At 43.7% G+C, this 115,343-nt stretch carries 71 protein-coding genes (2 of these 71 cut by a window edge); 30 read left to right on the top strand and 41 right to left on the bottom strand.

Annotated elements, in window-relative coordinates; all coding sequences use genetic code 11:
* The 4 genes from AC59JO_RS16845 to AC59JO_RS16830 form a co-directional block, all read left to right on the top strand.
* On the top strand, nucleotides 1-1,086 hold the 3' portion of the coding sequence (locus AC59JO_RS16845) for a glycoside hydrolase family 32 protein (RefSeq protein ID WP_497306633.1). 444 nt of this gene lie to the left of the window's left edge; only the last 1,086 of its 1,530 coding nucleotides appear in the window; its start codon lies off the left edge, out of view; it ends in the stop codon at nucleotides 1,084-1,086.
* Nucleotides 1,087-1,506: 420 nt separating this feature from the next.
* Entirely contained in the window at nucleotides 1,507-2,070 is a 564-nt protein-coding gene (locus AC59JO_RS16840; RefSeq protein WP_497306631.1) for a dihydrofolate reductase family protein, read from the top strand.
* A 257-nt stretch (nucleotides 2,071-2,327) separates the two neighbouring features.
* Nucleotides 2,328-3,152, top strand: coding sequence for a family 16 glycosylhydrolase (locus AC59JO_RS16835; protein WP_497306629.1), 825 nt, complete (start codon nucleotides 2,328-2,330; stop codon nucleotides 3,150-3,152).
* Nucleotides 3,153-3,381: 229 nt separating this feature from the next.
* Nucleotides 3,382-3,777 (top strand): response regulator, encoded by a 396-nt coding sequence (locus tag AC59JO_RS16830; RefSeq protein WP_497306627.1) that lies wholly within the window; start codon nucleotides 3,382-3,384, stop codon nucleotides 3,775-3,777.
* A gap of 606 nt (nucleotides 3,778-4,383) precedes the next feature.
* Here AC59JO_RS16830 and AC59JO_RS16825 read toward each other — a convergent pair.
* Together AC59JO_RS16825 and AC59JO_RS16820 are read right to left on the bottom strand one after the other, a co-directional pair.
* Nucleotides 4,384-6,513 carry a family 43 glycosylhydrolase gene (locus tag AC59JO_RS16825; protein WP_497306625.1) on the bottom strand — a complete coding sequence of 710 codons (2,130 nt, stop codon included), beginning with the start codon at nucleotides 6,511-6,513 and terminating at the stop codon, nucleotides 4,384-4,386.
* Between the two features lie 76 nt (nucleotides 6,514-6,589).
* Entirely contained in the window at nucleotides 6,590-8,074 is a 1,485-nt protein-coding gene (locus AC59JO_RS16820; RefSeq protein ID WP_497306623.1) for a glycosyl hydrolase family 28 protein, read from the bottom strand.
* 590 nt (nucleotides 8,075-8,664) lie between these two features.
* Between AC59JO_RS16820 and AC59JO_RS16815 the strand changes: the two genes are divergently transcribed.
* The 4 genes from AC59JO_RS16815 (at nucleotide 8,665) to AC59JO_RS16800 (ending at nucleotide 17,038) form a co-directional block, all read left to right on the top strand.
* Nucleotides 8,665-10,545, top strand: a complete 1,881-nt coding sequence (locus AC59JO_RS16815; RefSeq protein WP_497306621.1) for a glycoside hydrolase family 97 protein — start codon at nucleotides 8,665-8,667, stop codon at nucleotides 10,543-10,545.
* A gap of 2 nt (nucleotides 10,546-10,547) precedes the next feature.
* Complete coding sequence (locus AC59JO_RS16810; protein ID WP_497306619.1) at nucleotides 10,548-11,570, top strand: substrate-binding domain-containing protein; 1,023 nt, start codon at nucleotides 10,548-10,550, stop codon at nucleotides 11,568-11,570.
* A 429-nt stretch (nucleotides 11,571-11,999) separates the two neighbouring features.
* Nucleotides 12,000-16,202, top strand: a complete 4,203-nt coding sequence (locus tag AC59JO_RS16805; protein WP_497306617.1) for a hybrid sensor histidine kinase/response regulator — start codon at nucleotides 12,000-12,002, stop codon at nucleotides 16,200-16,202.
* Nucleotides 16,203-16,453: 251 nt separating this feature from the next.
* A complete protein-coding gene (locus tag AC59JO_RS16800; protein ID WP_413669594.1) occupies nucleotides 16,454-17,038 on the top strand; it encodes an RNA polymerase sigma factor in 585 nt (194 codons plus the stop codon).
* Nucleotides 17,039-17,138: 100 nt separating this feature from the next.
* Here AC59JO_RS16800 and AC59JO_RS16795 read toward each other — a convergent pair whose 3' ends face one another.
* From AC59JO_RS16795 to AC59JO_RS16785, 3 genes are all read right to left on the bottom strand, one after another.
* Nucleotides 17,139-19,610: a M1 family aminopeptidase gene (locus AC59JO_RS16795; RefSeq protein ID WP_497306615.1), complete on the bottom strand. Its 2,472-nt coding sequence runs from the start codon at nucleotides 19,608-19,610 to the stop codon at nucleotides 17,139-17,141.
* Nucleotides 19,611-20,176: 566 nt separating this feature from the next.
* Entirely contained in the window at nucleotides 20,177-21,985 is a 1,809-nt protein-coding gene (locus AC59JO_RS16790; RefSeq protein ID WP_497306613.1) for a RagB/SusD family nutrient uptake outer membrane protein, read from the bottom strand.
* 11 nt (nucleotides 21,986-21,996) lie between these two features.
* Entirely contained in the window at nucleotides 21,997-25,317 is a 3,321-nt protein-coding gene (locus AC59JO_RS16785; protein ID WP_497306611.1) for a SusC/RagA family TonB-linked outer membrane protein, read from the bottom strand.
* A gap of 1,365 nt (nucleotides 25,318-26,682) precedes the next feature.
* On the opposite strand from AC59JO_RS16785, the gene AC59JO_RS16780 reads away from it, so the two are divergent.
* The gene (locus AC59JO_RS16780; RefSeq protein WP_497306609.1) at nucleotides 26,683-28,647 is read left to right on the top strand and encodes an alpha-L-arabinofuranosidase family protein; all 1,965 of its coding nucleotides are present in this window, start codon (nucleotides 26,683-26,685) and stop codon (nucleotides 28,645-28,647) included.
* 232 nt (nucleotides 28,648-28,879) lie between these two features.
* A complete protein-coding gene (locus AC59JO_RS16775) occupies nucleotides 28,880-36,049 on the top strand; it encodes a cellulose binding domain-containing protein (RefSeq protein ID WP_497306607.1) in 7,170 nt (2,389 codons plus the stop codon).
* Nucleotides 36,050-36,175: 126 nt separating this feature from the next.
* On the opposite strand, the gene AC59JO_RS16770 is transcribed toward AC59JO_RS16775, so the two are convergent.
* Both AC59JO_RS16770 and AC59JO_RS16765 read right to left on the bottom strand, forming a co-directional pair.
* On the bottom strand, nucleotides 36,176-37,558 hold the full coding sequence (locus AC59JO_RS16770; protein ID WP_497306605.1) for a right-handed parallel beta-helix repeat-containing protein: 1,383 nt from the start codon (nucleotides 37,556-37,558) through the stop codon (nucleotides 36,176-36,178).
* 458 nt (nucleotides 37,559-38,016) lie between these two features.
* Nucleotides 38,017-39,396, bottom strand: coding sequence for a glucosidase family protein (locus tag AC59JO_RS16765; RefSeq protein ID WP_497306603.1), 1,380 nt, complete (start codon nucleotides 39,394-39,396; stop codon nucleotides 38,017-38,019).
* A gap of 235 nt (nucleotides 39,397-39,631) precedes the next feature.
* On the opposite strand from AC59JO_RS16765, the gene AC59JO_RS16760 reads away from it, so the two are divergent.
* Nucleotides 39,632-40,363, top strand: coding sequence for a GntR family transcriptional regulator (locus tag AC59JO_RS16760; RefSeq protein WP_413669602.1), 732 nt, complete (start codon nucleotides 39,632-39,634; stop codon nucleotides 40,361-40,363).
* 707 nt (nucleotides 40,364-41,070) lie between these two features.
* On the opposite strand, the gene AC59JO_RS16755 is transcribed toward AC59JO_RS16760, so the two are convergent.
* Nucleotides 41,071-42,345 carry a formylglycine-generating enzyme family protein gene (locus AC59JO_RS16755; RefSeq protein WP_497306601.1) on the bottom strand — a complete coding sequence of 425 codons (1,275 nt, stop codon included), beginning with the start codon at nucleotides 42,343-42,345 and terminating at the stop codon, nucleotides 41,071-41,073.
* Between the two features lie 103 nt (nucleotides 42,346-42,448).
* Complete coding sequence (locus tag AC59JO_RS16750) at nucleotides 42,449-42,877, bottom strand: hypothetical protein (protein WP_413669604.1); 429 nt, start codon at nucleotides 42,875-42,877, stop codon at nucleotides 42,449-42,451.
* A gap of 233 nt (nucleotides 42,878-43,110) precedes the next feature.
* Between AC59JO_RS16750 and AC59JO_RS16745 the strand changes: the two genes are divergently transcribed.
* Nucleotides 43,111-44,139: a S66 peptidase family protein gene (locus AC59JO_RS16745; protein ID WP_497306599.1), complete on the top strand. Its 1,029-nt coding sequence runs from the start codon at nucleotides 43,111-43,113 to the stop codon at nucleotides 44,137-44,139.
* 6 nt (nucleotides 44,140-44,145) lie between these two features.
* Here AC59JO_RS16745 and AC59JO_RS16740 read toward each other — a convergent pair whose 3' ends face one another.
* Nucleotides 44,146-45,144 carry a quinone oxidoreductase family protein gene (locus tag AC59JO_RS16740; protein ID WP_413669606.1) on the bottom strand — a complete coding sequence of 333 codons (999 nt, stop codon included), beginning with the start codon at nucleotides 45,142-45,144 and terminating at the stop codon, nucleotides 44,146-44,148.
* 108 nt (nucleotides 45,145-45,252) lie between these two features.
* Here AC59JO_RS16740 and AC59JO_RS16735 point away from each other — a divergent pair, with 108 nt between their 5' ends.
* The gene (locus tag AC59JO_RS16735; RefSeq protein WP_497306597.1) at nucleotides 45,253-45,588 is read left to right on the top strand and encodes a winged helix-turn-helix transcriptional regulator; all 336 of its coding nucleotides are present in this window, start codon (nucleotides 45,253-45,255) and stop codon (nucleotides 45,586-45,588) included.
* 7 nt (nucleotides 45,589-45,595) lie between these two features.
* Here AC59JO_RS16735 and AC59JO_RS16730 read toward each other — a convergent pair whose 3' ends face one another.
* On the bottom strand, nucleotides 45,596-46,747 hold the full coding sequence (locus AC59JO_RS16730; RefSeq protein ID WP_413669608.1) for a C97 family peptidase: 1,152 nt from the start codon (nucleotides 46,745-46,747) through the stop codon (nucleotides 45,596-45,598).
* Between the two features lie 227 nt (nucleotides 46,748-46,974).
* On the opposite strand from AC59JO_RS16730, the gene AC59JO_RS16725 reads away from it, so the two are divergent.
* Both AC59JO_RS16725 and AC59JO_RS16720 read left to right on the top strand, forming a co-directional pair.
* The gene (locus AC59JO_RS16725; protein ID WP_413669609.1) at nucleotides 46,975-47,751 is read left to right on the top strand and encodes an SDR family NAD(P)-dependent oxidoreductase; all 777 of its coding nucleotides are present in this window, start codon (nucleotides 46,975-46,977) and stop codon (nucleotides 47,749-47,751) included.
* A gap of 266 nt (nucleotides 47,752-48,017) precedes the next feature.
* On the top strand, nucleotides 48,018-48,824 hold the full coding sequence (locus tag AC59JO_RS16720; RefSeq protein ID WP_413669610.1) for a phytanoyl-CoA dioxygenase family protein: 807 nt from the start codon (nucleotides 48,018-48,020) through the stop codon (nucleotides 48,822-48,824).
* 511 nt (nucleotides 48,825-49,335) lie between these two features.
* On the opposite strand, the gene AC59JO_RS16715 is transcribed toward AC59JO_RS16720, so the two are convergent.
* The 10 genes from AC59JO_RS16715 to AC59JO_RS16670 all read right to left on the bottom strand — a co-directional run bounded on the left by AC59JO_RS16715 (nucleotide 49,336) and on the right by AC59JO_RS16670 (nucleotide 65,904).
* Entirely contained in the window at nucleotides 49,336-51,426 is a 2,091-nt protein-coding gene (locus tag AC59JO_RS16715) for a CehA/McbA family metallohydrolase domain-containing protein (RefSeq protein WP_497306594.1), read from the bottom strand.
* 8 nt (nucleotides 51,427-51,434) lie between these two features.
* Nucleotides 51,435-52,445 (bottom strand): glycoside hydrolase family 43 protein, encoded by a 1,011-nt coding sequence (locus AC59JO_RS16710; protein WP_497306592.1) that lies wholly within the window; start codon nucleotides 52,443-52,445, stop codon nucleotides 51,435-51,437.
* Nucleotides 52,446-52,659: 214 nt separating this feature from the next.
* Nucleotides 52,660-53,730 carry a cellulase family glycosylhydrolase gene (locus AC59JO_RS16705; protein ID WP_497306590.1) on the bottom strand — a complete coding sequence of 357 codons (1,071 nt, stop codon included), beginning with the start codon at nucleotides 53,728-53,730 and terminating at the stop codon, nucleotides 52,660-52,662.
* A 190-nt stretch (nucleotides 53,731-53,920) separates the two neighbouring features.
* Nucleotides 53,921-55,060, bottom strand: a complete 1,140-nt coding sequence (locus tag AC59JO_RS16700) for a sialidase family protein (protein ID WP_497306588.1) — start codon at nucleotides 55,058-55,060, stop codon at nucleotides 53,921-53,923.
* A gap of 34 nt (nucleotides 55,061-55,094) precedes the next feature.
* A complete protein-coding gene (locus AC59JO_RS16695) occupies nucleotides 55,095-56,120 on the bottom strand; it encodes a family 43 glycosylhydrolase (protein WP_497306586.1) in 1,026 nt (341 codons plus the stop codon).
* 11 nt (nucleotides 56,121-56,131) lie between these two features.
* Nucleotides 56,132-58,204: a beta-L-arabinofuranosidase domain-containing protein gene (locus AC59JO_RS16690; RefSeq protein ID WP_497306584.1), complete on the bottom strand. Its 2,073-nt coding sequence runs from the start codon at nucleotides 58,202-58,204 to the stop codon at nucleotides 56,132-56,134.
* An 11-nt stretch (nucleotides 58,205-58,215) separates the two neighbouring features.
* Complete coding sequence (locus tag AC59JO_RS16685; protein ID WP_497306582.1) at nucleotides 58,216-60,057, bottom strand: glycoside hydrolase family 2 protein; 1,842 nt, start codon at nucleotides 60,055-60,057, stop codon at nucleotides 58,216-58,218.
* An 87-nt stretch (nucleotides 60,058-60,144) separates the two neighbouring features.
* Entirely contained in the window at nucleotides 60,145-60,855 is a 711-nt protein-coding gene (locus AC59JO_RS16680; RefSeq protein ID WP_497306580.1) for a DUF3823 domain-containing protein, read from the bottom strand.
* A gap of 19 nt (nucleotides 60,856-60,874) precedes the next feature.
* The gene (locus AC59JO_RS16675) at nucleotides 60,875-62,770 is read right to left on the bottom strand and encodes a RagB/SusD family nutrient uptake outer membrane protein (RefSeq protein WP_497306578.1); all 1,896 of its coding nucleotides are present in this window, start codon (nucleotides 62,768-62,770) and stop codon (nucleotides 60,875-60,877) included.
* 23 nt (nucleotides 62,771-62,793) lie between these two features.
* Nucleotides 62,794-65,904, bottom strand: coding sequence for a SusC/RagA family TonB-linked outer membrane protein (locus AC59JO_RS16670; protein WP_497306576.1), 3,111 nt, complete (start codon nucleotides 65,902-65,904; stop codon nucleotides 62,794-62,796).
* Between the two features lie 293 nt (nucleotides 65,905-66,197).
* Here AC59JO_RS16670 and AC59JO_RS16665 point away from each other — a divergent pair, with 293 nt between their 5' ends.
* Nucleotides 66,198-70,190 (top strand): hybrid sensor histidine kinase/response regulator transcription factor, encoded by a 3,993-nt coding sequence (locus AC59JO_RS16665; RefSeq protein WP_497306574.1) that lies wholly within the window; start codon nucleotides 66,198-66,200, stop codon nucleotides 70,188-70,190.
* Nucleotides 70,191-70,437: 247 nt separating this feature from the next.
* Here the strand turns inward: AC59JO_RS16665 and AC59JO_RS16660 are convergent, their stop codons facing one another.
* Nucleotides 70,438-71,754, bottom strand: coding sequence for a vanadium-dependent haloperoxidase (locus AC59JO_RS16660; protein WP_497306572.1), 1,317 nt, complete (start codon nucleotides 71,752-71,754; stop codon nucleotides 70,438-70,440).
* Nucleotides 71,755-71,996: 242 nt separating this feature from the next.
* Here AC59JO_RS16660 and AC59JO_RS16655 point away from each other — a divergent pair, with 242 nt between their 5' ends.
* Nucleotides 71,997-75,548: a VCBS repeat-containing protein gene (locus AC59JO_RS16655; protein ID WP_497306570.1), complete on the top strand. Its 3,552-nt coding sequence runs from the start codon at nucleotides 71,997-71,999 to the stop codon at nucleotides 75,546-75,548.
* Nucleotides 75,549-75,804: 256 nt separating this feature from the next.
* On the opposite strand, the gene AC59JO_RS16650 is transcribed toward AC59JO_RS16655, so the two are convergent.
* The 11 genes from AC59JO_RS16650 to AC59JO_RS16600 form a co-directional block, all read right to left on the bottom strand.
* A complete protein-coding gene (locus AC59JO_RS16650) occupies nucleotides 75,805-78,033 on the bottom strand; it encodes a glycoside hydrolase family 2 protein (protein ID WP_497306568.1) in 2,229 nt (742 codons plus the stop codon).
* A 337-nt stretch (nucleotides 78,034-78,370) separates the two neighbouring features.
* Entirely contained in the window at nucleotides 78,371-79,348 is a 978-nt protein-coding gene (locus tag AC59JO_RS16645; RefSeq protein WP_413669625.1) for a glycoside hydrolase family 43 protein, read from the bottom strand.
* Between the two features lie 222 nt (nucleotides 79,349-79,570).
* Entirely contained in the window at nucleotides 79,571-80,575 is a 1,005-nt protein-coding gene (locus AC59JO_RS16640; protein WP_413669626.1) for a family 43 glycosylhydrolase, read from the bottom strand.
* A gap of 3 nt (nucleotides 80,576-80,578) precedes the next feature.
* Entirely contained in the window at nucleotides 80,579-82,549 is a 1,971-nt protein-coding gene (locus tag AC59JO_RS16635; RefSeq protein ID WP_413669627.1) for an alpha-L-arabinofuranosidase family protein, read from the bottom strand.
* Nucleotides 82,550-82,556: 7 nt separating this feature from the next.
* Nucleotides 82,557-83,729 (bottom strand): aldose epimerase family protein, encoded by a 1,173-nt coding sequence (locus AC59JO_RS16630; RefSeq protein ID WP_413669628.1) that lies wholly within the window; start codon nucleotides 83,727-83,729, stop codon nucleotides 82,557-82,559.
* 210 nt (nucleotides 83,730-83,939) lie between these two features.
* Entirely contained in the window at nucleotides 83,940-84,599 is a 660-nt protein-coding gene (gene fsa, locus AC59JO_RS16625; RefSeq protein WP_090528887.1) for a fructose-6-phosphate aldolase, read from the bottom strand.
* A 17-nt stretch (nucleotides 84,600-84,616) separates the two neighbouring features.
* Nucleotides 84,617-86,317: a sodium:solute symporter family transporter gene (locus AC59JO_RS16620; RefSeq protein ID WP_413669629.1), complete on the bottom strand. Its 1,701-nt coding sequence runs from the start codon at nucleotides 86,315-86,317 to the stop codon at nucleotides 84,617-84,619.
* 516 nt (nucleotides 86,318-86,833) lie between these two features.
* Nucleotides 86,834-88,324, bottom strand: coding sequence for an L-arabinose isomerase (gene araA, locus AC59JO_RS16615; protein ID WP_413669630.1), 1,491 nt, complete (start codon nucleotides 88,322-88,324; stop codon nucleotides 86,834-86,836).
* Between the two features lie 47 nt (nucleotides 88,325-88,371).
* Complete coding sequence (locus AC59JO_RS16610) at nucleotides 88,372-89,733, bottom strand: glycoside hydrolase family 27 protein (RefSeq protein ID WP_413669631.1); 1,362 nt, start codon at nucleotides 89,731-89,733, stop codon at nucleotides 88,372-88,374.
* A gap of 5 nt (nucleotides 89,734-89,738) precedes the next feature.
* The gene (locus AC59JO_RS16605; protein WP_091218472.1) at nucleotides 89,739-90,437 is read right to left on the bottom strand and encodes an L-ribulose-5-phosphate 4-epimerase; all 699 of its coding nucleotides are present in this window, start codon (nucleotides 90,435-90,437) and stop codon (nucleotides 89,739-89,741) included.
* Between the two features lie 7 nt (nucleotides 90,438-90,444).
* Nucleotides 90,445-92,151, bottom strand: a complete 1,707-nt coding sequence (locus AC59JO_RS16600; RefSeq protein ID WP_413669632.1) for a ribulokinase — start codon at nucleotides 92,149-92,151, stop codon at nucleotides 90,445-90,447.
* A 522-nt stretch (nucleotides 92,152-92,673) separates the two neighbouring features.
* Between AC59JO_RS16600 and AC59JO_RS16595 the strand changes: the two genes are divergently transcribed.
* Nucleotides 92,674-94,170 (top strand): family 43 glycosylhydrolase, encoded by a 1,497-nt coding sequence (locus tag AC59JO_RS16595; RefSeq protein ID WP_497306562.1) that lies wholly within the window; start codon nucleotides 92,674-92,676, stop codon nucleotides 94,168-94,170.
* A gap of 319 nt (nucleotides 94,171-94,489) precedes the next feature.
* On the opposite strand, the gene AC59JO_RS16590 is transcribed toward AC59JO_RS16595, so the two are convergent.
* The 4 genes from AC59JO_RS16590 to AC59JO_RS16575 all read right to left on the bottom strand — a co-directional run bounded on the left by AC59JO_RS16590 (nucleotide 94,490) and on the right by AC59JO_RS16575 (nucleotide 97,723).
* Nucleotides 94,490-95,032: a YbhB/YbcL family Raf kinase inhibitor-like protein gene (locus AC59JO_RS16590; protein WP_497306560.1), complete on the bottom strand. Its 543-nt coding sequence runs from the start codon at nucleotides 95,030-95,032 to the stop codon at nucleotides 94,490-94,492.
* Between the two features lie 87 nt (nucleotides 95,033-95,119).
* Entirely contained in the window at nucleotides 95,120-95,986 is an 867-nt protein-coding gene (locus tag AC59JO_RS16585; protein ID WP_413669635.1) for a helix-turn-helix domain-containing protein, read from the bottom strand.
* Nucleotides 95,987-96,082: 96 nt separating this feature from the next.
* On the bottom strand, nucleotides 96,083-96,892 hold the full coding sequence (locus AC59JO_RS16580; RefSeq protein WP_497306558.1) for an alpha/beta hydrolase: 810 nt from the start codon (nucleotides 96,890-96,892) through the stop codon (nucleotides 96,083-96,085).
* 156 nt (nucleotides 96,893-97,048) lie between these two features.
* Nucleotides 97,049-97,723: an NAD-dependent epimerase/dehydratase family protein gene (locus tag AC59JO_RS16575; protein WP_497306556.1), complete on the bottom strand. Its 675-nt coding sequence runs from the start codon at nucleotides 97,721-97,723 to the stop codon at nucleotides 97,049-97,051.
* A gap of 142 nt (nucleotides 97,724-97,865) precedes the next feature.
* On the opposite strand from AC59JO_RS16575, the gene AC59JO_RS16570 reads away from it, so the two are divergent.
* Complete coding sequence (locus AC59JO_RS16570) at nucleotides 97,866-100,385, top strand: AsmA family protein (protein WP_497306554.1); 2,520 nt, start codon at nucleotides 97,866-97,868, stop codon at nucleotides 100,383-100,385.
* A gap of 335 nt (nucleotides 100,386-100,720) precedes the next feature.
* Nucleotides 100,721-101,581, top strand: a complete 861-nt coding sequence (locus AC59JO_RS16565; protein WP_090528912.1) for a sigma-70 family RNA polymerase sigma factor — start codon at nucleotides 100,721-100,723, stop codon at nucleotides 101,579-101,581.
* 206 nt (nucleotides 101,582-101,787) lie between these two features.
* Here AC59JO_RS16565 and AC59JO_RS16560 read toward each other — a convergent pair whose 3' ends face one another.
* Together AC59JO_RS16560 and AC59JO_RS16555 are read right to left on the bottom strand one after the other, a co-directional pair.
* The gene (locus AC59JO_RS16560) at nucleotides 101,788-103,419 is read right to left on the bottom strand and encodes a hypothetical protein (RefSeq protein ID WP_497306551.1); all 1,632 of its coding nucleotides are present in this window, start codon (nucleotides 103,417-103,419) and stop codon (nucleotides 101,788-101,790) included.
* The gene (locus AC59JO_RS16555) at nucleotides 103,416-103,997 is read right to left on the bottom strand and encodes an RNA polymerase sigma factor (RefSeq protein ID WP_497306549.1); all 582 of its coding nucleotides are present in this window, start codon (nucleotides 103,995-103,997) and stop codon (nucleotides 103,416-103,418) included. The genes AC59JO_RS16560 and AC59JO_RS16555 overlap by 4 nt, the downstream gene beginning before the upstream one ends.
* Nucleotides 103,998-104,169: 172 nt before the next feature.
* On the opposite strand from AC59JO_RS16555, the gene AC59JO_RS16550 reads away from it, so the two are divergent.
* Complete coding sequence (locus AC59JO_RS16550; protein WP_413669641.1) at nucleotides 104,170-105,081, top strand: class I SAM-dependent methyltransferase; 912 nt, start codon at nucleotides 104,170-104,172, stop codon at nucleotides 105,079-105,081.
* A gap of 242 nt (nucleotides 105,082-105,323) precedes the next feature.
* Here the strand turns inward: AC59JO_RS16550 and carA are convergent, their stop codons facing one another.
* Nucleotides 105,324-106,424 carry a glutamine-hydrolyzing carbamoyl-phosphate synthase small subunit gene (gene carA, locus AC59JO_RS16545; RefSeq protein WP_497306547.1) on the bottom strand — a complete coding sequence of 367 codons (1,101 nt, stop codon included), beginning with the start codon at nucleotides 106,422-106,424 and terminating at the stop codon, nucleotides 105,324-105,326.
* Nucleotides 106,425-106,887: 463 nt separating this feature from the next.
* On the opposite strand from carA, the gene panB reads away from it, so the two are divergent.
* Both panB and AC59JO_RS16535 read left to right on the top strand, forming a co-directional pair.
* Entirely contained in the window at nucleotides 106,888-107,703 is an 816-nt protein-coding gene (gene panB / locus AC59JO_RS16540; protein ID WP_090528921.1) for a 3-methyl-2-oxobutanoate hydroxymethyltransferase, read from the top strand.
* Between the two features lie 82 nt (nucleotides 107,704-107,785).
* Nucleotides 107,786-108,511 (top strand): RluA family pseudouridine synthase, encoded by a 726-nt coding sequence (locus AC59JO_RS16535; protein ID WP_413669643.1) that lies wholly within the window; start codon nucleotides 107,786-107,788, stop codon nucleotides 108,509-108,511.
* Between the two features lie 259 nt (nucleotides 108,512-108,770).
* Here AC59JO_RS16535 and yiaK read toward each other — a convergent pair whose 3' ends face one another.
* Entirely contained in the window at nucleotides 108,771-109,763 is a 993-nt protein-coding gene (yiaK, locus tag AC59JO_RS16530) for a 3-dehydro-L-gulonate 2-dehydrogenase (protein ID WP_497306544.1), read from the bottom strand.
* Nucleotides 109,764-109,853: 90 nt separating this feature from the next.
* On the opposite strand from yiaK, the gene AC59JO_RS16525 reads away from it, so the two are divergent.
* The 7 genes from AC59JO_RS16525 to mreC form a co-directional block, all read left to right on the top strand.
* Entirely contained in the window at nucleotides 109,854-110,360 is a 507-nt protein-coding gene (locus tag AC59JO_RS16525) for a lipocalin family protein (RefSeq protein WP_413669645.1), read from the top strand.
* A 114-nt stretch (nucleotides 110,361-110,474) separates the two neighbouring features.
* Entirely contained in the window at nucleotides 110,475-111,053 is a 579-nt protein-coding gene (purN, locus tag AC59JO_RS16520) for a phosphoribosylglycinamide formyltransferase (protein ID WP_091218552.1), read from the top strand.
* A 95-nt stretch (nucleotides 111,054-111,148) separates the two neighbouring features.
* Complete coding sequence (locus AC59JO_RS16515; RefSeq protein WP_497306542.1) at nucleotides 111,149-111,388, top strand: four helix bundle protein; 240 nt, start codon at nucleotides 111,149-111,151, stop codon at nucleotides 111,386-111,388.
* Nucleotides 111,361-111,513 carry a four helix bundle protein gene (locus AC59JO_RS16510; RefSeq protein ID WP_497306738.1) on the top strand — a complete coding sequence of 51 codons (153 nt, stop codon included), beginning with the start codon at nucleotides 111,361-111,363 and terminating at the stop codon, nucleotides 111,511-111,513. The genes AC59JO_RS16515 and AC59JO_RS16510 overlap by 28 nt, the downstream gene beginning before the upstream one ends.
* A gap of 149 nt (nucleotides 111,514-111,662) precedes the next feature.
* Nucleotides 111,663-113,189, top strand: a complete 1,527-nt coding sequence (gene purH / locus AC59JO_RS16505; protein ID WP_497306540.1) for a bifunctional phosphoribosylaminoimidazolecarboxamide formyltransferase/IMP cyclohydrolase — start codon at nucleotides 111,663-111,665, stop codon at nucleotides 113,187-113,189.
* 273 nt (nucleotides 113,190-113,462) lie between these two features.
* Nucleotides 113,463-114,485 carry a rod shape-determining protein gene (locus AC59JO_RS16500; protein WP_090528947.1) on the top strand — a complete coding sequence of 341 codons (1,023 nt, stop codon included), beginning with the start codon at nucleotides 113,463-113,465 and terminating at the stop codon, nucleotides 114,483-114,485.
* 98 nt (nucleotides 114,486-114,583) lie between these two features.
* Nucleotides 114,584-115,343 carry the 5' portion of a rod shape-determining protein MreC gene (mreC, locus tag AC59JO_RS16495; RefSeq protein WP_413669648.1) on the top strand. It continues 74 nt past the right edge of the window, so 760 of the gene's 834 nt are visible here — the first part of the coding sequence; its start codon is at nucleotides 114,584-114,586; its stop codon lies beyond the right edge, outside the window.

Below are 115,343 nucleotides of genomic sequence, written 5' to 3'. Positions count from 1 at the left end.
CAAAGCCTTGCCTACAGCCTGGACGGCGGCAGCTCATGGACTAAATACAGCGGCAACCCGGTGCTCAAAAACCCGGGTATCAAAGACTTTCGCGACCCTAAGGTGATGTGGTATGCTCCGGAAAAAAAATGGATAATGACCCTTGCAACGCAGGACCATATCTCTTTCTATTCGGCTCCCGATCTTAAAAGCTGGAAAAAGGAAAGTGAATTCGGGCTTAAAGAAGGTGCACATGGAGGTGTATGGGAATGCCCTGACTTATTTACACTAAAAATGAACGGAAAAACCTACTGGATCCTGATCGTAAACCTTAACCCCGGCGGTCCCAATGGGGGCTCGGCTACTCAATATTTTGTAGGAGATTTTGACGGGACCAAGTTTAGTCCACTTGATTCAGACACCAGGTGGCTTGATTATGGACCGGACGAATATGCGGGTATCACCTGGAGCAATACCGGCAATCGTAAAATATTTTTAGGATGGATGAGCAACTGGCAATATGCCAACCAGGTACCAACAAAAACATGGCGCAACGCGGCAACTATTGCACGTAAACTCAGCCTGCAACAAAGCAAGGGCCAAATTTTACTGGCTTCCAGGCCGGTAGCCGAGCTAAAAAACATCGAGACAAGACCTATTGCATTAAGCCAGCTTGCTGTTAACGGTTCTCTTGATCTTTCTTCAAAAATCAATAAGCTCAAAAGCCGCTATGTTTTAAAACTAAACCTCAATACTTTGAAGGATTATAGCATCAGGCTATCAAACGCCAAAGACGAAGCATTGCTTATAGGTTATGACCAGACGAAGGAGCAATATTATATTGACCGTACCAAAGCCGGGAAAATGGATTTTCAAAAAGACTTTTCGGGCCGCTTTACTGCACCACGGTTAAGCATAGCTAAAAATTCGGACCTCACTTTGGTAATCGATAAATCATCTGTAGAGTTGTTTGCAGACGGTGGCTTAACCACCATGACCACAATTTATTTCCCAACCGAAGATTTCAGCAAACTTGCCATTAAAACAACCGGAAAATTGATGATTGATAACCTTAGTATTTCGGGCTTGAAATCTATCTGGAAATAACAGTTAACACAGAGCCAAAGAAGAAAAAAGTTTGAAACAGAATTGCACTCTCCAAGTGGAGGTGCAATTCCTACAGATTCATTCTCTGTGATATGGTTTAGGTAAAAGATTATTTATTCTGAACTTAATCAGTGTATTACTCCGTTTTGTTCAATACAAAAATACTAATATTTTTAGCGAAACAAAATCAAATCTTAAATTTTCTTCGCCAATCTGAAGTCTCTTCCGATAAAGAAAGTTCAAAAACAGCAGGCCTTCTTCCCCCAAAAGCTTGCTGCTTTTATATACACTGTATAACATTAGCTATTGGCAACACATAATCCCTTTATCTACATTTGTTTAGCTGATAGCACTTCTTGAATAACAATCTTGCTAAAGAATTACAGCCCACAACACTTTTTCTAAATAAATAATGCACCCATGGCAACAGATTCATTTAAAATAACCATACATATGGTTTCAAGTGTTGACGGCTATATTGCCAAAAAAGACAATAGTGTTTCCTGGTTTGAAACATCCGACAATTATGAGCAGGGAGTTAGTGTTACAGAAGAGGATGTAAAAGAGTTTTTAAAAACGATAGATTGCTATATAATGGGTGCCCGTACCTATGAACACGCCTTAGAACTTTCAAAATCATATGGCTGGGCTTACGGAGATGTACCAACTATTGTATTAACCCACAGAAAACTGCCCGTTGACCGTCCGAACATTAAAATTTACTCTGGCAATCTGCACAAATTTGTAGATGAACAACTGAAACCAAACTACAAAAATGTTTGGCTGGTAGGCGGCGCCAAACTTGCCAAAGATTTCATCCGGTTAAACCTGGCCGATGAAATAAGACAATCAATCCTGCCGGTTATTTTAGGTGAAGGCATTCCGTTTTTTGATCAGATAGGGCGGGAACAGGCATTGCATCTAAAAAGTGTAACAGCCCATAAAAGCGGCATGGTTGAACTATGCTATGAAGTGAGAAAATAGATACACTGCGAAGTAGCAACTTTAACTCAGATGTTAAGTATTCCGAAAAGAAAACAACCTGTTTTTATTATCAGGCATATTTTCGGACAATATCCCCTATTATTTTATCCGGGTCATATATAATAATAACCCCTATAAATTCCAGTTTTGTCCCCCATCCGTAGGGTTTTAAGTATGTTAATTTGTGTCACCAATTAACCAAAACTCTCATTAACTATCGGGAGAAGAACACCTATTAACCTAAAAAAATCTTTATTATGAAAAATTTAACTTTTGTTTTAATTGCATTTATTGCGATTACATCGTTTTTTGCGTGTAGAAAAGATAATACGGGCACCGCTAACTCTGCCACAAATACTTCGGCCAGCCGGCTTACAACAAATACTGTATCGTGGGTAAATGTTATTCCTGCAACCTCCTTTAGCTCATACAGCACCTACTGGAATGATCTGTATCCATGGGGATCAGACCATAACGGATCTGCCCGTATGCGTTCTCAAGATATTTCAGTTTCCGGGGGCGTGCTTACCTTAACCAGCGAACCCAGCGGAAGCGTTGGTAACAGCAGTAAAGACCCGTATCTACCCATCCACTATTACTCAGGAACGGTTTATGCCAAAACAATACCAGTAGTAACCGACTCATGGCCTAAATGGCATTTTAAAGGCGAATTTCAGTGCGAATCACAAACCGGGACATGGCCCGCGTTTTGGGTTACGGGTGCCGATTCATGGCCACCCGAAAGCGACTTTATGGAATTTAAGGGAAGCGCCACCTGCTGGACAAATACCTACAAAAATGCAAGTGGTGGCTGGTCAAGCGTGGGCACGGCAATTTCCAGTCCCGGCAACTGGCATACCTATTCGGTTTACATGACTAAAACCAATACAACCGATGTATCAATCGAATACTGGATAGATGGTGTTTTAAAAAGCACGCAAACAGGCGCTAACTTTGTTGGGAAAAACCTGAATATCATAATTGATTATCAAATGGAAGGATCGTCCGGATCACCGGGCCCTACCGGCACCACTTATATGCGCGCAAGGAATGTGATAGTTGAAAAAAGTGCTACATTATAATTTCAACCAAACTATAGGTTTGCTTCTCCGGTAGTGGTAATGTTCATGGTTCATTAAACTAAAAGGGGTATGTATTAAGCGAAAGTAAAATACATACCCTTTTGGTGTATTTGCTATAATATCCAACAACTCCCCCTGGTTGTAAGTTTAAGTATATTAATATCATCCGTTTTTTTTAGAAAGCGGATAATATATCTTAACTTATGCGGCTACATCATAACAGCCTATCATGTTCAGATTACTCTTTATTGACGACAGTAAACTTGACCATATTATCCTGGATAAACTTATTGCCGGGATCAAAGAATTCAACCCTGTATCACATAGCTACGACGGCGAAGAAACTTTAAAATCTTTTTTAAATAATCCTGCAGATCAGCCCGACGTTATTTTTCTGGATATCAGGATGCCCAGGTTTGATGGCTGGGATTTTTTGGAAGGTTTTATTGATTTGCAATCCGCCCTGCGGGTTAAGCCGCTGCTCTATGTGTTTTCGTCGTCAATTGACCCTACCGACAAGGAGCGGGCGCTCAGCTACGATTTTGTTACCGGCTTCTTTAGTAAACCGGTTTCACGGCCGGTGCTTGAACAGGTATTGGCGGCTTGTATTGAGCGCAGGAAATAATGAAGATAATTATTCATTTCACAAGTGTTCAATTTTAAAAAGTGTAAACACCTCGCATTTCCAACCAAACACAAATAATTAATAATCAACCATTTACATTTTGTTTAAATTACACCAAATCGCGATTTGAACAAATAAATACTGATAATCAACCAATTACAAAATTACATTTTCAAAAGTTGAACAGCCGCTTTTTGAAAATTGAACACTGACAAGATATTGTCACTAATATCCAATTTCCCAGCAAATTTTGCGCAGACACCGCAGGCGTGCCCTGCAAAGGTAAAAGGAGTTGTGTACCTCTGTCACACCAAAAATCTACCTGCTATTTCTACAAACCTTTTGCACCGCTGGTGCTACTTACCAAGTTCTTAGCCGACAAATCAGTCTATTAAATATGCTGAATAACCACTATAATCCCGGCAACAATACAAGTGATACCCACTATAAACAGTTGGATATCTGCCCCGAGAAGGCTCTTCCGTCCGTTTAAGATATTTCGCCCTCTGATATACGCTAACCAGGCTCCGTAAATTGCTACTGCAATACCTCCAACTATATATAAAATATTCACCTACTTTGCCTCCATCTTCCTAATAAAATTACTTATTCCAAAATTATCCACGAAAAACAAGAACCGTCTTTCCTGTCGGGCCGGGCACCGGGCGCATCGGCCGAGGTTAGGCTGCGGCCAAAAGGATCGGCAAAAAGATAACGATGGGTGGCCAGCGACATAAGCATGAGGTCGCCCCGTAGCATATCCTGCCATTGAAACTGCGATGCTTCGCCTTTTTCTTCGTTTTCAAGCCGTACTTCGGCCATTCCGCCCAATCCCTTTACGGTAACCCATCTCCCATCGGTAACGGATTGCAGCGCAATGCGGCCATGCCCGCGGTCAAACACCCGGAAACCGGTAGCATTGTTTCCGGCAAACGGGCTATTTTGTGCCACCGGTCTTAAAAACCCCTTCCAGTTAACCAACACAGTTGAATCGGCAAGGCTTTTAAACGTAATCACCTTACCATAAGGAATAGGCTTAGTTAAACCGTTTGCCCTTGGTTCATCAACCACAAACGAGTTAAAATCAGCATAACCTCCATTTTTACCTAAAAGGTTAAAGTTAAAAAGGCAATACCGCTCTCCCTGAAATGTACGGCCATTATAAATCATGATATATTCATCGCCCAAAGTGGTAAAGTTTTTACCGTCCTCACTATAACTGAAAACTGCTTTTTCGGTATCAAAGTTGCAGCTTGCACGAAACCAGATGCGTGGGCTTTTTACAACTGCAGTCACCGTTTTATTCCTTTGCTGATCAAACTGGCGGATTGCAATAGTGTCATGATTTTTTACAGCCGCTATCCAGGCATAGGGCATATTTAATAAGGCAAGCCCGGCAAGGTCGCCCTGTTTAAGGTTTTTCAGATCTGCCTCTACGGTAACAATCGATTCCGGTCCGATTGCCCGTTGGGTGAGCGTATTTCTGGCATTCCAAAAATCAACCGCGGGGAGAGATTTTAGCCGGAGATATCCCTTTCTTTCAGACAGTGACCAGCGGTCATCTACAGGAACGTGGTTCCATTGCCATATTGGTTGAAGAGTTTTTGAAGAAAAATCGTCGCTTCGGCGGAAAGTAGCATGAGGCGCGGCATCAAAACCTATATTGGGCTTTACCCAGGTTTGCGGGCTCCGGGTAAGGTTACCGGGCAAACCGAAGTATGGCCATTCCTTTTCCCAGGTAACCGGCGACAGGCATAATAGCCTGCCAACAGAGTTATGATCCATCATTGACCATCCCCACCATTCACCCGACTGGATCTGAACAATCCCTCCCTGGTGCATCGGGATAGCACCAACCAGGTTCTCTACCGGGGGCTTTACCTTAAAAGGTGCTGTTCCCCGTTCGTTAGCAAGCCTGTACCCTGTTCCAATACCGAGGTTTTCCTTTGCACTCATGACATTAACTTCGTAAGGACCGCGGGGATTTTCGGCCCGTAAACATACCTGGTAACAAACAGGATCGTAATTGGTATTTGTTATATAATACTTACCATTGATCTTATAAAAATGTGAACCTTCACCTGCTCCGCTCCCTTTAGGAACTATCACCTGCTCTGAACCCGGCTTAATATCCGTCATTTCATCGTTTAATTCGGCAAGGTGCACTTCATCATAGCCCCAGATAATGTAGTTTTTACCATCGTCATCAAACAAAACAGAAAGATCATGGAAACTCTTTTTCATGGATGTTTGTGTCCACGGCCCCGCAGGATTTGAGGCAGTAAATAACTGGGTGCTAAAATGGTTCACATTGCTGAAAATATAATACTTACCGTTATGATACCGGAAACATGGTGCCCAGATCCCCTGCCCGTAAACATTTTCTCCCTGTTCAAGCCTGAAAGCAGGCCCAAGATCAAGTTTATTTACGGCATAGCTTACAAATTCCCAGTTCACCAAATCTTTTGAGTGTAAAACAGGCAAGCCTGGCATGGTATGCATGGTGGTTCCGGTGAGGTAGTAGTCATTCCCTACCCTGATCATATCGGGGTCTGAAAACTCATCATAAAACAGGGGATTGGTAAAAGTACCGTTTCCATTATCAGAAATCCATGTTGTTCCCTTTTGCGGTTCACCTGCTTTTACCACGCTTTGCTGCGCCTTACCAGTTTTAATAAACAAACAAAGGCTTAGTATTAGTGTAGCCGGTATTTTAAAACAGTAAAAATATCTCATAAACTTAGTATAGGTAAATAGGTAATGAATGCTATAAGAGATAAACATTCTGATTATCTCTTAAACAGGTTCCCGCTCAATCTTTCCGTAAAAATTGGATCCCATCCACATGCTCGCCAATAAATATATTAGCCATATCGCCTGTTTTATAAAAGGCCGGTTTACCCGGCATTTGATCATAGATCAGGGTGCCATTTATCTTTAGGTTTTCAAATATAATATTCCTGATCTTGTGTTGATCGTCATATCCGGCTATAACAGACATGTTAGCGTGGGTCCCGTTATAATTAACATTTCTGAACAGTATATTCTCAATCCCCATCCCCGGAGAAGTGTTATACTTATGGTTATACATCACCCTTAAATTAAATAATTGACCCTTACGGATATCCTCAATCTCCACATTTTCAAAGCTCGCGTTCCTGATCAGGTTGCTGTCGCCGGCATTAAGTGATAGGCAGCCCTGGTAATCTACCTGGTTCTCGTGATGGTCAAGTATAGTCATGTTTTGAACCTTGATGTTTTGTAAAGTATCGGGATGATCGGTATCTCCATGTGTGCCTATCAGCATCGGGTGGGCTACATCTGCCCATAAAACGGCGTTGTTGATGGTAATATCCGAGGTATTACCGTAATAGTTCCACCGGTGGCCGTAAATGGCGATGCAATCGTCAGAGTTCCGCATGTATATATGATCGAGTTTTATATCCTCGCTGCAAAAAATATCAATGCCATCGGCATTACCGCTGGAGCTGAAGGCCTTGAAGTTACTTATACTAACATGCTTCGACTCGCCCATCAAAATAGAATAACCCGTCGGGAGCTCAATAATCCCGTCGACACTGATATTATTGCTGTACTGGATGATTAGATGGTCGTTCCTGAAATTGGTAGGCGTTGCTGTAGTTTTCTTTAAAGCACTGCTGTCGTTTTGTACAGGATGCTGGGTAAGAATACCGCGACCACAGATCCTTATATTCTCCGCATGGTCAATAACTAATGATCCTTCAACAATGGCGCCACCGGCTACATAAATTGTTTTACCTGAAGGAACCACCATTCGGCCAATTTTATGAATACCCGGACCAAAATAAAGTGTTTGCGCATCGTTTTTTACGGGATGGTTGCTTTCAATGGGATTCGCAAAAATCTGCAGGTTTTCAAAAATGTTTCCGTTCACTTCTAAAGAAACGTACTGTGAACGGTTTAGTTCAAATTCAATCATATTGCCCTTAACCTCGGGTTTGATACCGTATGCTGCAGGCCTGATCCTAACATTTTTGACAGTGCCCCGGTTCAGCTTAACCCGCAGCCTTACCGGGCCCGAACAATCAAAATAGGTAAAGGCTGTTTTTTTAATAATTGGCTTTGCATCAAAACGGGCTGCAACATTGGCATTGTATACGTCTACCGGCTGCCAGTTGCCTTGGTCTTGCCGCACATCTACCTTAATTGTATGGTTAACTAAACTACTTTCGGGTGCTTTATAGGTTATGATCTCTGCTTTAACTGTTTTTAATAAAAATAAGGTTGCACATGTCAGTACCAGGAGTTTGTTCATATAAGTTTTTATAATGTATAGTGAAAGACAGTGAAAACGACTATCTATACTCATTGAAAAACTACATGTAAAAAATAAGCGGGTTTGCCGGAAGCTGGTTAAAAACGATCCGATAAAAGCATAATAAAGAATCGTCATTGCGAGGTACGAAGCAATCCTAAACTTTACAGGGTGAATCGGCATAGCTACTCTGCGTATTAGGGATTGTTTCGTTCCTTATAATGACGTCATTGTAAGTTATTGATTGTTAGATATATTTTCTTTGATCGATTTATAAATATGGGCGTTGCCTGCGGCCGTGCTATCCGCTCATACTGCACAGGCATTATCCGTTGGCTAACGGACGGTATCCGCTACTATCACTAACGCGGCCCGCGCGCGCCATCTCTAAATATATTTATACGTCATCACGATTTTTTCAGGTTCCCTGATGGTTTCTCGCAATGACATTTTTTTAGTTTTAAACAGCTTCTTAGAGGCAATGGGATATATATGTGGGTTTTAAACGATCTACACAAATCATTGCCCCTTTGAGTATATTTAAGAGTATTACTTGTCCTTATTACTGTTGTCATCCCGGATTCTGAACAATGAAGAAAAAAAAACTATTTGTTGTCCTTTTTTTAACTTTTACTTCCTTTTATGGTGGTTCTGCATTTGCAAAGCAAAAGATTGTCGCCCTACTATATTCACCGGATAACCATACGCGGGCGCAATTTTCACTGGATGGGCAAGGACAACTGTATTACCGTTTAATTTTCGATACCCGGATCATCATTAACTGGTCGCGTTTGGGTATTGAAACCACAGGTCCTTCGTTGTTCGATGGTATCACAGTAAAAGGGACGGCCAAAAATGAAATTAACGAAAAGTTTTTGTGGCCATTGGGAGAAGATGCGAGCCTGGTAAACCACTGTAACGAGCTTACACTCCACTGTACTACTAATAGGGGGAATTTTGATGTAATTGCAAGGCTCTACAATGGAAGTCTGGCATTTAGGTATGTTTGTAGCCAGCTCGGCGACCGTACAGTGCAACTCAAGTCAGAGCTTACAGAATTTAATCTTACCGAAAGTTATCGCATTTACCAGTATCATGAAGAATCAGTTTTCCGGCCGGTAAAAGTTGATTCGTTGCCAGGGACCAGTGATCTGCCTTCAACCCTCACCGCACCAAAATCATACATAAGCATTGGCGAAGCAGATAACCGCAACTATACCAAATGTGTGTTGGTTAAAGGGAATCGGCCCAACAGCCTCACATTACAATTTTATACCGATACCATTTACCGGGACCATCGCGTACAGGCTGTTCGCAAGGATACATCGATCCAATTTTCGGATAGCCTTGTTACTCCCTGGCGCACCATCAGCTGCAGCAGTACCGCTGTAGGTCTGCATGAGTTTAGCCAGCTTAACCTTAAACTGGTTAAACCACTCAATAACAAGGTGCCGGATTATGTAAAACCCGGAAAGGTTTACCGTGTACCCATCAATACACAGGGCGCTTTGAACGGAATTGATTTTGCTCAAAAAATGAATTTTCAATACATTTTGATTGATGCAGGCTGGTATGGCGCCGAATTCAGGACGGTCTCTGATCCTACCAAATATTTGCCCGATTTCCATTTGCCGGATATTATCGCCCATGCAAAGAAAAAAGGGATTGGCGTTATTTTATATGTCAATTACGTGGGGCTTAAAGCTAAAATTGATACCATATTGCCGCTTTATAAAAAGTGGGGCGTTAGCGGGTTGAAGTTTGGATTTGTAGATGGCGGTACCCAAAAAGGCCTTAGCTGGCTTGATTCGGCTATGAAAAAGGTAAATGATTATGGCATGGTGCTTAATGTTCATGATCATTACAAACCCACTGGCTTGAATCGCCGGTATCCTTATGTGCTTAGCCAGGAAGGGATCAGGGGCGACGAGAACAGCCCTGATGCTTTCCATAACACAGTATTACCATTTACACGTTACCTGGCTGGCGCTGCCGATTTCACTTTTTGTTACCCTAACAAAGTAAATGATTACAGCAAAAACATCCGGGTAAGCAAGGCCCAGCAAATGGCCCTTACCATTGTATACTTTGATCCGCTGCAGGCTATTTTCTGGTACGGGCAATCGCAGGATTACAAGGATGAGGCAGATATTGAATTTTTTAAATATGTGCCAACGGTATGGGACGAAAGCAAGTATGTGCTGGGAGAAATAGGCGAAGGCATTACAGTAGCCCGCCGTAAAGGCCGTACCTGGTACCTGGGCAGTGCTGCCGGCCTTCAAAAATGGGGAGGAAACTTTAAACTTGATTTCCTGGAAAAAAATCAAATATATGTTGCCTCCATTTATGAAGATGACGGGCATGGCGGCATACATGCGAAAAAAGTCGAGCTCAGACACAATGATCCTTTTGTAGTGAACCTGGATGCAAAAGGAGGACAAGCTGTTATTTTAAGACCGAAGGAAAGGTAACGATGGCAAAAAAATTAGCTTTAAAAGATATTGCGGGCGCATTGAAGGTGTCAGAAGCATCCGTTTCCTATGTTCTTAACGGCAAGGCGAGGCAATACGGCATCAGCATAGCGCTGGAGAATAAAATATTGAAATTTGTTGAAAAGGTAGGATATCAGCCTAACCGACTGGCAGCCAGTTTGCGCACGGGAAAAAGTAAAACAGTGGGCATGATTGTGGAAGATATCAGCGATCCGTTTTTTTCGGCCATTGCCCGCGTTGTGGAACAACATATTTACAAAGAAGGTTACCGCGTTATTTACGGCAGTTCTGAAAACTCCACTATTATTGCCCGCGACCTGCTGCAAACTTTTAAGAATTACCAGGTTGACGGTTACATTCTGGCCCCAACGGCCGGTTTGGAAGAGGATATTAACCAGCTTGTCCATGAAGGTTCGCCGGTGGTTGTGTTTGACCGCGCCTCGCCCGATTTGCAGTGTTCTAAAGTACTTGTAGACAACTTTCGCGGCAGCGAGGCGGCTGTTTTGCATTTGATAGATAATGGCTTTCGCAAGATTGCCATGGTTACCCTTACAAACGGGCAGGATCAAATGAATGAACGTGTTAACGGTTATCACACAGCACTTCAAAAACACGGCTTGCAGCCAATAATAAAAGAAATCATCTATAACGAGGATCCGCAGAAAACGATACAGAACCTTAAAAACCTGCTCAAAAGCAAAAAGGAAATTGATGCCGTTTTTTTTGCAACTAACTATCTTGCCCTAAGTGGCTTGCAGGCCCTTAAAGAATCAGGCCTGATTATTACCAGGGATATTGGCGTTGCCGTATTTGATGATATTAACAATTTTGCCCTTTTTAACCCGGCCATCACCGCCGTAGCCCAACCTATCACAGAGATCGGGCTCAGGGTTACAAAGATTTTACTGGAGGAGCTACAGGATAACCACATGATCGATTCGCAAAATATTTTATTGAAAACCAAACTGATCATCAGGGATTCATCTGCAAGATTGCCGGCATAGCTTATCCCCCAAAAAAGTTGAGAAGAAATGAGTATCAAATCTATAGGCGCTTGTCTTTGTAGTAACTCTTCCCCTAATAAACCGTCCGGTTTACATTAAGTTGGTTATAATAAGGCTTCTGAAAGGAAGCCCTTTTTATTAGGGGGAATAGCAGGGATATTGGGGGAATACGATAAGCAAAAGCACAGATACATTACCTGCTCATTATTTGTTAGATAATTATATTTTTGTTTTGAATAAAATGCTACAGGGCGCAGAAAAGATAGTATATCGATTTATGAAAAAAAAGCGGAACGAAGCAGAACCCTCAGCGCTATTTCAGATAAAGAAACCGGAAGTAGACGAACAAACCATCAAAAAAAGCTGGAATTCAATTGTTCAGAAAATAAATCAGGAACCTAAAAAGAAACGCCAGGAATAAATAAAGACATGCCCGACAGGCCAGTTTGCGGCATTAACCCCATGCTTTACTGCATATGTACATTCAAATTGAGCAATATTCAACAACCGGTACCTTCTTTTATGCAGCCATTTAAAGCGGCCGCGTTGTGGTATTATGCAGTTATTGTTGTGGTGCTAATGTTAACCGGTAATGTTGCTGTGTGTGCATTACCAAATGTTCAGCGCCTTGGCCTTAAAGACGGGCTTTCCAACAGCGAGGTACGATGTATTTTCCAGGATCATTCAGGCTATATGTGGTTTGGCACCTATGATGGGCTGAACCGTTTTGACGGATATGATTTCCTGATCTACCGCAATCAGCCCGAAAACCAGCATTCAATCGTTCATAATTTTATTAACTGCATTGCAGAAGACGCTGCTAACAATTTGTGGGTAGGTACGCGCCAGGGTATAAGTATCTTAAACCCCGTAACTGAACAGTTTTCTCCAGCCTATGTTATCTCGGCCGGCGATAAGGCCGCACCGGTAACAGCCTTTATAAAAGATATAAAAACAGATCACTCGGGTCACATCTTTGTTGCCACCCTATCCAACGGCCTCATCGTTATGAACAAGGGTAAACGAACGGGCCGCGTTATACCATACTATAGTAATGGAAAAGCTGTACGGAGTTACAATGTCAGCGCATTGTATGTGGGGCCGGGCAGCCAGGTTTATGTATTAATCAGCGCCGCAGGGCTATTTACATACGATACTGTGCATGGTGCTTTGAAGTTACTGAACTCATCAGTTACCGGGGCTACCTGCATTTATTCTGAAGGTACCAGCTTATGGGTAGGTACAACCCAGGGACTGCACCATTTTAATGTTAAGACCTGGCAGTATGACCGCCTTTTTGATGAGTTTAACGGCCGATTCAAATCGGGCAGGATCACAAGCCTGCAAACCATGCCTGATAGTACCCTATGGGTAAGCACCGATGGCGGAGGAATCCAGATATTGGATAAAAAGCGCGACAAGATCAGCTACCTGCAGGCGGGGAGTGATGAGCATTCCCTTTCGAGCGATGCTGTTTACTCATTGTTTTTAGACCGGGATGGCAGAAAGTGGATTAGCACGCTGCGGGGAGGGATAAATGTTATTGATGAAGTAAAGGAGCGCTTTGTAAATATCAGGCATAATGATCTGAACAGTAACAGCCTTATCAGCAACTTTGTTAAATCCTTATATGAAGCGCCTGATGGCCGGTTATGGATAGGTACCGATGGAGGAGGATTAAGTATTTGGGACCGGCAGGCACATCGATTTACCAATTTCAGGCACGATGGTTCACAGTCCGGCACGCTGAGTTCAAACTTTGTTACCAGCATTACCGGCGACAAGGATGGCCGGACCTGGATTGCAACCTACGGCGGCGGTATTGACCTGTACCAGCCGGGCTCCAACACATTCACTACCTTCCATGGAATTGACAAAAAAGGAATTGCCAACCGCATTGTGTTCTGGTACCTGTACCCGGATCATACTGGAACCCTATGGGCCAGCGGTCTACAGGATGGTTTGTTCCTGTATGATAAGCCCAGTAATCAATTCAGGTTGTATGATGCAACATTAACCAATATCCTCTCAATAGGTGAAGATCGCCTGGGGAACCTCTGGGCAGGAAATTTTGAAGGAGTCTATAAGATTAACCTGCAGGATAATACACGTAAGTTTTACCCTGTAGGTAAAGCGGTACGATCAATGCACTATGCCGACAACGGTGATATGTGGCTGGGCACGGAGGCCGGTTTGATGTATTTTTCGGCGTCTGATGAAAAAGTAGTTCGCCGGTATACTACCGGTAACGGCCTTAGTAATAATATGGTGCTGGCTATTCTTCAAGATCAGCAAAAGCGTTTGTGGCTCAGTACCTACAACGGGCTTTGTCGCTTTGACCCTAAAGCTATTAGTTTTACCAGTTTTTTTGAAGGTGATGGCCTGGCAAGTAACGAGTTTAACTTTAATGCAGCCCTAAAGTTAAACAATGGCGAGCTTACGTTTGGCGGCATTAATGGCCTTACTATATTTCATCCACAGAAAATTCTCCCGTTGCATGACGCGCCTAATATTGTCATAACTGATATCAAAATTAACAATAAACCGATAAGCACCTATCCGGGCTATGTTAAGACAGGTGCCGGTAATGCCTTACAATCGTTAGAAATACCTTACGATAACGCATCTGTTGCCTTCAGCTTTGCCGCCATTGAGTTTACTGCTCAGGACAGAATTGCTTACCGTTATATGCTTCAGGGCTGGGACAGGGGATGGATTAATGCAGGTAAACAGCGTAACGCACTTTATACCCGCCTGGCACCCGGTACCTATACCCTAAAAATTAACTGTACCAACCCCGAAGGACGATGGATAAGTCGCGAAATCCTTCTTCGTATCATTATTTTACCTCCATGGTACCGTACCATCTGGGCTTATTTGATTTATGCGTTGTTGCTGACTGGAATTGTTTACTGGTACCTGCGTTATAAGTTCCGCGAAACACGGCTTAAATACGAGGTGCAACTAGCCAATGCCGCAGCTGCGCACCAGCGCGACCTGCAAGAAAAGGAACGCGAGTTGAATGACCGGCGTGTGGAGTTTTTTACAGGCGTATCACATGAATTTCGTACACCTCTCTCGCTTATCATTAACCCGCTCAGGGATCTGCTCGCAAAAATAGCACCTGAAAACCGGGCCGAGCTTAATATTGTTTATCGCAATTCAAGACGCCTGCTAAGCCTTGTTGATCAGTTACTGCTGTTTCGTAAGGCCGATGCCGGTTCCGGCATCCTGCAAATTGCGCCGATGGACATTACCCTTGTTTGCCGGGAGGTATTTTTGTGTTTTGTACAGCAGGCCCGGCTTTCGGAGCTTAGTTTTGAATTAAACGTACCAGAAGAGCCGGTGCTGATTTACGGCGACAGGGAAAAGATCGAAATCATCCTGTTTAACCTCATATCCAACGCAATTAAATACACCCCGGCTGGGAAGGCTGTTTGTGTAAGCCTGAAATCGGGGGAACACGAGGTGGTGATCAACGTGATTGATAGCGGCCCCGGCATACCCAAGGAAATTGGTAAGCATATCTTCGAAAAGTTTTACAGGTCAAATACCCACGGCCAGGTGGCAAAGGGCGGATTTGGTATCGGCTTATTTTTGGCCCGCCAGTTTACCAGGGATCATGGCGGCTCATTATTGTTTGAAAGTGAACCTGGCAAAGGTTCTGATTTTTGTTTAACCCTGTTAAAAGGTACAAGTCATTATCCGCCGGATGTGGCCGCTGCTGCCGACGCTGCTGATCTATCGCCCTTACTCCGCGAAATGGTGGAAGAACAACCGGTGCTATCAGAACCAAGTTCAAACAATAACATTGATTTTGAGGCGGAGAAGATTTTTAGCGACAAGCAAAGGATCCTGGTTATTGATGATGATAATGAGCTTCGCGCTTACATTTGTTCAATTCTTGAAAGCCGTTATAAGGTTTACGACGCAGACAACGGTCTTACCGGCTTACACAAAGCAAAGGAGAAACAACCCGATCTTATTATTTGTGACGTAATGATGCCCGGTTTAAACGGTATTGAGCTTTGCTCAACCATTAAGCAGGATCAGCAGCTGAGCCATATTCCAATGATTTTGTTAACAGCCAGCTCATCGGCCGAAAACAAGATCAAAGGGCTGGAAAGCGGCGCCGACGACTATATTTCCAAACCTTTTGATAAGGATGTACTCATTGCCCGTATTGCCAACCTGCTGCAAAACAGGAGTAACCTGCAAAGCTATTTTTATAATACCATTACCCTGAAATCTGTTAATGTCACTATTTCTGACGAGTACAAGCACTTCCTTGAAAAATGTATCGAGATTGTTGAGCAGCACATTACCAACGAAAACTTCAATATCAAAATGCTGGCCTCGGAGATTGGCATGAGCCATTCAAATCTCTATCGCAAAATTAAGTCGCTGTCTGGTCATACGGTTAACAGTTTTATCCGCTACATCCGTTTGAGAAAAGCCGCGGAACTACTGATCCAATCGGATATGAACGTGAATGAAGTGGCCATTGAAACAGGCTTTAACAGCATCAAATACTTCCGCGATCAGTTTTTTAAACTGTTTGGTGCCAACCCATCAGATTTTCTTAAGCAGAAAAGACCTGTGTTTAAGAAGAGGAATAATACAATCAATTGAAAATTAGATACTTAAATTCAACTTTTACTTACTTAATCAATTGAGTAAATTAATTAAATGCCGAATTTATACCACATAAATGACCAATTTGAGCCCCATCTGCTGAATAAAATCTATTCATATTAGCTTATACAAACCAATTATAAGAACCCCGGGCAAACTTCCTTAATCGATTATGTAAATCGGTTTAGAACCCAGGTTCCCTATACCGGTAACAACCTGATTAAAGAGAAACCAGTTTTAACGCCAATATGAACAATTGCAACCAGCTAACTAAATGGTGGGACGAAGCCCTTGATGGAAATGTCAAATCCTTTGGCAGGATCCATGACGAACTGTATTCCGGTTTATATTTCTATCTCTATAAAATTATCAAGGATGAAGCTGCCTCCCAGGATGTTTTGCAGGAGCTTTTTATCAAGCTGTGGGAGCGCAGGATAACCCTCGGACCTATCAGGAACGTTAAATACTATTTCTTTAAATCTGCCCGGTCGCTCGCTATTAATTTTTTAAAAGCGTCCCGGCCCGAGTTTGTAGGCCTGTCTGCAAATCACGATATCGATATTGTTTTTTCAAGGGAGGATGTGCTTGTTTCGGAAGAAACCGGCAGAGAAGTGGAGAAAATGCTTGCGCTCGCGCTCAATACCTTGCCAAGGCGTCAAAAAGAGATGATATTTTTAAAGTATTTTGATAACTGGAATTATGACCAGATAGCTGAAGTAACAGGCTTACAATACCAGTCGGTAGTTAATCACGTACACCGGGGGATTAACCAGTTGCGTGTTAAGCTATCGGAGGGCAATAAAATGGTTACAAGCGAGTTGGTGCTGTCATAAGCGTTAGTGGTTTATTCATACAGTTGGTTAATTGATTAAGGGGCTTGACGCCCCTTTTTTAGTGGTTTTGCTTTCCGGTACTATCAGGATCTTTGGCCTGTTATTTTGCTTCATTAATCTGTTCAATTGCTGTTGTGATATTCTTAACAGCAGCTGCATCATTTAATTTACCGCGTGCTTCTTTAACGGCATTTAAGTACTTGATAATGTACGGTGCAGCACCGTCTTTTTTATATTTTATGCCCATATATTGCAGTTCGGCAATGCCTTGCTGAACATATTCCGGTTTTTTTAAATTACCGATCATGGCTGAAAATTTGTCGGTCAGATGAATTTGCTCCTGCAATGTTCCATTTACGTAACGATGATATACGTATGGCCATTTTTCGTCGCCGCCATTGGTTGCATAAACTCTGGCGACGACTTGTGTCAGATCGCCCGCGTTGTCGGCTTCAAATCCTGCTGCATATTTTACTGCCGCAGCCGGATCAATTTCATTAAGCCCATAAAGAGCTGACGCCTCAACCTGGTATGACTGGCTTGTAAAGGCTTTAATAAATACGCTGGTATATTTAGGGTCTTTCACTGCCGCCAATGTTCTGAGCGCATATGCCCTTACCTGGTTATTTTCATCGTTGCCGGCCAGTTTAGCTATAGCAGGCAAGGCAGCATTTCTCAAATCCGGGCTGATATTCCGGATATCTTCCTTATTCATATTCAAAACCTGCAATGCTTTCAACCGCAAACCCGAAAACCGGTCAGTTAATGCGTCGACTATGATCTTTTGTGCGCTTTTGTCGTCCTGATTCTTTGAAGCAAAATCAATTGCCTCATACCTGTCAAGATATAACGGGGCATGGGCATATTGGAAAACGTATTCATCTAAAGATTTGTGATCTGTTTTGCTAACTACCAATACTTTATCTGCGTCTACATTAACCAATTCAGGTTTCGCAGGGGTTTTGAAAGATAGAGTATCGTTCCGGGAGTTGATCCAAACTTTATGTCTTTCAACCGTTCCGCTATGATAAAGGTCTATAGCTATCGGTAACTTAAATAATTGTCCGTCTTGCGTTTGGGAAATGTAAACGTTTTCTGTTTTTGAATGCTCATCCCAGCGGTAGCTAATATCTAAAACAGGGTGCCCCGCCTGATAATACCACTGTTCAAAAAACCAATTCAGGTCCAGCCCGCTTGCTTCTTCCATTGCCAGCCTTAGTTGCTGCGCCTCGGCGCTTTTAAAAGCATTAGCTGTCAGATAAATGTTGAGCCCTTTATAAAAAGCCTCATTTCCCAGGTAATTGCGTAACATATTAAGGATACGCCCCCCTTTTTGATAGGTTACGCCGTTAAACACATTATGAATGGCTTCGTAGTGAAAGTTAACCAACGGGATTTTAAAGTTTTCCGGATTTCCCAGGTAGCCCCGAAGCCCGCTATAAAAATGTTCATCAGCGGCGTCTTTGCCATATTTGTGCTCCAGCCAGAGGATTTCACCAAGATCAGCAAAAGATTCGTTTAAAGTTAAATTACTCCAGCTTTCACAAGTTACATAGTCTCCAAACCATTGGTGGAATAATTCGTGTTCAATGCCGGTGCTATAATATTGATCCAACAATTCGCGGCGTGTGCTTTGGCTTCCAAACACATTAGCCGTTGTATTTTCCATAGCACCGCTTACATAATCGCGCACTACTATGGCCGCATATTTATTCCATGGATAATCAACCCCGGTTATCTCCGAAAAAAAACTCATCGCTTCAGGGACATCACCAAATAAATCTTTTGCATATGGGGCATATTTGGGTTCAAGATAGTAGTTTACCTCCTTGCCCCGCCATTGGTCTTTGTAGATCTTGAAATCGCCCACACCCATCATAAACAAGTACGGGGCATTTGGCAATTCCATTTTCCAGGTATCTGTACGGGTGCCATCGGGATGTTTATTCTGCCCGGCCAGACGCCCGTTTGATAAGGTAACGTACTTAGCGGGAACGGTCATGCTGATCTCAGAAGTGGTTTTCTGATTGGGCTTATCAATGGTTGGGAACCACCCTGATGAGCTTTCGGGTTCTCCCTCAGTCCATATTTGGGTAGGTTTATTTTTTTCCGTGCCATCCGGGTTAATAAAATACAAACCTTTTTCATTATTGCGCAGGCCCTTCCGTTCATTGGGTTTAGCAGTATAGTCAATATAAATGGTATACTTTTCTGAACCGGAATAAGGTTTGTCGAGCCTAATGTTTAAGCTAAGGCTATCATAGGTGAATTTTAAAGGATGGAGCTTGCCGTTTGACTGGATTGCAATTATATGTATGTCCATCCCCTTTGCGTCAAGGCGCAATGAATCCGTGGTGTAAAAATGCGGCTTTAAAGTAATCCATTCCTTTCCGTACAGATATCGCTTTTTAAAATCGAATTGTACATTCAATTTGGTATGGATCAAATCGTTGACCCTTTGTGGACTCTCGCGATAGCGGTTTAACAAAGCATTATTTTGCTGGGCTAATGAGCTATCTGCAATAGCTAAAAAAGCGAGCCCGAAAATCAGGATGGTTAAATATGTTTTCATATCCGGTAAGTTTTATATACAAACCTATGATTTTTATAGTACTATTTATAACATAGTACTATAAAAATTAAAAAAATCTTATTTTCAGTGTTTTAGCCTTTAGTTATGAAGAATTTTTGGCAGCTTTTTAGGATGGAGGGATCATTGGTGGAACTTTGATTTGATTCTTTAGATCTGTTACCCAATTTTGCTATTTGTCGATGACTGTGGTCTCCGTTTGTTGTTTTTAGTACCCTATTTTGAAGTCAACCTTCGGGTTAAAAAAGAGGCTTTATCATAATCAAATTGACCACCCTTGGTGTTTTGTTACCTATGAACTAAAATTTAGCCGATAATTTTATACAAAATGGGGGTTAACATGTTTTTTGACAGAAAATAGCTCAATTACCTGACTGTAAGACATATATGTAAATGTTAACCCTAAATTGTGTTAACCCTGTTAACCCCCCTTTTTAGCAGCGGCAACCCAATCCAAAATCATATTTCGCTTGCTGAATAGGAAAAAAAAGAGGCTGATCATGATTTATGATACAGCCTCTTCACTAAGTAAATAAACACAACCTATCTTACCACCCCGGGTTCTGCGTCAAAGCAGGATTAAGGGTAATTTGTTGTGCAGGGATCGGATATAAATAATTTTTCTCCGAAAAGTTACGTGCAGTATTGTCAAGTATCAGCTGACCGTTGGCATCTAATGCATTGGTTGGTGCCGGTTTTAATGGGTTAGGACCAATATCGGCCTGGGTGCCTTTAAATTTAATACCTACCGGCCATGGGCTAACAAAAGCACTGATGTTTCCATAAGCAGTACCGCCGGTGTTGGTAACCAGGTCGGTTGTTGCGCTATGCCAGCGCTTGATATCATCAAACCTGAAATTTTCGTAATAAAGCTCAATAAAACGCTCTCTTCTTATCTCGGTGCGTAAATCTAATCCGTTTGCACCTGCAAAGCCGTTTGTTAATGCCGGCATATTTTTATTTACACGCAAACGCACCAGGTTAAGTGATTTATTAAGATCGGCATCTGTTATAGCTCCATCGCGTTCATAAACAGCTTCGGCATAGTTCAGCAATACCTCGGCATAGCGGATCACCGGGTAATCTTCAGATTCTTTTGTATCCGGGCAGTTGCGTTCCGTTACCCATTTTTGATTTGTATAACCGGCAATCTTAACAACTTTTCCCATAGATAGAGCAATATCGGCGGCGTCATTTAGCCAGGTTACCCGATAATTAGCGTTACCGTACCAGTAGTACATATTATTAACCTGGATAGTATACTTTAAGCGGTTATCGCGGTTTATAAATTCCGAACCATAGGTTTCAAAACCCTGAAACAACGGCGACTTTTCGATAGGCAGGCCATCCTGGCATAAAAACGCGTTAACATATTTATGTTGCGGCCCAATTTGCGTTCCCTGCCTGCTGATGTTGGTTCCGATTGTTTTGCTCACATCATCATAACGGTACGATAAAATGTACTCATGGTTAGCCGTTTTGGTAACTGAGGCCGGGTTTGATTTTGGGTTTTCGAGGATAAAAAGATATTTCTGTGCAGAATCACCCAATATGGTACTGTTGCCGCCCAGAGCATTTGACGCTGCTGTACCGAAAAGTGCAAATTGATTGCTGGTTATTACCGCGTTGGAGGCTGCTGCCGATTTATCAAGCAGCATATTATAACGGGTTGCATCTCCATTTCTGAATTTTAACCATGTGCCTTCATAAAGTGCAACACGCCCCAAAAATGCCTGCGCAGCGGGCTTGCTCACCCGGCCGAAATCTGCCGAGTTGGCTAAGATGGATGCAGGAAGATTAGGTATTGCCGCTTCCAGATCGGAAACGATCAAATCAACTACCTGATCGCGTGATGCCCTGCTGCCATAAAGTTCGGGCGAATCAAGGTTCAGCGTTTTGGTGATCAGCGGAACGCCGCCATAAAGCTGCAGTAATTCAAAATAGCAGTAGGCCCTGAAAAATTTGGCTTCGGCAACAAACTGGCTGATGCTGGCCTGATCGGTAAAAGTGGCTGCCTTTTCAAGTAAATAGTTGCAGTTCCTGATATTGACATAATTATTATTCCAATAATTATCACTTGCCGGAACAGTATTGATGCCTGCCCCGAAAGTGCCTCCACCACCAAACACATCTGCACGTCCGTCATAATGCGGATTATCTGCAAACGAATTATTGAAATTACGGAGATAGCCATAATATTGATTGGCAAACGTTTTAAAATCACCGGCAGATTTGAAGTAAGCTGCCTCTGAAAGCTGATCCTGCGGATTAAGGTTAAGCGACTTGTTGCAAGCGGACAAGCCTGTAATAATAATGATTGACAGGATACTAAAGATCCTTCGGTATATATTTTTCATAATCATTTCAATTAAAAAGTAATGTTTGCGCCTATGGTTACATACCTGTAGAAAGGATAACGCTCGTTGCCCGAGGTGGTACGGGTTATTTCAGGGTCCCAGCCGTCATGGACTTTGCTGTATTCCCACAGGTCGCTTCCCGAAATGTAGAACCTTAAACGGCTGATGGCTTTGGTGCGCTCCAATAATGACTTAGGTAAAGTATAACCGATAACAAGGTTTTTCAGGCGTACATAGGCCCCATTCTCAACCGACCAGCTTGAGATCTGATAGTTATAACCATTGATGCCATTGCTATGCAGATTAGGATAATATGCATTGGTGTTTTCAGGGGTCCAGGTTTTACCAACCCATTGTGTAGTTTGCGCCTGGCCAAGTGCAGTAAAAGGTACGCGCCAGTTGTTTGCACTACCATTGGCCCTGAAAATTGTCCGTTTCCCTACACCCTGAAAAATGCTTGTGAAATCAAAGCCTTTCCATTGCAGGCCCAATGTTAAACCGAAAGTATAACGCGGAACGTCACTACCTAAATAAATAAGGTCGCCCATGTCTTTTGCCGATGTACCGGTGGTAAGTTTGCCATCGCCGTTAACATCAACATAGTAATTATCACCCGGACGTAAGCCTGAATTTTGACCCGGTAAATTGGTGAGCGGTGAAGCGATAGGGATGCCAATAGTATTGATCACTCCTCCCGGAGCATAGTACGTGTTGTTATAGGTATCAACCTGAGCCTGTGTCTGGAAGCGGCCACCGTATTTCAAACCGAAATATGAACCAAGTGGATACCCCTCAACAGTGGCATTATAACCAGGGCCCAACGCCGGAACGCCATTAAAATATACCAGCTTGTTCTGGCTATCAGTTATATTGCCCGAAATGCTGTAAGTTACCTGACCAACGCGGTCTCTCCAGGTTAACTGTCCTTCCCATCCCCAGGTTTTCAGATCGCCGTTATTTGACTGGGGCGCGCCGATACCCAAAACAGCCGGATAAGTAACACTCACAAGCATGTTTTTATTTTGATTACGGAACACCTCAAAAGTTCCGTTTAAGCGGCCATTCAGTAAGCCAAAATCAATACCAATATTTCGTTTAATTACTGTTTCCCAGGTTCTGTTAAGCGAAACCAGGTTTCCGGTTGTTGTGGTTACAGTTGCAAGCGCTGTACCTAAAAGGGTATTGCTGCTGCTCACGTTCAGCGACTGCAGGTAGTCATAAAGGCCAATACCGCCCTGGCTGCCCGATGTAGCATATGAAGCACGCAACTTTAACTCGCTGAAAATATTTGTTTTTTTGATAAAACTTTCTTCGCCTAAGCGCCAGCCGCCCATGAGGCTGTAAAATGGTTTCCAGCGTTTATCTGAAATAAATTTTGACGAACCATCATACCTGCCGGTTGCTTCAAAAAGATATTTGCCTTTAAAAGCATAGGTAGCTCTTGCAAAATATGAACCCAGGGCATAATGGTTGCGTTGTTCAAAATTGGTAACAAAACCGGCCTGTGAACTGCTCAGCCCTAAATTTAATGAAGGTACATCGTCGCTGCCCAGGTTATAGGTACGGGTGTTGAACATATCATACTCATCCCTTTCGTATGAACTGCCAACCATTAATGATACATCGTGTACTTTGTTAAATGTATTGGCATAAGTTACGCGGCCAATGAGGTTATAATATTTATCATTGATATTAGCACGGAAATAATTTTCGCTGCCTCCTGAGGTGCCGCCTGATGGTGCAGTGGTACCGGTGAGGTATTTATCATCGTATGAATAAAGGCGCACAGTTTTGGTTTGCACACGGTCATCCTGCCACCAAACGTTATATCCCGCTGTTCCGGTGAAGGTAAGATGCTTCATGAAATTATAGGTAAGTGTTGAGTTTAACAGGGCCCGGCTGTTATTTTCCAGGTTGTCGCCGCCGTCCCTCAGCAAACCTGCCGGACTTGCCACGCCGCCCCACTGATAGGGTTTGCCAGATTGCGTGTACATAGGCAGGCCCACCTGAAACCCGTTACCAAGTGCACTGTAGCTACCAGTAGTATACATGGTTGGTTGCTGAATATTGTTTTGCTCAAGCGCAATGTTGGTTTCCCACTGCACCTTGTCGCTGAATTTGTAGTTGTTGTTCAGCCTCAGGTTGTAGCGCTGATTGCCATTATTACCTATCTGAAGCTGGCTGCCATCGTTTAAATATCCCAACGAAACACGATAGGTGTTTTTTTCGTTTCCGCCCGATACAGCAAGGTTATGTTGTGTTGATGTTGCCCTTCCCCATAAGTATTGCTGTAATGATACATCTATGAAATCCAGTTCCTTCACATCAAGAAACGCGGGTACTGGTAAGCCATTGTAGAATGAATTTGCGGTGATGCCTCCCGTAGTGTTTCCGGGAATCTGCGATGCCAGTATCACATTGCCTTTGTTGGCCAACGCAAAATTGGCCATCTGGTACCAAAGATCTGTTGTGGGAGCTACACCATAGTTATCATTGGTTTTAGCCTGGAGCAGGCCGTTTGCCCACTGATCGATGTTTGTCATTTTAGGCTGAAGACCTAAAAATTTCTCAGATACAGAAGGATCGTACTGGATCTGCATTTTACCTGCTTTGCCTTTTTTGGTGGTGATAAGCACAACACCATAAGCAGCACGCGCACCATAAATTGAAGCCGAACCATCTTTCAGCACCGAAATATTGTCGATATCATTAGGGTTGATAGAGTTAAGCTCGTTGTTATTGTTAAGGGCCACCCCATCCAAAATTACCAAAGGGTCCTGCCCGTTTACGGAGGTTGCGCCGCGGATCTGAAAATTCCAGTTTTCGCGCCCCGGCTGGGCCGAAGTCCTTGTTACAACCATACCCGGAACTTCACCCTGTAAATTGGCAATAGGATTATTGGTTGGCCCTCGGTCTTCAAATACCTTTGCGCTCACGGTGGCAATAGCGCCCACTACCGAGGGCTTTTTCTGTGTACCGTAAGCAACCACTACAACCTCTTCAAGGTCGCTTCTTTTGTTTGATAACCGGATGTTGATAACCGGATCATCGCCAACAGTTACCCTGCGTGTGTTATAGCCCACAAAAGCAAAGGATAATTTGGCCCCCGGGGTAATGGTTAACTTGTACTTGCCATTTACATCAGTTTGGATGCCATTGGTAGTTCCAATAACCTGCACAGTTACTCCAGGCAGGGGTTCCCTGGAGGTTGAATCTGTGACAGTACCGCTGATTTGACGGCTTTGCGCCGCGGCATGATACCCCATGCCTATCAGCAGCAAAAAAACTAAAAGGCACCTTGCCGAATACTTTTTTTGGTAAAAAAAACTCATAGTTCTTAAATTTTTAGGTTTATGACTTAGTGTGATGACCGGCTTATTCGCTCAATCACCATAAAGACATCTGCAGGTTTTTCTTATACTCATTAATGAATGAGATTCTTTTTTGAGGGACTGATTTGCCGGAATAATTGGGGGGGGATAGATGTCATGAGTATTTAAATCCGTTGGACTCTGAAGGGCCAATGACATTTCCACCATGTCATTGCGAGTGACCACCGGGGAATCCCCGGAAAAAATCGTAATGACGTGCAAGATATTTTTTAGAGATGGTTCGCTGGGCTGCGTTAGGGATGGGAGCGGATACCGGCCTGTGACTAAGGCTTGCGCAGTATGAGCGTACAGCCCGGGCCGCAGGCAACGCCCATATTGTAAAATTCACTCAAAAAAACATGCTTATTAATCAACAACTTACGACCACGTCATTATAAGGCACGAAACAATCCCCGACAGACAGGTAACGAGCGTTGTTCTATAGACTTACATCGTCGCGCTCTTGGCCGCGCTGGGCCAGATACTTTTGTCTTGACACAAAAGTATCCAAAAAGTCAAGTCAGCAGATAGGCTTCTTTGCGCACAAAGCCTTTGCCCTGCAAAACGAACAGAACCACGGGCTGCAATTATTTTGCCCCGCTTCGCTCGCGCATTCCCAATGCTTCTGCAAAAACTTGCTATGCCCCTTCCTGCGCTCAAGACCACCATTGTTCTGCCCGCTTTCACCCGAAGCTTACCTGCTGACGGGAACATTCTTTATTTATCATGTCATGGGTAGAGAGTAAAAGCCACGGCCTCTGAAGGAATTATGACATTTTGCCCTTTGTCATGGGTAGGCACGAAGCATCTTCTTCGCCCTGTAAAGCGGCCATGCTTGTTGTAGAAGATCCTTCGCTATCGCTCAGGATGACAAATTTTTTAATTATGTCATAGGTAGGTACGAAGCATCTTCTTTATCTTGTATAGCGGCTCTGTATCTTGTAGAAGATTCTTCGCTACCACTCAGAATGACAAGCTCTCTTTAAACATCTCATGGCGTAGTAACGAAGGATCTTCTTCACCTTGCTTAACGGCTTTGCATATTGAAGAGTATTCTTTGCTATCATTAAAAAGGGCATAATAAAATTCGTCACGAAACTTGTTTCAACACCACGCCCGCTAAGCAGCCACACTGATTAAATCGGCTACTTGCAGGTGCGGAAACAAGTTCGGCATGATATTACGCGGAAGTCATTCCTCCGGTAAAAATATTAAGATGGAAACTTCACAACCAAAAAATACTGTACTTTCAGAGTATCAGACAATCATAAAATTGTCTTGCTATAGTTAATATAATCTGCAATTAAGAATACAACCTCCCGCTATATGAAGCTTACTATAAAAATATTATTTGCCACCCTTTTAATACCTGCTTTTGTTTTCGCGCAGCAATCTGCCGGAAAAGGGCAAAGCATCGAAAAAAAGCAACTCAAGCCAATCAGTAATGATTTGTTCGGCGTTTTTTTTGAGGATCTGAGTTACTCGGCAGATGGCGGTTTGTACGCCGAATTAATTCAAAACCGCTCATTTGAATATAGCCCGGGCGATAATAAAAAATGGCAGCCGCTGAGCTTTTGGGAATATACCACAGCCGGCTTTGGATATGGCACAATTTCGGTAGAAAGTGCACAGCCTATTACCTCCACCAATCCACACTATCTCGTGCTGAATATCGACGATCCGGGCAAGGAAGGCATTGGAATCACTAATGCAGGTTTTGACGGTATTTGCCTGCATGCAGGCGAAAATTATAATTTTTCGGTATATATAAAGCAAATTTCTTCCGCACCGATACCTGTAAAAGTTGAGCTGCGCGGAGCGAAAGGCGTTTCGTACGGGCAATTTTCATTTAAAACACAGGGCAGCGGGTGGAAGAAATATGACGGCACCATTAAAGCTACTCAGGATGCCGATTCTGCAAAACTCACCCTGCTGGCACTGGTAAAATGTAAAATTGCAATTGATGAGGTTTCTTTGTTTCCCGAACACACGTTTAAAAATGAAAAGAATGGGATGCGGGCCGATCTTGCACAGGCCGTTGCCGACCTGAAGCCTAAATTTATGCGTTTTCCGGGCGGTTGCCTTGTTCATGGTGACGGGCTGGACAATATCTACCGCTGGAAAAACACCATTGGCCCTGTCGAATTCAGGCAGCAGCAACGGAATATCTGGAATTATCATCAAAGTTTTGGCCTTGGTTTTTTTGAATACTTCAGGTTTTGCGAAGATATCGGTGCAAAACCGGTGCCGGTAGTTGCGGCTGCGGTAAGCTGCCAAAATTCGGGAGGAACAAGAGGTACCGGACAAAAAGGCCTGCCCATGACCGAAATGAAATCATATATCCAGGATATATTAGACCTGATAGAATACGCCAATGGCCCGATAACTTCAAAATGGGGTGCCAAACGGGCTGCAGCCGGGCATCCAAAACCATTTCACCTGCAATATATCGGCATCGGAAATGAGGATAAACAAACCGATGATTTCAGAAACAGGTTTAAAATGATCTGCAATGAGGTGCGCGCCAAACACCCCGAAATTACTATCATCGGCACTGTTGGACCATTCCCTTCGGGCGAGGATTTTGACCTTGGCTGGGCTTTTGCCGATAAGCTTTCGGTGCCTGTTGTTGATGAGCATTTTTATCAGAAACCGGCCTGGTTTCTGGATAACAATGCACGTTATGATGGTTATCGGCGTACAAAATCAAAAGTATATATCGGCGAATATGCATCCTGGGGCAATAGTCTGTTCAACGCCCTTGCTGAAGCAGCTTTCATGACCGGGCTTGAAAGAAACGGCGATATTGTTGCAATGGCATCATATGCCCCTATGCTTGCTAATTTATCCCATACTTCCTGGAACCCTAACCTCATCTATTTCAATAACAAAATAGTTGTGCCTACTGCAAATTATTATGTTCAGCAGTTGTTTTCGGTTAACCAGGGCGATCTGTATGTTCCCGGGGTGATAAGATTTAAACAGGACGATGCTGTTAAAGATTCAACACTGGCGGCTTCATGCGTAAAAGACAGCAAGACGGGGAATATTATTTTGAAAATTGTAAATGCCGGGGCAAAAGAGGCAAATGCGGCAATTGACCTGACCGGTATCAATATCCCCGAACAACAGGCTACACTGAATTTGCTGAAAGGAAAGCCCTCTGATAAAAATACTATCAATGATCCAAAAGCAGTTCAAACAATAAGTCAGGAAATTACCACAACCAATCTTTCATCATATCTTGCACCGCCTTATTCCCTGAGTGTGATCAGGCTTAAAACAAACTGATATAAACATATTTAAATGCAAAAATTGCTAATCGTCGTTAACTAAAACTCCGGGCGTTTATGACCTGAGTCTCTGCGCAAAAACTTCAAAAAACAACTCATTCCTTTGAGTATCATTTGTGGTGTTCATTGTCTTTGGGGTGTCCGATTATAAAACTGTTCGTTCCTCGTCCTGGTAAAATTTCTAAACCTACCGGAACGGCAGTATACATGTACACCTAAACAATTAAACCATGAAAGAACTTTTTACGCTTTGTAATTACTTGACAGGGCAGCACCGAAGGATAAGGTTGCTGCTGTTCTCGCTGTCGGTGTTTGCGACGATGAACGTAAGCGCCCAAACATTTGTCCATCCCGGTTTAGCCTTTAACCAGGCCGACTTGAATCAATTGAAAGCAAACATTAGCCGCGAACCATGGCTGTCCGGTTATAATGCATTTAAAAATGACTCGCATTCACAATTGAGCTACGGGCAAAAGGGGCCCTTTGCAACAGTTACGAGGGCGCCCAACCTAAACAACAGCGCCTGGATTGACGATATGCAAGCTGTTCACAACCTGGCCTGGATGTGGTGGTTTACAGGCGATTCTACTTATGCCCGTAAAGCCACTAACCTGCTTGATGCCTGGGCTGTAACCAACACCACCTGGGGCGGCGGGGAATCTATGCTGGATATTGGCGATTATGCACAATATTGGGGTGTAGGTGCCGAAATACTTCGTTCTACCTTTCCCGGTTGGACCGCGGCTAACACACAGCATGTAAAAAATTATTTTGCCAATGTTTTATTCCCGACCTCCTGGGTACCCAGCCCCTTGCGCGATGCGAACAAAGGAGCCCTTCAGTTAAAAATAGCCCTTGCCGCATCGGTTTTTTGTGATGATCTCACCCGGTTTAACCAGGCGGTGGATGTGTACCGGATGGACGCGGGAGGAGGCATGCGTAATTCACTGCCTAACGGGGAGGTAGGCGATTCTGGCCGCGACGATCATTGGCGCGTGCAGGCAGCAGCACTGGCCTGGGGCGCTGAAGTTGCCTACAAGCAGGGCGTGGATATGTTTGCCGAATTGGATAACCGCGTATTGGCTATCGGGGAGCTGTATCATAAATACGCCTTTGACGGAGCCTCAATGATCTTTATCCCGTTAGGAGGGTATGCAAGTTATTGGACCAGCTGGGGGATTCAACCCGGAGCAAGGGCCGGCGATATGACTAATCTTATTTATAGTGCTTATAATGTGCGTAAGGGAATACCTACCCCTAATACCGACAGGATGAGGGCCGCATTGATGCAGGCTGGCTCCGCCAATTACTCTGCGGCAGGCGGCAATTTCTTATACCTGAAATCATCGGATTCATCTGCCGCGGTTAAGTTGCCCCAGGTATATTATCCTGCCGATCATGTGCAGCCGGTGAGCAACCTCACCAATATAGATATCGGTAACACCGGACTGGCCGGCAGCGCCTCCTACAATAACGGGATCTGGACACTTAACGGAGCCGGAACTTCCACCAGTAATGCATTCAGCTTCAATTTTAAGAAAATCAGCGGTGATGCCGGCCTGGTGGTAAAAGTTGAGAGTATGTCGTTAAATACCGGTGGTTGCGGTGTCATGTTACGCCAATCGCTGGCACCTGGTTCGGCTTTTTATGATATCTTCCTCAAAGCCACAGGCGGTGCCGGAAACCACTGGCAACCCAAGGCTCCCTGGTGGTTAAAAATTGAGCGCGTAGGCACTCGTATATTTACATACCATTCGCAGGATGGTATTAACTGGACCGGTCTCGGTTGCTGGTATTCTGCAACAGGTTTCCCAACTGATTTATTTGCCGGATTTTATACCCTTTCCAGCAATAACTCGGCACTAAATACCGCCACGTTCAGTAATGTGGCTTACAGTCAATCCGCACCTGCCGGATCGCCGGAGATTAGCAGTGCCACTACGGCCACAGCTACTATTGGTGCGCCGTTTAGTTATAGTATCATTGCCAGCGCCAATCCATCTTCCTATAGCGCCAGCGGTTTGCCTTCGGGGCTTAGCCTTAATGCAACTACCGGCGTTATCTCGGGCACACCTGCCACGTTAGGACAAAGCGAAGTTACCATAGCCGCCACCAATGCCAGCGGTACCGGTACGGCTACCCTGATGCTGAACGTAGTCAATAACCAGGTACCAACCGCGCCTGCTTCGGCTGTGGCATCGGTTGTCAATACCACACAAATTAATCTTACCTGGGCAGCTTCGGCCAATGCTACCAGTTATTCTGTAAAACGGTCGTTGTCGTCTACCGGGCCGTTTACCACTATACAGTCGGGTATAACCGGTACATCGTACATTGATGCCAGCCCTGTATCCGAAGTAAACAATTACTATGTTATTACCGCACTTGCGGGAACATTGGAAAGCGGAAATTCGGCTGTGGTTTCCGGGTCAGTACCTCCGGCTACTCCTGTCGCGTTAACTGCAGTAAGCAAAAGTCATGAAATTGACCTGAGCTGGAATGCAGCTTCAGGGGCAGCCACCTATAATATAAAACGGGGTACGTTAAGCGGCGGCCCTTATACAACGGTTGCCAACGTGGCAAGTACCAGCTTCGCCGACCTGAACGTAAGTAACGGAAGCCCCTATTACTATGTAGTTTCATCTGTGGGCCAAACCAAAGAAAGCGCCAATTCGGCCGAATCATTTGGTGTGCCGGGCTCAAGCACTTCAACCTGGAGCCCTCAACCTGAATCCGACTCGCTTACACTTGCCCGGAACTGGCTGGAAAACGCAGCACCGGTTAATCCGGCAATTATAACGTTTCAGTCCAGTGCGGATACCGTACTGACCAACGATATTCAAAACCTCGTAGCATCCAGGATCCAGTTTAACGCAGGCGCCAATAATTATTCGATAGACGGTGCTGCAATACATTTGCGAAATGACCTGGTTAATAACAGTACGGCATATCAAACCCTGAAAATGCCTGTAACGCTTGATACACTGCTTAATATAAATACCCCCGGAGTGAACGGGACGGTAGCTTTAACAGGTCAAATCACTGGTACCGGCAGCCTGCTTAAAAATGGTATTGGGTTTGCTTACGCGGGGGGTAACAATACTTATTCGGGTGGTACTACGCTCAACGGAAACGGGCAAAGCTGGCCGCCGGTTTATGGTATGGAAATATCAGGAACAAGTACCGGAGCGCCTTCTGCCCCTACCTCAGGCCCTCTCGGTACCGGGAAAATAACAATGAACGGAGGTGCACTTTTTTCGGTGAATGCTGATGCTACCTTATACAACGATATTGAAATCGCGGCCGGAAAAACCAGTTATTTTTACCAAACCAGCTACGCTTTAAACCTTTATGGCCGACTTACCGGCAGCGGAACAATTATTCAGGATGGTAACGTATATGCCGGGTTGCACCTGTTTGCTGATAACAGCAGCTTTACAGGATACTTTGTTTCCAAACTGCGCAGTGGTAACTCTCGTACCCGCTTCGAGGTACCACAATCAGGTAGTGCAAATGCATCCTGGAACCTTGACGCCAATGGTAACGACTGCCAGGGAATTATGTTCCCTACCGGCACCATCAGTTTTGGCTCGTTAAGCGGCAGGGGCGCTATCCGTACAGATGGCGGCGGCAATCCAACTATCAGTATTGGTGCTTTGAATATATCAACCAACTACGGCGGAACAATGACAGGTACTATGAATGTTGAAAAAGTTGGTACAGCTGTTTTGATATTTTCCGGTAACCAGGCTTATTCGGGTACAACAACCATCAAAAACGGAACTTATTTACTTAATAACGATCCTAACAGTGGCACATTCACCAGTCCGGTAATTGCTTCGGCAGGCACATTCGGTGGCACCGGACAAAGTACTTCAACAGCAACCATAGGTACCGGTTCGGGTACAGGCGCGGCACTGGCTCCCGGTAACCTGGCCATCGGCTCCTTAAAAGTAGGCAGCCTTATTATGAATGCCGATGCTACTTATAAAGTGGAATTAAATACAAGTGCGGCTACAAGCGACAAAGTAAGCGCCGGTACTGTTAATTTATTAAACCAACCTAAGCTACAGATCACGGCAATTGATTCGACCAGCCTGGCCCAGGGAGCATCATTTACCATTATCGACAATACAGGAAGCGCTGCGATAGCCGGTACTTTTAAAGGTTTGCCCGAACTTGCCCCGGTAACCGTTGGTAATTTCACACTTCGCATCAGCTATAAAGGCGGCACCGGTAATGACGTTGTACTTCTGGACGACCGACCATTGCCTGTAATTATCACCAGTGCGCCAACAGATACTACGCTGATAGGAAAACCAATGACTTATACCGTAACCGGGATTAAATCGCCCAACCATTTTTCGGCCATCGGGTTACCGACCGGACTGCAAATTGATTCTTTGTCGGGCAAAATTTCAGGAACACCAACCCAGTCAGGTACTTTTAATGTTAGCCTGACAGCAGGCAACGGCAGCACAACAGGAACTTCCACACTTGCACTTACAGTGCTTGGCAGTGCTGTAAACTCACTGATAGTAGCTGCCGGAGATGCTAAAAACATTCTTGAATGGAAATCACTTCCCGGGTATAGTTATAACGTTAAACGTTCAACAACCTCAGGAGGGCCATATACCACTCTTGGATCAGTTAACAATCTTACCTTCACCGACAGTAACGTAAGCAATGGTACAACATATTTTTATGTAGTAGCCCCTGCAGACAGCACCGGCGAAGGTGCAAAAAGCACAGAAGTAGTTGCCAAACCCAATACAGGGCAACGTGATTTTTATCAATTTGATGAAGCAAGCGGAACCAGGGGCATTGATGCATGGGGCGCTAACCATGGTGTACTTGCAGCAACAGCAAACCGGGCTACGGGCAAATACGGCAAATCACTGCTGCTTGACGGCTCGGCAAATGCTTATGCAACGCTGCCTACCGGCATTTTCAGCACCCTTAATGATTTTACCATATCCGCCTGGGTAAGGATGGATGCCATAAGTACCTGGATGCGTGTTTTTGACTTTGGTTCAAGCACTACCCAATACATGTTCCTGACCGTGCAGGCGGGTGTAGTAAGCGGCCAGTCAACCATTCGTTATGCAACTAAAAACGGCTCAGCTGCCGAACAGAATATCAACTACAATTATACCTTCCCGCTCAATACATGGACTTACCTGGCGGTAACACGGGCTGGCAATACTACTACGCTTTATATAAACGGTACATCGGTTGTTTCTTCAACAAACATCACCATCAAGCCATCGGCAATGGGAAACACCACACAAAATTACCTTGGTAAATCGCAGTTTAACGATCCGATGTTCAAAGGATCCATCGATAATTTCAAGATCTACGGCAGGGCGTTGAGCAGCACCGAAATAGCTGCCGATGTACTGGGCGACCAAACGATTACTTTCGCCTCTATCGACGGAAAAACTTTTGGCGATGCAGATTTTGTACCTCCGGCAACAGCTTCATCAGGTTTGGCAGTTTCTTATAACAGTTCGGATACTACTGTTGCCAGTGTGATAAGCGGTGCCGTCCACATTAAGGCAGCGGGAACAGCAACCATCACTGCGTCCCAGCCGGGCAATAGCAGCTTTAAAGCAGCTACCCCGATCAATCAAAGCCTTACCGTTAGCAAAAAAGCACAAACCATCACATTTAATGCCATCCCCGCAAAAACAGTTGCCGACAGTGACTTTGTAGCCGGGGCAACGGCCAGTTCAGGTCTCGCAATAAGCTATAGCAGCTCCGACAGTACGGTAGTCCAGATAGCGGGCGGAAAGTTGCACATTACCGGTTCGGGTACCGCCTTGATCACCGCTTCGCAGAGTGGAAATGCTAATTATCTTGCAGCCCCGCCGGTTATACAAAACGTAACCGTTAACAAACTGAGCCAGAGTATCAGCTTTGCAGCCTTGCCGTTAAGCAGGCCTGGCGATGCTGATGTGAGCCTAAGCGCCTCATCCAGCTCTGGGCTTCCGGTTGTTTACACCAGCTCAAACTTAAATGTAGCTACGGTCATTAACAATAAACTGCATATTGTAGGCGCAGGCAATAGCGCTATTACAGCACAACAGAGTGGTAGTGCCCGTTTTGATACAACCGCTGCGAGCAAAACCTTCACTGTGTTGCCGTACAATATCCAGGTACAATCATCCGATGGAGACAACAACCAGCCTGCAAACAATGTGATCAAACCATATCTGAAAATTGTTAACCAGGATTCTGTAGCCGTTAATTTCAATGAACTTACCATGAGGTACTGGTTTACTGCAGAGAACTACTCAGGCATCAATTCATGGATTGATTATGCCCAGATGGGAAACAGCAACGTTACCATGAAATATGTTCAGCTACCCGACCCGCACACGGGGGCTTTTGGCTATATTGAATATGGTTTCCCGACAAACAGCCAACTCAGCGCAGGCAGTAATTCGGGAGTTATTCAGTCAAGGTTTGCTAACCAGGATTGGTCGAACTTTTCGGAGACTGATGATTATTCGTACCTGCCGTACACCGGAAACTATACTGCAAACAGTCACATCACCCTTTACCGCAACGGACAATTGATTTATGGGACCGAACCAACTGCAGTAGCAGCTGCCCCGGCATTTACCGTATCTTATCAAAATCAAAACCAGGGCACTACCGGAAACGCAATCAGTACCTACCTCGTGCTTAATAATACAGGCAACGTACCTGTCAATTACAACGATCTGTCCGTACGTTACTGGTTTAGCCGCGAAGGCACTGCCGGGCTAAACTTTTCTGTAGGTTACGCCAAACTGGGCAACAGCAAAATCAACAACCGGTTTGTTACTTTAAGCCCAGCCTTAACCGGTGCGGATACCTACCTTGAATTAACCGTCGATCCATCAGCCGGGTCACTTTATCCGTTAAGCAATACAGGTAACATTCAGTACCAGGTCAATAAAACAGATTGGTCGGCATTTAACGAGGCAAATGATTATTCGTATGCAGCCAAAGCCGCCATGGCGCTCAACAATCACATTACCGTTTACTATAAAGATCAGCTGATTTATGGAACGGAGCCTTCCCTGCTTAGCAACAACTCGCTGGCTTCAAACATTGGCTCAAAAACCGGTATTGTACAGGATAATAATGCACCTATCGGTACGGTGCAGAATAATGTTATCTACCCAAATCCGGTGGCTTCGCGCAGTTTCAACATTAAATTAACGCCTGATCTTGATCAAAAAGACATCAATCTTGTTATCCGGGATAATTTTGGCAAGGTTATGCAAAGCGGCAAGTACCGCGGTTTTGGCGGCAATGTGGGTGTTCAGTTAACCCGGTCATACATGACCGGAGTTTACTTTGTTCAGATCAACAATTTAACACCATTGCGCCTGATAGTAAGCCCATAATTTTAAGCTAAAAGCCAAATGCACAAAGCATAAAGCTGACACTTTGAGACGTAAAAAGGGACGACAAAATTGTCGTCCCTTTTATTATTAACAGATATCCTGTTTCTTACCCAAAAGTAAAACAAATTAATACTCCGTAGCGCCGATATCAAAAGCCGCACCGGAAGGACGTGTGGTGCCATAATAATCAAATTTTATACCGTAGGATAAAACGTTTGCACCCTGATCGATAAGCGGCGATGACGATTGTAAATGGAAATCATTACCGTTATAATTTACAAAACCGCAAACACTTACATCTGTGTTCACATAATTGTTTGATTGGGTAAGTTTAACGCTGCTGCTTTTTAAGATTATCGGCTGTACAGATGCCCGCTGTATAATAACATTATTAATAACGGTGTTCATCGGGATGGTTTCAGAGTTTAACTTTATTCCACCTAAAACGGAGCCTACAATGGTATTATTGATAAACTGAAAATTGGGGCCGGGAGTATACCGCGAATCTGCAAAAATACCGTAGGCCTTTGAGTCTATAATATAATTATTGAATACCTGATTATCCCCAAGGCCAAGAACAATGATACCGTTGCCGGGTGCATTCTTAACCACGTTATTATAACATTGCCCGCCGGTGCCTTCCCCTATTTGTATACCATTATTTTGATAGGAAGCAAACGGACTTATCCCCGGGTTGTTAACTGTGTTGTTATAGATCATGCATCCCGACGTAGCACTGCCGACCTGGATCCCTTCGGCACCGGTTGAATCGACAAGATTTTTGTAGATCCTGGCATTCACGACATCGTGAGGTAAAACTGTACCGCAGGAAGTTGAAACACCATCCTGATAGAAAGAATTTCCGATATAAAGACCTTCCCCACCAGTTTTGTGAACGTAATTATCGTGGATTATCACATTCGCCATAGTAAAATGACCGCGCCAGGTTGCAGGATCACATGATGGATCTGTTTTTGCCATGATACCTGCAAAGCCGCTGTTACGCACCTCAACATTCGCGATCTCAAAATCCGAGCTTAGGTCGTCCATCGTCATACCAATGTTGCCCCCGTTTACATCAAACCCGTATTTAATTGAAGAAACTCCATTTCCCATTACTTTAAAGTACTGGCAGTTTTGTGTCTTAAACGCGTATGAGGCGGTAGTTTCTGTAGTGAAAGACACTTTGCCCCCCTGATTCACGATTAAGATTGGCGCAGCTGCTGTTCCTTTAAAATTTTTGAGTAGCAAGGCTCCCCGTGTACCTGCAGGTATATAAATTGTAGCCCCTGCGGGGATATTTGTCCCGTCAACCATCCACTCAGTAGTTTTAACTGTATAAGTATAGCTACTTACTGGTTTGGTTTTCAAACTTTGCAATTTCGCATTCTGCTCCGGAATTGAGGCAGCTGGTTTCTCAATTTTGTTTATGCCTTTTGTACACCTTGCGAAGCATGATATTGCCAATGCACCGGCAATCATGTGTATTAAGTAATTGTTTTTTTTCATTTAAAAACCTGAAAAAGTCTTGATCGTATTGAATTAATAGTTTGGTAAACCAATCTGTACTTACCGCGCAGAACCGCTTGTTTTACGTTGCTTCTTCAGATATTGTTGCCAGCGAGATAATACACACTGACAAACAGTAACTTATAAATTTAAACAGGAATAAAAATTGTAAAAAAGGAGATTATCCTGCCCTCTGGTTCAACTCCACCAGGTAGGCAATTGGCAAAAAACACCCGGAACTGCTTGCTTGTTGGAGACTGTTTAAAAACAAATGGAAAGTTTTTTGCAGAGACGCATCACATGCGTCTCCCGGCAGACAGGCTGATTTAAAAGGCTTCTAATCCCATCGGAAATTGCACGAGGGAGACGCATGCGATGCGTCTCCCTACATTAAAAAAAACTTCTTAGAAAATAGCTTTCTGCTTTATAAAGAATATGTACTTAGCACCCCTATTAACTTACTGTCGTTGCGCCCAATTGCGCAGGCTGGTTATAGCTTCGTAAAGCACACCGGCCTCTCCCCTAAAATCTCCCGAGCCTTTTGGTTCTCCTGTTTTAACATCGTACCATTCAAAGAAACCCTTGTTTTTCAGCACGCGGTCAATCATCGGGCTTAGTTCTTTATAAGCTTCGCCTGCCATATTATTCTCAATTAAAGGGGCAATCATCCGCCCGCCAAACCACGTCCAGTCGCCGCCATTCTGATAGGTGAAGGGTGGCATATTCGGAAATTCTTTAAGAGGGTAAGGAGGATAAACCGTAAGGCCGATAGTAGCATGCTTTTCACATGATGCTGCTTTCAAAAACTGGTTGTTTATAGCAACGATTTCCTTTTGGGTATTTAAGCCCGCTTTTATGGCACATATGGTACCGCCAAGATAAAGGATTTGCTTTTCATTAAATGAAGGCGAAAAAGGTGAACCATCAAGGTAGATATGGGGTATATATTTGCCGGCTTTTGCATCCCATAAATGATTGCGGACCTTGATTTTCATTCCGATAGCTATATCTCCCCAATACCGGGATGCTTTGTAACCGGTGGGCCTCATCCCCAAAAAATCATGTATCGCCATTAAAAACATGGCATTATCATAAATATCAATTGCCCATTTTGTTTTATCGTTGATAACCACACCCCAGCCATGCTGGGTTTGCACATCGCCCCAATCAACCGTGGTGGCGCCGGTAATCAAACCATACTTAACCGACCAGCGATTTTTCAGAACGTAGTTCATCGCATCTTCCATACGCTGCATTACGGTTCGGCCGCCGATGGTATCCGTCAAAATACTTTTATCGCCGGTGATATCGATATATTTTTTTACCGCCTGGATCAATGACGATTCCTGGTCTGTTTCAACCGTATTTTTATGAATAGCCCAACCGGGCGCCAGCTCAGAATATAAGTACTGATAACCAACGTGAGCCTGATCGGTATGAATAGCGCCATCGGGAATGTTGCCATCTTTACCCTGGATTTTAAAAAACAGCAACAGCTTATCTTTTACTTCTTCCTTGCTGCGAGCACGCAATGAACCGGCTATAAACGTATTAAAATCACGGATCCAGATTTCGCCGTATGACGTGCCTGCGGTAAAGCCGGTTAGCAAACGCAGCGCACGTGCTTCAACCGTATCCAAACGGCTATCGGTCATGATCTGTTTTGCCAATTCCTTTTGAGATCCAGGACTTTGCGCCAACAGGATACCGGGAGTAGTAAGTGCTATTGAAAAGAGTAACGTTTTTAACAAGTTCATAAAAGGCAGTAAACGGGCAAATTTATAAGTAATTAACTGATTATTATCAACCAGCTGCGGCTTAGGCCAAAGGATAATCATGAGCACTTATCAAATTAAAACAATTAAACGGTATTTGTACTAACATTTATGTTCAACGCCCTGAGTTTAAGTAATCGATAAATTAAGATAAGCAATTGTGCACTTATTATACCATACAAGCTGTTATATTGTGCGTAGCAAAACATAAACACCTGCTTAAACTATGTAAATACATAATTAAGCTTTTTGTTATCTTTACCGGCACTTATCTCTCATTAAGGTTAGTAAAGTAACTATGAAATTAGCTATCGACCACAAAAGCCCCATCCCCCTGCATATACAGGCCGAACAACTGCTGCGCGAGCTGATCAAAGATCCTGCTTACCAGGCAGGTAAATTATTGCCCAATGAGGTTGAGCTGGCCAAAAAACTGGCTATATCCCGCACAACGCTGCGCCAGGCTATCAATAAACTGGTTTATGAAGAACTGCTGATCCGCAAAAAAGGCTTTGGTACCAAAGTTGCCCACTCAAGGATCAGCTCAAAATCAATGAACTGGCTTAGCTTTTCGCAGGAAATGAAAGCGAGGGGCATTAACGTAAAAAACTACGAATTGCATGTAAGCTGGGTATTCCCGGATGAAAGTACCGCCAGCTTTTTTGATATCGGCACAGATAAAAAAATTGTAAAAATGGAAAGGCTCAGGGGCAGCAGCGATAGTCCCTTTGTTTATTTCATATCCTATTTTCACCCGCGGATAGGACTTACCGGCGAGGAAGATTTTAAACGCCCGCTTTACGAAATGTTAGAGGACGAATATTCGACCATAGCCAACCTGTCTAAAGAGGAGATCAGTGCACTTGAAGCCAATAAATTCATAGCCGGAAAGCTTGAAATTGAAACCGGCAGCCCGGTATTATTCAGAAAAAGATTTGTTTATGACCAGGGAGAACGCCCTATGGAATACAACCTTGGTTATTACAAAGCCGAAAGCTTCGTATACACCGTTGAAAGCCGCAGGACTTAAACCTGAATGTCGGCATAGCTAATCTGTACCCACAAATTTTGATTTAATAAAAATGTCCTTTCGACGAACGCGTGCGTAAGGGAGCGATCGGGGTGAGGAGAAATCTTCTCCACCATGCCCCACTTTAGCGCTGCTTGTAGAAGATTTCTCCTCACCACCGACCCTCAGTCCCACCTAAGGTTCGGTCGAAATGACAAGCACTTTTGTTTAAGCAAAATGTTTAATAAGATGTAGTATACGGTAGCATCCGGAGGATTTCCCTAACTTAACGACATTGTCCTCCAAAGGATTTTTAAAATTTAACAGCATTGCTATACTAAGCCAACAGGAGATACGTTAGAGCTGTATTGTATTTTACAAAACCCCGGTGGTTTTAAAAGTATCGCAATTCGTTGCTAATTATCTATTAACTTATTGCCATTTATAAAAAAATACCAATAAAAGTAAAATTTCCATATTAAGATGACAATAAATGTAGAAATTACACGTATATTTGTTGCATCATGTAAATAGCTGACAGGCAGCGCCACCGGTTCGACCCCGGGTTTACAGCTCTTCTCATAATTTAGGTTTATAATTGGTTAGAACGCATTCCTGCCCATCAGGAGTGCTTCTTTTTTTATAGCCTTTTTTGGAAGCTGAAAGGGGAATGCTTAAAGCTAAAAGCAGTCAATCAATCTGCATAATCAAAATAAAATTGAAAAGTATTAAAGTGAATTTGCGGTGGCCTGCGTAGTATTATGGTCGTGTTTAATATCCCGCACACATCTAAAGCCAACGTGGTTTGTTGCCGAGCGATATTCGCCCTTACCTCTTGAGCCTACCATGTAGCGTGTACAGTATTGATCAGTACACAAGAACGAGCCGCCTCTTTGAACCTTCTTTTTTTGCCCAGGCTCCTGCGGATCAAAAGAACTGGACGGGCCACCGGGATCGCGAGCGACACTATTAAGATTAAAACTATTATAATAATCATTACGGTACCAGTCTGCACACCATTCCCAGGCATTGCCGGCCATATCATATAAGCCATAGGCATTAGCTGGATATTTTTTTACCGGGCCAAGACCGGTTTCCCCATCTTCGGCATTATCACGATCGGGAAAAGAACCCTGGAATGTATTGGCCATCCAGTGCCCGTCCTGTTTCAATTGGTTGCCCCAGGGATACAACTCACCGGCTTTACCTCCCCTTGCGGCAAATTCCCATTCGGCCTCAGTTGGCAGGCGTTTACCGGCCCATTTGGCATAAGCGGCAGCATCCTCCCAGGCTACCTGTACAACCGGGTAATTTTCTTTGCCTCTTAAATCAGATCCCGGCCCAAGAGGGTGTTTCCAGTCGGCCCCTTTCTGGTACGACCACCATTGCGAAATATCATTTAACTGCACTTTATGATTTGGCGGGGTAAAAACAACCGATCCGGCAACGAGGTCTTCGGCCGGCACACCCGGAAATTCTTCTGCCGTAGGTTTCTGCTCGGCCACGGTTACATAGCCGGTGGCCTTTACAAATTTGGCAAACTGGGCGTTGGTTACCTCGGTTTTATCCATATAAAAACCATCAACAAATACCCGGTGAACAGGCCTCGCGTCGTCCATAGCTTCCATGCCGCCATCAGTTATGCCGGTTGGATTAACGCCTCCCATACTAAAAGTACCACCAGGAATCCAGGCCATATCTGCGTTGGTTTTATCTGCTGCTGCGTTAAGCACGTTGATTACAGTAGGCTTGAATGCTTCCCCACCCTGATGCATATATAAAATACTATCTTCCCTGATCATCCCGTTTTTGGTACAGGAGATGGCAGCTTTAATTTTAAAACCTGCTGTTGAAGCAGCGACAGGCCTTGAACTTGTACTATCAGAGCTGCTATTATCCTTATTACCCGAACTGCTACAGCTTTGAAAAACAAATGATGCTAAAAATATAGCAGGTATTGTCAGTAACGAGATTCCGGTAATATGTGTAAGCTTAATCTTCATCAAGTTCAAACTTAGTGATCTTTATGCAAAGCTATACAGGGGCATATGTAATATATCGTTTGCATTAAGAAATATCTACATAATTTACCTTCACAGCACTTTTTCATTCGCGGTTATTGCGATATTTTAAATATGTATTTCCTATCAGCATAACCAAACTACTTCCCAACCACAGCCAATAGCCAATTCTGTATTTTATAATAGTCGATGTTCCGCCGGCTTCATTTATCATTATCGATTTAAAAAACAAAAATGATAAAGCAAATAAAACGGCTATAGCACTCGCTAAAAAAGATTGGCGAGGTTTTTTAGTAAAATAGCCCCATGACACCCACAAAGCCGGATTAGCTAACCAGGACCAACCAACAGCCGAAGAAAAAAAGCCAAAAAAACCGGATAACAATATGGCTGCACCTTCGCCTTCTTCACCTTCTTCCGCCATCGTATCGAAACAGGGGAATATCAGCGCAGTTAAAAACAATAAGATGCTCAGATATTTAAAGACTTTTGTAACGTGTATGGTTCTTAACATTTTGTGACCGGTTAGGTGTTTAGCAAAAATTAGTTGTGAATAAACAGAAATGATTGCAGTTTATTATCCTGCATCTTTATTTCCTGATCGTCATTTGCAATAATAGGTTTAATAATAATGCAGGATTGTATCTAATCACTAAATATAATTAATATCGATGGGCAAGGTGGTACTTATATCACGTTTTTTATACTTTTATAAACCCTGTTACATCAAAATGCAACAGGCACAACATGAACCGAAAACGCTTCATATCCTCCTTAGTCACTGCCGGCGTGGCACTATCAACCCCGGGGGTATGGGCATCCGCATCTAAAAGTTCTTATAGTAAAACATATCACAAAATCCCTCCCTATTTAAAAACAGGCGATACCATAGGCATTATCAGTCCATCGGGATATATGAGTTTAACCGAGATAATGCCATCTGTACAACTTATACAAAACTGGGGCTTTAAAGTAGAGATTGGCGACAACACTGGCAAAAAGGATTTCATATACGGCGGAACAGATGAAGAGCGTGTGGCAGACTTACAGCAAATGCTGGATAACCCCAACATCAAAGCCGTTATGTGTGCAAGAGGTGGCTACGGATTAGTAAGGATCGTTGATCGGCTCGATTTTAGAAAGTTTAAGAAAAACCCCAAATGGATCGTCGGCTTCAGCGATATTACTGCCTTGCATTGCCATATTAACCGCAATTTTGGTATTGCTACCCTGCATTCAAAAATGTGCAACAGTTTCCCTAATGACTGGGCGAAGGCCGATGATATTCAGATAGCCACCATTCAATCCATCAGGCAGGCACTTATGGGTGAAAATATTGATTATTCGTCGCCGGCGGTTGCGCAAAACCGGCAGGGAACAGCCGAAGCTATTTTAACAGGCGGTAACCTGAGTTTGATCACAACGCTTTCGGGCACTCCTTCCGATCTGGATACAGATGGAAAAATCTTATTTGTTGAAGACACCCACGAATATCTCTACAATATCGACCGCATGTTCTGGAACCTGAAGCAAACCGGTAAGCTTTCGCACCTGGCCGGGTTAATTATAGGCGGCTTTCAACTAACGCCGGATATTGAAGGCGAAGAATTTGGCCGTACCATTTATGATATCGTTACCGAAAAAGTAAAAGACTATGACTACCCGGTTTGCTTTGATTTTCCGGTGGGACATCAAAAAAATAATTTCGCCCTTAAATGCGGGGTACAGCATGTACTTGAGGTTAGTACAGACGGGAGCACATTAAAAGCGGTTTAAAACTTTTTAAACCCTCATAACCAACTTTTTACCGTAAATACGATTACCTTCCATCAGCCGGTGGGCCTCTTGCACAGTTTCAACACTAAGGTTGCCGATAACATTTACAGCAGGTGCATCAATTTTATGGGTTTCAATTAGTTGAGCTAAATGATTGAGCGTATCTCCATACCATGTAAGATTATTTTCTATCGCAAATGCGTAGGCCGCAATATTGAGGATATTGGCCCCTTTGTCAAATAAAATTTCGCGGGTGACAGCGGTTCCTAAAAAAGTAACATCAACATAGTTTCCGTTCATTCTTAATACATCAGCCGTGGTTTCGGCTATTGTGCCTCCTACAAGGTCAACAGCATAATCAAACCGCTTACCATAGTTGGCTGTAATAAGCAGATGTTTTAAACCCGGTTGATTATAATTGACGATTTGCCCGGAGCCAAGGCCAAGACTTTGCAATGCGGCTATACTTTCCCCGCTACCTGCTGTAGCTACGATGTTTGAAACGCCATTTGCTTTTAACAATTTTATCAAAAACCTGCCCACGCCACCGGCAGCGCCGTTAATAAAAATGCTGTCGTGCGCTTCGGCCTGCATCCTGGTAAAACTATGCCAGGCCGTTAAACCCGACGATGGGATAGCGGCGGCTTCCTCAAAATTGATATGGCGAGGTTTGCGGCCAATCATCCGGTAATTTAACGCCATTAATTCGGCATAGCTTCCGTTTGATCCGCGACTACCGGCCAGGGCCATCACCTCATCGCCGGGCTTAAAACCGATAACATCCGGCCCCAACTGCAGCACTATTCCCGAGAGCTCACGCCCTAATATTGGCGAACGCATCAGCCTGCTTTCGCGCAGGCCCTGGCGCATCTGGTAATCAATAGGGTTAAAGGCAGCCGCTTTGATCTGTATCAGCACCTCGTCATTTTTAATTACAGGAGGATCCAGATGGCTTAAACTGAAGTTAGATACATCGCCAAAACCATTCAATTGTATTGCTTTCATAAATGCAGAGTTTTAAATTTGCTTGTGCTCCAAAACTAAATACCCTGCACGTAAATAACCCTTACTCCTTTAATTGGGAGCAACTCACAAAAAAGGGAGTACTTAATTATGATCAAGGAAAACTCGTCAAACGCCGTAAACAAAGCATTCCTGTACCGGTCGTGCCGGATAAACGGCGCAATTGATGCCATTTCGGGCCGGTGGAAAGCCCTTATTGTGATTCATATTTCGGAAGGGAACGATCGCTTCAGTTTACTCAAAGCAGCTATGCAGGGTATAACCGATCAAACATTGGGTAAACAACTGAAAGAGCTGGAAGCCTCCGGGCTGATCAGCAAAACTATCATCCCCGCTGTACCTGCACGGGTTGATTATACCTTAACCCCAAAAGGACAAGCGTTGCTGCCAATTTTGGCCAACCTATCCGAATGGAGTGATATGTAAGGTTGCCTTATTTCAGGTTTTCATCAAAATCAACAAACAGGTCGGCCTTGTCATTATCATAAATGCCGCCTGCTATGATGCTTTGCCCGGTTGTTCCGGGATTATTGCCATGCCCCAATGGCCATGAGCCTTTTGAATTGGTAACACCAAAACCGGCATATGAAGCTGCCTGTAATGCAAAATCGGTACAGTTATTTTTTGATAGATGGTACTCCAGACCATCATACTGCTGAGTAAGCTTCAGTATCCTTTTAAAACGGCGTTCGGTTATAAACTTGCCCATCACTTCATCCCATTTGTGCGCCTCGTCATTTTTGAACGTGCCCGAAGTTTCCGGTTCCCATGGCGTAGCCGAAAATATATTGTCTTTTTTGGGATAGAATCCGAATGAAACAGAAACCGTAGTTGAATCGGTATTATACTTGATGAGCGTTATAAAAGTATGCCCGGTATTAGCCCGTACAAATACGGTAGGCTTACCTGGTTTAGGTTGTTTTACGTGAAACAGCAAGGCGTAAGCAGCCGCTTTTTTGCCATCATTAAAAGTATTGAGGATCCGGTTGTAAGTAATTGATTTGCTTTTCTTCTCCTTTTTATCCTTCAGCCGCACCGGGCTGTTTACAAATACCGAATCATCATTTGCGTTGATGGTCAACAAGCCGCTGTTTAAATGTAATTGCCGGCCGGCAGTATCTGTATTTAGCGAATCCGCAGCAGCAGGGGCACCTTCTTTTTTGGATACCATCGCCCTGAAAAAACATTTCATAGCAAGGGGGTACAAATGCAGCTTTGCAAACACATTGGCAAGCTTATAGTATGATTTAACCCTGGCCTGGTTATAATTACCTTCGCCGGTATTACCTGCCGATAACTCTTTCAAATAGCCCAATACCTTTTTGCGGCCGGCGTGGGTATCCAGTTCGCTTTCCAGGTCCGTCTCAAAAACCGCATCGGCTTTAATAATAGGTTTGTTTGATACCCCGGTAAGCAATTTGGCCGAATAACTATCATCAATGATGCTATGTGCAGCCGTATCGGGCAGCAGGTTAAGCTTATACCGTACCGATGCCGATAGCTGAGCGGATGCCGGGATTACACACAACACAGTACCAATGGTTACAAAGGCGCTGAATAAATATTTTATACGATAAGCGGTCATGACCAATTTTTAAACTTGTGATAATTGTGCTACAGATATAATAACAAAGGGGGACGCGGTTACTAATTACCGGCAACAACAATAGCCTGGGTGGCTATAGTTTAAAAAACGAAAACGGGGCGGATTAGTTTTCATATCAGTACAAACGTAATAACATTTTAAATAGTCTACAAGTTTAGTAGATTATTTTTATTTAAACTTGCACCTTCGATATTTCACAAAAAACAATGGATCAATACGCATTAGTTACGGGGGCCGGTAAAGGCATTGGACGGGCAATGGCCATATTGCTGGCGCAAAAAAGTTATAACCTCCTGCTGGTTTCGCGGTCGGAAAATGATCTCATTGCCCTGTCTGCCCAAATAAAAACCGACTATCATGTGAAGGCTGATTATCTCGCGACTGATCTTTCGGGCGCGGGTGCCGCCCTTCGGATCTTCGACTGGGCTAAAAGCTTAAATGTACCCATATCGATATTAATAAATAATGCGGGGCACGGTGTGTGGGGAAATTTCGATGAATTGGATCTGGCCCCGCAAACCGGCATGATGCAGGTTAACATGAATGCGCTTACCGAACTTTCCTATCATTTTATCCCGCTTTTAAAATTACAACAACAGGCGTTTATCCTCAACGTATCCAGTACCGCGGCTTACCAGGCTGTACCTACCCTGGCGATTTATGCGGCAACTAAAGCGTTTGTTTTATCATTTAGCCGGGCTTTGAGATATGAACTTAAGGATACCAATATTTCGGTAAGCTGTATTTGCCCCGGCCCTACTGATACCGGTTTTGCACACAGTGCCGGTATGGATGCCCTGGCCGAACTCGCCGCAAAATTCAATATGCAGCCCGGGGAGGTTGCAGTAATTGGTATAAAAGGCATGTTCAATAAAAAAGCCGAAATAGTCCCCGGATTTTTAAACAAGCTCTCGGCTGTAGCAGCAACGCATGGCCCTAAACGCCTGATTGAAAAGGTAACCGCCGGACTTTACAAGCGTTAAAAAATATTTTCATAAATATTTGGAGTGATTAACAATTTGTTTACATTTGCATTAATCTACTAAAAAGATAGATTTAATATACATTGAACAATACGCACAACATATTATTTGCATGCCCAATGCGAATGCCCTTGATAACAAGGGTCATGTGCAGCTGTTGTTGTTAATTTCCCTTAAAAAGGACCATCTCCTTTCCTAAAACCGCTCCGGCGGCATCAAGCGTTTACAATTTCACTTTCCAGGTACTTTAATATCATTTCCACCACATGGCAACGTCATATCAAAAATTCACATTAGGCTCAGCAATTACGCCCGAACAACAAGCTTTTTTCAATCAGCACGGCTTTATCCATTTTAAAAATTTCATTAAGCCCGAAACTGTTACCGACATTATCAATGCATCAAAACAGGTTGAAAACACCTGGATCAGCAATAAAACCGAAAAGGTGAATGGCGTGCCGATCAAATATGGTAAAGACCTTGATGGCTCGCCTATTGTACAGCGCTTTGCTTTTATTAATCAGCATAATAGTTTGTTAGATGAATTTACCAAAGATCCGCGTTTCCAGGTGCTGCTTAACCTGATTGGTGAAGGCTCACGGCTGGGAACAGATGAAAAGGACGGAATGGTTTTTAACCACTACGTAAACGGCCCCGAAAGCAGCTTCACTAAAATGGGCTGGCATACGGATGGCCTGCGCGATATTTTTCATGGCCAAAAGTTAAACCCGATGCTTAATGTTGGCATCCATTTAAGTACCCTGAAACCGGAGAACGGCGGTTTACGCATCCTGCCCGGTACACATAAACAAAACCTTTACCAGATGCTTTTCCGTAAAAAGTATTTCCTTGATCATGATACCGACGAAAATGAAGTAGCTATTATCCCAACAGCCGGCGACCTGACCATACATGATGGCCGCCTTTGGCACCGGGTAGCCCAGTCAACCGTTATTGGTGAGGAAAGCCGCCGCAGGGTAATATATATCCCCATTATTGCCGGTAAATACGAGCCCAAACACGCCGACAGCCCTACCGCCTTTTATCAACGTTTTGCAAGTATTGTTAAGTAAAAATTTATGTTAATTGCCTTATTCATCAGCTATCTCATCCGCACCGGGAAAATTGCAGCCCTGAAAAGTTTCTTTACGGAGCGGGCACTGGTTAAAGTCCCTGTAAAATAAAACTATGTCATTGCGAGGAGGTACAGCCTGTCCCGAATTTATTTCGGGAACGAAGCAATCTTGTAGCTATGCACATCGGACATGCATTTGCTACCAGATTGCTTCGCTTATAATGGCATAATTGTAAGTTATTGATTATTAAATATATCTTTCTGATCTATTTTATAACATAGGCGTTGCCTGCGGCCCGGGCTTTCCGTTACAAGTCCTCGCCTTTCCTACCCGCAACTCTTACACACGCTGTGGGCTTTTCACTGCAATCCCTAACGCGGCCCCCACACAACATCCCTAAAATATATTTTTTCTACGTCATTACGATTTTTTCCAGGCTTCCCTGGTGGATACTCGCAATGACTTACTGTATTACCCGCCGCCGGGCGGCGGCGTAGGTTTTAGGTTTTTACTTCAACCAAACCGTTTGTGTATAAGCACCATCAACGGCGGCATCCCAAACTTCAAGTCGAGCCCATTTGCGGCCTTTCATGTTCAACACTTTGCTGAATGTTTTTGTGCCAAAAGCCTGGGTTGAGGTAAGATCAATGCGCTCACGATAAACCTGTTTGCCATCGCCCGAAATGATCTCAGCAAAATTTAACGGGAATGTCCAGCTGGTTTTAAAGCTGATGGTACATTTTCCGTCGGCCGGGATGGCTATGGTCTCGCCGGATGAATGGCCATTTATTGTAAAATCCTCAATTAAAACTTCACCTGTGGTTGAAAAGAATTTGCCTTGTTCCAGCACATTAAGCGCAGGCTGCCAGCCATTTTTATATTCAGGCTGTTGGGTAAGTTTCAGGTAGTTTACATTGAGGTGCGCGTACATTTCATTTTCGGGCTCGATGCTGAACAGGTCGGCTTCAGAGAGTACTTTCTTTTTCAGTCCCCAGTTGTTCATATCATCCATCAGATCGAAAACACGTTTGCCCAAACGAGGTTCAGACAAATCAGCAGGCAAAGCTTTCCAGGCGGCTCCCAAAAACCTGTCCGACAGGTAAAAACCTTCTTTCTTATAAGCATCCGGGAAACCGGTAGAACCTTTAGTACGGGCATGCGCTGTCCAGGCCAGGCCTTTTTCGGCTTTAAGCAGGTTTAACATATCGGCTTTATCGCCTATATGATAAACTTTACCATGTTCAGCATCGGTACTTTCAAAAGGCGTACCCGCCTTACGCGACATGATCCAGTAAACCTGCTTCGGAAAAAATGCCAGCCAATGACCGCCGAAAAACTCATTAGGTTCCTCGCCGGGCAGCAGCAAAAAGTTTTTATCAGATAAACGGTTACATTGATCAAACAGTGCTTGAAGTTCTTTAAGTCGTTGTTCATCCGGTCCTTTAGGATGGGCGGTATAATGAAACTCGGCCAGGTGAACAATATTAATCCCCCGGCGCTTTAAAACTTTCACAAACGATGGACTATCAGGAACCGGCTTGCCCGCAAGCACCACACTCATGATAAACTCGTTATGAAAATGGCTTGCCATGGTTTTGTAACCGGGAAGTGGCTTATAGCTATCATTATGGGTAAATTGCTTTACATTATTCAGCAAAGCGTCTGCTCCGTCGGTTCCCAGCAGGCAAAAAAAGTTGAGTCGTTGTTTGGTTCCCGGGGGCGCGTTAAACCAGGGTACGAAACGCTTATCCCCTTGTAATTCCTGCCGAACGCCAAGGCCAAAGCCCGGAAGCAGGTTACGGTAATTGTTACCGTACCATACAAATTTGAGATTAAAAGCTTCATCCAAAGGATAAAAATACTGGTGCGGTGCCGGAAACACGGCTATGCTGCCTTTATCATTTGTACCGATGATGGCACGATATTTTACAGCAAGATTTTTAGCAGTATCCGGTTTACTGATATCATCGATTTGCAGGTGTTCATAAACATCACTATAGCTCACTGCTTTAACCGGTTGGGCTTTAGCGACCAAACCCGCATCATACAAAATAGCCGTCGAATCAATTTGGGTTGATACAACTGCTGCTACGTTAAATAAAGGCTGCCCGTTGTAAAGTGTAATTTCCAGATCGCCTTTAAAATTAGGGGCTTCCACTCCCGGCAAGGTAATTATTGTACGTGAGCCTTTGCTGCTTACGCTGATGGATTTTTTATGAAAATCTACCCTATAAGAGTGGTGTGGTTTCAGCGGTACCTTATCAAAAAAGATATTCCAGCCGTTTTGGGAGATAAGATCACGCTTACCTTCTGTAAGGATAAATTGTGGATCAACATTTTCAATCACCGGCTTGTAAACCCCGGCTTTACTTAACTGAACGCTGCTAAATAGCGGCTCGTCATTTTTTAAGTTTAAAACAAGCCTACCGTTACTATTTGCTCCCGCAGGCCATGTTACCGTAACGTTTGAAGTATTTGCCTTTACGCTTACACCGGCAGCCGGTTTAAAATCTTTATCACCCGCCACCTGTGCCTCTGACTTAAAAAAAACCAGTGACAGCAATCCGCAAAGAACAAGATGTTTTATTTGATAAACCATATCGTTTATTATTTAGTTACTACCGGCCAACCGTTTTGATACTTAACAGGGTTGATGCACATCACCCTGCCCTTTTCTTTATGGGCTATTTCGATAGCATGATAGGCTATAAATTTATTTCCCTTTTCATCAGTAAAAATAGAATTGTGGCCAGGAGCTGTATAAACCGCATCTTTTATTAAAATAGCACTATTGAGGGTTTTATCGCTTTCACCTAATCGTACAAACGGACCGAGCGGATTATCGGCCTTAGCTATCATTACAGCATAATTGGCTCCCACTCCGCAACAGTTATCACCCGAGTAATACAGGTAATAGGTACCGTTATCATAATCAAGCCATGAGCCTTCAACCAAATTGCTGTAGCTTTTATCCTTGCCCGGCTCAACTACCACTGTTGGCTGAGAGCCCTCTTTAAAGTCCGACCAGTCATCTTTCATTTCCTGTACCCGTAATGGCTGAAAATCCGATCCCCAATAAAGGAAATGTTTGCCGGTTTTTGGATCAACAAAGGCCTTAGGATCTATGCAGCGAAAGCCCGGGCCTTTCATAAATGGTGCTCCTCTATCAGTGAATGGACCAAGCGGGCTATCCGCATAAGCTATGCCCATCCATTTGCCGGTCAACTCGTTTGGATCGGCAGAAAAGAACATGACAAATTTGTTGAGTTTAGCATCGAAGAAAACATCCGGCGCCCAAAAGTTTTGCGTATTGGAAGCCCATGACGGTTTTTGAGGCAAAGCGTCACCGGCGTAGGTCCAGTGCTCATGATCAGTTGACCAGGCCACCTGGATATTGATCATTTTCCCGTCACCTCCCGGCGATTGGGTTGCGTACGCGTAATACTTACCGTTATAACTGATCACCGTAGGATCGGGAAAATCCCTGTCAAGCACAACATGAATAAGACCGCTATAAGGCGCTGCCTGCTTGGTTAGCCCAACTTGCTGTGCATGGCTGCGACAGACGGTCATTGTAACTAACAGAACCAGCACCAGGCAATTAAAAAACTTTTTCATAGGTGTAATTGGTTTAAGGGTAGTATTAGCGAGGAACAAGCCTTACGAAGTTTTAAAAACATCGTAAGGCTGTAATAAACATGCTTATCATATTTGACAAGCAGATTTATGTGATAGGTTGAACGCGGGAGACGCATGTGATGCGTCTCTACTTAAAACATCGGTTTCAGGATCCGAAAATCATCTGCACATTTGAAATCTGCACATCAAAAATTTATCTTCCGGTCAATTTCTTGATCAGGTTTGTTTCCTCAGGGATGTAGGCAGTACCATCCTTACGGAAAATATCATGGAACCACAGCTTAGGCTCTTTGCCATCGGGCATTGGGGTATCCCAGGCGTAAATGGTGTTGGTTTTGCCGCTTACAAAACCCCAGTTTATAGCGCCTACATTTTCTTTTTTAAGCATTGGTAATACGGTACCGAACAGACTGTTGCGCGGGCGGGCCATATATTCGGTACAAATCAACGGGCGACCATTCATTTTCAAAAACTGCACAGTTTTCAGGTGTTCAGCTTCAGGGGTATAGTCATGATAAGTAATAACGTCTGAGTTAGCTATCTGGAATTTGTTCAACTCTTCCAAATCCCAGCGCCATACGCCTGCACTAATTGGCTGGCTTGGGTTTACCTGCCTTGCCCATTTGAAAACGCTTTTTAACAACGGCAAAGTTTTGTTGCCTTTATCTGAGTTACCCGGTTCATTATACAAATCCCAAAGCAAAATGCGTTTATCATTGGCAAAACGCTTCAATACATCTTTCACATATTTTTCAAGCACAGGCGAATTTGCCGCGTTATCAGATGCCGGCTGGCCAGGATCCTGCATCCAGCCAGAGTTATGGATACCTGGTTTTGGCTCAGGTTGTTTACCTGCTTTAGGCACTTTGTTCCAGCAGTCATCAAAAAACACAAACATGGTTTTAACGCCGTGTTTACTTGAAATGGCCAGGTATTCGTCCATGCGTTTCTTGAAACCTTCAGGATCCTGCTCCCAGGCTAAATGGTGCAAAAATACACGCATTACATTCATGCCAATACCTTGAGCATAGCCTAATTCTCTATCTATTGTTTTCGGATCGAAAGTATCAGCCTGCCACATCTCCAACTGATTAATGGCCGTGCTCGGAATAAAATCTGCCCCAACCAGCCATTGCTGCTGCGCGTACCATGTTTTTGCCTTCGCCTCTGACCATACCTGAGCCGGCGCTTTCTGCTGCGCCATTACCCTCATCCCCAATGGCATTGCCAAAGCAAGGGCCAATACTTTTAATTTTGTTTGCATTTATCTGTATTTAATAGTTTAATTCCTGTTTTACCCGTGTGTCATTTCGACGAACGGGAGGGGTTATGAGCGAGGCGTGAGGAGAAATCTTATACACTGTGCTATAGCTCTGCGTACCGTATAAGATTTCTCTTTCGCCCCAACCCGCAGCCCCCACCGCTCTATCGAAATGACATTTTTATTTTTTCTTTTAGTCCTTCTTTACCACCCTCCCCTTTATCATCCAAATCTCAGTACCATTCCCAAACGCATTTGTTGATGTTAACGCAATTATGGTATCATCATTAAGCACACACAACGCATTCCATAACCCGTGTTTATTAAGCGGAATATTGAATGGCGTTGGTACACACGCAAAATCCTTAGCATCATTGTTACCCAAAGCTACCTGCATACAGGCCTGTTCCCAGTTATGGTTGCGGTTTTGGGTACTTTGGTATGACAGCACCGTTTCGCCGCTGTGCAGTTGCCTTAAATAAGGCGCACCTGCATAAACCGTATCCTGCAATTTAGGTATGAGCGCGTATGTACGTTCGGCATCATCGGAGCCTACTGTTTTTTGCCAGTTTTGACCGATACTGTTACGAATAACAGATGGCTTAAAAGTTGCTCCGGCGTTATCCTCTATCGAAAACGCGATCTCATTTTTCCCTTTCAGGAGGATGGGCACCGGCATGCCATCCCTATGGCCAGCCCTGAAAGACACTATTTCAGGCTGTTTTGTCCAGCTTAAGCCGTTATCCTTCGACCTAAATATGGAAATATTCTGCTCGTTTGATTTTGTGTAAACACCCTCGTTCGAAAAAAACAACTGGATCTCGCCCGATGGCAATTGAATCTGCGATGGTTCCCAGCAGCCATCATCAAAATTGTAGCGGGCTTCATAAACCAAACGTTCATCCGTCCAGGTTTTGCCTTTATCGTAACTTTTTTTGGTACAGATGGCAAATCGTTTAGTGGTATCCCAACCGCCGTTTACCTTATGCGGGCGTGGGTTGTATGACGCCAGTAACGAGTGGTCTTTCAGTTCCAATATCTCGGGCACTGCCATGTTCACTCCGGGCACCGGCTTTGCAATTACAACAGGTTGCTGCCAGCTTTTACCCAAATCGTTGCTTGTAATACATTCAATGCCCCCGGCGCTTTCATAAACACAAAACAGGCTGCCATTACTTAGCTGGACCATACGGGCGTAATTGCCGTTCTTGTTGCCCACCTGTTTTAAGGTGGTTTGATCCCAGGCAATGGTTTTGTTGTTAACGGCATTGTGTTGCCCCAGAACCATCACCGGGGCAAACACACCCATTAACCAAATGAATATCTGCCGCATAACCAATTATATTCTTTTTATTTCTGTCGATATTTTATTTGACGTCGGCCAGCCAGAAACTAAATGGCTTGTCCCTGTCGCACGCCAGCGTTTCGCCATTAAATTCTAATTCTGCTGCATGGATGGAGGTGCGCTTGGTTGTATAACTGTAAGCGCCATCGGCATCAAGCCCGCCATCTTCAAAATGCTTTTTACGGCCGGGATGGGTAAAGTAAATGATATAGGCATGGCCTTCACTCACTACCACATCGGCATGGGCCCCTGTTGGCGTATCCTCCGGCCGGTGACCTGGCTTATCCAGCACCAAACCCTGGTGCTCCCAGGTTTTAGCATCCTTTGAGCGGTAAACGCGCTGCCCCTGCCACTCGTCGGTGATCATCCAGTAATAATCTTTAAACCGGAAGATCTTTGGGCCTTCATGTGCGCGGCCTTCAATGGCGGGTTTATCGTCTGCTTTCCAGTTCACCAAATCATTACTTTCGGCGGTCATGGTGATGCTACCAAGCTTTTGATCCTTGTACCACATATGCCATTTACCATCGGGCAGTTTCATGAGTGTTGGGTCGATGATGTTATGATCGGGCAAATTTAGCTGCCCTTCATATTTCCAGTCCCACAGGTTTTTACTGGTATAATGTACCAGGTGCGAGTCGCCACCCCATTGACTGTACACTCCCGGGATATATACCACAAACATGTGATAAACGCCTTTGTCAAAAACCACATCGGGAGCCCAAAAAGTGTTTTGCCCGCGTTCATGCTCCAGGTTTAACGCACCGCGGTATACCCAGGTATGCCCATGATCCTTAGAGGTAGCCACGCCAATGGCAGTACCATAACAAAACGCTACTCCCGGCGATTGTACATTGGCCCGGCGCTGGGTATAAAGCATGGTCCACTCTTTTTCGGCTTTGTTATAAACCAATACCGGGTCGGCGGCGCCATCGTAAATAGGATCACGATAAAGCGGCGATGGCGGCTGGTTTTTAACCGCGGCATCCTGCGCTACGGCAGTAAAACCAGTCATCATCATTAAACCGCATAATATTCCTTTTATCATTCGTACGTTCATTATTCAGCAACCGGGAAAGCCGAAATCCTTAACCTTGCGCCGCCCATAGGTACCAATGTAAGCTCTTTAGCCGGCTCTTCTGTTTTTACAGGACTTTGTGGCAACACACCGCATAAGCCTGTTTCGTCAATCTTCCAACCTGGCAGCTGTTTACCTTTTGTTTTTAACTCAATCGGAGCATTAGCATTAGTGAACGGATTATTATCCTTTGGCCACGCGCGTTTAATAACCTCTATTGATTTTTCAGGGTGCTGTTCATCTATCAGCAAACCGTAGTTCCATGGCGATGCTGCGTAGATATTATAAGATGGCCATTTTTGAGGATCGGCGCCAGGCTGCCAATGCGAATCGCCCTGTGCATCTTTCAGGTTATCACCCTTGGTGTACTGCTCCTCAATTTTCAAAGAATAAGTAAGCGGACCGTAGCTAACACTTACGCTATTTTTGTTTTTAGCCCATTCCTTCACTTTCAATTGCATTGGCAATTGCAGGGTTATCTTATCGCCGTTTTTCCAGCTTTTTGCTAAACGGATATAATCGCCTGTTGAGGTATTTACATCTACAGCAACACCATTAACTTTTACCGAAGCACCTTTGCACCATTCAGGGATACGCAGGTAAAGCGGAAAATCGACCGTTTTTGGCGCAGTAACCGTAAAGTTGATCTGATCCTGGAATGGATAGTGGCTTGTTTCGGCAATGCTTACCGCGGTGCCATTACCAACTTTTGCGTTAACCTTACCTTCGGTGTAAAGCAATGCGGCTATACCGTTATCAGGGGTAGCCATCCAGCTGTTTTCGGCATAATATACCCAGCCTGCGGCGTGGTTATGCTGGCAGCAGCGGCTGCCGAAAGGGTTCATCATTAAAAACGGACCTTCATTGGCTATACCCGGATGGTGGTTTTTACCATCGCTCACCACCATGTTGGGTGCAGTTAAATAGCGCAAAGCACGATAATCGGGCATAAATGCAGCCGGGAAGGTATTGAAAGCAACATCTTCGCAGTTCTCGGCCCAGAAACGATCGCCGGTATTGCCTAATAGCATCTGATCGGATGTCATTTGCTCTACCAATCCGCAGGTTTCTACTGCCTGGCGCGGATCATCATAACCCTTACGTGCATTTTCATCGGCCCCAAACATACCACCAGGAACCTGGCCGTAAATATCACGGATCAGTTTAAAATTGTTGTAAGTTGCATCCAGATCTTTTTTATCATGGCTTTGCAGGTAATAAGTTGCCGGCTCGCGGAAACACTGCGCTACGTTAACATTATGCCAGTTGGGCAGGTTATTAGCCTGGCGCCAGTCGGCAGTGTTTTTATCAAGTTTGGTAGCCAGGTCAAGCAAAAACTTATCGCCGGTGCGGTTGTACAACCAGTAAACACTCAGCATGTTATCACCACCACGGCTGTTCTCCCAATAATCCTTCAAAAATTTACTGTCGGGTACAGATAGCTCATACTTAAAGTACTTGGTCATGAAAGGGATAACCCGCGGATCTTTGGTGTATTCGTAATATGATTGCAGGCACCACAACATTGGCATGTTAGTCCACAAATCGCGGTTACCATTATGTTCAACCGCCGGACCAAAATCCCCGTTATCGCGTTGATTATTCAATACAGCATCAATCCAGAATTTGGTTTCGGCAATCATTTTTTTATCCTTCAGCGTATAGGCTATATCAGCATAACCTTTTAGCCAATAAGGCAGTTCTTCCCAACCATATTCGCCTTTACCTTCTTTATTAAGCCAGGCATTATTTGTTTTTGAAAGCCATACGCTGATCTCACCCAAATTACCGGTTAAACCGTCGCGCTGCAGCTCCAGCATTTTCTTCAGCCAGCCGCCGGCTTCAATGCTACCGGTAGGCAGTTTGGCAAAATATTGTCGTTGCAGTGGGGCGCGGTTATTTACATAAAAAGCATTTGCACCTTTGTTATCAACGGTTGTAACCGTGGTTGCTTTCACGCCCTGAGCGTTCACCGTTGCAAAGCCTGCACATATCATCGCTACGGAAAGACAAACTTCCCTGCGCATTAATTTTATACTGTTTTTGATAGTCATACGTAAAGATATTATTTCACCAACGCCGGATCGTACAGTTTGCTGTTGGCTTTTTGTAACAATTCAACAGGCATTTTAATCACCTTGCGGTCGTAGGTCATGAAGCCGTTCACTTCACCTTCCACATCTGTTGTTTGGGTGTATACCGCTGCCGAAAGACCAACTTTTATCAGCTCTTCCAACCTATCAGTAAAAGTTGAATACCTTTTAAACAAGTCGTCGCCGTTTTTAAAGTTTTGATAGCCCCAGTTTTTGTTTGCCTGCCAGGTATGGCCATCAACAGGCCAGCCGAGGCCACCAAACTCGCCTAATACAACGGCTTTGGTTTTGCCGAAGATCTCGGGACGCGGCATAGCCGGGTGCGGATAATTATGCAGATCGACAATGTTACCGGTATCGTAGAAGTTACCGCCGCTGGCACTGTTTACCAAACGCCATGGGTCTTTTTTCATTGTCCACTCAGTGACCTCTACAGTTTTAAACTGGCCCCAAGCCTCGTTAAACGGAGTCCATACAACGATACAAGGATAGTTATATAACGAATTGATAATAGCATTCCACTCTTTGCGGTAATAACCTTCAGATTCAGGGCTGCGTTGCTGATCGGTAGCGCGGTCAAGCACACCCGGACGGTTTTCCCAGTGGTTACCTAAATCGCCGCTTGGCATATCCTGCCACAGCAACATACCGGTTTTATCACAATATGCATAGTAACGAGCAGGTTCAACTTTGATGTGCTTACGGATCATGTTAAAGCCCATTTCCTTAAGCTTATCAATATCAAAGCTCATAGCCTCATAAGTTGGCGGGGTATATAAACCATCCGGCCACCAACCCTGATCAAGCGGGCCATATTGAAATACAAATTTGTTGTTCAGCAACATGCGCTGAATGCCGTTAGCATCAGCACCAAGCGAAATCTTACGCATGGCAAAGTAACTGCCTATCTCGTCAACCGCCTTGTTGTTGCGGATAACAGCAACTTTCAGGTCATACAAGAACGGATCGGTAGTTGACCATAAGTGCTGGTCTTTGATATCTAACACGGCGGTTTCACCGGCGTCAATTGTTTTTTCGGATACAAGGGTTTTGCCGTTCCAGGCGCTGATCTTCAGCTTATCGCCCGGCTGGCTATTGGAAACTTCGGCAGATACCGACAGTGTGTGATCGTCAATGTTGGGGGTTTGTTTGGTGGCTTCGATGTGCGTTTTAGCAACACCTTCCAGCCAAACAGTTTGCCAGATACCGGTAACCGGAGTATACCAGATACCTTCGGGCTTTTTTACTTGTTTACCACGCGGCTGCGGGCCATCATCTGTCGGGTCCCATACGCTTACAGTAATATCTTGTTTTGAACCGCCTTTTAAATAAGGGGTAATGTTAAATGTAAAAGGATCGAAGCCGCCTTCATGGATGCCGGCGCTTTTACCGTTTACAAATACTTCGGTACGCCAGTCAACCGCGCCAAAATGCAGCAGTACGTCTTTACCTTTTAATGTTCTATTTAAGCTGATACTTGTTTTATACCACAACATGCTATCCTTACCAACAGTTTTACCAACACCAGATAGTGCCGACTCAACCGCAAAAGGCACCAGGATCTTTCCCTCATATTTAGCTGGCCCTGTGATAGCCTTAGGAACTATGGCATAGTTCCATAAACCATTCAGGTTTTGCCAGTTGCCGCGTACCATTTGCGGGCGGGGATATTCGGGTAGAGGAGCCTTAGGGTCAACCTTTTCGGCCCATGGGGTGGTGATCTTGTCTTTTATCAGATGCCATTCGCCTTGCTGTGCATTGGCAGACAGATAGGTAGAAATGAAAAGGGACAGGCAAAGCGATAGTTTCTTCATCAGTTAAATGGAGTGTAAGGATATTATGTTAGTTAATGATGCAGGGATATAAAAATGGCCCCCACCGCAACGGCAGGGGCCGGTAAATTATTGTAGAGTTACTTTTGATACCGGTGAGAAGATTAAATCTTCAACTCCGGCAATCTTTAGACCTATACGTGCAAATACGTAATTTTGAGTAGGTACTATATTGGGTACATCAAAGCTAAGGCTAAGATTATTCATGCTTGTAATAGCCGAGCCTGCAATTGATGGCGGATCGCCATCGCCCAAACGGTAACCGCCCGACACAAACTGTGTTTTATTCACATATAGATAAACACGGTCGATATTTTTAGCATTGGCATCTGTAATTACTTTCTGCAAATCGAAAGTAGCTGTTACTTTTCTGCCGGTAGCTGTAAACTTGGCATTTTGTACCAGGTAATAAGGAGTTACCTCTATATCAACTGTTTGGCTGCCCTTTAAGTTTACGGTTAAACTATCACGGGTTCCGGCCGGCAATTCTTTCCACATAAATGGCCCCTGGTTTGCAGGGATAGTGAATTTGTAGGTGCCATCAAACAATAACTGCGCGTAGTTACCATCAGGATCAAAGGTTCCCTGTATGGCTGATTTTGTTGCAAAACCAGGCTGATATATTTGATAAGGGACAGCGTTATACTCAACGTTTATAGCTTCGCCTTTGTAAACCAACCTACCGCTCAGTCTCGATGTGGGCGCATCGTAATTGTCTTTCTTACAGCCCGAGGCAGCAAGAAAAAGCCCTATTAAAATATGATGAAACTTGATTTTCATAAACACTTTTCTTTAACTCTTATTGATTTGGTTGTTTAACAATTTTCGGGTTGGCTGCTATAACATCGTCACCGATGCGTGAATAGTAGTTACCCAACAGGAACCTGTTTGAACCTGTTACCGGCGAAGGTTTTGTTTCCTTAAATATCCACTTTCCGTTGTTAACATCACCCGGATTGTAGTATTTATATGGCCACAAGCCGAAAGGCTGTGTACTACGTTTAGTTGCTTTACCAATATTGGCAACCAGGTCAGCAACCGACATTGAGTTACCATCCCAAACGGCGTCAGCAATTCTCCAGCGTTTCATATCAAATAAAGTATGGCCTTCAAAAGCAAGTTCAACACGGCGCTCATGAACAATACGGTCAAAATAATTAGCTGCAGTAAGCACCAATGGGGTGGTAAGGCCAGCCCTTAAACGCACCTGGTTAATATAGTCTGAAGCTTCTGCATAATTGCCCAATTCAGCATCTGCTTCGGCGGCATTCAGCAATACTTCGGCATAACGATAACGAATAAAGTTAACATCACTGCCACGGCCACGACGACCAGAACCTACAGTTGGATCAAGGTATTTACGGATATAAAAACCGGTTTGAGTACGGAACTCAGCGCCGTTAACCGGGCCGTCTTTACCCACTACCTGTACCTTGCCCAAGCCCGGAACATCCTGTGTAATGGTAGCATCACTGCTTGATATAACAGTACCGTTACCTAATTGATAACCTGCATATACCTCGGTACGTTTACCTTTAAATAATCCGTTTGGCAATAGTACGGTACCAGCAAGCCTTGCATCACGGCCGGCAAACATATCTAACTGATCGGTATAGTAAATAGGGTTACCTGATCCATCTTTAGTTGCCATTGGGGCATAGGAATTGTCGAGCTTTTCAAACGCCTCAACCAGGTTAAGCGATGGGTTTAACCTTCCGGCATCCAAACCTTCGTCTGAAATTGAGAAAGGCTGATCGTTAGTGGTAAAACCATGTGTTTTACCGCCATTGGCTTTGAAATCCTCAACCCAGATTGACTCCGAGCTGCTTTTATCAAGGAACAAGTTGGCAAAGTTATCGCTTAAATCAGGTAATTGTTTGTAAAGCGAATAATTGCCAGCTGTGCCTGATATGATCTCTTTAGCGGCAGCAAGTGCTTTGGTGTAATAGCCGGTAGCAGCGCTTGCAGGGATACCTACCTCGCCACCAGGTAATGATACCTGAGGCGTTGTAGCACCATATTTGGCTATTGAAGCAGCATATAAAGCAGCCCTTGATTCCATAGCCAATACTGCGGCCGGAGTAGCCCTTGATTTTTCAGAAACGTTAACCGGTAATAAACCCTTTATTGCTTCAGCCTCGCTAATGATAAAGTCATAAACTTCTGATTCTTTTGCACGCGGGATCTGTAAAGCTTCAACGTTGCCCGAGAAATCATAATTAAGCGATTTGGTGATCAAAGGAACACCGCCCATTCTTTTTACCAGCTCAAAATAATACTGGGCACGTAAAAAACGGCCTTCGGCAATAAATTGATTTTTTTGCGCGTCGGTTAACTTGGTGGCGGCAGTAGCACGCTCAATAAATAAGTTCAAATCGCGAACATATTTATAATCCCAGGTACCCCATGAGCCAAAATCCCAGCCTGTACGCTGTACTATATAATAGCTTCCGTTTTCTGAAGGGAACGATTCACTAAAATCAGCAAATGATGCCCAGCCGTTATCCAGACCAGAAAAATCGTAAACACGGTTATATAAATCAGCAAGAATAGAAAGTACAAGGTTGGGGTCAGAGAATGCAACGTCTGAAGTTACCACCTGCTTGGGGGGTACATCCAAAAAGTCGCTGTCTTTTCTGCATGCTCCTGTAACTAACAGGAGTGCAAATGTTGATATTATGGTTGTTTTTTTCATTTGGTTTAAACTTGAGGGATCAATTAAAAGGTTAAATTAACACCAAAGTTGAGCACCTTGCTCTGTGGGAATTGTAACCCGTTATCATCCGTTGTTTCAGGGTCAACGCCAAATTGTTTCAGGTTATCAAACGAGAACATATTGTAAGCGTTAACATAAAAGCGCGCTCTCTTGATCTTCACTTTTGCAAGCAGCTGAGTAGGTAATGAGTAACCTAACTCCAGTGTACGCACCCTCAGGTATTTTACACTATGTAACCAGAAAGTTGAGTTACGGTCATAATCACTGTTGGTAGTACCCGGGTTAACCCTGTTTGCAGGATATTTACCAGGAATCCATGCGCTGTTGATATCAAACGGATCTGCACGGTGGTACCTGTCTTCAAATATGGTATTCAGGTTACCATTGTTTTGGAATGCCCAACGGGTTTCATAATTCTGGAACCAGGTGTAACCTGCACCGCCTGAAAAGTCAGCATGGAAATCAAAGCCATGGTATGCAGCTCCCAATGTTAAACCAAAGTTGATATTTGGCTGTTTGCCGTAACCATAACCGATAGGACGTGTATCGTAACTATCTATCTTACCGTCACCGTTCCAGTCTTTATACATTAAATCGCCCGGAAGCATTGTCCTGTTACCCTGACCGTCGTTGTTGATCTTATAATTGTTGATCTGTTCGATAGATGAAAACTGACCTATAACCGTGTAACCCCAGTCGATATTGGCATAACGGTTAATTGCCGAGCCAAAATATTGTTCAAGTGAGTTACCGAAATATTCGTTCCTGAATATTGATTTTTGACGCGAGTAAGAAATGTTACCGCCGATGTTATAACTTACTTTTCCAACCTTATCATTCCAGTTCAATGAAAACTCACCACCCGATTGTGAATCACTGCTTGAGTTTTCTGCAGGTAATGAATAACCCACTTCCAGTGGTAACACCAACTTAGATGGCGGACCAGCCAAACCTGTACGTTTACGGTAGAAATAATCAACAACACCACTTAACCTGTTGTTAAGCATGGTAAAGTCCATACCCACATCGGTCATTTTACTTTTTGACCATGAGATATTGGTTGTTACCAAACCTTTATCGGTTGAAGTAACGATAGCATTACCGTCAATAATTGCGGTGCCTGCGTTGTAATTATAACCTGGCAGGTAAGCATATGGAGTTACGATTGGGTTAGAGGCATTGTTAGGATCACGGTCATCACCCAATACACCGTATGAAGCACGGATCTTCAAATCATTCAGAATGCTGTTTTCTCCAAGTAATTTCTTCATGAAACCTTCCTGGGTAACACGCCAGCCAATAGATCCGCCCGGAAAGTAACCTACACGTTTATCAGGGGCAAATAAATAAGATGCATCACGCCTTCCTGAAAACTGGAAGTAATATTTGTTGTCGTAGTTGTAATCAAAACGACCGATATAACCTGTACGGGCTTCTTTATTATCGCTGTCCTGGTATTGATCGGCAGTTGGGAAGTAAATAAGCGGTAAATTATTTGATACCGGAGAAGCGTGGATCCAGTTACGTAAATGCTGTAACTCAATGCGCTCAGATACAAACGTCGCGCCGATGGTGTGTTTACCAAAAGTGTTATTGTAGTTGATTTGCCACTGATAAGTTTTAGCAAATTCCTTTTTCTGCTCACGTTCACGCCAAGGGTTAGTACTACCACCGGTTACATCATAAGTATCAGTTGCAGGGCGGTAAGTATATGCGTTATAGGTATACTCCTGGTTATTAAGCAGGTAATCAGCAATATAATATGAATACAATCCTTTTACCATCAAGCCTTTAATACCCGGAACCTGGTATTCGGCCCCAAAGTTGCTTTGCAAAACGCGCCAATCGCCGTGATATAATCCTGATAGCTTTTTATTAAGAAAAGCGTAGTTTGATTCGGTATGGCCAATATCATTCAGGTAGGCCGGATTGTCGTTAGCATAAGGGCGATCAAGCGGCGTATTCCTTAAAACAGCAAAACGGGCCAGGAAGTAATCGTCACCACCAGGTACACCCGGGTTTTCGCGGGTTTCGATACGGCCGTTAATGTCCATACTAACCTTTAAGCCGTTAGCTACTTTTAATGATATGTTTGACTGGATGTTTGAACGGTTAAAAAGATACTCTTTACCCAATTGAGAATTTTGGTGCAGGTTGGTCGCCGATACATAGTAATTCAATTTATCTGTACCACCGGTAAAGTTGATGTTAGCCGAATTTTGAGGAGCATTGTTATTAGCCTTCAAAACGTAATCGCGCCAGTTAAAGCTTTGGTAACCTTTTCCGGTTCCCGCTTTGTATTTGTCAAGATCGGCCTGGGTAATAGTTGTTGAACCGTTGCTGTTAACCTGCGCATCGGCCAAATAACGCATGTAATCATACGAATTGGTTAATACGTTAGGGAAACGATAAAAATTCTGGTAACCGGTGTAAGCATCAACATTGATCCTTGATTCGCCCGAACCTTTTTTGGTAGTTACCACAACAACACCGTTAGCAGCACGTACACCGTAAATAGCAGCAGATGCATCTTTCAGTACCGCAATACTTTCAACGTCATTTGGGGCAAGGTTATTAAACTGGCCTTCGTCCTGTTGGATCCCATCAATTACAAACAATGGCGACCCCATGTTACGGATCTGGATAGCGGCGCTTGCACCCGGCCTGCCTTCCGACTGCCTGAAGGTTACACCCGGGATTTTACCGGCAAGTGTGGTACTAACAGTTGAACCCGCGTGCACACGATCAATGTCCTTACTGGTTACGCTGGAGATAGCACCCGTGATGGAGGCTTTCTTTTGCGAGCCATAACCGGTAACCACAACCTCCTGTAAGGATGAGTTGGTTTCGCGAAGCCGAACCTTCAATGTTGTTCTGCCTTGCAGGGCAATCTCCTGTGTAACGTAACCGATGTAAGTGAATGTTAATGTACTGTTTGCTGCAGGTACATTAAGTGAAAAGTTACCCTGAGCATCTGTCGTTGTTCCACCTTGCGTGCCTTGCACCCTCACCGCTACACCTGTTAGTACCAGGCCGGTGGTGTCTGTCACGGTTCCTGTAACCTTAATTTTATTTTGTGCTGATGCACTAAACGAAAAAAGGAAACAGGTCATGATGAAAAAAGCGATTAGCATTACTTTTGGGCTCCACTTACTGGGCGGCCACTGCACATGGGGGTTTCCCTCATGCCTGAGTAGTAAAAATTTTCTCATAAATGATCTATTAATTGGTTAAGTTTTGATTTTAAAAATGTACAATTGACATATCTAAAATCATGTTGTAAAGAAAAAGGATTTTGGCCCCGGCGATTAACCAAATCATATCAATACTTAGTCAAAAAGTATCAATTTTCAGGAGGGTAAAAACGCTGCAACAGATTGGCTATATTTGCTTTAAGCTGATTATTTTGAAACCACTATATACATTTCTATTACTTTTTATAGTATCATGCGGCGTTTGTAATGCCCAAACCTACTACTTCAGGCATTACCAGGTTGAACATGGTTTGTCGCATAATACCGTTTACTGCAGCCTGCAGGATAAGCGTGGTTTTTTGTGGTTTGGCACCAAAGATGGGCTCAATCGCTTTGATGGCTATACATTTAAAACATTCAGGCATAACCCTGCCGATAAGAGCACATTATCCAACAACATGGTACATACCCTATGCCTTGATAAGGAGGGAACGCTTTGGATTGGTACAGATGAAGGGCTTGATAAGTATGATCCGCAATCAGAAACATTTGCACATATAAATACAGCTAACATTAATGGCGTACGCAGTATCACCTTTGATGAACACAATAACTGCTGGTTTATAGCAGGCGCATCATTAATAAGGTATGATACCAAAAACACTGAAAAAATTGACTACTGGCCCTGGCAGCACTTTGAGGCAACATCTGTAGTTATTATTAATGGTACCGTGTGGGTGTCTGCTTCATCGGGCGTTATGGAAAAGCTGGACCAGGCAAGCCGTACTTTTACTGCTTACAGTCTGTTTAAACCAACTGATAAGGTTACCTCAAAGTTTATTGAGAAGATCTATTATGCCGGGAACAACAAAATATTTGTAGCTACCAACAGCCACGGTTTTAAGGAGTTTGATGCCGAAACCGGCGCATATGTTGACCTGCTTAACTACAATCCGGATAAAACAGCAATTTACGTACGCGATTTTTTAAAATACAGCGATAGCGAATACTGGATAGCAACAGAATCGGGCGTGTTCATTTATGATTCGGTAAAAGGGACATTCCTGAATCTTCGAAAGCATTTCAATGATCCTTATTCTATATCAGATAATGCGGTTTATTGCCTTTACAAGGATTCGGAAGGCGGGGTTTGGGTAGGCACTTACTTTGGCGGCCTCAATTATTACCCTAAACAATATTCAACCTTCAACAAATTTTACCCCGATACGGAGCCAAATTCGCTGAAAGGGAATGTGGTGCGCGAAATTAATAAAGATATCTACGGCAACCTGTGGATGGGCACCGAAGATAATGGCCTTAACAAATTAGCACCTGATAAACATACCTGGACCCATTACTCACCCGGCGGGCGCGCCAGCATCTCCAATACCAACATCCACGGCATATTACCTGTAGCCAATGAATTGCTTGTTGGTACATTTGAACGCGGCCTTGATGTTTTGAACATAAAAACCGGCATGGTTGAACGTGTTTTCCTGGCCGGTAGCCGTAATAGCGATCTTAAAAGCAACTTTATAATTTGCTTTTGTAAAACCCGTAACGGTCAAATCTTTATTGGCACAACCCGCGGCATGTACAAATACAATTTAGCAAGTAGGGATTTTACCCTGATAGATAAATTACCGCCTTATGATTTCATTTACGCCATGACCGAAGATCATGACGGTAAAATATGGGTTGGTACCGTGCGCGACGGTATTTACTGTTACAATCCGGCAGGCAATACAAGTACCAAATTAAACTACCGGTACCCGGTTAAAAACGTACTTAACACCACCACGGTAAATGGTGTTTTTGAGGATAGCAACCACAAATTATGGTTTGCCACCGAAGGTTTGGGATTATGGAAATATGACCCGGAAGCTGATAGTTATAAGTTTTATGACAGCAATAAAGGCTTTCCGAGTAATTATATTTTCAGAGTGGAAGAAGATAGCCGAAAAAACCTATGGATCAGCACTACCCGCGGCCTGGTTTGTTTTAACCCGGCTACAGAGGCCATAAAAATTTATACCAAGGCAAATGGTTTGTTAAGCGACCAGTTTAATTATAACTCATCTTTTAAAGATGCCGATGGTACCATGTATTTTGGCTGCGTACGCGGCATGGTTAGTTTTAACCCTGCAAGTTTTAAGGAAAATCATTTTGTAGCACCGGTTTATATCACAGGTTTCCAGGTACACAATAAGGAGATTTCGGTTAACGGAGCCGATTCCATCTTAAAACAATCCCTCATCAGCACAAAAAAAATCGACCTTAATTATAACCAGTCGTCATTTAGTATTGATTTTGCTGCATTGAGTTTCCCATCTCCCGAAATGACCCAATATAAATACACCATGAAAGGGCTGGACAAAGGGTGGACCGAACTTAAACACAACCGTAAGGTTTATTTTACCCAGCTTCAGCCAGGTCATTACACTTTTGTAGTAAAAGCGGCAAACAACAACGGCACCTGGAACCAAAAGGAAACAACGCTTGAAATTAATATAGCACCACCGTTTTGGGAAAGCGTTTGGGCCTACATTGCTTACAGCGTGATATTTTTGCTAACCGGCTATTACCTGCTCAGGAGCTATCACCGTAAAACCCGCGAAAAAAACAAACGCATTATCGAAACCCTTGAAAATGATAAGGAAAAGCAAATCTATAATGCCAAAATTGAATTTTTCACCAATGTAGCCCACGAAATCCGTACACCGTTAACCCTTATTAAAGGGCCGATGGAGAAAGTGATCAGGAAGGCCGAGCATGTTCCGGAGATTCAGAACAACCTGAAAATCATGGAAAAAAACACCAACCGGCTGCTCGACCTTACCAATCAGCTGCTTGATTTTCGAAAAACCGAAACCAATGGTTTTAGTCTCAGTTTTGTTAAAACCGATATCATTGACCTGCTTGCCGACACTTTTTTACGGTTTAAACCGATGGCCGAGCAAAAGAGCCTCAGTTATACCTTCATACACCCGGTTAAAACTGTTTATGCCTATGTGGATATTGAGGCATTCACAAAAATTATAAGTAACCTTATTAATAATGCCATCAAATATAGCAGTGCTGTTGTTGAGGTTGAAATGATTGATCACCCTGCCAATGATCCAACTTTCTCCATTGAAATAAGGAATAACGGGAATTTGATCCCTTACGAAATGCGTGAAAAAATCTTTGAGCCCTTCTTCAGGATGAAAGAATCGGAAAAACAAATTGGTACCGGAATAGGGCTTTCTTTATCACGTTCGCTGGCCGAATTGCATAAGGGTTTATTGGTGTTGAATAAATCTATTAACGATTTTAATATATTTAACCTTACTTTGCCTGTTCACCAGGAAAAAGAATTCGACCTGCATATTACCCCCGATGAATATGAACAGGCAGACCTAAGTAACAGAGAGGAGAATATTGACTTTATGAAACCAGTTATACTTTTAGTGGATGATAATCCCGAAATACTTGATTTTATTTCGGATGATCTGAGCGACAAATATTCGGTTATTAAAGCTCTTAACGGACAAGAAGCGCTGGATATGATAGCCATAGAGAACATCCAGCTTATTATAAGCGATGTCATGATGCCCGGAATAGATGGGTTTGAACTGTGCAAAACCATCAAAACCAATTTCGATTACAGCCATATCCCAATCATACTGCTCACCGCTAAAAATACCCTGCAAAGTAAAATTGAAGGCCTGGAAGTTGGCGCCGATGCTTATATCGAAAAACCGTTTTCGCCCGAGCATTTGCAGGTGCAGATAGCCAATCTGCTCATCAACCGCAATAAAATAAGGGAGCATTTTGCAAGTTCGCCGCTTGCGCATATCAAGTCGATGGCCTACTCAAAACCCGATGAAAGCTTTTTGGATAAGCTGAACGGCGTTATCTACAAAAACATCCAAAATGCCGAGCTTGATGTAGAGCAGATAGCCAACCTCATGAATATGAGTAAACCAACATTGTACCGTAAAGTTAAGGCTATCTCCAACCTTACCATTAACGAGCTTATTAACATCACCCGTCTTAAAGCCGCCGCACAATTACTGGAAGAAGGCGATTATAAAATTTATGAAGTGGCAAATATGGTAGGCTACAGTTCACAATCTCACCTTGGCCGCAATTTCCTGAAACAGTTTGGCACTACGCCAACTGAGTATCAGGCTGCTAAACGGAGTAAGGTGAAGCAGGTTTAATCAGATCAAGCTTGACTTCAGGTTTATTTGGGCTAAAGCCACTTTTTAGTTTTATAAGCTCCGTTGGTTAAAACCAACGGCAATGAAGCCTTTAATTCGTTCCATGTAGGTTCATCTTCAAAATTAAGCAAAGACACTTGAGCATATGCCACGTTATTTCATTGACGTTGGCTTTAGCCAACGGTTAAAGGCACATGTAAACGGGCTTTAGCCCAACTATTCGCGCGATAATGAGCTACTCTTCAAATCAATGCCTTGTATGCAATTTAGTTAAAGCAAACTGCCCTATCCTGTCACCTTCATCAACGCCATTAGTGATGGATGGCATGTAATGAATACCGCCATAAAACCTGCTGATTGCGGCTTCTTCGGCTGCGGCTTTAAATGATTTAAAGTGACGGGCGGGGATGGAAAACTCCATTTCCGTGGAGTCGATGAACGAAAATTCCTCACCAAATAATTTACCTAATACAGCAGCAGATGCCGTTGAAACCACACTATGCCCGCTGGTATATTCCGGAAAAGGCGGCGTTTGAAGCAATGGCATCCAACTTTGATCGATATACTGATTGATATACGTTTCGGGCCTGATTACTTTGCTGCGGTATTTTTCGTCCCAGCAATTTATAAAACTATCGGCAATAACCACGGCAATACTGGCATAAGCTTCGGCGCTTTTCACGTAATCAGCCTTAGCCTTACGGCAGGCCAGCGCGGTAATATTAATCCAATGTCCTCCTGGTGAGATCTTTTTGGTAGCAAACATGGTATGCCCGTTGATATTTACTTTAAAAGGATTATCGTCCCAAAAAGTGGCAATGGTGGCCTCGTCATCGGTGAGGTGCTTTCCTGTATCGTATACCTCCATAGCCAGTTTATAAAAATTACTGCCGGGAATATTACTGAAAGTAAATGGGTGGGCCGGTTTAAATTGCTGCGCCGAGTCAAGCAAAAACGGACGAATCTCATTCCAATGAGGTTCAATACCTTTCATATAAGCCGGCGGGGTAGGTTTCCAGCTGGCATCATCGGTTTGCACATCATATTTTGATAGTGAGCGGGTATGCTTATAGTTATCCTTGCTTGCCCACTTAATGATCCTGTCGGCAATAAGCTTGCCGTATTCAATCGAGTTATTGTATACGCTATCGGGCATGCCGGTTTCTTTAAACTCCTGCATCAGCTTCTCATGAAAACCTTCTATCCTCCCCTCGCTCATGATCAGGATTTTGCCAACCGTTAAAATGGCATGTGATGCAGATAGTGTAAAACAATATTTTTTACCGGCGATGGGCTTAGGTACAGAATCCAGCCCCTTCAGTTGTCCTTCAAGCGACTGGTAATGGCTATCGCCATTGCGTGCAGCCTCATATGCCGCCACGCTGATATAAGCATAAATACGACTGGCAACCGGCGGCGAATAAATATCATGCCGCACCACATCGGTAACATCTTTTATCGACCTGTGAATAAATTCAGGGTTCCCGGCAGGCTTTTCCCAGCTTTTTTTTCCGCATGATGAGCAGGTTATGATAACAATAAAGGCAAAATATAATCTCTTCATCATGATGGAACAAAAAGGCTTGATCAGTTTAATTGGCTTACTCCCCAATAAGGGTTCAGACCAAAGCTAACAGTTAATAAATATTTAACTATGAGCCGATAGTAAATAACTAACTTTTGATACAATTTGCAGAATCAGGAATTGTAAAATCCTTTTACTTTACAGTGGCTTATTGCATTATAACCAATAAGTTAAAGCTTAACCAAAGCATAAACCATCAATCAATTATTAACCATATCTGCATGATAAAAAGTTTACCCAAAGCGTTTAAACTATCTACCTTATTGTTATTATTTTTAGGTGTTGGCTGTTCAAAAAAATCATCGGGACCAACGCTCTTTAAACTGCTTGATGCATCGCAAACCGGCATCGATTTCAAGAATACCATTACCGAAAGCGACAGCATCAATATCCTCAATCATCCGTATTTGTACAATGGAGCCGGCGTTGGCATAGGCGATTTTAATCATGATGGCCTGCCCGATATTTACTTTGCAGGCAACATGGTTTCCAATAAATTATACATCAATAAAGGCTCTCTTACCTTTAAAGATGTGACCAATGCGGCCGGCGTAGCCGGTAATGGCGACTGGTATGCGGGTGTATCTGTGGTGGATATCAACAACGATGGCTGGCCGGATATTTATGTTTGCTCATCATTCAAAAGCGATCCAAACCATCGTAAAAACCTGTTATACATTAACCAGGGGGCCAATAAAGACGGGATACCGACTTTCAAAGAGTCTGCCGCGGCTTATGGCCTGCAGGATACCGGTTACAGTACACAGGCTGTATTTTTTGATTATGACCATGACGGCGACCTTGACATGTACCTGCTCACCAACTTCCTGGGCAAAGAAACCCCGGTAGCATATCGCCCTAAATTAACCGACGGCAGTGCGCAGAACAATGACCGCCTATATCGTAACAATGGCAATGGCACATTTACCAACGTAACCAAAGAAGCCGGCATTTTGATAGAAGGCTTTGGCAATTCCGTTTCTATTTGTGATGTAAATAACGATGGCTGGCCGGATGTGTATGTTGGCAACGACTTTATATCAAATGACTTGCTGTGGGTAAACAATAAAAACGGAGCATTTACTAATCGTGCAGGCGAATATTTTAAACATACAGGCTGGTCAGTAATGGGTTCGGACATGGTTGATATCAACAACGACGGCAAGGCCGACCTGGTATCGCTGGAGATGCTTCCAGAAGAGAATGTCCGTAAAAAAACCATGCTGGTAGGCGATAATTACATTACCTATATCAACAATAAAAAATTCAATTACGAGCATCAGTATATTCGCAACGTGCTACAGCTTAACCAAGGCCAAACGCCTGCCGGACACCCTCAGTTTAGTGAAATTGCCTACCAGGCCGGTGTTTATCAAACCGACTGGAGCTGGACACCATTGGTAGCCGATTTTGACAACGATGGCTACCGCGATATGATGATCACCAATGGTTATCCCCGCGATGTAACGGACCTTGACCATGCCTTGTACAGTAACGACCAGGGGCGTACCGTTAAGGAGAACACTACATTGGCTGCAGCCGATTCTTTCCCCGTTGTAAAAACACCAAGCTATGCTTTCAGAAATGCAGGAGGTTATTTGTTTAAAGATCAATCGAAGGATTGGGGTATTGTAAAACCCACTTTTTCAACCGGCGGTGTTTATGCCGATCTGGATAATGACGGCGACCTGGACCTTGTGATCAATAATATTGACGATGATGCTTTCGTTTACGAAAATACTGCCAACAGCAAAACACAAGTAGCTAAAGACCATAATTACCTAACTGTTACCCTCCAGGGCGATAGCAAAAACATTGGCGGATTTGGTGCTACCATCCGCATTTATTACAAAGGCAATCAGCAATTTTATGACCAGCAGCCCTGTCGCGGCTATATGAGTACAGATGATGCCCGCGGACATTTTGGCATCGGCTCATCAACTACTGTCGACTCGTTACGGGTACGCTGGCCCGATGGCAAAACCCAGTTGCTTACTAATGTTAAGGCCAATCAAACACTTGCATTGCAGTACAAAAACGCCTCAGGTTATTTCCCGCCTGATGTTTCCGGTAAAATCCTTCCTGTGTTTCAGGAAGCCAATAATTCAACCGGTATAAAATATGTTCACCAGGAAAAAGATGCCATTGACTATAACATCCAGCCTACCCTACCGCATAAGCTAAGCCAGTACGGGCCTGCTATTGCTGTTGGCGATGTAGACGGCAATGGCTATGATGACCTTTTTGTAGGAGGAGCTTCGGGTAATAAAGGCGTATTTTTTATGCAGGATGCCACCGGCCATTTCACTTTGGACAACAACCGTTTCCTGGCCGAAGAAATTAAAGACGAGGAAGACATGGGCGCCCTGCTTTTTGATGCCAACGGCGATGGCTTCCCGGATCTGTACATAGCAAGTGGCAGCTACGAATTTCAGAAAGGACATACCACCGCGCAGGACAGGCTTTACATCAACGACAAAAAAGGTCATTTTACCCGAGATATTGCATCTGTACCCGTAGAATATGATAACGGCTCGTGTGTTCGCGCTGCTGATTTTGACAGTGACGGAGACCTTGACCTTTTTGTGGGTTCAAGATCAGTTTCGGGTGCTTATCCTTCATCGCCGGTTAGTCATTTACTCATGAACGATGGTGGTAAATTTACTGATGTTACCAGCCAGCTTTGCCCCGACCTGATTCATGGCGGCATGATCACCGACGCGTTATGGTCGGATTTTGATAAAGATGGTAAAACTGATTTGGTAGTAGTAGGCGAATGGATGCCGGTTACCTTCTACAAAAACAACGGCCATGGTTTCAGTAAAATCAAATCGGGCATCGATGACCATATAGGCTGGTGGAATAGTATCGTTGCCGGCGATTTTAACAACGATGGCAATATCGATTATGTAGCCGGTAACCTCGGTCAAAACTCCAACTACAAAGCATCCTTTGAGCAGCCCATGACCATTATGGGTAAAGACCTTGATGGTAACGGCTCATTCGACTCCATGATATTTTGCTACATGAAGGATGAGGACGGCTCCCAAAAACCCTTCCCGATGCATACCCGCGATGACCTGATCAGCCAGTTGATCTCTATCCGCAAAAAGTATCCAAGCTATCGTGGCTTTGGACACGCTACCATGAACGACTTATGGGCTGAAAAAGATAAAGAAGGTGCTGTTATCCTGAAAGCAACCGATATGAATACCAGCCTTATCACCGGCAAAGGCACTGGTACTTTTAGTATCAGTGCACTACCGCAGGATGCCCAGATGGCGCCGGTTTACGGGATGATAACCAAAGACGTTGACCATGACGGTAACCTTGACCTGGTAATGGTAGGCAACGATTTTGGTATGGAACCGTTTACCGGCAGGCATGACGCTTTTATGGGTTTATATATGAAAGGAAACGGCAAAGGTGGTTTTGCCGGTTTATCGATAGCCAACAGCGGTATTTATGTTGCGGGCGATGGAAAAGCTTTGGCAAATATCCAATCGGCCAAAGGCGATTTGTTGGTAGCAACCCAAAATCAGGATAGTGTTAAAGTGTTCCGCAATGCCGGCGTAGCTCCGGGCAAGCGTTATATCAAGCTTAAACCTGATGATTTTTATGCTGATATTACGCTTAAAAACGGCGGCAAAAAGCATGTTGAGTTTTATTACGGATCAACTTATTTGTCGCAATCATCGAGGGTATTGGAGTTGGATGGCAATGCAGGTGATGTGACGATAACCAGTTATAACGGCAGGAAAAGGAAGGGATAAATATTCTTTTTTAAGACTTACGAAGTTTTGAAAACTTCGTAAGTCTGGATTCTGCAACTTGTTTTATAGTATTTCCGCCGCCGTTCGGCTCCAGCCGAGTGGCAGCTATTTCCAGGCCTCTGGCCTGCTATTCCGGATTCAGCGGCCAGAGGCCGCTTGATAGTTACCACTCGGCTGGAGCCGAGTAGTGGCATAGGGGTTAAACAAAAACGCCCGGGCAAATGCCCAGGCGTTTTTCATAATATCAAAACCAATATTACGGTTTCGTTTTGCTCATTGCAGAAATACCTGCATCAATATACTGACCACCCTGAATCTGATTACAATGGATAGCAATCACGTTTTTACCGTTAAGGCTTATAGCCTCTTTGCTTTCCTTAGTCATCTGAATGATAGCATAGCCTGATGTATAACCTTCTTTTACGGCAGCCTTAACACCATTAATGTAAACTTCGCAGGCATCATCATGATGTAATGACAGTACCAGGTCGTTTTTATTTACGCCAGATGCATTGAGTGTGAACTCCTGCCTGATCCAGATATCCTTACCATCCCAAACAGTTTTTACCACTGCTCCAGGAGTATTGGCAGTACCAAAACCGGCTTCACCCGATTTCCACGTGTTGTCGTCAAACTTTTCACCAAACCAGCCATCAGCGGGTTTATCAAAAGTATATTTCCAGGTACGTGCTTTTTCTTTTGATGATGGCAACACTTCGCGGATATACTCTTCATCATGAATAATTTTATCATTTGATGCTTTGATGGTTGCAACCGGGCCTTTTACAATTTCCCTGTCGTAAGTAAGCAAGCCGTTCAGCTCAACTTCCACATCGGTAGTTTCGGTGTATACCGCAGCGCTTAAGCCTTCGTTGGTTTTGTAGATCACAAGATCGTTGGCAAATTCATCATACAGGTTGGTATAAGCTTTTTGATTATCCATCATGATGTACGTCGGGCCGGTTTTCCAAACGTGACCGGGAATAATGTAACCTATCCCGCCATATTCGCCGCAGGCCAATACCTGTGTTTTGCTCGAAGGGGCTGCAGGCGGCGGATAGCTGTGGATATCCAGAAAATCGCCCACGCCAAAATGATTGCCACCACTGGCCTGGTTGATTAAGCGCGAATTATCCAGTTTGCGTACCAGGTTAACTAACCCCGGTGTATTATGCTGGCCTTGTGCCTCGTTAAATACTACCCACGTTACAATTGAAGGTGAGTTCCAGTGGGTTTTAACCATACGGGTAAGTTCTGAAGCATAGGCAGTTGTATCTACCGGAGGCGTATGCTCGGTATATGAATTAGCCGAAGGCATGTCCTGCCAAATCATCAGGCCCAGTTTATCGGCCCAGTAGTACCAGCGGTATGGCTCAACCTTAATGTGCTTGCGCACCATATTGTAACCAAAGTTTTTGATCATTTGCAGATCATTCTTGATAGCGGCATCTGTTGGAGCGGTGTAGATCCCATCCGGCCAAAAACCCTGGTCAAGCGGACCAATCTGGAACAGAAATTTATTATTCAGGAACAGTTTTTTATAACCATCCTGCTCTCCTATCGAAATCTTGCGCATACCTGCATAGCTGCCCACAGCGTCAACCTTTTTACCGCCTTTTTCAAGCGTAATGTCCAGGTCATACAAAAACGGTGAATCCGGTGACCATAATTTGGCATTAGGAACTGGTACAGTAAACTCCGAATTAGGTTTGCCCGAAGCAGTGCTAACAACCTTGCTACCGTCTTTTACTTTTACATTAACCGTGTAACCAGCAGCAGTCGCAGCATCTACATTTAGCTTTATTACCGATTGATCAATATCCGGCGTGATCCTGATATCGCTGATATTTACAGCAGGAACCGGCTCTAACCAAACAGTTTGCCAGATCCCTGTAGTTGAAGTATACATAATTCCCTGTGGGTGCAGTGTTTGTTTGCCACGCGGAAAACCGCCATCGTCCGTCGGGTCATAAACACGCACGGTGATCTCTTGTTCACCTGCACCTTTAATAGCTGATGTAATATCATAGCTGAACGGATCATAGCCACCTGTATGTTTACCAAAGCTTTTGCCGTTAACAAACACTTCGCTTTCATAATCAACTGCACCAAAATGCAGCAAGACATGCTCACCCTTCCACGAAGCAGGGACTGTAAATTTACGGCGGTACCAGATCCTGTCGTGTTGTTCCATTACGCCCGACAAGGCCGATTCAACCGGGAAAGGCACAAGGATAGTTTTAGATAACTTGCCTTGAGGTACAGCCTCGCCGGCGGTTCCGGGCTGATACTGCCACAGGCCGTTTAGGTTCAGCCATTTTTCGCGCGCCAGCTGCGGACGGGGATACTCAGGCAACACATTTTTCGGGTCGACATCTTTTGCAAAGCGCGTCATTAAAACGGCTTTTTTGGGCTGCCATTCCTGCGCATGTGCAAAGTATGGAAGCGCGGCAGCAGCAATGATAATAAACTTTTTAATGTTCATAATTGTAGGTTATAAAGCCGGTCAAACAGTTCCGACAAACCGTTTAAACCGGCCGTACAGGCTTTTGAATTAATTATTTCGCACTAAAAGTATAGGATAAATTGAACCAATTTTAACGTTTGGTTACGTTTGATTGGTTTTGAAGAAAAGTTGATACGATTTGTTGCAGGTAACAGTCCGGAAAATAAGAAGCAGGAAAGGATAATCCTTTCCTGCTTCTTATTTTATAATATTTCTTATTGCAGAGCCGCATAATTTCGTCTCCCATCAGGGCAAACGCACTTCCCTGATTGATCTGTAGACCGGAGACGAAATTATGCGCGCCTCTACAATAAAATCACTTTGCCGGTTTCACACCCTCGCTGGTCATGATCACCCGTTTGATACTGCCGTCTTTATTATAATATAAATAATCGATGCAAACCGAACGGTGAAAACTACCCGCATCCGGTACAAGCGCGCCGTTATGATATATAAAATACCATTTGCCTTTAAACTCAATGATAGCCTGGTGATTGGTGTTCGAATTTCCTGCTATTTCATTAATGATCCCCTTATATTCCCACGGACCATTGATACTTCTGCTCATAGCGTAGGCTATTTTTTCAGGAAATTCATAGGCATATGAAAGGTAGTACCAGCCATTACGCTCATGGATCCATGGTGCTTCGGTATAATGGGGCAGGGTGATGGTTTTAATCTCGCCGTCAAGTTCGGTCATGTTGCTTTTCAATTTAGCGTAATAGCAAATGCCATTGCCCCAAAACAGGTAAGCTTGCCCGTCTTTGTCAATCATAACCGTCGGATCGATATCATCCCAGGAATGTTTTACGGCTTTGGTCATGTCATTAGTAACCAAAGCGCTGCCCCGGGCATCTTTAAACGGCCCCAGCGGACTATCAGACACCGCTACCCCTATAGCTTTACCATGAATAGTACCATGCTCAACAGCCACATACCAGTAAAACTTGCCATTCCGTTCAATCACCTGCGATGCCCATGCATCATCTTTAGCCCATTTAAACTCCTTAACATTCATAGGCGAAGGATGCTCTGTCCAGTTCACCATATCGGTTGTAGTAAAGCATGTCCAGTCGTGCATGGTATAACCGTTATGACCGGGAGCGGCTTCATCATGACCTGTGTACAGATAAACTTTATCCTTATAAACCATAGCCGCCGGATCGGCGGTGTACTTGTGCCTGATGATGGGGTTACCATCGGCGTGGAAAGTGGTATCGCGGGGAGTAGCTTTAACTGAGGCTAAACTGCCGACAGTTATGGCTAACACGATTATTTTTTTCGATATTCTCATAATGTCCTTTGTTCAAGCGTCCACGCTTGAATAATATAAAATGTGAGCGTCTACGCTCACGTTATTAGTTATTTCAGGTGCGTAAGCGTGGACGCTTAAACCTGTGAAATAAAAACCATGTCATTGCGAGCGATAGCGTGGCAACCGCACATATGCAAATCCGCTCTGTAAAGCATGCGATTGCTTCGTCGTTCCTCCTCGCAATGACATTTTTTAAGCCACTTACTTCGCTACCACCGGCCATCCATCAACCCAATCCAGTTTCTCAACTCGCAATTTTGAAATCCCCCTATCCGCCGCATCATAGCCATGGAAGATGATATAATCAATCCCCTCAAAAGTACTTACCCCGTTATGGCCAACACCGTACCAGTTAGCATCACCGGCCAGCAGGATACTGCCGCCGCCTTTGTTCATGGCAATGCCGTCTTTATCCAGATAAGGCCCTTTCAATTTTTCCGAGCGGCCGATGATCATTTTATAAGTACTTTTTGGCCCCTTGCAGCAATAATCTATCGAGGCAAACAGGTAAAAATATTTATCGTGTTTAAAAATAAACGGCGCTTCAATAGCATTACCGCCCGCATCAACCGGGTTACCATCAACAGCAGGAAGATTTTCAGAACTGACTTTTCTACGGGTAGCAATGGTTGGGATCTTATCAAAATCCTCTCCAACGCTTAGCCTGTCTTTATTCAGCTTCACCAATTTCAGGCCATCCCAAAACGATCCGAAAACCAAATAAGGCGTACCATCTTTATCCGTAATTAAATTAGGGTCGATAGCATTCCAGTTGGTTTTGCCGGGGATAGATTGGATTACTTTACCATGATCAATCCATTTATATGCCGGATCATCGGTATGCAGCGTTGTATTAGTTGCCACACCAATGGCCGAAGTATTTTTGCCAAAGGCCGATACCGAGTAAAACAGGTAGTAAGTGCCTTTATAAAACGAAATATCCGGTGCCCAGATGTGTCCTTTAAAACCGGGGATAGCGTCAACTGCCCATTGAGGAGGTGCAGCAAATACCGGTTTCTCGACCTTCCAGTGCACCCTATCGTTCGACGACCACATGGCTATGCCATTACCCGTACAGAAAATGTAGTACGTACTATCCTGCCGGGTCATTACCGGGTCGTGCACCGATATATCAGTCCTTAGTTCCTGGGCATTACTCATAATGCCCGGGAACAATAAGGATATGATCAGTAGGAGCTTTTTCAACGGTTATTTGTTTTTAAGCCTTACTATTTTGAATGAGTATGGCTCAACAGCCAGCTTCAGGGTATTACCGGAGATATCAACCGTGCTTTCAACCGGGCTAACCGCTGTAGGCGCGGTCAGTGAATTTTCGGCATCCTTGTTATCAGCCTTTAGCGTTGTAACTTTAGCCTCTTTTTGATAGCCTTTTGAGCCGGTAATTTTAAAGCTTACATTTTGTGCCGATGTGCTGGTATTCACAAACTTGATCACCAATTCGTTGGTGTTCTTGTCCAAACTGGCCGTAGCATAGCTATCATTTTGCCCGGCTACGGCTTCATTGTTCAATGTAAGCGGTACTACATCAGTGCCTTTATTGATAGAGAACAATTGTTGTACATAATAATTTGGCGTGGCATAGCTTTTCAGGTTATCAAACCAGATGAGGTTTGGTGTCCATTGCCAACCTTCCACATGAGCAAAAAGCGGGGCGTACGAAGCCATGTTCACCACATCAGCATTACGCTCTAAACCGGTCATGAAGGCCGCTTCAGATAATGCGCACTCCCAATTGTTTTTATTATCAGGATTTACTGTTGATACACTTTGCGCTGCATACTCACCGGCGAAAATTTTAGGACCTTTACGATCATAGTTGTCATAGCGGCGGGCATTATCCCTAAACCATTTTGCAGGCGCATAATAATGCTCATCCAAAATATCGGCACCTAAACTGCGGAACGTTTTATTTAACAGGTCAAATTCCTTACCATCGGGCGATGGGCCTAAGGCCGATACGATCTTGATGTTCGGGTATTTTGTTTTGATTGCCTTGGTGAAAATTTTCCAGCGATCGATGTATTGCGGGCCCCATTGCTCATTGCCCACACCTATCATTTTTAAATTAAACGGTGCCGGGTGACCAAGGTCGGTACGCAGCTTACCCCATTTGGTGCTTACATCGCCGTTGGCAAACTCAATCAGGTCGAGCGCATCCTGCACATAAGGATCAAGTTTATCCAAAGGCACCAGCTCGCCGGTGTTGAATTCGCAGGCCATACCGCAATTCAGGATAGGCAGCGGTGAAGCACCAATATCCTCGGCTGTCATGAAATATTCCATAAAACCCAGACCGAAAGTTTGGTAATAATCGGGTGCCGGGCGATGCTTAAATTCGGTATTCCAACGATTGATGATATTTTCGCGTTTATCAACAGGACCTATGGTTTTTTTCCATTGATAACGGTTGTTCAATTCACGGCCCTCAACAATACATCCACCCGGAAAACGCAGAAAACCTGGTTTAAGATCAGCCAGTCGCTGTACCAGGTCGGCACGCAAACCACCCGGACGGTTTTTCCAGGTATGCTCAGGAAACAGGGAGATCATATCCAGATCAATGACGCCCTTGCCGCTCATCCAAACATATAATTTTGCTTTCGGCGTTGTTGCGTCCGATTTAAATTTTACGCTGTAACGGTTCCATTCTTTATCAGTTGGCGTAAGTTCGGCTTTACCTATGATAGCGTCATTATCACCACGCAGCTCAATGTTCAGCTTTACGTTTGTATCGCCTTCCTGTTTAGCTATCACCGAAAAGCTGTATTCCTCACCTTCCTTAACGCCCATTCCCCCGCGGAAACCCTCATTCGAGAATCCGTAGAAACCGGCATCGGTTGTGATATAGCTCTTTATAAAATGCGCATTCTCCGGCCGTTCAACAGCACGGTTTATTACTTCTGTTCTGCCATCGCCTCCATCCTTTTTTTGCTCCTTCCATCCCATCAAGGGCATATTGAACTCAAACGAACGGTTTTTTACCAACTCGGCATATACACCGCCATCGGCCGCAAGGTTAATATCCTCAAAAAATATCCCATACATGGTAGGCTGAATATGGGCTTTTACCTTATCAGCAGCTATGGTATATTGCGTTTGTGCATGGGCCATGGTAAAGGCACCGGCCGCACATAACGTTAAAAAAGTCCTTTTTAACATGCTTTACTTATTTGGAGAATTTGTAAATGGTAACCGTATGGTAGGTTTGCCCTGGCTTTAACACGGTTGAAGCAAACGCCGGTTGATTTGGCGCATCAGGAAAATGCTGTGTTTCCAAACAAAAGGCCGAACGATGTGGATAAGCTTTGCCGCCTTTTCCATCTTTAGTTTCGCCGGTTAAAAAGTTGCCTGAATAAAATTGCAGTCCGGGCTCTTCAGTGAATACCTCTAAAGTGATACCTGTTACAGTACTTTTTACGGTAGCAACAGGAGTAGTAAGGTCATGCTTGTTTAAAACAAAGTTATGGTCGTAACCTTTACCATTTTTCAATTGCTCGTCGGCCACATCAATGTCTTTACCAATGGTTTTTGATGTGGTAAAATCAAACGGGGTACCTTTAACAGGCTGCAGTTTGCCGGTTGGGATAAGCGTGGTATCCACAGGCAAAAAAGCATCGGCATTTATTTGTAATACGTTATCGGTAATGGTAGGATTACCGGCGCCATTCAGGTTAAAGTATGCGTGATTGGTTAAGTTAACGATAGTGGTTTTATCGGTAGTAGCTTTGTATTCTATTTTAAGCGCGTTATCATCGCCCAGGGTATAAACCACTGTTGCAGTTAAATTACCCGGGTAGCCACCTTCGCCATCTTTTGAAACATAAGTAAGTTCCAGTTGTGATGCGCTCAGTTGCTTAGCTGCGAACACCTTACCGTAAAAGCCGTTAAAGCCACCGTGCAGGGTGTTTACGCCATCATTGATATCCAGTTGGTAAGCCTTGCCATCCAGCGTAAATTTACCTTTGGCAATACGGTTACCGTAACGGCCAATGATAGCACCAAAATATGGCTCTTTAGGTTTCTGATAGCTTTTCAATGAGTCGTAACCTAAAATAACATCGGTAGCTTTGCCATCTTTATCGGGTACCAATAAGCTTACCAGCCTGCCACCGTAATTGGTAACGGCTACAGTAGCGCCACTGTTGTTTTTCAGGGTGAAAAGCTTTGCTTTTTGCCCTTGTACATCGGCCTCAAAATTTGCCGAATCGGGTATAGACTGGGTTGTTACCGAAGTTGAATCTTTCACGGTTGAATCAGTTTTTTTAGGATTACCGTTACAAGCCGCAAAAAGCGCTGCCGAACAGCTTAACATCATTAATAAATTCTTGTTATTTTTCATAATTTGAGGTTGTTAGCTCGCCTTTTTAAAGCATTGGCTGTTTAACTATTATAATTTTAGGAACAAATAAATTGGCTTAACTGACGGTTAGGATCAGTGAGACCAATGTATAAAAATTAATTTATAATTGTTAAAAAAACACTTAAAATATTTAATTAAAAAAAGCCCGCCTCGCGCGGGACTTTCTTATTCAAAAATCAAATATTTCAACTAAACACCCGCAGCCTTAGCATGATCAGCCAGGAACTGAGCAAGCCCGTTGTCTGTAAGCGGATGTTTTAGCAATGCGGTAATAGCGCTAAGCGGACCGGTTATAACATCGGCCCCCAATTTGGCACAATTAACGATGTGCATAGCATGGCGTACCGAAGCGGCCAGGATCTGCGTTTCGTAACCATAGTTATCATATATCAGGCGGATATCTTCTATCAGCTGCAAACCATCTGTCGAGATATCGTCAAGCCTGCCAATAAACGGCGATACGTAAGTAGCACCTGCTTTAGCGGCCAGCAAAGCCTGTCCTGCCGAAAACACCAGCGTACAATTGGTTTTAATACCTTTTTGTTTAAAGTATTTTAAAGCCTTTACGCCATCTTTTATCATAGGCAATTTTACCACAATACGCTCATGAAGAGCAGCCAGTGCCTCACCTTCGGCAACCATCTCATCAAAAGTGGTTGAAATTACTTCGGCGCTTACATCCCCATCAGTAATTTCACAAATGGCTTTGTAGTGGTTAATGATATTTTCATGTCCGGTGATACCTTCTTTAGCCATCAGCGATGGGTTGGTGGTAACGCCGTCTAATACACCCAGGTCATGGGCTTCTTTAATTTGTGCCAGGTTGGCCGTGTCAATAAAAAACTTCATTTTATAAATTATTGTACCTACCAGAATTTAGCATAAAGCATGGTAAGCAGGATAAGCGTAACTACAATTAATGCCAGGGTTGATTTTTCAACCTTGAACATACTGCGCGGAATTTCAAATGCTTTAGGATTAACTTTCGGACCGGCTAAGCTAATGGCTACCATCACAATAATGGTAAACATAAACGATAAGCCCATACAGATCAGGAACGGAATTTCATAGCCGCCTTTACCGTTAGGGAAAGCTGTGTACAGCAAAGTCTCGTTACCAAACAGTTTTGGTGCATAGTTATTAAACAGTACCGACATGCCAAACCCTGTTAAAATACCGGCAATAGCTGCTGCGCCTGTGGTACGTTTCCAAAAGAAACCTAAAATAAAAATAGCAAAGATACCAGGGCTGATAAAGCCGGTATATTTCTGGATAAAAGTAAAGCCGCCTTCGCCGCCAATGCCCAACAAATCCTTCCAGGTAAGCATGATCGAGAACACTAAAGCAGCCAAAATAGTAAGCCTGCCTACGTTAACCATACTCTTTTCACTGGCTTCTTTGCTGATATGTTTTTTATAGATATCGAGCGTAAAGATGGTACTGATACTGTTGGCCTTACCTGCTAATGAGGCCACAATAGCAGCTGTTAAAGCTGCAACCGAAAGGCCTTTTAAGCCCGTTGGCAAAAAGCCCAATATAGCAGAGTAAGCATTATCCGAATTGAAGTGACCGCCTGATGCCATCTCCTGCTGCAAGCCACCGTTTTTGTATAATACGTAAGCTGCAATACCAGGTAAAACTACAATTACAGGCATAGCCAGTTTCATCAAACCTGCAAAAAGGATCCCTGTACGCGCGGTTTTCAGGTTAGCGCCCAAAGCTCTTTGGGTGATGTATTGGTTACAGCCCCAGTAGTTAAGGTTCACAATCCACTGGCCGGCAAAATACATGGCAATACCAGGCAGAGCCAGGTATTTGTTGATCTCTGCCTGCGGCGCACCCGGCTTGGGTTTAGCCATCATCATTTTGAAATGATCAGGTGCATCGCTCATCATTTTATTTAAACCGGCCATAGCATCTTTGCCCAAACCAAAATGCTCGCTTACCAAAGTAAGTGCTATATAAGTAGTAGCCAAACCGCCAACAACCAGTACCAATACCTGTATAACATCGGTAAAGCCGATAACCTTCATACCACCAAGGGTAATGAACAAGGCAAAGATCGATAACGCGATAATGATCTCGTGCAGGTATCCGCCGCCCATCAGGTTGTTAATAGCTAAAGCGCCCAGGTAAAGTATAGAGGTTAGGTTAACCAACACATATAACAACAGCCAGAAAATGGCCATGATAAAACTCACCGTTTCGTTATACCGCGTATGCAAAAACTGCGGCATGGTGAAAATCTTGTTTTTAAGGTATACCGGTATAAACCACACTGCTACGATGATCAGCGCAATAGCGGCAACCCACTCGTAGGCAGCAACGGCCAAACCAACCTGGAAACCCTGACCGCTGGTGCCAATAAATTGCTCGGCTGATATGTTTGAAGCGATCAGCGAAGCGCCGATAGCCCACCAGGTAAGCGAACCCTCGGCCAGGAAAAAGTCGTGACTATCAGATACGCCTTTGATCTTTTTACGGCTGTAAACCCAGTACCCGTAGCTCGTAACTACAATAAAATAGATTACGAAGATCACGTAATCGATAGTGGAAAATTTGTTCATTATTTGGTTTAAAATTTAGTTTAGTTTGCTTGTGGTTTAGTTTATATTCTTCTCGTTATTTCTATTTCATTTGATGACCGCTTATAATCTGAACCTGAATTTATAGTACTAAGGAATTAACAGAATGCTAAGCAAATTCTATAAATTCTTTAATTCGTTTAATTTGAGTTCAGAAAATTCCGAAATCGCACATCCGAAATCTCAAATTCACAATGGCGTTGCCTGCGGCCGGGCTATCCGCTCATACTGCACAAGGCCTTAGCCACGGGCCGGTATCCGCTCCTATCCCTAACGCAAACTGCGCAAATTTCATCATCACGTCATTGCGAGGTACGAAGCAACCCCCAATATGCAAAGCCCATCTGTAAAGTTTGGGATTGCTTCGTGCCATGTAATGACGGTTTCTTCTATTCAAAGTCCTCTCACGCCGCCGCTCGGCTCCAGCCGAGTGGCGGCTATCTTATTTTTATTTTTTAAGTCTCCCCCTTCAGGGGGAGATTTAGAGGGGGGCTGGGGTTATTTATAAGCCGCGTCATTCCACCTGATCTCGTTCCTGAACTGATCAAGTTTGGTGTCTTTGCCAATACGTAAAAACTCAATACCAGCCATATCAGCAAAATCATTGATCAGCTCGGCCGACAGGTTTTGGCTGTAAGCAGTGTGGTGTGCACCACCGGCATAGATCCATGCTGCGCAACCGGTTTTCATATCCGGCAGTGGTTTCCAAAGTACCCTTGCAACTGGTAATTTCGGCAGATCTTCAATAGGCTCAATGGCTTCAACCTCGTTTACAATTAAACGGAAACGGTTGCCCATATCCACGATGGAAGCGTTTAATGCTGCACCGCCAGCCACGTTAAATACCAAACGTGCAGGATCTGCTTTACCGCCAATGCCCAAGGCATGCACTTCTAATGCAGCTTTGCCGTTAGCCAAGCTGCTATCCACCTCCAGCATGTGTGAACCTAAAACTAATGCATTGTTCGGGTCAAAGTGGTAGGTATAATCTTCCATGAAAGCGTTACCGCCTGGCAAGCCTGCGCCCATTACTTTGAATGCACGCACTAAAGCAGCAGTTTTCCAGTCGCCTTCACCGGCAAAACCGTAACCATCGGCCATTAAACGCTGTGAGGCAATACCCGGCAACTGGATCATGCCATGCAGGTCTTCAAAAGTATCGCTGAAACCTTTGTAACCGCCATCCTGTAAAAATTTACGCAAGCCAAGTTCAATTTTAGCAGCATCATATACCGATTGATATCTTGCGCCGCCTTGTTTAAGATCGTCGGCCATGGTATAAGTAGCTTCATACTCGTCGGTAAGGGCTTTAACTTCGGCATCGCTGATGCTGTCAACAACAGCAACCAGGTCACCAATGCCATAAGTATTTACAGCGAAACCAAATTTCAATTCAGCCTCAACTTTATCGCCATCAGTAACTGCAACAAAGCGCATGTTATCACCAAAACGAACAAATTTAGCGCCTTGCCAGTCGTTCCAGCCTGCTGCTGCACGGCTCCAGCTTTCAATGTCTTTCAACACTTCGCTATCCTGCCAGTGGCCAACAACTACTTTACGGTTAATGCGCATGCGTGATACCATAAAACCAAACTCCCTGTCGCCATGGGCGCTTTGGTTCAGGTTCATGAAGTCCATATCAATTGAACTCCACGGGATATCGCGGTTATATTGGGTGTGCAGGTGCAGCATCGGTTTTTTAAGGATGCTTAAACCCCTGATCCACATTTTGGCAGGCGAAAAAGTATGCATCCAGGCAATAACACCGATACAGTTTTCGGCTACGTTAGCTTGTTGTAAGGTGTTATAAATTTCTTCAGTTGATTTAACAACGGGTTTGTAAACCACACGCACAGGGATATTGGCAGCACCGTCAATACCTTTGGCTATTTCCTGCGAATGCTCGGCAACTTTCTTCAGTGTTTCTTCTCCGTATAAATTCTGGCTCCCGGTAATGAACCATACTTCAAATGTTTTCAGATCGATCATATATGTCAATTAGTGATTTAGCGATTTATTGAATTAGTGATTTAGTCTTAGTTTTTTGGTGACAGCCTGAATAATGCCGCACCGTGTTTGTTAATTTTTTGCTGATAGCCTGAGCTGTACTGGCCAACATCCTGTTTTTTCCACAGGTCGCGTACGGTTACTCTACCTTTAAGACCCAGGTCTTTGAAATTCAGGGATATGGATTTATCGTCATCGCCAATATTGAAAAAGGCTGCGTAAATATCCTTGCTGCCGGGGATCTGTGAGTACCAGATCATGGCGCCATCTTTTTTATACAATTGTTTTGGGCTTGAGCCTTTTTGATTTACAGCAATTACCTCGTCATTGGTAAAAAGGTTCAACTCAAAATCGCGGTTTTCGGGCAGGTTGCCGCCTATCATCAATGGCGAACGGAAGATACTCCAAAACGTCATGTGGGTATATTCTTCATCCTCGGTAAAACGACTATAACGCTCCTGGCCTACCGGACCGCGTTTGCTCAGCTTACCGATCTGGATCATATCGCAATCTGGCCAGTGACCGGGGCCACCAACGCCTTCCCAGCTTTTAGCATATTCAAACATGTGGAGGATCTCTTTCCAGTTATCCCAAAAATCATCGGCCATGCGCCACATATTGGCATATTTGGTAGCATGTGCCGCCTGTGCAACCGGGGTTTCGCCCGGCGAAAGGCTCAGCACAACTGGTCGGCCGCATTGTTGAATGGCTTTTTGATAACCTTCAACCTCGGCATTGCTATACGGGCGCGAAAGGTCATCCACCTTAATAAAATCTACTCCCCATGAGGCATAAAGCTCCAGCAACGAGTTCAGGTATTCCTGTGCGCCGGGCTTTTTCATATCCAACCCGTACATGTGGTTCATCCATGGGCATTTTGAGTTAGTATCGGCCACCATATCGGCAGTGATGCCATTGGTTCCTTTAACCGGCGATTTTGACCAAACGGCTTGTCTCGGGATACCGCGCATCACGTGGATGCCAAATTTCAAACCTTTACTGTGGATATAATCGCCCAGCGGTTTAAAACCGTTACCGCCAAAAGCCGATGGGAATTTGGTAGGCTGAGGTGTAAGACGGCCCCATTTATCCATAGTCAACCATGGCACATATGAACCATCTTGTAAACGCAATTGAAAAGGATTACCGATATTACTGCCCGGAGGATTATCGTACGACCATAAAAAATCCACCACCACATACTCCCAGCCGTATTGCTTCAAATGCTCTGCCATGTAATCGGCATTGGCTTTTACTTCATCTTCATGTACTGCCGAACCAAAACAGTTATAACTGTTCCAGCCCATAGGCGGTGTAGCTGCTACCTGTGCCGATAAACGGGTGCAGGCGAAAAAACAAAGCAGCAGGAAAAACAGGTTTATTTTTTTCATCAGGTTTATTGTCCGTAATATGAATCAGGTCCGTGTTTGCGCTCGTAATGTTTTTTGATCAGCGCATCTTTTAAGCGGGGGGCGCTTCTGTCAATTTGCTCGGTAAGGTAGGCCATCTGGGCAACGGCTTCCAGTACGGCGCTGTTATAAACTGCCTTTTCGGCTGTTTTACCCCAGGTAAATGGTGCGTGGTTACCCACCAATACCATTTCAACCTCTTTATAATCCAGGCCTTTTTCTTCAAAGCATTCCATGATCTGGAAACCGGTTTGATACTCGTAGTTCCCTTTGATCATTTCATCATTCATAGGCGGAGCGCAGGGAATATCAACCGTTAAATGATCGGCGTGGGTAGTACCGAAGATAGGGATATCACGTTGCGACTGTGCCCAGGCGGTTCCGTAGGTAGAGTGCGTGTGTACAATACCGTTGATGCCATCCCAGTGTTTATAAAGTACGGCATGTGTTTTGGTATCGCTTGAAGGGCGAAGGTCACCTTCAACAGTGTTGCCGTCAAAATCAACAATCACCATTTTCTCTGGCGAAAGGTCTTCATAAGGTACGCCGCTTGGTTTAATGGCGAATACGCCCAATTCTCTGTCGGCAGCGCTTACGTTGCCAAAAGTAAACAGCACAAGGCCAAGTTTAGGCAGCTGCATGTTGGCATTATAGGCACTAAGCCTTATATGATCGTATTTACTCATTTTGTTATTATGCGTTTTGCAGTTCAGGATTATTTTTCAGGGCAACCTCAGCGGCAACAAACCTGCCTAATGTGCTGTATTGATTATAGCGCTGCTGATAAACTTCTCTCAGCGCGATGTTTGGCTCATAAACCACATCAAAGCCGCGGCCCATGGCGGTCATAGCTTCTTCAATGGTTGGGTAAATGCCGGCAACTACCGCTGCAAACATTGCCGCGCCCAAAGCACAGGTATGTTTAAACTGGTGGATACGGATAGGCATACCCAAAACATCGGCCATCATTTGCATCACGAAAGATGATTTTTTAGCCACACCACCAATACCAATGATGCCTTTTACCGGGATTCCTTCACTGATAAAACGATCAACAATGCTTTTGGCACCAAAGCAGGTGGCCTCGGCCAATGCACGGAATACCCTTGGTGCATCGCTGCCTAAACCCAAGCCGGTGATAGCGCCCTTTAATTCCTGGTTGGCATCCGGCGTGCGGCGACCGTTAAACCAATCGATAGCCAGCTCGTTGCTTTCTTCAATTGGCAACAAAGCTGCCTGCCTGCTTAGTTCAGGGATGATCATTTCAGAAATTTCTTCCTTCAGCGCTTCGGCAGTGGCCGCGTCAATTACCTGCGATTGTGAAAGCAGGTTGTTCAATGGCCAGGCCAGAATATTCTTAAACCAGGCATAAGTATCGCCAAAGGCCGATTGACCAGCTTCTAAACCTGCCATGCCCGGAATAACCGAGCCATTCACCTGTCCGCAGATCCCACGTACAAGTTTGCCTTCCATCTCTGATGTTGGAGCAACCAAAATATCACAGGTTGAAGTACCCATTACCTTACTCAGGTGGTAAGGCTCAATCTGGCCGCCAACAGCGCCCATGTGTGCGTCAAAAGCGCCGGTACCTACAACCACATCGGTTGAGAGTCCCAATATCTCCGCCCACTCCGCGCTGAGGTTTCCGGCAGCTTCATCAGCAGTGTATGTATCTTCATATAATTTATCCCTGAAACCAGCCAGCAACGGGTCAAGGGAAACAAAAAATTCTTCAGGAGGTAAGCCATTAAATTCCTCGGCCCACAATGCTTTATGACCGGCAGAGCAACGGCCACGTTTAATAGCTTTAACATCGGTACCGCCAGTTAACAGGAAGGGGATCCAGTCGCAATGCTCCACCCATGAGGCAGCAGCATCACGTACGCTTTTATCAACCCTTAACACATGCAGCAGCTTAGCCCAAAACCACTCAGATGAGTAGATACCGCCAACATATTTCAAATAATTGGTATCAAATTTTGTAGCATGCTCGTTGATCTGCGCTGCTTCTTTAACCGAGGTATGATCTTTCCACAATACAAACATGGCATTGGGGTTAGTTTCAAAACCAGCAGTTAAAGCAAGCGGAGTACCGGTAGCATCAACCGCAACAGGGGTTGAGCCGGTGGTATCAACAGAAATGCCTTTTATATTTTTTGCGATAGCCTCGCCGCCGGCCTGTGCTATACAATCTTTAATGGTGGCTTTAAGTCCGTCGATATAATCCTGTGGATGCTGACGGAATTGATTTTCGGCAGGTACGCAGTACTTGCCATCGCGCCAGCGTGGATAATTAAATACTGATGATGCTATTTCTTCTCCGTTGGCGGCATTCACGATTACTGAACGCACGGAATCGGAACCATAATCGACACCGATCACTAATTGGTTATTGCTCATATAAAGATTTATAATTATTGTCGAAATAACACTTAATTTTTGAAAAAGAAAAATTTTATTTAAAATTTAATTCAGACAAAGTGGGGTTAGCAATTGGTTGGGTTTTGAGGATAGGGTAAAAAAGATATTACATGGTGGAAAACTTGTTAGCATGGATAGTAAGGCCAGAGACTAAAAGGGCTAACAATTAGTGTTAATTTAACAATTTAAAACCAATAAATTGAAGATGAGTTGACCTTTTTTTAAAAGGAGATGGCTATTTGACTTTGTCTGAACTCGAATTTATTGAATTAAGGAACCACCAGAATGCTAAGCAAGTTCGAAAAACTCGTTTAATTCGAGTTCAGAAAAAATCAGCGAAATCAACCTAGTCATCCCAATCGACACTTCAGAATATGGGCATTTCCTGCTATCCAACGCGGCCCAACACTACTTTGTACTATCATAAACAACCCAAATATCAAAAAGTACTGATGATAGTTTTGTATTTTAAATAAATTTGACCATACCATCTTCTTCAGCATGATCAACAAACTTATTTTCTTTAGTCTGCTTATAGCTTTAGCCCCGGCTTCACTCACATCGGCACAAACCATCAAAAATTTTGATAAAAGCGGCAAGCAGGTAACCAAATTTGATAACCTGGGCAATGCGGTTGATGCACACGACGGCGAGATAGCTTTATTTAACGGAGTGTACTACCTGTATGGCACCAGTTACGATTGCGGCTTTGAATGGGGAAACAAATCGGCCCCATTTTGCGGTTTCAAAACGTATTCATCAACCGATTTGCAACATTGGACCGACAGGGGCTTTCTATTTGATGCCCAAACACCCGTTTGGCAAACCCGCTGCGATGGTAAAACATACGGCTGTTTTCGCCCGCATGTCATCTACAATAAAAAAACAAAGCGCTACGTATTGTGGATCAACGTTTATGACAACCGCGTAGGCTACCGGGTATTTACCGGCAAAACTCCGGTTGGGCCATTCACCGAAGTTAAAGAACCAACCCTCGCCGTAAACAGTGAAATGCCTGTAGCTGGCTTAAACAATGGCGATCATGATACTTTTGTTGACGATGACGGCACTGCTTACTTAGCTTATACCGATTGGCGTACCAAAGGAAGCATCGTGATTGAAAAACTAAGCGCCGACTATTTAACAGGAACCAGGCAGTACGTTAAATCAGTTACCACGGGCAATACCGAAGCCCCTGCACTGTTCAAACGCAAAGGCAAATATTACCTCATTTATTCTGATCCTAATTGCGGTTATTGTTCGGGCACCGGAGCATCTTACCGTACGGCACCGTCGCCATTGGGGCCATGGTCAGAAGGGATCAAGATCAGTGATAATTCTTGTGGAGGACAACCGTCCTTTGTATCAATCATCAAGCTAAACTCAGAAACCATTTTCCTTTTTGGCAGCGACTTGTGGAATAACGCCGCCAAAAACGAAGCCCTTGCCAATTTTTACTGGGCACCGCTAACTTTTGCTGCCGACGGTTCTATCAATCCGATGAAATGCGAACAAACGGCAAATTTTACCAAAAGCCATGCCCCCAATAAACCAGCCGAAGATTTTACAACGGGCTGCAACATCGGTAAAAATACTCAGCGCCTGCAAACTTTTACCGCTGCAAAAAGCGGCGCTTTGACTAAAATTAGCTTCACCACCTTCCAAACCGGTTACCCCGATGCAGGCCTGTCTGTTGAGGTATTTGAGCTTAGCAATGCCGGGCAGCCTACGGGCAAACCTTTGGCTTCAGCTACTTTGCCTATTGATTCCATCTCATGGTCGGCCAGGAATGTTATTGTAAAGACAAACGTCGCCGTAACCGCTGGTAAGCGGTACGCTGTAGTTATCAAATCGGCCACTACAAAGGGATGCTATGGTTTTGCTTACAGCGATATTTTAACCGATCCAAATAATGTGGCGTCGATAAGCAATGACGGCGGGGTAAATTTTTCGGCAGAGAAAAACAGGGTGCTTAAACTTAATGTTGCTATCAGGTAGAAACGAGCGTTGAAATAATGAAAGCGAGGGATTGTGCGATTCCCTCCCCTGGGGTTACTGTGCGTACACATCTTGCCAATAAATATCAATAAATAAAACCGAATGTCATTTCGACGAACCAATTTGGGGATGTGCGGGCGCGGTGAGGAGAAATCTTATACATCACGCTCGGTATCTTGCATACGGCTCTACAAGGCGTATAAGATTTCTCTTTCGCTTCACCACTTGGCCCGTCCCTGCTCAATGACATTTTCTTTTACTTAAAAAGATGTGTACACACAGTAACCGAGGGGGAGGGAATTATTTAACCCTCGGCCGTTCACCTTTTCATATAAACCACCAACGAAGCCTTAGCCAACAATTGCTTACCCAGCATAAAACCCGTTAAAGCCGCCGTTGAAGCTTGTGTTGTGCCCAGCTTAGCTGTTTTTAAAGCATATACAGTGATCAAATAACGGTGATCGCCCTCACCAACGCCGGGGCATGGGCCCTGATAGCCAGGTACGCCTACATCGTTTATACTTTGCAAACTGCCTTGGGGAGCTAAACCACTTTTAACATCGCCCGCGCCTTGTTTTAGCTCGTGAACATTTGCAGGTATATCCACAACAACCCAATGCCAAAAGCCGCTACCCGTTGGCGCATCCAGGTCATACATGGTAACCGCGAAGCTTTGAGTACCCTCGGGCGTGTTGACCCAGCTTAGCTGTGGCGATTTATTTCCACCACTGCAACCAAAATTACCGGCAACAAATTCATTGCTGAACTGGCCGCCAAGATCGGCACTTTTTAAGGTAAACGTTTGTGAACATGCAGCCTTCGCTATAAAAAAGCTGATGAATAAAGAGAAGATCGTTTTCATAATAACAGTATTTAATTACACCACAAAGTTGGCTTTAATGGTTTTGATACTGTTATTGCAAACGGTTCAAATAGTAGTGCAGATAGCTCAAAATACCATTTGCTGTCCATAAGCTGCCGGGGTTACCCCAAACCTTTTTTTAAAAGCGGTATTAAAATTGGAAAGGTTTTCATAGCCATAGGTAGTGAAAAGCTCGCTTGCTTTCCGGCCTTTTTTCAGTTCGGCACAGGCCGATTCCAGTTTCCTGTCGCGGATATATTTTTGTGGGGATAAGCCGTAAGTTTTCTCAAAATCGCGTTTAAATGAGGATAGGCTGCGATTGGCCAGGAAAGCCAGCTCATCAAGCGTAAGGTTGTTTAACAGGTTATTTTCAACCAGTTTTTGCAGTGATAAACCTGTGTTATCGTGCCCTCCGCCAAAAAGAGCGAGCAATTGCGTCGGATACAATTCATAAATAATAAGCAGCAATTCTTCCAGTTTATGCAAGGCTACCGGGTATGAAAGTTGTTGTCCGCCATCAACTAAAGCACGTATGCCCCGGAGATATTCGTTAAGATATGTAGTGTTTGAAAAGAGCACATAAGGCGGAGCATCTGGCAAGGTATTTTTTGTACTGATGGCATGTTTTGAAAAAAACTCATTTATCAACGCTTGCGGAAAAAAGACGATAAAGCTGCTATACAACTCATCTCTTGAAGTGCCCTTTACCACATGCTCAGCAATCAACGTATTACCTTCGGGAATAAGTAAGCCCTGCCCGGGCCTGATGATGGTACAATCGGCATGGCGGTAAAGTTCCTTTTGTCCGTTAAGTACGAAACTGATAGCACATTGATTAAAAACCACCTGATTTTTGAACAGGTCGCCGCGCTCACGATAGTACACAAAAGATATGTCGCCCGCCTTAATCTGCGGTTTATCTTTAACTGCTTCGGGTACGGTGATGGCTTCCATTTGATAATTGTTAGGCGTAAAACTAACAATTATCAAATAAAAAAGCGGAACGGCCAATCGCCGGTTCCGCTTAAAACTGTAACAAAAACTATCTTTTTACTTAACGCCGTTTGCTGCGTCGATAATTACTTTGGCAACGGCCTCGGGTTGCGAAATAAAAATCACATGGCTGCCTTTAATTTCGGTTATTTTAGCACCAGCACGTTTGTACATAGTACGCTCAATATCAGGCACAATGCTTTTATCTTCGGTAGCCACTATGCCATAGCTTGGTTTGGTTTTCCAGGCGGCTTCGGTAATAGGAGTTACAAAGCATTGAACCGAGGTTGGTCCTTGTGAGGCAAACATAAAGTCAGCCTCGCTCTGGCTCAGATCAGCGGCAAAGCCGCCATGAAATTTAGCTTTATCATAATAAACAAAGCCTTTATCATCTGGCGGCAAAATTCCGTTTTCAGGTGCCGGAGGGGCAGATTGTACCCATTTTATAGTGTTCTCACCTTTATCCGGTGCGAAAGCGGCAATGTAAACCAACGCTACTACTTTTGAATTATTCCCGGCTTCGGTAATTACCGTACCGCCGTAAGAGTGGCCAACCAAAACTGTGGGGCCATCCTGTTTATCCAGGATCCGGTTGGCGGCATCAACATCGTCCTTTAAAGAAGTTAACGGATTTTGAACCACGGTAACATTATAACCCTTTTTGGTGAGGATCTTATACACAGCCTGAAAGCCCGAGCCATCGGCAAAGGCACCGTGTACCAGTACAATGTTTTTAACTTGCTGCGCCTGGGCAGCAGTATTGAAGGCAAACAGACTGCCTGATAAAATAACTACTGCAACTAAATATCTATTCAGGCAGGTTTTCAATGATTTGGTTTGCATTTTGTTTCGGAGTTTAATTTTCACAAATGATGTTAATGATTAATGTTCTTAACACACTAATTCAAACTGCGCTCCAAAAACACAAAACACTTTAAAACAATACCTTAAACAAACAAATCATCAACCACAATAACGATATATCGGTTTTTCATGACGATACTATCCGTATATCATCACCTGTTATCCATTAGCCATCGCTACAATATCCTTCCCGTCCAGAATCCAGCGGCCGGTACCACGGTTTACCGTATTGATCATGGCTTTACCTATTTCCTCCAGCGTAATAAACCCTTTGGAGTAAATCAACCTGCCAATGGGATACATCCAGGCAATGTATTTATAAAACGACAGAGTATTTTTTGCCCCTTTAAAGCTTTTCATAAATCCGGGCCTGAAATTAAACACCTGCTTAAAGGGCAGCTTCATCAAATCATTTTCGGTTTTACCTTTTACGCGCGCCCACATGCTGCGGCCTTTTTCTGTGCTATCAGTACCGGCGCCCGATACATAACAAAAGGTCATATCAGGATTGATAAAGCTCAATATTTCCGCCACATGCATGGTAAGCAGGTAGGTTACTTTATAGTAAGCCTCCTCGCTCATGCCAACAGATGAAACCCCTAAACAAAAAAAGCAGGCATTGTACCCTTGCAGCTGATCCTGAATGGGAGTGAGGTTAAAAAAATCGGCATGGATAATTTCCTTTAATTTAGGATGCGTAATGCCGCTTGGTTTCCGGTTAATGATCAATACCGATTCAACCTTATCGCTCAATAAACATTGATGCAATACACCCTCGCCTACCATGCCTGTGGCGCCTGTTATAATAGCCTTTATTTTATTATTTGTTTCCATGATACTGATGTAGCCGATTATAAGTTTAAAATATTGTATCTTATTGCAGATTTATTTACCTATTCCTATACCGTGTGTTAATTATATGTTACAATACAAACAATTATATAACCATAACGCTTTAACAATAAATTAGTTGAAGATGCCGAAATGGTTAAAGATAACCTTAAAGATCGCCGGGGCGCTCGTGGGTTTAATTATAATTTTGTTTATTGCCCTTACTGTTTATGTTAATTATAATAAGCAGAAGGTGCTTGCTATGATCACCTCCGAGCTCAATAAAAATATTAACGGCACACTAACTATCGGCACTATTGACCCAACACTATTTAAAGGCTTCCCCGGCGTATCTGTTGAGTTGAAAGATGTGGTATTGAAAGATAACCGCTGGGCCGAACATCATCATACCTTACTCACCGCCAAAGATCTGGAAGTGTCGGTAAACGCATCAGCCCTTTTAAAGGGCGAAGTAGTGATTAATAAAATAGATATCAGCAATGCCGATATCGACCTGTTTACCGATAGCACCGGCTACAGCAATACATCGATATTTAAAGCAAAACCCAGGGTTGAAAAAGATCCTAAAGAGAAACAAACCAGCTCTTCAACACAAATTGGCAGGTTTTCGTTAAATAAGGTAAACTTTGTTGTTGACGACCGCCATGCTTACAAACTGTTCAAATTCGCGGTGAATGATATCGAGGGGCGGATGGAGTATCCTGCCAAAGGCTGGAATGCAGGTATCGACCTGAATACTATGGCAAACAGCTTTTCCTTTAACACCAGAAAGGGAAGCTTCATGAAAAACAGACTTTTAAAGGGACATTTTGATATCAGCTATGATGATAATTCGCAGGTTATTAATGTGGCACCTAATAATTTAAATATAGGCGATAATCCGTTTACCGTAGGCGCTCAATTTAACCTCAAATCACCCGAAACTGATTTTACCATCAATCTTAAGGTAGACGATATTTTGTGGAACGATGCCGCTAACCTACTGGCTGCCAACATCACCAAAAGCCTCAAAATGTTCGATCTGACAAAGCCAATTGATGTTACCTGCGACCTGAAGGGAAGCTTTGGGGGCGGCGGCGATCCATCCATTTATGTTACGGCTAAAGTAAAAGATAACATATTGAAAACCCGTGGAGGCACTATCGAAAATTGCAGTTTTAACGGCATATTCAGCAATAACTACATCAATGGCAAAGGTTTAAATGATGATAATTCGGTCATTAAGCTTTATCATTTTAACGGTAGCTATAAAGATATTCCTTTTACTATTGATACCGCGTTTATCAACAACCTGAACACACCGGTGGCTACAGGGATTTTCAGATCACACTTTCCGGTTACCAAACTTAACCCGGTTATAGGTGATGAAAGCCTGAGGTTTACCAAAGGTATTGTTGATTTAAAACTGGCCTATAAAGCCGATATTGTAAATTTCAAATTCACCAAGCCCTTTGTCACCGGCAATGTGGACATTAAAAATGCCGATGTTAACTACCTGCCCCGGGGGCTGGTGTTCAAAAATAACTCCATTGCTTTGAAATTTACAGATAAAGACCTTTATATCAATAATATCCGTCTTCAAAATGGCAGTAGTATAGTTTATATGCAGGGTAAGGTGAGCAATTTTTTGAACCTGTATTATACCGCGCCCGAAAAGATCCTGATAGTATGGCAGATTACCAGTCCCCAAATCCGTTTGGGCGAGTTTTTGGGATTCCTGAATAGCCGGCAAGGATCAGGGGAAAGCAGCGGTGGCAGCGGCAACAGGGGCATAAGCCGTGCCGCGAGTAAAAGGGTAACCAACCAGTTAAATACCGCTTTTGATAAAGGGCAGGCCGAACTTCACCTGCGTTTAGCTAAAGTATATTATAAAAAGTTTTTAGCCACCAACGTAAACGCTGATATTTTACTGGCCGATAATACCATGAAAATGCGCAATGTAAGCCTTAAAAGCTCGGGCGGATCATTAAACTTAAGCGGCCTTGTGGTGCAGGGGCCAACCAACAATTTTGCTATCAGTACCACCATTAACCATGTGAATACTAATACATTCTTTGCATCGTTTAACAATTTTGGGTTAAAGGATTTTACGAGTGATAACCTAAGGGGCTTCCTTTCGGCAAGGACTGATATTAAGGGGGGCATCAATAACGCGGGTAACCTGGTGCCTAAATCAATAAGGGGAACCGCGATGGTAAACCTGAAAGAGGGTGCCCTGGTCAATTTTTCGCCGATAAAAAGTGTGGGTAAATTTGCGTTTCCCTTCCGCGACCTGGATAACATTACTTTTGGCGACCTGAAAGCCCAATTTGATATCAATGGTGATAAAATCAAAATAGCCCCGATGCAAATTAACTCCAGCGTATTGAATATGGATGTGGAGGGTGTTTATTCCTTATCGCGCGGCACCAATATCGCGTTGGATGTACCCTTACGCAACCCTAAAAATGACAGCAAAATTGAGGACGAAACCCAACGCAATAAAAAACGTATGAAAGGTATCGTACTGCACATACTTGCTACTGATGGAGATGATGGAAAAATAAAAATTAAATGGAATAAGAACCATAAAAAAACAAAGGCAGACAATGATGACCAGAAGACAGATGATACCCAGCAAGCGCCCGAACCTAAACAAGATTAGCTTAAGTTCACGAAATCTTCACATTAACCGTTGTTTCATGGTGTTTAAATGACACTATAATAGCAAATAAATGCTTATCTTTGTGCCGTTCATTATAGGGTAATATGTTGATTAAACATTTATTGGTTAGCACATTATTTTAAAACTTTTAAACCGCTCGTTCCTTACAGCAATAATATCAGAAGAAAACCCTCGTTTTAAATATTAAATACTTATCCCGGGTTCACAAATAAAGAAGGAAGCAAAGTTTAATGTAGTCTGTTTTACCTCCGGTTGTTTAACCCGGCACATGTATCTTATTGAACCGTTTTTAGCTTAATAATCTGTATTAAAAAATGAGACAACTTAAAATATCCCAATCAATCACTAACCGTGAATCAGCATCGCTCGAAAAATACCTGCACGATATTGGCAAGGTAGATTTGATCACAGCTGAGGAGGAAGTGATCCTGGCGCAAAAGATTCGTGAGGGCGACCAGGTAGCGTTAGAACGTTTGACAAAAACTAACCTTCGCTTTGTGGTATCGGTTGCTAAGCAGTACCAAAACCAGGGCCTTACCCTGGGCGACTTAATAAACGAAGGAAACCTTGGTTTGATTAAAGCAGCAAAACGCTTTGACGAAACCAAAGGTTTTAAATTTATTTCATATGCCGTATGGTGGATCCGTCAGTCAATCCTGTCGGCCATTGCCGAGCAATCACGTATTGTACGTTTACCATTGAACCAGATTGGTTCATTGAGTAAAATCCATAAAGCAGCTTCAAAACTGGAGCAGGAATTTGAAAGACAACCAACACCCGAAGAACTTGCAGACAACCTGGAAATTTCGGTTGATAAAATTGCCGATTCGATGAATAATGCCGGCAGGCAGATCTCAATGGACGCACCTTTTATCCAGGGTGAAGAAAACACCTTACTTGACGTTTTGGCCAGCTCTGATGCTGCAACTGATACCGAAGTAATGGCCGATTCTTTATCACAGGAAATTAAACGTTCATTAGGTATCCTTGCCGAACGCGACCGTGAAGTGCTGATGTTATTCTTTGGCCTTGGTGGCCATGCACCACACTCTTTAGAGGAAATAGGTGAAAAATTTGATTTAACCCGCGAACGTGTTCGCCAGTTGAAAGACAAAGCTTTGATGCGTTTACGTCACAATTCAAAATCAAACCTGTTACAATCATACTTAAACTAATCCAGGATATATCCGCCTGAGTTTTTATACCAAAAACGCGAATGAGTAAATTGTTCGCGTTTTTTTGTGGGGTGTAGTTTAAGATTTTTTTATTCTCCCTTCAAATGCTCCGGTCATTGTTTCAACTATCAATAAATAGAAGCTGATCCTTGCCAATTCCGCCATCTTAGTGCTTTGTCTTTTATATAATAAAACCAATGCCTTTTTTAATGAAACCGCCAGCCTATCCCTACCTGAAAAGTCTGATAAGTTTTACTATAATTCCCCAGGCCTGTGCTGATTTGATAAGGTTTGAGTAACTGATAATTGCCACTGATGTCAAATTTTCGGATATGCAGGGTAACACCGCCCGTGAATCCAATGTTGATCTTATTCAGACTTGTGCTGTTCAGTGCCGATTTGATCTCTGCGCTATGGTATACGGTATCACGGAGATCCGCTATTGGCGCAAGTTTTGTGCTGATAGCAGATTGTTTAAGCGGAAAGCTGATAACCGGCCCGGCTTTGATGCTTAGTAAGTTGGACAATTTATATTCCAACGTGATGGGAAGATCTAAAACGATTACTTTTCGGGCATCTATCACCGTAAAAGGCGGCAGAGAATCGGGGCGATAATAACTGTCATGGGTGAAGCTGCCTGAAAGGGCCCGGTAAGTATTAACCCGAACACCTGTATTGATTAATAATCGTGACGTTAAAGCGTAAGCACCAAAACCGCCGAAATAAAAACTACTGCTATTACCGCCACCAATGTTTAAACCTGTTTCTACCCCATAATTGTACTGCGGTGTTATAATTTCCTGGTAATCCTTAACTTTAGACAGTTTGTTTTTTATCGGTTTGGCATTAGTTTCTTTTGACTTCGCCACGTTTTGATTGCCTGTCGTCTTTTTTTGATTGTGCGGTTTATTACTGTTACCGATACTGGTTTCACTCTGTTGTTTATCGTTCCTGACTGTTAAGCTTGCGTCATCGGCTCCTGTATCACTATTTCCTACCTTTCCGTTAGGTGCCGGCAGTAATTGATTGGGCGGAAGAGAGGGCATAGCAAGCTGGTTATTTTTCAGGCTTTGATTTGCGGCGACATTAACATTGGCCTTATTGGTTGCCGTTAAATTATTGTCAACAAGTGGCGCACCCTTTGATTGAACATTTGGTAACCCGGTAAATGAAGGCTTGTTCCCTGCAGCATGAACGAAATTGTTATTATGCCCCGCTGTTTGTTTTCCCTTTTTAGTGGTAAGATCGGCGCTGGTTATTTTGAGTCCAGGATAATGGATGACGGTTCCTGTTTTGTTATGATTATGCGCATAGGAGGCATTTGCCCGCAGTACATTCCTGCCTGAATAAACTGTTGATGGCTTTGGACTTGAACTATCCGCGCTAATAAATTCCTTCGGTGGGTGCCCCGGGGATTGCGGCTTTTGGCTGTCATTAGCAACACCCGAAGTATCATTTACCGGGGTTATAGACTCAACTGTATCCGCGTGGTTTTGTCCCGCTATGCTATCTGCATAAACCAAACCGATTTTTTTTATGGAATCGGCCCGGTGATCGCGGAGCTCCCTTGTCTTATTGGTTTTGCTTTGATCGGATAGCGTTAATTTGTAATACATACCGGCACCAACGATAACAACAACCGGCAATATATATCTTAAAAATATTTTGATCAGCTTTGTTCCGAATGAATAATCAGGCCGACTGGCCGGGGTACTGCTAACAGGCATTTGTTCGTCAAGCAAAGCCTTCATACCCGCCCATTCAGAACCTGTCTCCCTTACAGGCAGTTCGTCCAGCTTCTTAAGCCAAAGTTTTTGATACCATGCTGAATTTTTCATGTTGTCTTTTTGGTTTCAGTTGGTTGATCAATACTATTGGGGGTGGATTGCAGCATTGCCCTGAGCTGTTTCTTAGCTTCAGACAAATGCCATCTGGAAGTGCTCTCACTGATGCCCACCTGTTCAGTGATCTCTTTATGGGAATAGCCATCAATCACGTAGAGGTTAAACACCAGTTGTGTCGCTGCGGGTAACCGGCGGATCTCCTTCAGGAGATCTTCCGCATACAATTTACTCAAAACAGTCGGTGCGATAAAAACATCTGCAATTTCTTCCTGGCTGTTTACATCGTTAAACTTAGCTTCTTTCCTTGCCAGGTCGATGCAGCACCTGACCATGATCGTCCTTATCCAGGTCCCTAAAGCTCCTCTTTGTCCGTCAAATAAGGTTATATGCTGAAATACTTTTAAAAACCCGGCATTTAGCGCTTCCTGAGCAAGTTCATCCGACTTTAAATAACGGAAACATAAGCGCAACATTTCGGCATGAAAAAGTTTATATAAACTTTCCTGGGCCTGCCTGTCGTTGGCTTTACAGCCTTTAATCAGCTTGGTATCCGGCTTAGCAAACAAATTCATCCAGGTAGTTCAATTGTCGGGTATATATCAGTTTCCAGTAGGATTACGCAGCCCGTAAACCAAACGCTGGGTTAAAATAATTTTTTTTTATAATATATTTTTTTGCACAGAACGGTATGTTTTACCAGCGTTTTTTTCCCGACAGACGTAATGTTGATAAAAACATGCAAATATGTTCTATCAGGAAAGTTACGGCCGCCACAGTGAATGGTATAATCAGCATTTCCCGACAAGGGAGTCCAAAATAAACCACTACCTAACGGCAAAGTCTGCAGGGAGCGGCCACATCGCGCACTGGATACAGCAGATTTTTTTTAATTGCCTTGATCCTTTACTTGTAGAACAAGGCCAAAACTGGCTCACTGTAGGAGATGCCTATGGATTTGACGCGCAGTATATTTTAAACAAAAACTGTTTGGCGGTGGCCACAGATCTGAAAACTGATTTTTTAGCAGTGGCAAAAGATGAAGGCATCATCTCGGCATACGCCGCCGAAAACGCGGAACACTTATCTTTTAAGGATAACACGTTTGATTATGTGCTTTGTAAAGAATCATACCACCATTTTCCAAGGCCCTATGCCGCTATTTATGAAATGATCCGGGTGGCTAAAAACGGGATCATAGTCATTGAACCGCAAGACCCGGTTTCCAAAATACCCATACTGTTATTGCTTCAGAACCTGTTGGCCTCAAGGCCCCGGCTCCTTCATAAAGTATGGCCAAACCGGTTTTCATTTGAACCGGTTGGCAATTTTGTTTATAAAGTGTCGGAAAGGGAATTTGAGAAGCTCGCAGCCGGTTTACACCTGCCAATGGTCGCCTTTAAACATATTAACCCCAATTTTTATTTCAAAGGGGCCGACAGCATAATAGCCGACCGTGCAAACAGGCAATTTTTATCGATCAAACGAAAAAAACAACTATTGGACTTATTGGTCAGGTTTAAGATTATACCAGGGCAGGTATTAGCAACCGTCATCTTTAAACAGATGCCGGATGAAGGTACCATTAAAATGCTTAGAGCAGACGGGTATAAACTGATTAACATTCCCGCAAATCCATACCTCGGCGATACCATATAGCCCAATAAGGTTTTTGATTTGACTTAATGTGTTTTATATTTGGCAGGCCTGCTTGCCGGGAAGCCACGCTGTGCGTGGTAAGCTTGCTCCTGTTGGTGTTGTCACCATAGGTGTTCGGAAGAAATAAAAAAGCGTTGGATTTAAAAAAGGAATCCCGCCAAACAAAAAAGCCTTCCAAACTAAATTGAAAGGCCTTCCTCAACATCTGCACATTTAAAATCTGCACATCTGCAATCAAAAATTTATTTCATCAGTTTGATAAAGTCATCAAACAAATACCTTGAATCATGCGGACCAGGTGATGATTCCGGGTGATACTGTACCGAAAATGCTTTTTTACCTTTTACACGGATCCCTTCTATCGACTGGTCGTTCAGGTTAACGTGAGTGATCTCCACTTTATCCGAAGCACGCACTGCTTCTGGCACTACGCCAAAACCGTGGTTTTGTGAAGTAACCTCACAATGGTTAATGATGATATTTTTTACCGGATGATTTAAGCCGCGATGACCGTTAAACATTTTTTGAGTTGGGATATCGTTAGCCAAAGCCAGCAACTGGTGCCCTAAACAAATACCGAACATCGGTTTATCAGCAGCTAAAATTTCTTTTACTGTTTCAACCGCGTAAGGCATAGCAGCAGGATCGCCGGGGCCGTTTGAGATAAAATAACCTGTTGGGGCAAAATCCTTTTCCATTTCGGCATAGGTAGTTTTTGCCGGGAATACTTTGGCATAAATCTCGCGCGAATCAAAATTACGCAGGATGTTTTTCTTTACACCAAGATCAAGCACCGCTACACGGTAAGGCGCTTCTTCATTACCAAAAGTATAAGTTTCGGTAGTTGATACCTGCGATGAAAGCTCAAGGCCATCCATTGATGGTACCAGGTCGAGCTTTGCTTTCAGCTCATCCAAGTCCAATATTTCTGATGAGATGATAGCGTTCATAGCACCTTTATCACGGATATGACGAACAAGCTGGCGGGTATCAATATCAGAGATACCTACAATATTTTGCTCCTGGAAATAATCCTGTATCGATTCATCAGCCTGTTTACGGCTGTAGGCAATGTTGTAGTTTTTACAAACCAGGCCTGCAATCTGGATCCTGCCCGATTCAACTTCTTCATTAGCAATACCGTAGTTACCAATGTGTGCATTGGTGGTTACCATAATTTGCCCAAAATATGAAGGGTCGGTAAAAATTTCCTGGTAGCCGGTCATGCCGGTATTAAAACAAATCTCGCCGGTGGTGGTACCCATTTTGCCCGCAGCTTTACCATAAAAAACGGTACCGTCGGCAAGCAGCAATATAGCCGGTAATTTGGTGAAATAGTTCATCGCTTAAAAAAATTGAAAGGGTTAAATGATCGGATCGCCTGGTTCAAAGCCCCGTGAAAACTGATAGAAATAATGAAGTAAGGAACTTCCGGATTCACGGCGCAAAAGTAGAAAATAATTTCGGATTTCGGATATGGGATTTTGGATTTATTTTAATTTCGATTTCGAATGTGGAATTTCGAAATTATTTTTTGATTTCGGATTTCGGATGTGCGATTTCGGAATTGTTTTGATTTAGAATGTGGAATCGGATTTGATTTGGATTTCAGATGTAAAATTTCGGAATTTGTTAAGTTAACGGGCAAACTGTTTCACGATAGCATAGCAAAAAAATAAAAAATCCGAAATCGAACATTCGAAATCCGAAATCAATATACGACATACCAGAAAAATCGCATCCGAAATCAAAATTCCGAAATCCGAAATCATACGTACCTTTGCATCGCCGATAAAACATTTATCAATGTCTGTAAATAAAGAAATAAAGCGAATCACCACCAACACCATCCAGGAGATGAAGGTTCGTGGCGAAAAGATCTCTATGCTTACCGCATATGATTATTCAATGGCTACTATAGTTGATGATGCCGGGACTGATATCATCCTTGTTGGCGATTCGGCCTCAAATGTGATGGCCGGGCATGAAACTACGCTACCTATTACCCTTGATCAGATGATCTATCATGCATCATCTGTTGTACGCGCGGCAAAACGTGCGCTGGTGGTTGTCGATCTGCCATTTGGCTCATACCAGGGCAATTCAAAGGAAGCTCTAAATTCTGCCATCCGCATCATGAAGGAAGCCGGGGCCCATGCTGTTAAAATTGAAGGCGGTGTGGAAATAGCCGAATCGGTTAGCCGAATCCTGACAGCCGGCATCCCGGTAATGGGCCACCTTGGCCTTACGCCACAATCGATATATAAATTTGGCACCTACACCGTACGCGCCAAACATGAGGCCGAAGCACAAAAGCTGCGCGAAGATGCCCTTAAGTTGCAGGAGCTTGGCTGCTTTGGCATAGTACTGGAAAAAATCCCCGCCAAACTGGCTCAGGAAGTATCTGAAAGCCTGCAGATTCCTACAATAGGTATTGGCGCAGGGCAGCATTGTGATGGCCAGGTATTGGTGATTCATGACATGCTGGGTATTAATAAAGGCTTTAAGCCCCGCTTTTTGCGCCAATACTCCAACCTGTATGATATTATGCACGACGCGATCAAAAATTATAATACCGACGTAAAAAGCAATAGCTTCCCTAACGAGAAAGAACAATATTAATTAGCTTATAGTTGATAGTTCATAGATCATAGCAAAAAGGATGGCTATGAACTATCAACCATGAACCATGAACTAAACACAAATGCCTCGCCCTGAATTTAATTATAGCAGCAACGACATTACCGATAAGGATGTCCTTTATGAGGATAACCACCTTATTGCCATAAATAAGCGCGCGGGCGATATTGTGCAGGTTGATGAAACCGGCGATGAGCCGTTAGATGAAAAAGTAAAAAAATACATCGCCCAAAAATACAGCAAACCCAATGGCGCGTTTTTAGGCGTAGTACACAGGCTGGACAGGCCTGTAAGCGGTGTGATCCTGTTTGCTAAAACCAGCAAGGCACTCGACCGTATCAACAAAATGTTTAAAGCCCGCGAAATGCATAAAACCTATTATGCAGTAGTTCGCAAAAAGCCATTTCCCGAAGAAGGCACCCTGGTACACTGGCTGGTAAAAAACTCACAAAAAAACGTAACCAAAGCCCATGACCGCGAAGTACAGGGCAGCTTACGTTCAGAGCTGAGCTATAAATTGGTTGGCGAACTAAACGGATATTATTTAATTGAGGTTGACCCGATAACCGGCCGTCCGCACCAGATCAGGGTACAGCTTTCAACTTTGGGTTGTCCTATTGTTGGCGACAATAAATATGGTTATCCCCGTGGCAGTCTGCGCAAAAGTATTTGCCTGCATGCCCGTAAACTAACTTTTGTACACCCTGTTAAGAATGAACCCGTTGCCATTATTGCACCTGTACCACGCGATGGTTTTTGGGAAAAGTTTGAGGGAATGATGGTAGGGTGATTGGTGTGGTACCGTGAAAATATCACAAGTGCTGGGAAGACGCAGATCAGTTGAAAATGGTGGAAAAAAAGCCATGTCATTTCGAGGAGGAACGACGAAGCAATCTCGTAGCTATACAGAGCGGACACGCATTAGCTACGAGATTGCCACGCTGCGCTCGCAATGACCTGTTTTTAAGTAGTCCCATTTTCAAACATCTGTGATGACAACACTGACCACAGGCTAAATTTATTATAACATTCCGTTTACACAACCTTATCTACATATTAACCACCTCATTCCAAATCCTTACATCAACCGGAATGCCTTCCCTTAAATTCTTCTCCCTTGTTCTTAAAGTACCTTCTCCCGGATAAGAGATCGAGGCTCCTTCATATTCGGGCATACTGGTTTTGGTATAATCAATAATTTCATTGATCAGGCTTTCTGTTTGCTCGCTATTATCTGGTCTGATGCAGATAAACACCTGCGATATTCCCGTTTCATGTTCGCTCTTGGTGATCTCTGCAGTAGAGCTCCCACCGCTTAGGATAGTAGCTAACATATCGAGCACCAACGATAACCCCGATCCTTTCCAAAATCCAACGGGTAAAATCCGCTTCGATTTTAATATAGCAGCGGCATTAGTGCTGAGTTTCCCTTCACCATCATAACCACCCGGCAGCGGAAGCGGCTCGTTGTTATTAGCAGCATATTGCTTCAGCTTCCCAACAGCATATTGGGATATGGCCATATCCAAAACAACATGTCCATTTTTACGGGGTACAGCAATAACCAGCGGATTATTACCAAGCCGCGGGTTAACACCTCCCCAGGGTGGCAGGTTAGCAATAGTATTTGTGAATGATATACTGATAAAACCTCCTTCTGCAGCCTGCCAGCCATAAGTGCCGCCACGCATCCAATGATTGGTGTTCTTTATTGCCACACAGCCAATACCATTCTCCGCGGCAAGTTCCATTGCCCTATTCATGGCAAAGCGGGCGTTTAATATCCCCGGCCCAAGGTTACCGTCCCATTGTTCCATAGCCCCAAAGGCAGTTACCTTAGCAGGATCGGCATCGATATTTATAAGGCCATCTTTAACATATTTAACAAAAACCGGAAAACGGTTTAAACCATGCGTATAAACTCCATCCCTGCTGTTTTCGGCAAAAACAGTTGCTATAACTTCGGCTTTATCTTCAGTAAAAGCCAGTTCTGACAGCACTCTTTTCAATTCTGCTTTAAGTTTTTCAAAAGGAACAAGCATAGATTTTGAAATAAATTTTATTTATAACGTTTATTACAGTGTACTGATGCAAGGTAATCAACCATATTTTATAATTTTGCCTCTAATTAAATGAAAAGAACTCCGCTGTTGTTTTTCCTGTTTTTAATAAGCGCTGCGCTGATTGTCAATTCATGCAAGAAAGATAACTTTAGCCACATTCCTGCCTTAATGGCCGGAAAATGGCAACTCGCCTCTATAACAGTTACCAATTATGTTGGTGACGCCCAAATTTCGTTGGATACCTTAAATCAAACCTGCAGTATTATTCAGCATTTTACATTCAATGCTGATAATTCATGCAATTACACCAACTTTCAATGCACTGCCGATTCGACAGTAGGCCGCTGGTCGCTTTCAGATAATAAATTATTTTTAATTTCAGATATGGTTTGTAAGGATACTACCAAATCTTCGGGCGGTACCTCAAAACCATTTGCAAACAGTAAAATAGTTACTTTAGGTAATTATTCGCTGGTATTGGAAACGGGGGATGTTGAACCTAATTATTCGGCAACAAAAAAACGACGAATTATGCGCTACGGGTTTATCAGGCAAAAAACAACCGCAACACAATAGCATAAAATGTTTTCAAATTTTAAAATGGTTTTATTATAATAGTTTCAATACCAAGTAAACGATCAGCCCGATGAAACTATTGTAGCTTCATCTCCGTTGAAAAACATATTATCGATGAAAAAAAGAATTGCCATTTTCGCTTCAGGGTCCGGTTCAAACGCTCAAAAATTAATGGAGCATTTTAAACGTAATGCCGATGCCGAAGTTGTACTGATACTTACCAATAACCCACAGGCTTACGTTTTACAACGTGCCGATAATTTTGAAGTACCCTCGCACATTTTTGGCCGCCACGAATTTTATGAAACCGACGATGTTATACGCCTGCTGAAAAACCTGCAGGTTGACCTGATTGTACTTGCCGGCTTTTTATGGCTTGTACCACAATCGCTACTGAAAGCATTTCCCAATAAAATCATCAACCTGCACCCTGCCCTGCTCCCCAAATATGGCGGCAAAGGCATGTATGGCGACAATGTTCACCGCAAAGTTTTAGAAGATAAGGAAGAAGAAAGCGGCATCACCATCCACTTCGTAAACGAAAACTTTGACGAAGGCGAGATCATTCATCAATCAAAATTCAAAATAGAACCCGGCGACACACTTGAGATCGTAAAATTTAAAGGGCAACAGTTAGAGCATAACCATTTCCCTAAAGTGGTGGAGGCGCTGTTGAAGAAGATGAAGAGTTGATTGTTTAGTGATTAGAGGTTGGAGGTTAGAGATTAGGCTTTCTTTTTAGTTTTAAGGTTAAGTTTATTAAAAATATCTAAGTTTCAGGATACTTTATGGGAGCTTTTACTGATCTGGAAGTTTGGAAAAAGGCTCGTTTATTACGAAATAACATTACTGAATTAGTTAAAACGTTTCCTACCGAGGAAAAATATCGCTTAACAGATCAGATCATTCGTTCATCCCGCTCTATCGGGAACAATATTGCCGAAGGACACGGCAGATTTCATTATTTAGACGCTTCCAAATTCCTGGTTAATGCTCGTGGATCCGCGGCAGAAACTATCGACATCTGATAATTGCCTTTGATAATAGCCTCATAGATGATCAAACATTAAGCAGCCTGCGGCAAGATTGTGAGGAGTGCATGCGCATGATTAATGGATATATTTCCTATCTAAAGAAGCAACCCGACAATTAACACCTTCAAAAATACACTTTTCAAGAAGCGTATTTCCAAATCTCTAGCCCCCAATAGCTTCCAAAAACATTGATTAAAAAAAACTAATCTCTAACCTCAAATCTCTAATCACTAATTACTACCTTTGCGGCTCAAAAAACAGCGTGTACATGAGCCAGTCAGTTCAAATAAAAAATGCTTTAATTTCTGTTTATTACAAAGACAATTTAGAGCCCATCATTAATGAGTTAAACCGCCTTGGTGTAAATATCTATTCAACCGGTGGAACCGAAACTTTTATCCGCAATTTAGGTGTAAATGTGATCCCGGTTGAAGACCTTACTTCATACCCTTCAATCCTGGGTGGTCGCGTTAAAACCCTGCACCCTAAGGTTTTCGGTGGTATTTTAGCCCGCAGGAGCTTTGATGGCGACAAACAGCAATTGGAGCAATATGAAATTCCTGAAATTGATTTGGTAATTGTTGATCTGTATCCGTTTGAAGAAACTGTACAATCAGGCGCCGGTGCCGAGGATGTGATCGAAAAGATCGACATCGGCGGTATTTCTTTGATCCGCGCAGCTGCAAAAAACTTTAAAGATGTAGTGATCGTAGCTTCAAAAGATGACTACGCCGGCCTGGAAAATATCCTGAAAACGCAGGAAGGTGCTACCACAATCGATCAGCGCCGTTCATTTGCTCAAAAAGCATTCAACATATCGTCGAACTACGATACGCATATTTTTAACTATTTTAACGAAGCCGAGCCGCTTCCGGTATTTAAACAAAGTATCCAAACCAGCCAGGTTTTGCGTTACGGCGAAAACCCACATCAAAAAGGAACTTTCTACGGTAACCTTGATGCCATGTTCAACAAACTGAACGGTAAAGAGCTTTCATACAACAACCTTGTTGATGTTGACGCTGCTGTTGCTATTATTGATGAGTTCACTGAACCTACTGTGGCTATTCTTAAACATACCAATGCCTGCGGAGTGGCTTCACGTTCATTTATTAAAGAAGCCTGGATCGATGCTTTAGCTTGCGACCCGGTATCAGCTTTTGGTGGTGTTATTATTGCCAATGCTGAGATCGACGCTGAAACCGCTACCGAAATCGACAAGATATTTTATGAAGTGCTGATTGCTCCGGCGTTTACTGATGAAGCGGTACAGATCCTTTCAGGTAAAAAGAACCGTATCCTGTTGGTTCGCCAACCTGTTGAACTGCCTGTTAAACATTTCAAAACTTTATTGAACGGCGTAATTGAGCAGGATAAAGATGCGGTTATTGAGGGACCGGCCCAAATGACAACCGTTACAGAAAAAGCTCCTACCGAGGCTGAGTTGAAAGACTTGTTCTTCGCCAACAAAATTGTAAAACATACCAAATCAAACACTATCGTGTTTGCTAAAAACAACCAGCTAATGGCAAGCGGCGTAGGCCAGACCTCAAGGGTTGACGCATTGAAGCAAGCAGTGATCAAAGCGCAAAGTTTTGGTTTCGATCTTAACGGAGCGGTAATGGCATCTGATGCGTTCTTCCCGTTCCCGGATTGTGCCGAACTGGCTGCTGAAGCAGGCATCACTGCCATTTTACAACCGGGCGGATCAATTAACGACAAGCTTTCGGTTGCCATGTGCAACGAAAAAGGTTTAGCGATGGTGACTACCGGAGTTCGTCATTTTAAACACTAATTTTAAAGGTTGACCGGGGTGATTAGGTGAGTAGTTTATTAGGTTAAAAACGTTTGATTGAAGAGTAGGGATTGATTTGGTGAAAAGGGAAAATGTTTTTAACCTGTTTTAACTTAATTTACCTGTAAATCCGGTCAACCACTTAATAAATAAGCTCTATCAACCCAACCCCAACACAATAAATGTGATTTTTTAACGCTTAAGTTTGCAAAATGCTAAACTATTTAAACGTATTTTTATAAACTTTGCATAACATACTGAAAGAAATACCAGATGGGTTTATTTAACTTTTTTACACAAGAAATTGCTATCGATTTAGGTACAGCAAATACCCTCATTATACATAACGATAAAGTTGTTGTTGACGAACCCTCAATCGTGGCGTTCGACAGGACAACCAATAAAGTGATCGCAATTGGTCGTCAGGCCATGCAAATGGAAGGTAAAACGCACGATAATATCCGTACTGTGCGCCCGCTTAAAGATGGTGTAATTGCCGACTTTAACGCTGCCGAGCACATGATCCGCGGGATGATCAAAATGATTAACCAGGGCAAGGGATGGTTCTTTCCATCGCTGCGTATGGTGATCTGTATCCCTTCGGGTATTACCGAGGTTGAGAAACGCGCTGTGCGTGACTCGGCCGAGATTGCCGGCGCTAAGGAGGTTTACCTCATCCACGAGCCAATGGCTGCTGCCGTAGGTATTGGTATCGACGTGGAAGAGCCGATGGGCAACATGATCATCGATATTGGTGGTGGTACTACCGAAATTGCCGTTATCGCATTATCGGGTATCGTTTGCGATCAATCGATCCGCGTAGCAGGTGATAATTTTGATTCGGACATTGTTCAATATATCCGCCGTCAGCATAACATCATGATTGGCGATCGCACTGCCGAGAAAATCAAAATCGAGGTTGGCGCTGCCCTTCCTGAGTTGAGCGAGCCGCCGGGCGACTTTGCCGTACAAGGCCGTGACCTGATGACCGGTGTACCAAAACAGATCATGGTATCATACACCGAAATTGCGCATTGCCTGGATAAATCAATCTCAAAGATTGAGGAAGCGATATTGAAAGCATTGGAGATTACGCCGCCTGAGCTTTCGGCCGATATTTACCAAACCGGTATCTATTTAACCGGTGGCGGTGCATTACTGCGCGGCCTGGATAAGCGTGTGGCAGCCAAAACCAAACTTCCTGTTCACGTTGCCGAAGACCCTCTTCGCGCCGTAGTACGCGGAACCGGCACTGCCCTTAAAAACATTGGCAATTTTAAATTTTTAATGCAGTAATTTAGATGTGAGATTTTAGATATGAGATATGAGACACCGGTTATCGATGTTTTTTGATCTCATATCTCACGTCTCATATCTCAAATCTAATCTAAGCAATGCGTAACCTTTGGATATTTATAACTAAGTATAACGCGTTTTTTTTATTCCTGATTTTTGAGATTAGCTCGCTGCTTATTTATATCAAATACAATTCGTTTCAAAAGGCATCTTTTATTAATTCAACCAGCAAGGTAACAGGTACACTGTACAGCCAGGTTGATGCACTAAAAGAGTATCTGTCATTAAAAGAAACCAATGACAGCCTTGCCCGCGAAAATGCAAAGCTTCGGGGCCAGCTCAAAGTATCTATGTATGTTGATAGTGTTGAAAAGCACAAGGTTAATGATACTGTTTACAAACAACAGTACAGTTATATTGTAGCCAAAGTCATCAATAACTCTTTCAATAAACGCAGCAACTATATTACTATTAACCGGGGTAGCAGGGATGGCATACAAAAAGATATGGGTGTAATAACCGGGGCCGGTGTTGTAGGCCAGGTTATTGATGTAACGGATCATTTAGCTATTATCCAATCAGTTTTACACAAAAACACCCGCTTCAGTGCCATGCTTACCAGCACTAAAGACATTGGCTCATTTGTGTGGGGCAATGACCTCGATCCGCACAAAGGTTTACTGATTGATATCCAGAATAACGCCCAGCCAAAAGTTGGTGAAACTGTAGTTACATCTGGCTACTCACTTTTCCCTACAGGCATACCGTTTGGTAAAATAACTAACCTGCATGCTAAGGGCGGCGGTTTGCTTATTAATGTTGAGGTGGCTTTAGCTGTTGATTTTACAAAGCTTCAAT

This window comes from Mucilaginibacter sp. A5337 (assembly GCF_059690695.1).
This window is presented reverse-complemented; position numbering and strand designations above follow the sequence as displayed.

What these genes read in the sequence shown, in the direction of transcription:
- AC59JO_RS16840 (WP_497306631.1), top strand. Translation starts at nt 1,507, where the DNA reads ATGGCAACAGATTCATTTAAAATAACCATACATATGGTTTCAAGTGTT.
- AC59JO_RS16775 (WP_497306607.1), top strand. Translation starts at nt 28,880, where the DNA reads ATGAAAGAACTTTTTACGCTTTGTAATTACTTGACAGGGCAGCACCGA.
- AC59JO_RS16680 (WP_497306580.1), bottom strand. Translation starts at nt 60,855, where the DNA reads ATGAAAATCAAGTTTCATCATATTTTAATAGGGCTTTTTCTTGCTGCC.
- AC59JO_RS16810 (WP_497306619.1), top strand. Translation starts at nt 10,548, where the DNA reads ATGGCAAAAAAATTAGCTTTAAAAGATATTGCGGGCGCATTGAAGGTG.
- araA (WP_413669630.1), bottom strand. Translation starts at nt 88,324, where the DNA reads ATGATCGATCTGAAAACATTTGAAGTATGGTTCATTACCGGGAGCCAG.
- AC59JO_RS16550 (WP_413669641.1), top strand. Translation starts at nt 104,170, where the DNA reads ATGTTCTATCAGGAAAGTTACGGCCGCCACAGTGAATGGTATAATCAG.
- AC59JO_RS16725 (WP_413669609.1), top strand. Translation starts at nt 46,975, where the DNA reads ATGGATCAATACGCATTAGTTACGGGGGCCGGTAAAGGCATTGGACGG.
- AC59JO_RS16650 (WP_497306568.1), bottom strand. Translation starts at nt 78,033, where the DNA reads ATGAACATTAAAAAGTTTATTATCATTGCTGCTGCCGCGCTTCCATAC.
- AC59JO_RS16795 (WP_497306615.1), bottom strand. Translation starts at nt 19,610, where the DNA reads ATGAAAACATATTTAACCATCCTGATTTTCGGGCTCGCTTTTTTAGCT.
- AC59JO_RS16710 (WP_497306592.1), bottom strand. Translation starts at nt 52,445, where the DNA reads ATGAAAAAGTTTTTTAATTGCCTGGTGCTGGTTCTGTTAGTTACAATG.
- AC59JO_RS16535 (WP_413669643.1), top strand. Translation starts at nt 107,786, where the DNA reads ATGCCTCGCCCTGAATTTAATTATAGCAGCAACGACATTACCGATAAG.
- AC59JO_RS16800 (WP_413669594.1), top strand. Translation starts at nt 16,454, where the DNA reads ATGAACAATTGCAACCAGCTAACTAAATGGTGGGACGAAGCCCTTGAT.
- AC59JO_RS16565 (WP_090528912.1), top strand. Translation starts at nt 100,721, where the DNA reads ATGAGACAACTTAAAATATCCCAATCAATCACTAACCGTGAATCAGCA.
- AC59JO_RS16695 (WP_497306586.1), bottom strand. Translation starts at nt 56,120, where the DNA reads ATGATAAAAGGAATATTATGCGGTTTAATGATGATGACTGGTTTTACT.
- AC59JO_RS16750 (WP_413669604.1), bottom strand. Translation starts at nt 42,877, where the DNA reads ATGTTAAGAACCATACACGTTACAAAAGTCTTTAAATATCTGAGCATC.
- AC59JO_RS16560 (WP_497306551.1), bottom strand. Translation starts at nt 103,419, where the DNA reads ATGAAAAATTCAGCATGGTATCAAAAACTTTGGCTTAAGAAGCTGGAC.
- AC59JO_RS16705 (WP_497306590.1), bottom strand. Translation starts at nt 53,730, where the DNA reads ATGCAAACAAAATTAAAAGTATTGGCCCTTGCTTTGGCAATGCCATTG.
- AC59JO_RS16670 (WP_497306576.1), bottom strand. Translation starts at nt 65,904, where the DNA reads ATGACCTGTTTCCTTTTTTCGTTTAGTGCATCAGCACAAAATAAAATT.
- AC59JO_RS16715 (WP_497306594.1), bottom strand. Translation starts at nt 51,426, where the DNA reads ATGGTTTATCAAATAAAACATCTTGTTCTTTGCGGATTGCTGTCACTG.
- AC59JO_RS16785 (WP_497306611.1), bottom strand. Translation starts at nt 25,317, where the DNA reads ATGAGTTTTTTTTACCAAAAAAAGTATTCGGCAAGGTGCCTTTTAGTT.
- AC59JO_RS16585 (WP_413669635.1), bottom strand. Translation starts at nt 95,986, where the DNA reads ATGGAAGCCATCACCGTACCCGAAGCAGTTAAAGATAAACCGCAGATT.
- AC59JO_RS16805 (WP_497306617.1), top strand. Translation starts at nt 12,000, where the DNA reads ATGCCCGACAGGCCAGTTTGCGGCATTAACCCCATGCTTTACTGCATA.
- AC59JO_RS16525 (WP_413669645.1), top strand. Translation starts at nt 109,854, where the DNA reads ATGAAAAGAACTCCGCTGTTGTTTTTCCTGTTTTTAATAAGCGCTGCG.
- AC59JO_RS16500 (WP_090528947.1), top strand. Translation starts at nt 113,463, where the DNA reads ATGGGTTTATTTAACTTTTTTACACAAGAAATTGCTATCGATTTAGGT.
- AC59JO_RS16555 (WP_497306549.1), bottom strand. Translation starts at nt 103,997, where the DNA reads ATGAATTTGTTTGCTAAGCCGGATACCAAGCTGATTAAAGGCTGTAAA.
- AC59JO_RS16760 (WP_413669602.1), top strand. Translation starts at nt 39,632, where the DNA reads ATGAAATTAGCTATCGACCACAAAAGCCCCATCCCCCTGCATATACAG.
- AC59JO_RS16825 (WP_497306625.1), bottom strand. Translation starts at nt 6,513, where the DNA reads ATGAGATATTTTTACTGTTTTAAAATACCGGCTACACTAATACTAAGC.
- AC59JO_RS16690 (WP_497306584.1), bottom strand. Translation starts at nt 58,204, where the DNA reads ATGACTATCAAAAACAGTATAAAATTAATGCGCAGGGAAGTTTGTCTT.
- fsa (WP_090528887.1), bottom strand. Translation starts at nt 84,599, where the DNA reads ATGAAGTTTTTTATTGACACGGCCAACCTGGCACAAATTAAAGAAGCC.
- AC59JO_RS16765 (WP_497306603.1), bottom strand. Translation starts at nt 39,396, where the DNA reads ATGATTATCCTTTGGCCTAAGCCGCAGCTGGTTGATAATAATCAGTTA.
- AC59JO_RS16620 (WP_413669629.1), bottom strand. Translation starts at nt 86,317, where the DNA reads ATGAACAAATTTTCCACTATCGATTACGTGATCTTCGTAATCTATTTT.
- AC59JO_RS16675 (WP_497306578.1), bottom strand. Translation starts at nt 62,770, where the DNA reads ATGAAAAAAACAACCATAATATCAACATTTGCACTCCTGTTAGTTACA.
- AC59JO_RS16700 (WP_497306588.1), bottom strand. Translation starts at nt 55,060, where the DNA reads ATGCGGCAGATATTCATTTGGTTAATGGGTGTGTTTGCCCCGGTGATG.
- AC59JO_RS16515 (WP_497306542.1), top strand. Translation starts at nt 111,149, where the DNA reads ATGGGAGCTTTTACTGATCTGGAAGTTTGGAAAAAGGCTCGTTTATTA.
- AC59JO_RS16595 (WP_497306562.1), top strand. Translation starts at nt 92,674, where the DNA reads ATGATCAACAAACTTATTTTCTTTAGTCTGCTTATAGCTTTAGCCCCG.
- AC59JO_RS16740 (WP_413669606.1), bottom strand. Translation starts at nt 45,144, where the DNA reads ATGAAAGCAATACAATTGAATGGTTTTGGCGATGTATCTAACTTCAGT.
- AC59JO_RS16605 (WP_091218472.1), bottom strand. Translation starts at nt 90,437, where the DNA reads ATGAGTAAATACGATCATATAAGGCTTAGTGCCTATAATGCCAACATG.
- carA (WP_497306547.1), bottom strand. Translation starts at nt 106,424, where the DNA reads ATGAACTATTTCACCAAATTACCGGCTATATTGCTGCTTGCCGACGGT.
- AC59JO_RS16590 (WP_497306560.1), bottom strand. Translation starts at nt 95,032, where the DNA reads ATGAAAACGATCTTCTCTTTATTCATCAGCTTTTTTATAGCGAAGGCT.
- AC59JO_RS16730 (WP_413669608.1), bottom strand. Translation starts at nt 46,747, where the DNA reads ATGACCGCTTATCGTATAAAATATTTATTCAGCGCCTTTGTAACCATT.
- AC59JO_RS16755 (WP_497306601.1), bottom strand. Translation starts at nt 42,345, where the DNA reads ATGAAGATTAAGCTTACACATATTACCGGAATCTCGTTACTGACAATA.
- panB (WP_090528921.1), top strand. Translation starts at nt 106,888, where the DNA reads ATGTCTGTAAATAAAGAAATAAAGCGAATCACCACCAACACCATCCAG.
- AC59JO_RS16645 (WP_413669625.1), bottom strand. Translation starts at nt 79,348, where the DNA reads ATGAGAATATCGAAAAAAATAATCGTGTTAGCCATAACTGTCGGCAGT.
- AC59JO_RS16720 (WP_413669610.1), top strand. Translation starts at nt 48,018, where the DNA reads ATGGCAACGTCATATCAAAAATTCACATTAGGCTCAGCAATTACGCCC.
- AC59JO_RS16685 (WP_497306582.1), bottom strand. Translation starts at nt 60,057, where the DNA reads ATGAAGAAACTATCGCTTTGCCTGTCCCTTTTCATTTCTACCTATCTG.
- AC59JO_RS16575 (WP_497306556.1), bottom strand. Translation starts at nt 97,723, where the DNA reads ATGGAAACAAATAATAAAATAAAGGCTATTATAACAGGCGCCACAGGC.
- AC59JO_RS16660 (WP_497306572.1), bottom strand. Translation starts at nt 71,754, where the DNA reads ATGAAGAGATTATATTTTGCCTTTATTGTTATCATAACCTGCTCATCA.
- AC59JO_RS16630 (WP_413669628.1), bottom strand. Translation starts at nt 83,729, where the DNA reads ATGAAAAATAACAAGAATTTATTAATGATGTTAAGCTGTTCGGCAGCG.
- AC59JO_RS16635 (WP_413669627.1), bottom strand. Translation starts at nt 82,549, where the DNA reads ATGTTAAAAAGGACTTTTTTAACGTTATGTGCGGCCGGTGCCTTTACC.
- purH (WP_497306540.1), top strand. Translation starts at nt 111,663, where the DNA reads ATGAGCCAGTCAGTTCAAATAAAAAATGCTTTAATTTCTGTTTATTAC.
- AC59JO_RS16735 (WP_497306597.1), top strand. Translation starts at nt 45,253, where the DNA reads ATGATCAAGGAAAACTCGTCAAACGCCGTAAACAAAGCATTCCTGTAC.
- AC59JO_RS16610 (WP_413669631.1), bottom strand. Translation starts at nt 89,733, where the DNA reads ATGAAAAAAATAAACCTGTTTTTCCTGCTGCTTTGTTTTTTCGCCTGC.
- AC59JO_RS16780 (WP_497306609.1), top strand. Translation starts at nt 26,683, where the DNA reads ATGAAGCTTACTATAAAAATATTATTTGCCACCCTTTTAATACCTGCT.
- yiaK (WP_497306544.1), bottom strand. Translation starts at nt 109,763, where the DNA reads ATGCTTGTTCCTTTTGAAAAACTTAAAGCAGAATTGAAAAGAGTGCTG.
- AC59JO_RS16600 (WP_413669632.1), bottom strand. Translation starts at nt 92,151, where the DNA reads ATGAGCAATAACCAATTAGTGATCGGTGTCGATTATGGTTCCGATTCC.
- AC59JO_RS16570 (WP_497306554.1), top strand. Translation starts at nt 97,866, where the DNA reads ATGCCGAAATGGTTAAAGATAACCTTAAAGATCGCCGGGGCGCTCGTG.
- AC59JO_RS16790 (WP_497306613.1), bottom strand. Translation starts at nt 21,985, where the DNA reads ATGAAAAATATATACCGAAGGATCTTTAGTATCCTGTCAATCATTATT.
- AC59JO_RS16745 (WP_497306599.1), top strand. Translation starts at nt 43,111, where the DNA reads ATGAACCGAAAACGCTTCATATCCTCCTTAGTCACTGCCGGCGTGGCA.
- AC59JO_RS16830 (WP_497306627.1), top strand. Translation starts at nt 3,382, where the DNA reads ATGTTCAGATTACTCTTTATTGACGACAGTAAACTTGACCATATTATC.
- AC59JO_RS16815 (WP_497306621.1), top strand. Translation starts at nt 8,665, where the DNA reads ATGAAGAAAAAAAAACTATTTGTTGTCCTTTTTTTAACTTTTACTTCC.
- AC59JO_RS16835 (WP_497306629.1), top strand. Translation starts at nt 2,328, where the DNA reads ATGAAAAATTTAACTTTTGTTTTAATTGCATTTATTGCGATTACATCG.
- AC59JO_RS16655 (WP_497306570.1), top strand. Translation starts at nt 71,997, where the DNA reads ATGATAAAAAGTTTACCCAAAGCGTTTAAACTATCTACCTTATTGTTA.
- purN (WP_091218552.1), top strand. Translation starts at nt 110,475, where the DNA reads ATGAAAAAAAGAATTGCCATTTTCGCTTCAGGGTCCGGTTCAAACGCT.
- AC59JO_RS16820 (WP_497306623.1), bottom strand. Translation starts at nt 8,074, where the DNA reads ATGAACAAACTCCTGGTACTGACATGTGCAACCTTATTTTTATTAAAA.
- AC59JO_RS16770 (WP_497306605.1), bottom strand. Translation starts at nt 37,558, where the DNA reads ATGAAAAAAAACAATTACTTAATACACATGATTGCCGGTGCATTGGCA.